Source organism: Thioalkalivibrio sp. AKL9 (assembly GCF_000377825.1).
GTDB classification, from domain to species: Bacteria; Pseudomonadota; Gammaproteobacteria; order Ectothiorhodospirales; family Ectothiorhodospiraceae; genus Thioalkalivibrio; species Thioalkalivibrio versutus.
In genome coordinates this window covers 1-115343 of record NZ_KB905111.1, presented here as the reverse complement: position 1 = coordinate 115343, position 115343 = coordinate 1, and the positions used below count along the sequence as shown (strand labels likewise).

The following is a 115343-nucleotide window of genomic DNA, read 5'->3' as shown; positions in this document are numbered from 1 at the left end:
GCAACGACGGCGACTGGGTCGAACACTGCACCGCATTGGTGGAGGACCGCGCCGGCAACCTCAGCCTGCTGCACTGGTCCGATCATGGCACTGTGCAACACGCGAAGACGGGCACCCCCGCGGTCAATACACTCGATCTTGATTCGCTCCTCGCCAAACGATAGGTGGGCGCCTGTCACCGGGCTGTCATGGCCCTGTAGTACCGTGGACACAATGAACGAATCGCGATCACGCCACTGGGCAGGGGCCGGCGCCGACCTGCTTCTGCTGCTGCAATCCATCGAGAACAGCGAACAGGCCCAGCGCCTGGCGCGCGTGGCCGGCTGGGTGCTGGTGTTTGCCGGGGTTGTGGTGGTGATGCTGGGTGTCCTGGTGCAGCACACGCCCACCATGCTCGAAGGCACGCTGGTCGCCCTGCTGGCACTGGTGGGCGGCTGGCTGCGCAGCCGGGTCGCCGCCACACTGCTGATGCTGCTGATGGCACTGGGGCTCGCCACCGGCCTCGCGGTGGGCGCGGCAACCGGTGGACTCCTGCTGCAAGTCGCACTATTCGGCGTGGCCCTGCGCATGGTCGAGGGCAGCTTTCGCTTTCGCAAGTCCGTCACAACCCAATAGGCCGTATTACGAGGCAGCGAAGCACGAGGGGTCGAAGCACGTTAAGAGGCATTGGTGGCGCCGGACAGCGATTGCTTCGTCGCTGCGTTCCTCGCAATGACGGGGACACAACAAAACGCGATATCGGCGGGCCGCCCGCGGGCGCGGAAACTTGAACCCAGCCGGCGGGGCGGACAGGATGAGCGCCTCCATACCCCGCCAAGGAAGCGCGAACGCGATGTCCGTCGTCGGCCGCCTGCAAACCCGCCTGCGAGCCTTCATCTGGCCGGCCTGGGCCACCCGCATCCTCGGGACGCTGTCGATCCCGGGGCTGATCCTGGCCACGCTGTTCTTTGCCGCCTCGCTGACCCCCAGCCTGATCCCGCGTACCGACGACGTCCAGGGCATCCTGTCCGGGGTGTCGCTGGCGGCCGGCTACGGCCTGGGCGTGTTCTTCCACTGGCTGTGGTCGTACCTGGAACTGCCGGAGCTCGGCGAGCGCACCCACAACACCCTGGTCGTGATCGCCGGCGGCGGGGCCGTGCTGATCGTGCTGATCTTCCTGTGGCAAGCCACCGAGTGGCAGAACAGCATCCGCGCGCTCATGGAACAGGAGCCGGTGGACGGTGGATTCCCCATCCGCCTGGGGCTGATCGCAGCGGCGGTGTTCATCGCCACGCTTGCGGTGGCGCGGCTGTTCCAGTTGCTGGTGCGCTTCCTCGCGCGGCACCTGCGCCGCTTCATCCCGCGCCGGCTGTCCAACGTAATTGGCGTGCTGGTGGCGGCCGGGGTGTTCTGGGCGGTGATCGATGGGGTCATCCTGGAATACAGCCTGCGCGCCGCCGATCGCAGCTTCCAGCAGTTCGACGTACGCGAACACCCCGGGGCGGAGCAACCGGGCGCGACCTTCCGCACCGGCAGCCCGGCCTCGCTGATCAGCTGGGACGAGGGCCTGGGCCGCCAGGGCCAGCGCTTCATCGACCAAGCCCCGGACGCCGCCGCGATTAGCGACTTCTCCGGCGAGACCGCGCTGGACCCGATCCGCGTGTATGTGGGGCTGAACGCCGCCGAGACCATCGAGGAACGCGCGCGACTGGCCCTGCAGGAGATGCTGCGGGTCAATGCCTTCGACCGTTCGGTGCTGGTGCTGGCCACGCCCACCGGACGCGGCTGGGTAGACAACCGTGCGATCCAGCCGGTCGAGTACCTGCACGGTGGCGATGTGGCCACCGTGGCCGTGCAGTACTCCTACCTGCCGAGCTGGTTGTCGCTAATGGCGGAATCGCAATACGGTCACGAGACCGCCCAGGCGGTGTTCGCGGAGATCTACGGCTACTGGAAACAGCTACCGCCGGACGCCCGCCCGGACCTGTACCTCTACGGCCTTAGTCTGGGCGCGCTGAACTCCGAGCGGGCCGCGGACCTGTACGACGTGATCGGCGACCCGTTCTCCGGCGCGCTGTGGGCGGGCCCGCCGTTTCGTAGCGAGACCTGGCGCGACATCAAACGCCAGCGCCAACCCGACTCGCCCGCCTGGCTGCCGCGCTTTCGCGACAGTTCGGTGGTGCGCTTCACGAACCAGGGAAACCACCTGGACATCCCCGGCGCCGAATGGGGCCCGATGCGCATCGTGTACCTGCAGTACGCAAGCGACCCGGTCACCTTCTTCGAGCCCCAGGCGCTGTACCGCCAGCCAGAATGGATGCAGGCACCGCGCGGCCCGGACGTCTCTCCGGACCTGACCTGGTACCCAGTCATCACCATGCTGCAACTGGCGGTGGACGTAGCGATCGGCGATGCCGCCCCGCGCGGCTACGGCCACGTCTACGCCACCGAGCACTACATCGATGCCTGGCAGGCAGTGACCAACGCAGACCGGTCCGCGGACGAGATCGAGTGGCTCAAACGCCACCTGGCCGACTGACCGACAGGGTGCCTACCCCGCGCTTTCCCCGGCGACCAGGCCTCGCTTGCGCAGGTTGCGGCCCGTGAAGTTAACCATTGCCACCACGGTCCCGGCATACAACAACGCGACGCCCCCCACGATCCCGAGCATCACGGCGTCCAGTGCAATCCCCTCGGCCCACATCACCAGCAGGGTGAGCGGAATCTGTGTACCGAGGAGCAGCGCGATCATGGCGGCGATCACGCGCCACTTCTCGGCGCGCGACAGATAGCGCCCGTTCCTGCGCCCGAAGGACTCGCAGGGCCACACCACCGCCAGCGCCAGAATGCCCATCCCGATCGCCGTACCGGCTTGATCCAGATCGACATAGGCGCCCGCTACCATGGCAGCGATCGACAGCGCGAAATAAAGCAGTACAAACCGAAACAGCAGACCCTTGATGGACATCGTCTCCCCTCCCTGGGATACCTGAAAGCCGCACCACCCTGTGCGGCCTGGATGCATGTCGGAGTGCCCCGACATGCGCAATCATGACATGCGGCTACTGCTCGGTGAACTTGGCACCTTCGAGGATCACCGGATAGCTGTAACCAGCCCCAAAGTCGCGATCCAGGATCAGCGTTCCGGTCACCAAGACGCGGTCGCCCACCTCGGGCAACTCGGTGGAGGTGACGGTGATGTAGTCACCCTCGCTGCCGGTACCGTCGACGAAGTGGATGAAATTGCGCCCCATGATGTCCTCGTTCACCCGGCCCACAATGCCTTCGAGCCGGACCTCTTCCCCATCCAGCTCGGCCGGGGCCTGATTCAGTTCCTCCACCGTATGCATCGGTTCGGCGCTCGCCACGCCCCACCCGAGCAACCCCACCAATAGTCCCGCCAGAATTCCCGCTTGTCCGCGCATCGCTCGACTCCTGTTCTTTCTACTTTCTTGTGTGCGTACGGGAGGCGCTGATCAGCGCCTCCCTGGGTGAACCGCCCCGGGATCGCAGGAACCCATGCCATAAATGGAGGCGTGGGGGACACATGCGCCCGGCGGCTCGATCCGTCCCATTCTGGCACACAAGGACCGGCGCCCTGTCTGACCGCCTGTGCCAGAATGCGCCCGGACGGGGCACCCGTTCACTTCCGCAACCACACCGCAAAGGAAACCACCATGTCCAGCCCGTATCGCCTCGCCACCGCCGTGACCGGCGCCTGCATCCTCCTGGGCTCGGCCGGGGCAGTTCAGGCAAGCCCGTTCCACGGTTCCTACGTCGGCGGCCAGCTCGGCTGGGTCGGTTATGACATCGACTACCGCGACCCCACCAGCGATGGTCGCATCTCCGGGCTCAGCGCCTCCGGCTTCACCGGGGGTGTCATGACCGGCTGGGGTACCGTCCTGGACAACGGCCTGTACCTGGGCTTGGAACTGGATGCGCAGAACGAGGACGCCGACCTGACGGTCACCATTGACGAGGAGGAACTGGGGGTGGATAGCAAGTACAGCTACGGCATCACCGGCCGGCTCGGCACCACGGTAAACGACAACGTCCTGTTCTACGGCCTGGCCGGCTACCAGCGCTCGCGCCTGGACTACCGCCTTACCGATACAGACGAGGACATATCCATTCGCTTCAAGGACAGTATCAACGGTGCCCGGCTCGGTGTAGGCGTCGAATACCAGATGGACAACCGCCTGTTCATGCGTGCCGAGTATTCTTACACGCTCTTCGAAAGCGAGCGCTATCACATCGAGGGCGAAACCCTGCACTTCGATCCCGACGCCTCGCGCTTCATGGTCGGTCTCGGCTACCGCTTCTAGGATCCAGACAAGGCCCGCGAGCCACTCGGTAGCGGGCCTTTGTTCAGGCTGTGCGGGCAGCGGCGTCCCGCATGCCTCCGGTCAGGCGCCGCTTCACCCTCTCCGCGGCCCGGTTCACCACCAGGTACAGGCAGGGCATCACCAGTAGCGTCAGAATCATCCCGGCGATCAGACCACCCACCACCGTCAGCGCCAACGGGCGCATGATCTCCGCCCCCTCGCCGAGGCCGATGGCCAGCGGCAACATGCCCAGCACCGTCGTCAGCGTGGTCATCAGGATCGGGCGCAGGCGCAATGCCCCGGCCTCCACGACCGCCCGCGCCGGGCTCAGGCCACGGAGTCGACGGCCCTGCTCGATGTACTCCACCAGCAGGATCGCGTTGTTCACCACCACCCCGATCAGCAGGATCGCCCCGATCATCACCGGGGCGGAGACTGGCGTGCCGGTCGCCCACAGGATCGCGACCACCCCGGTCAGCGACAACGGCGCGGCCGCCACGATCACCAGCGGATTGGCCAGGCGTTCGTACTGCACCGCCAGCACCACCAGCACCAGGAAGATCGCGAGCGCCACCACTGTGGCCATCTCGCGCTGGGTCTCCTGGATGGTCTCCCACTCGCCACCGATCAGCAGGCTGTAGTGCTCGGGCACATCCACCTCGGCCAGGCGCTGCTCGACCTCGGTCATCACCGAGCCGACATCGTTCACCTCGGTGTTGATGTCGCCGTTCACGCGCACCACCCGGCTCTGGTTCTCGCGCTCGATATGCGCGGGTCCCTCGCCGATCTCGAACTCGGCCACGTCCGCCAGGCGCACGGGATCCCCGTTGTCGCGGAACAGGATCATCCGCCCCAGGGTGGCCGTATCCTGCACATCCTCGCGCGGCAGGCGCACGCGCAGGTCGTACTCGCGGTCGTCGCGGACGTACTGCGTCGGCACTGATCCCTCCACCGCGTCGCGGATCGCCTGCCCCACCTGGCCCACCTGCAAACCCAGCGCAGCCGCCCGCTCGCGATCCACAAGGACGCGCAGAATCGGGCTCTGATCCTCGCGCCCGACCTCGACACCCTCCAGGCCCCGGATGCCTTCGAGGCGCCCGGCGATCTCGCGGGCAATGCGGCGCATCTCGGTCAGATCCGCCCCGACCACCGCAATCGAGAGGTCATCCCCGGTGATACTGAACTGCAGCCCCTGGATACTCGGCGGCCGCACGGTAATCCGTGCCCCGGGGAGTTCCAGCGCATCCATTGCCTCCTGCGCCTCGGCCACCCACTGTCCCGCGCTCATCTCGCGCTGTCCGGCCGGGGTCAGTTGCACGGTGATATTGGAGGTACCGGGTCGCTCGTTGACCACGCCGCCACCGAGGTGCCCGCCGACCATCGCGAACACGCTCTCCACATGCGGCAACGCCTCCAGCGCGGCCTCGATAAAGCGTGCGGCCGCATCCGTCTCGTGCGGGGGCGTCCCCGGCGGCAGGACCATGCGCACGCTGACCTGACCATCGTCGACCTGCGGCAGGAACTCGGTGCCCAGTTCACCGCCCACCTGCACCGCGCCGATCAGCAGCACACTGGCCGCCCCCAGCACCGCCCAGCGCAGGCGCAGCACCTTCGGCAACAGGCGTCGATAGCGCCGGCGCAACCCCTGGACACCACGATCGAACCCGCGCAACAGCCAGGTCTGGTCCAGCCCACTCTCCCAGCGGATGCGCGAAAGAAGGGCCGCGAGCATCGGCACCAGGGTGATGGCTGCGGCCAGGGTCGCGATGATCGCGAACGAAAGCGTCAGGATCAGTTCGCGGAAGATCAGCGCGCCGATGCCGGTGATCAGCAGGAACGGAAGCACGGCAGCCAGATTGGTCAGGGTGCCCGCGATGACCGCCGAGACCACCTCGCCGGCCCCGTCATGGGCCGCCTTCTCCGGCGACTTTCCGAGCTTATCGCGATGGCGGACGATGTTCTCCAGCATCACGATGGCGTTGTCGAGCAACAGCCCCACCCCCAGCGCGAGCCCGCCGAGGCTGATGATGTTCAGGGTGAGCCCGCCCAGGCCCATCATGGCGAAGGTCGCCATCAACGCGATCGGGATCGACAACCCGATAATGAAGCTCTTGCGCAGACTGCCGAGAAACAGGAACACCGCCAGCATCGCCAGCACGCCGCCCAGGATCGCGGCGGTACCCACCGAACTGACCGCACCACGGATGAACGGGGGCGGAGTCGCTGACGACCTCCCACTGGATGTCCTCGGGGATGAAGCCCGAGCGCTCGAGTCGTTCGAGCGTGGCGCGTACCGAGTCCACCGACTCGACGGTGTTGGCGTCCGGCAGCTTGAACACGGACACGCGCGCGGCCGGCGTGCCGTCCAGGCGGATGAACAGGCGCTGCTCGCGGTGGCCATCGCGCACCTCGGCCAGCTCGCCGAGGCGCACATGCGCGGACTGCGGCCCCGGCAGCGGGATCAGCACATTGCGCACGTCCGCCTCGGAGGTAAACAACCCCTCGGTCTTGGCCATCACGTCAAAGGTATCGGAGGTCACCCAGCCCCCGGCCACCTCGCGGTTCTCGTCCTCCAGCGTCGCGCTGATCGCCGCCAGCGAAAGGCCATAGCCACGCACCCGCTCCTGGTCGAGGATCACCTCCAGCTCGCGCTCCTGCCCACCGGAGGCCTCCACCGAGGAAATGCCGTGGATCGCGATCAACTGCGGCGCCAGCTGGTGTTCCACCCAGTCGCGCACCGCGGTCTCCGAGCGCACGGTAGAGGAAAACCCCGCCTCCCAGATCGGGTCCTGCGAGGGGTCGTACTTGTACAGGCGCAGGGATTCGAAATCGTCCGGCAGCTGGGTGCGCGCCAGCTCCAGGTGGCGTGCTGCGTCCTGCAACGCCAGATCCAGGTTGGTGCCGTACTCGAACAACAAATTGACGTTGGTACGTCCCTCGGAGGCCCGGCTGTAGATGCGGGTGAGGTTCTCGGTGGCCGCGAGGTTGCGTTCCAGCACGCGGGTCACCTGTTCCTCCATCACCTCCGGCGAGGTGCCGGGATGGTTCACGGTCACGCGGATATGCGGATACTCGACGTGCGGCAGCAGGTCCACCGGCAGACGATCAACAAAGAACATGCCGAGCACGATCACCACCGAGGCCAGCGCCATGATCGCCACCGGTCGGCGGATGGAGAAGCTGGTCACCCGCCCGCGCGGACGGTCCTCCGGCTCGGCGGCCATCTTCTAGCCCCGCCAGCCGACGATGCGCACGCGCTGGCCCTCGCGCATGTCGATCGGGTTGGTGGCCAGCACAATCTCGCCTTCCTCCAGGCCGTCCGTGATCTCGGTCCATGGGCCTCGGGTCACGCCGGTCTCGACGCTGCGGCGCTCCAGCTGTTCGTCCACCACCACATAGACATAGCGTTGGTCGCGGTCCTCGCCGATGGCGGCGGCCGGGACCGCCAGCACATCCGGGCGTTCGTCGACCGTCATGCGGATGCGCGCGAGATTGCCGGGACGCACGCCGTTGTCGGCCGCCTCGGCCGGCAGGGCAATCTCCACCGTCACCTGCTGGGAGTCCGGCGAGGCCGCCGGAAAGATGCGCCGGATCTTCGCGACGTAATCGGCATCCGGAAACGCGTCCAGCCGAATGGGTACATCCTGGCCCACCACCAGATCGCGCACGTCCAGCTCGGACACCCCGGGGCGCAGGACCAGCGTAGTGGTATCGACCAGTTCCAGAAGCGTATCGCGCGCGGCGACCGCCTCCCCGGGCTCGACCATGCGCTCGGTGATCACGCCGTCACGGCTGGCGGCGAGCGTGCCGTAGTCTACCCGTGCCCGCCACAACGCCTGTTCGCTCTCGGCCGAGCGCAACGCGGCACGTGCCCGTTCGTAGCTGGCTCGGCTGGCAATCCCCTCGTCACGCAACTCGGAACTGCGCACGTACTCGAGCCGGGCCTCCTCGACATGCGCCTCGGCCCGCGCCAGCTCCGCGCGCTCCTCGGCCACGTCCAGCTCGACCAGGGTCTCGCCCTGCTCCACGCGATCGCCTTCCTCGACATGCACCGCCTCGACCACACCATCGGTGCGCGCCGCCAGACGCACCCACGCCCGCGGCTCGACCCGCGCGGACACCATCAGCTCGCGCGACAGATCCCGCGGCTGAAGCTCCACCGCCGCGATCGGCGTCGCGGCCTCGGCGGCCGGCTCGTCACCCGCCTGCGAGGGCTCGCCCCCGCAGCCTCCCAGCCCCAGGGCAAGCACCACCAGCAACAGACCACCCACCCAGCGCGGCAATGGCACAGCTCGCGGGGAGCGCGGCAGAAAAGGCCGGGCCGACCGCCGCCGAAGGAACAGGGTATCGAGTCGCATGCGCCGGATCGCTCGTGGGGAGTGGACGAAAGCACAGGGTAGCCGCTATGTACCCCTCGACGCAGGAATGGCCCTGCGGGTTCCGTCAGGCGCTCAGGTCGATCTGCTGCACACTGCCGCTGCGGCCATCCTCGCCCACCCAGACGCCGGTCGACTGCACCTGCCCCAGAAGGCTGTTGTCGCCGCCGCGACGGAGATCAAAAGGCGTGCTGACATGCCCGAGGTAGATCGCCCCGACGCCCACCTCGCCCAGCGCCAGCAACTGATCGCGGCCCTGCGCGTCGCGGGTCCACACGCGCAGGCGGTCGTAAACCGGATCCGCCGCATCAATCCAGCCGTTGCCGTCATGATCGAACCGTCGCAGTTCGGCGAAGCCATCACCGGTCAGCGGGCCAAAGAGCTCGGAGCCGTCATCGACCTGGCCGCTGCCAGACCGGTCGATCGCGAGAAAACCACTGCCGGGTTGCAGAAAGGCCACCTGTTGCGGCGAACCGTCGGCGTCCAGGTCGAATTCGAAGCGGGTGTCCGTAAGAGCGGCCGCCGGGGCGTCGAAATTGATCACCAGCGGATCGTGCAGCTCTGCATCCATGCCACCCTGCAGACGGCTATGCTCGATGAACTCGCGGCTCATGGTCAGCGCAATATCCAGGTCGATGGTCTTGCCGTCGGCCGTGTGCACGCGCCCCTGAGCCTGGAACGATGTCCTCTCGACCTCGACCCGGGTCTGCTCCACGGACCAGGCGACACTGAGCCCTGCCGCCGGACGAGGGGGGCGCGCAACGGGTCGCTCGAGGGGTTCCGGCGGGGTGTCGGCCGGCTTGAGGTCGGCGGGATCGATCACCCGGATCTCGCGCCCGGTAAAGCGCTCCAGGATCAGTCGCAGGAGCTCGGTACGCAGCTGGTCCACCGAGGTCAACTCGCTGTCCGCCGGGGCTACCCCCACGAACGGGGCGCGTGCGGCCACGCCGGGGGCGGAATTCTGCAAGGCACGCGCTACCGGGGCCGGATTCGCGGGCGGCTCCGGCCCCTGTCGGGGACGCACCGCACTTCCCTCGACCACGGTCATGCGAGCCTCGCGCCGCGTCGCCTCCAACGCAAAACGCTGGCTCGATAACTGCATGGAATAATCGGCAATCTGCATGATGCCCCCGTCAATTTTCCCGCTTGCAGGGCATAACGGCCGCGGAGCGGCAATCATTAGCCGCCCCACGGCAATCGCCTGCCGCAGGCGGACGCATGCCAGCCAAACGTGCGACGATTAACGGATGGATTCGACGCCGAATTTTCCCTTGCGCGGCCTGTTCCGGCGCATCCTCGGGCCCTTTGCCGGCCTGGAACCCGAGGCCGTGCAACTGGACAACGACGAGTGGGAGGCCCTGCGTCGACGGGCCCCGTTCATCGCCCGCCTCACGCCGGAAGAGCGCTCCCGGCTGCGCGAACTGGTCGGCCAGATCCTTGCGCAAAAGGAATTCATCGGCATCGCCGCGGAACCGGAACCCTGGCAGTGCCAGGTGATCGCCGCCTACGCCGCGCTGCCGGTGCTGGAACTGGGCCTCGAACCGTACCGCGACTGGCGCACGCTGATCCTGTATCCCGACACCTTCGTGCCCGAACACGAGTGGGTGGACGAGGCTGGCATCGTCCACCAGGGGGCGATACCCCAGTCCGGCGAGGCCTGGGAACGCGGCCCGGTCATCCTGTCGTGGAACGATGTCGAGCGCGACGGCGCTGTGGTCGTGCACGAGATGACCCACGTACTGGACGCCGGCAACGGCGAGGTGAACGGGTTTCCGCCACTACGCCGCGGGCAGTCGGCCGGTGCCTGGACGGAGGATTTCTCGCGGGCCTTCGAGGCATTCGTGGAGGCCGTGGATTCCGGCGAAATCGACGAGGCCGAGCTGCCGCTGGACCCCTATGCGGCCACCGCCCCGGAGGAGTTCCTGGCCGTCGCGACAGAGTCCTTTTTCTTCGAGCCGGCGCGCCTGCGCGAGGCCATGCCCGAAATCTATGAACATCTGGTGGCATACTTTGATCAGGAGCCTCATCGACGCGGCGACCTGATCGCCTCCAGCACGCAACCCGCCCCGGAGCACACACCATGATCCGCAGCCCCTTTCGTTCCCTGCACCTTGCTCTTCTGGGGATTGTCCTGATGCTGACCGCGCCCCTCGCGCTCGCCGTGGACGACCTGGACAGCCATTACGTGACCCTGGAGCCGGTGGTGGTGAACATGGCGTCCTCCGACCGCGGACGCTACCTGCAGGCCTCCATCCAGCTGGAAGGCAACGACCTGGAAGACGCCCGCGCGATCCGCGAGCACATTCCCGCAGTGCGCGACCGACTGATCCGCATCCTTGGCGGGCGCAGTCCGGACAGCCTGACCGGCGGTGGCGCGCGCGAGGATCTGCGCAACGAGGCCACGGAGGAGCTGAACGAGTTGCTCGAGGAGATTACCGGAGCCCCCCGGATCGCAGCCCTCTACTTCTCGGATTTCATCCGCCAGTAACGCTCGCTCTCCAGCGAACCGCTCACCGGCAAGGAAAAGCCCCCGGCAGCACAGGCTACCGGGGGCCGATGCTCCCGCCAGTACATGACGGGATCGAGCCCCGCTGGGGGCTCACTCCATAAACGATCAGTGCGGCCGATGCAGCAGCGGCATCTCGCCACGCTCCATCATGTGCCGGATCAATGCAGCCCGACCGGGCTCTTCCTGCTCCAGCTCGTCGGCGCACTGCGAAGGCTCGTGCGCGGCCTCCGATAGCATGACCTCCAGCTCGCGCAGGTCGACCTTGGGTTCCTGCAGGTCTTCCGGCTTCGGGTTCTCCAGCATGTTGGTTTTCCAGAACATGCGCGGGTGCCAGCAATGCAGTTTCGCATCCGGGTTGTGAAAGAGCTCGACACAGCGACGATTCAGTTCCTGTGCATTCATGGGGATCACTCCTCGCTCCAATGCATTCACCCTTATGTATAGACCCCGCAATACCCGAGTTCAAGGGTTGGTCTTTGAAGAGGGCCTCACTCCGCAGTCTCACCCCGGGCGGATTCCAGCGCCTCCAGCGCCTCCATCCACTCGGCCTCCGCCGTCTCCAGCCGACTGCGCAAATCGCCCTGTTCGCGGGTCAATTGGGCCAGACGATCCGCCGCCTCATCGGCGTACAGCGCCGGATCGGCCAGCTCGGTCTCCAGCGCATCCAGTCGTTCCTGAACACGGACACATTCCTGCTCGGCTCGGTCCGCACTCTTTTTCAGTGGCTTGAGCGCGGCACGCGCCTGCGCCGCCTGCTGCCGCCGTTCCTTCTGTGACAGTGCCGGACCACTCGGGGACGTCGTGGCGGGCGTTCCAGGGTCTTTCGCGGCGACACTTTCCCGCTCGCGGGCCTTCAGCTCGCGGGCGTAGTCATCCAGGTCCCCCTCGAAGTCGCTCAGGTGGCCGCCTTCCACCTTCCAGAAACGGTCGCAGACGCGAGCCAGCAGTTCACGGTCATGCGCCACCACCACCAGGCCACCGGCATAGTTCTCCAGCGCCTCGGCCAGCGCCTCGCGCATGTCCAGATCCAGGTGGTTGGTGGGTTCATCCAGCAGCAGTAACGAGGGCGCCTGCCAGATCAGCAGCGCCAGTACCAGGCGCACCCGCTCCCCGCCGGAACACTGACCCACCGGAGCGTCCGCTTTCTCGCCGGGAAAACCCATGCCACCGAGAAAGTTGCGCAGGCGCTGCTCCTCGGCACGCGGGTCCTGACGTTGCAGGTGCACCAGGGGCGAGGCCTTCAGGTCCAGCTGCTCGCTCTGGTGCTGGGCAAAATAGCCGACCTTCAGGTTCGGCTCCACGCGGCGCTCGCCCGCGGTCGGGGCCAGCTCGCCGGCCAGCAGCGTCAAGAGTGTCGATTTTCCGGCACCGTTCGGGCCCAGTACGCCGATCCGGTCCTCGGGGCGCAGACGTAAAGTCGTCGGATGCAGGCGGACGCGATCCCCGGATCGGACCTCGGCATGATCCAGCGCCAGCAGGGGGTCGGGCAGACGCTCCGGGGTCGGAATCTCCAGGTGAATCGGCCGGGCCGCGCGGATCACCGCAACCTCGTCGAGCTTCTCCAGACGCTTCAGTCGGCTCTGGGCCTGGCGGGCCTTGCTCGCCTTGGCACGGAAGCGACGGACAAAGTCCTCCAGGTGGGCGCGCTCGGCCGCCACCTTTGCGGCCGACGCCTCGCTCTGGGCCATGGCCTCGGCGCGCTTGGCCTCGGCGTGGGTGTAGCTGCCGGCGTATAGCGCGATACCACCGCGCTCGATGTGCGCGATATGGGTGCAGACCGAATCAAGAAACCGACGGTCATGCGCAATCACGATCACCGTCCCCGGATAACGCGCCAGCCAGTCCTCCAGCCACAGGATGGTCTCGACATCCAGGTGGTTGGTGGGCTCGTCCAGCAACAAGAGATCCGAGCGCGTCATCAGCGTGCGCGCCAGGCCCAGGCGCATGCGCCAGCCGCCGGAGAAATCGCTCATGGGCCGATCCGCATCCGCCGCAGCGAATCCGAGGCCTGCCAGCAGTCGGCGCGCACGGGCATCGGCCGTCCAGCCGTCAATCGCCTCCAGCGCCCCAAACAGGCGGGCCTGCTCGGCGCCATCGGACACCTGCTCCAGGCGCTGCTGCAGGTCGCGCAGTTCGGTATCCCCATCCAGCACGTAGTCCACGGCCGAGCGCTCGCTCCCGGGAACCTCCTGTGGAAGGTGCGCCACCACCCATTCCGCGGGCTGGTCGATTTCGCCGGCATCCAGGCTCAATTCGCCCTGCAACGCCGCCAGCAGGCTGGACTTGCCGGACCCGTTGGCGCCGGTCAGGCCGACGCGCCAGCCCGCATGCACGGTGAGGCTGGCGTGCTGCAGCAGGATCTGGCGGCCGCGACGCAGCTCGATATCTTGTATTCGAATCATGCGGCGCAGTGTAGGGCAAGCGCGCGCCCGGCTCATGTAGACCGGCCGTTCCTCGGGAAACGCCGCCCCGGCGCAGGGTGTCAGAATCCTGCCACCCCTTGCCGCCTGCGGCGGTGAGGACCTGCCGGGGGCGGCGAAAAATCGCCGATTTTCCGTCAAGGGCTCCGTTATACGTGACACAAGTCTCTGTTTTCACTAAATATACGATAAGTGGCATGGATCTGGCTTTACTCTCGATCCAACGATCGATGCAAGCGAGACGGCCATGAACCGCGATGGGAACGCCCACAACCTGCGACTGGTATCCGCCAAGGGCAAGACGACTGGCGATGCCGGGACGCCCTTTGATGCCCTTGCCTTCGTGCAGGCCCTGTCCTCCAGCCTCGAGCTCGGGACCGTCCTCGCCCGCCTGCAGGAACACCTGCACGCCCAGGTCCATCACAGCGGCTGGTTCTTCATCCTGCAGGAGAGTGACGAGACCTGGTCCGGCGGCGACGAGGATCGCCATCGCATCGAATACGGCATGAGCTTCAACAACGAGACCATGGGCTCGCTGATCCTGATGCGCGGACGCCGCTTCAGTGACGACGAACAGCAGTTGATCGAGGCTTTGCTGGGGCTGGCCGCCCCGGCACTGGCCAACGCCCTGCGTTTCCAGCGCCTGAACGAAAGCCTGGAGACCGATGAACTGACCGGTCTCGGCAACCGCCGCGCCTTCGAGAAACAGGGCGCCCAGTGGCTGTCCGACTGTCGCCGCCAGGATCGCCCGATGTCGGTGCTGGCGATCGATCTCGATCACTTCAAGCAGATCAACGATGAATACGGCCACAGCGTGGGCGACGACATCCTGCGCCTGGTGGCGCAGACCCTGCGCAGCACCACCCGCGAATCCGACCTGTGTGTGCGCATGGGCGGCGAGGAGTTCCTGGCGGTGCTGCCCGGCGCGGATCTCAGCCGCGCCATGGAATGCGGCGAGCGCATCCGCCTGGCTATTGCCGCCCTGCGCGCCTGCGCCAAGGCCACCGACAAGTCCGCGCTGGAGAGCGACGGCGCGGTCAAGGTGACCGCGAGCGTTGGTGTGGCCGGCGTCGGGCGCGGCGCCACCCTGCAGTCCGCCTACCAGGCGGCGGACGAGGCCCTGTATGCGGCCAAGCAGGCCGGGCGCAACCGCGTCCTTGCCGGCAACTGAGCCGCGGCAGCCCATCCCGCGCGAATCCGCATTGCCTTGAAGCCGCCTACCCCGCGCCGGGCTGGATAAAATCGACGCAGGTCAGCGGGGTCGAGAGCACCGCGCGCCGCAGCGCCTCGATGGCCTCCGGACGCGGGAAGCTGGTGCGCCATGCCAGGGCCACACGGCGGCTGGGCGCCGGATCCTGAAACCGCCGCACGGCCAGCAGTCGCTGGGCATAACGATCCGCCCCCACCGCCGTGCACGGGAGGATCGTTACCCCCATCCCCGAGGCCACCATGTGGCGGATTGTCTCCAGCGACGACCCCTCCAGATTGCGCGGCGTACTGCCATCCGCAGTCACCGTACGCTGACAGTCCGGGCAGCGCTCCAGCACCTGGTCGCGAAAACAGTGTCCGGCGCCCAGCATCAGCAGGGTCGCATCGGCCATGTCCTCCAGGCGCAGGGGTTCCTTGTCCTTCAGCGGGTGCGCCGCCGGCAGCACGGCCATGAACGGTTCGTCGTACAAGGGAAGCGTGACCACGCCCGGCTCCTCGAACGGCAACGAAATGAGGATCGCGTCGAGCTCACCCTGCTTGAGCCGCTCGCGCAACCGCCCGGTGTAGTTCTCATCGATCACCAGCGGCATGTTCGGCGCGCGCTCGTGCAGCGCGGGAATCAGCTCCGGCAGCAGGTACGGACCGATGGTGTAGATCGCACCCAGGCGTAGCGGGCCGGAGAGTTGATCCTGACTCTGTACGGCAACCGAGCGCAGCTGTTCGACCTCGGCCAGCACGCGCCGCGCCTGCGCGATAATCTGCTCACCTGCCGGCGTCACGTTGACCTCGCCGCGGCCGCGCTCGAACAGTGTCACGCCCAGTTCTTCCTCGAACTTGCGCACCGCCACCGACAGCGATGGCTGACTGACATGGCTGGCCGCGGCCGCCCGCCCAAAGTGGCGGGCATCGGCGACGGCGACCACATACCGCAGCTCGCTCAGGGTCACCGGGGCGCCCCTCCGCTGTTGTCATCGCTGTCCAGCCCCTGAAACTCGCGGCCACCGTCCGGCCAGTCCAGGGTCACGCGCTTCAACTGTCGGCCTTCCAGCGAGATCTCGCCGGGATGTCGCCCCGCCCCATCGGCGGAAAACTCGAGGCGGTAGCGGCGTTGCAGGGCCAGGCCGCGGTCGCCCCAGACCAGGCGCTGGCCGGTACGCACGACGGTGGCATCGAGCAGCTGCACCCCTGCCCGCTCGCAGGCCTGCCGCCCCACCCGACGGGCACGTTCGTTGGCACGCCAGGTGTCATTAACGTAAAACCCTATCAAGGCGATGGATATGATTATGATCAAGCCGGTCATGGACCGGTATGATAAGCGCAATCGAACCCGAGTTTTTCCGGGCATGCCCGGCCGTCTCCGGTTCGTTTACCTTGCCACCAGCGTTTCCGGGTCTGCATGACTACCACTGCCATCCCCTTCTCCGATCTCGCGCAGGGCCTGCGCGAGATCGGGCAGCAAGAACTGCTGCCCCGCTTCGAGGCCGATATCGCCGTTGATTACAAGGCAGACGGCAGCGTAATCACCGAGGCCGACCACGCGGTGGATGCGCGTGTACGCACCCTGCTGGGCGAATACGGACAGGACACGCCGGTACTGAGCGAGGAACAGGCACGCGGCGAACAGGCACGCGTACTGGAGACCGCCCCCGCCTTCTGGCTGGTGGACCCGCTGGACGGCACCTCCAATTTCGCCGGTGGCATGCCCTTCTTCGCCATCTCCATCGCCCGCATCGAGGGTGACCGGGTCACCCATGGTGCGACCTACGATCCGGTACGCGAAGAACTCTTTACCGCCACCGAAGACAGCGCGCTGGAGCTCAACGGGGTCACCCCGCCGGCGACCACTCGCCCTCCCGTCACGGAGCTGGGCCGCGCCATCGCCCTGGTGGACTACAAGCGCCTGGATGCCCCCCTGGCGGGTGAACTGGCCTGCAACGCGCCGTTTCGCTCGCAACGCAACCTCGGCGCCTGCGCCCTGGAGTGGGCCTGGCTGGCCGCCGGGCGCGCCGATCTGTACCTGCACGGTGGCCAGGCCCCATGGGACAGCGCGGCCGGTGGGCTGATGCTCGCCCGCGCCGGCGGTGCCATGTGCAACCTCGCGGGCGAGCCCGTATTCGGCCGATCGCTGACCAAGCGCTCCGCGGTGGCGGCGCGCTCCGACACCCTGCTCGCCGACTGGCGGGCGTGGCTGGCCCCTTGGCTTGCCGCCCCGGAGACCCCCTCGTGATCCGCCGCCGCAAGTCCGGCGGTGGCGCACGCCTGGGCGTCGGCAGCGCCGACTTCACCCCACGCTACCTGCCGATCGCATGGAAGATCGTCGCGGCGATCGCCGGGCTGACACTGGCCGGGATCGTGACCCTGTCGGCTGTGGTGCTGAACCAGGTCAGCAACGTGCTGGACAACCAAATTCGCGCCCAGGCCGAGAGCACCGTGGCGCCGGTCGCGCGGACCTCGGCGGAACTGATGCTGGCCGAGGACTACCTGACCCTGGAGACCCTGCTGAACTCACTGGTGGAGGAGGGGCGCGTCGAGTCCATCGCCGCCTACGCGATCGACCGCGGTCAGGTTGCCCGCGCCGGGACACCGCCGGAGCAATCCCTCACCGACGGGGTGTGGCCACTGGCACCGACGATGGAACCCTACCGACGCAACGTGCGCTTTCAGGACGTACAGGTGGGCTACATCGAGGCCTACATCGACACCTCGCCAATGCAGGAGCTAATCCGCAACACCCTGAACGCCGGGATCGCCACGGCCGTCGGGGTGTTTCTGCTGAGCCTGATCCTGGCAATCGACATCAGCAAGCGCCTGGTGCGCCCACTGGAACGCCTGGCCGAGAGCATGCGTTCGCGCGCCCGCCCCATGGATGACCAGGGCAACACGCTGCCGATGGTGCGCCAGGACGAGATCGCCCAGCTGACCGACGCCTTCAACGATATGGCGCGCGACCTGCTGCGCAAGGACCAGGTCGAGGCCGCCCTGCGCCGCTACGTGTCGGACGCCATCGCCCAGGACATCCTGGAGAATCTGGACCGGGTGGAGCTGGGCGGACGCGCACTGGAGGGATCGGTACTGTTTGCCGACATCCAGGGCTACACCGCGCTTTCGGAGCGCTGCAGCCCGGAGGCCCTGGGCCGCATGCTCAACGAATTCTTCGGCCCGATGTCGGAATGCATTGCCCGTCACGGCGGCACGGTGGACAAGTACATGGGCGACTGTACCATGGCGGTCTTCGGCCTCGGGGCGGACGCCGGAAACCATCGCCTGACCGCTGTGCAGACCGGCCTGGCCCTGCTGGACACCGTCGCCTCGATCAACGCCGAGCGTGAACGCCGCGGCGATACCCGGGTGGAGTTCCGTATCGGCCTGAATGCCGGCGAGATGCTGGCCGGCAACATGGGGGCCGAAGACCGCATGCAGTTCACCGTGGTCGGCGACACCGTCAACCTCGCAGCCCGCCTGGTCACGGTCGCGCCCCCCGGCGGGCTGGTCACGACTGCCGCATTCATGGAGCACGAGCAGGTGAAGGGACATTTCCGCACCGAAGACTGGGGCACCCACGAACTGCACGGGGTCAGCGAAGCCGTGCCCACCACCCGGGTACTGAACGCTACGGATCGCACATGACTGCAGCCCGCGGCCTGTTCCCGCTCGCGAGCATCCTGCTGGCCCTTCTGCTGGTCCAGGGCTGCGCCGCTCTGGACCCCTTCGCCCCGCCCGAGCAGCGCATCGAACGCGCCCTGGAGACGGGTAACTACCAGCATGCCCTCGATCTGATCGACGAGCACGACCCGGAACCGCGAGCCCGATGGGCCGAGCGCCGGGCAGCCATCGAGGACGAGGCCGCGACCGCCGCGGCCGAGGCGATGCACGAGGCGCGCGCCGCCTCGGCCGAAGGCGCGGTCGCTCAGGCCCTGGAGATCCTCGAGACGGCCGAGGCACAACTGCCGCCGGACAGCGAACGTCGGGAATTCATCAGCCAACTGGAACGCCAGCGACAGGTTGGATTGCAGACCCTGCAGCAGCGCCACGACATCCTCGAGGCGCGCGCCCTGGTCCAGCGGCTGCGCCTGCTCGAGGTGATGCGTCCGTTGGTGCGCCACAGCGAACGGCTGCCGGACGATCCCGACCGCCTTGCCAATCGTCGCGAGCCTCTGGCGCGGGCGCTGGATGGCTACGCCGCCGACACCGATGGCGAGGAACGCCTGGAGCTACTGCACCTGGCCCAGGGCCTGGCCTCCGACTCCGAACGCGCAGAACGCATCGCGCGCCTGGAGCGGGAACTGCGCCAGGCCGAAGCCCCCGAGATCGAGGAAGAGGTCCCGCGTTCCACCATCAATGCACGCCTGCGTCAGGCCCTGGAGGCGGGCGAATTGTCCACGGCGGCGCGCTGGTGCCGCAACGAGATCACCCCAGACATCGACGCCTCCGGCCCGGACCAGGCCGCCCAGCGAGCCCATCGCGCGCTGTGCGAGGAATGGCGCGAGCGCCGAGACGCGCGCGCCGAGACGCTACTGGAGGAGGGCCGCAGCCATTACTCCGCCGGTGACATCGAAGAGGCCCTGAGACACTGGGAAGAGGGGCTCGAACTGGCGCCCGACCATGCCGGACTCCTCTCGGCCCACGAGCGTGCGCTGCGCGTGGTCGAACGCCTGGAGAGCCTTCGCGTGCCGGAACCGCTCCCCGAAGCGGAGGCAGACAGCCCGCCCGACGACGTCCCACAGGCCGAGCCCGATGCCCCGTAGCGCGCGATCCGGCGGCCGGCGCTGCGGGCCGCGCGTATTCGCCGTAGAATACGGCCCGCCCACCGGAGCAAGAGCCCGCCACGCATGAATCCCGCCGTCCAGGAACTGATCGCCGACGAACCCCACCGCGTCCTGCAACTGGGCGACACCGAAGTCGTGGTGCTGGGCACCGCGCACGTGTCGCGCGCCAGCGCCGACAAGGTCCGAGCCCTGATCGACACGGGGGCCTTTGACAGCGTGGCGGTCGAGCTATGCGAAAGCCGTCAGCGCGCGATGCTGGACCCCGACGCAGTCGGGCGCATGGACCTGTTCAGCGTGATGCGCAAGGGCCAGGCCCCGATGATCGCCGCCAGCCTGGCGCTCGGGGCCTACCAGCAACGCCTGGCCGACCAGTACGGCATCGAACCCGGCGCCGAGATGCGCGCGGCCATGGACGGCGCCCTGGACAATGGCCTCCCCCTGGCCCTGATCGACCGGGATATCGGCCTGACCCTGCGCCGCACCTACCGCGCAGTGCGCTGGTGGGAACGCATGGGGCTGATCGGCGGACTGTTCAGCTCCGTACTTTCGCGCGAGAAGATCGACGAATCCGAGATCGAGCGCCTGAAGGAAGGCGACATGCTGGAGTCCACCTTCAGCGAGTTCGCCGAGCAGTCCGAGGACCTCTACCGCACCCTGATCGAAGAGCGCGACCACTACATGGCCGCCCACCTGCGCCGCCTCGCAGCCAACCCGGAGACTCGCTGCATCCTGGCGGTGGTGGGGGCTGGCCACCTGCCCGGGATTGCCGAACAGGCCGAGGATCACCTGACCCCGCCGGACGCGATCCTCGACGCCCTGGACCAGGCCCCGCCCAAGGCGCGCTGGCCCAAGGTCGTCCCGTGGGTGGTGATCGGGATCATCCTCGCCGGCTTTGCCATCGGGTTCTCGCGCAACCCGGATATCGGCCTGCAGATGGTGACCGACTGGGTGCTGATCAATGGCGGCCTGGCGGCCCTCGGCGCGATCATCGCCCTGGCCCATCCGCTAACCGTACTCACCGCGGCCCTGGCAGCCCCGCTGACCTCGCTGAACCCCACCATCGGGGTCGGCTTTGTCGCGGCCGCGGCCGAGCTGTTCCTGCGCAAGCCGCGGGTCTCCGACTTTGCCAGTCTGCGTCAGGACACCACCACGCCACGCGGCTGGTGGCGCAACCGCGTCTCGCGCGTGTTGCTGGTTTTCCTGCTGACCACCCTGGGCTCGGCCGCCGGCACCTACATCGGCGGCGCACGCATCTTCAGCCACCTCGTCGGCAGCTAATCTCCTCCCCCGCGCGCTTCAGGAGTCCACCCCGAAGCGCGCGAAGGGCGATTTCACCACAGAGGGCACGGAGAGGGGTGCGTTTTGGCAGCACCACGTGGTCGAAGCCGTGGCCCTCGCAATGCTGGAAGTGCTGAGGCCGCAGTGCCCGTCGTCATCGCAAGCCGCGAAGCGGCGTGGCGATCTGCGCGGACTGGCGCGGCGTTTGGGTAGTACCTCGATCGCTAAACAACGCCCCGACGGATCCGCCACCTCGCCTTTCTTCGTGGCCTCCGTGGTGAATCGCCCTGGACCTTGCCCTTCTGCGTGTCTTCGTGCGCTTCGTAGTTGCAAGACCCGCTTATTCGGGGATGCGCAGCACGAGCTTGCCGCGGCGGCCGCCGGCTTCGATGCGCCGGTGGGCCTCGGCGGCCTCGGCCAGCGGGAGGGTATCCTCGACGTTGACCTGCAAGCGACCGCTGGCCAGCCGGGCCAGACCCTCGGCCACCAGGGTGGCCTGGTGCTTCAGACGGCGGCGGTCATTCTCCAGCATCGGGGTCAGCATCAGCTCCAGGCTGATGCTCGGGTTGCGCAGCCGCGCCGGGTTCCAGTCGGTATCCGCCGGGGGGGCCAGAAGGGTCACCAGATCCCCGCCATAGGCCACCTGCGTCAGTCCCTCGCGGAAGACCTCGCCACCAACGGTGTCCAGCACGATGTCGAAGCCACGCCCATCGGTGTACTGCATGATCGCGTCCGCGGCATCCGGCTTGCGCAGGTCGACGACATCGCCCCCAAGTGCGGTGACAATCGTGCCCGCCTCGTCGCGCCGCACCAGCCCCAGTACCCGGCCGCCGGCAGCGCGTGCGATCTGTACGGCCATCTGCCCGACCCCGCCGGCCGCCGCGTGAACCAGCACGCTCTGGCCGCGCTGCAGGTCGGCCCGCTCGAACAGGGCCTCCCAGGCGGTCAGCCAGGTAAGCGGCAGGGCGGCGGCCTGGGCATCGGATACCGCCGCCGGCACCGGGACCACCGCGGCCTCGGGCACCACGACCTGTTCGGCGTAGGTCCCCGGATCAGCCCCGACCCCACCAAAACAGAAGGCAACCCGCTGCCCCGGCCGCGCGTGATGCACGGCGCTGCCACATTCCTCGATGATGCCCACCCCATCGCAGCCCGGCGTGTTGCGCGGCGCACCGGGGACGATCATCCCCCCGGCGCGCACCTTCGTATCCACCGGATTGACACCGGCCGCCAGCATCCGGATGCGGACCTGGTCGGGGGCCGTGAGCGCCGGCTCCGCTACTTCGTCCAGACGCAGGGCCTCGGCGGCTCCGGGTTCGTCGAACACGACTGCTCGCATGAATACTCCTCGTTGCATGGGGATTCGTGGAAACGCGCGCCGGCCGCCCCGAGTGCGGCCTACAGGCCGATCCCGATGCCTATGCCAAAGCGCACACCACCGGAAGAACGCGCCGGCTCGGGCTCCGGCCACAGGTGCACCGAGTGGGCCTCCAGCACCGGGAAGACGTAGTCCAGCTCGCCGATCCGGCCGTCCTCGACCCCGGTCACCGTGCCGACACCGGTAACCCGGCGCCCGGCACGGTAGTCCACCGGGTCGGCGAAGCCCTCCACACGCAGGCGGAAACGCCCGGTGGTGGACTGCCGCGTCTGTGGCTCCTGACGACTGAGGGGGTACCCGACCACCTCGATGAAGGTCGCCTCGGCGCGATTGTCCACGCGCGCGATCACCCCGCCCCATACCTGCTCGTCGGGCGGCAGGCTATCGGCGGTGACTGCACGCGGCTCGACCTGCACGGCCGGGTCATCCGGGGCCTCCAGCGGGCCGGACGCGCAGGCGGCCAGGAACACGGGCAGCAGCAATGCCAGAAAAGGACGCAGGAATCGGGTCATGCTCACCAGTACCAGGGATGCGGGTGATAGCGCCCATAGAGGCCGTAACGCGGGCCCCAGGGGCTATAGAACGGGTCATAAAACGGGTCGTAGAACGGATCGCGATAGCCGCGCTCCGCCGGTGGCGGGCGCCGCGACCACAGGTAGACCGCATCCGCCTGCAGCGTAACGAAGGTATAGGCGTAGTCACCGATGCGGCCCTCCTCGATCCCGTGGATGACACCCCGCACGGTCACCTCGCGGCCTTCCTTGTAAATCTGCGGGTCGAGGAAACCGCTGCTAACCACGCGGAAGCGCCCGGGTGAGCGATCCGCCTCCTGCGGTCGCCCCTGGCGATCAAGTTCGCGGGCCACCACCTCCAGCCGGGTACCGCCCGAGGTGTTCTCGATGTCCGCAATCACCCCGCCCCAGACCACGGTCTCGCCCTTCACGGCCTCGGGATCCGCCAGCACCTGATCGCGATCGGGGGCGGCAGCAGGCAACGGGGAAAGGGCCGCCGGAACCCCGGCACACCCTGTCAGCAGGAGCAGCAGCCCCGTCAGGACCAGCGCGCGCAATCGTACCAGTGGCAATGCCCGACTCTGCATAGCCGATGGGACTCGAGCGCCAGCCTCAAGTTCACGGCGAGCAGTCATGGCCGCGGCTCCCCCTCGTGCGCCGGATCGCAAAGGTCCTGCACCGCCAGCACCTCGTGCTGGGCCTCCTCCACTGCGGAGAGCAAGACCTCGGGGGCCAGGTGCAGGGCGTCCCACACCGCCGGATCTACCGGGGGCGCATCCGCCCAGTCGCGTGAATCGATCTCGGCGAGATGGGCACCGGTGTTGGCCAGATGCACCAGCATCACGGCGGTGCGATTGCGCTCCGGCGCCTGCAGCGGCTGATGGTGACCGGCGAGGCAGTCGACCAGGAGTTCGGGCAGACCCCAGTGCGCGGCCAGGGCCCCACCCAGCTCCGCATGATCGAAGCCCAGTTGCGCGCGCTCCGCGCCCTGCGGGCTCAGGCCGTCGCCAACATCCAGACTGGAGAGGAAGGCCCGGTGGGCCGATTCCGGCGACTGCGAGAACAACAACAGCTTGCCAAGATCATGCAGCAGGCCGGCCAGGAAGATCCCGCTGGCCTGGCGCGGCGACACGCGCATCGCCAGTTGCCGCGCGATCACCGCGCAGTAGGCCGAATGGCGCCAGAACACCTCCAGCGGCAGGCGCTCCTGATCCGGGATGCTGGCCGTGGCGCGGGTGATCGCGCTCGCCACGACCAGACGCTGCAGGGCATCGCGACCCAGCATGGCAATCGCGCGGTCCACCGAGTCAACCGGACGCGCCGGGGCATAGGCAGGGCTGTTGGCGATGCGCAGGACCAGGGCCACCAGGCCGGGATCGCGTCCCAGGCTGCTGGCGATCCTGGCAGCCGTGGCATCGTCGTCCTCCAGCAGGCGCGCAACCTCGAACACCACCTGTGGCATGGCCAGAAGCTTGTCAGCCGACTGGACGCGGGCCTCAAGGGAATCGTTGGCGGATCGGTCGGACATGGATGGATCCTCTTGCCGAGGCGGAACGGGGATCGCTGCGCCTCACTCGTCCTGTTTCGAGGCCACCTCGCGCATGTGGCCCCGACCTCTCTACTGTAGCCGCTGTCCCCTTCGTTGTAACCCGGCCGGGCCCGAACCATACTCGCAGGCCCGGGTCGAAAATACGACGCTTCGTCCACCAAGGAGGCGCCCATATGTTTAGCAAGTCCGCATTTGCGCCGCTGGCCGTTTTGCTCGCCGGCCTGCTCCCCGGCATGGCCCTGGCCGGCATCCAGACCGAAGAGATCGCCTACGACCATGACGGCGACGAGATGACCGGCTATCTGGCCCATCCCGAAGGCGACGGGCCACACCCGGCGGTCCTGGTCATTCACGAATGGTGGGGCCACAACGACTACGCCCGCGACCGTGCCGAGCAGCTGGCCCGCGAGGGCTACACCGCCTTCGCCCTGGATATGTACGGCAGCGGCAAGCTGGCCGATCACCCGTCCACCGCCGGCGAGTTCGCCGGAGAAATCCGCGAGAATCGCGACCTGATGCTGGGCCGCTTCCAGGCCGCCTACGACTGGCTGCGCGCGCATGATGCCAGCGCGGATGCGGCGCCCTCCGCAGTCGGCTACTGCTTCGGCGGCACCGTGGCCCTCGAGGCCGCGCGCGCAGGGATGGACCTGAACGTGGCGGCGAGCTTCCACGGCGGCCTGGCAACCGAGCACCCGGCCGAGGTCGGCAAGGTGTCGGCCGAACTGCTGTCCTTCACCGGTACCGCAGACCCGATGATCCCGCCGGAGCAGGTCGCCGGTTTCCAGAAGGAGATGCAGGAGGCCGAAGTACGCTACAGCGTGGTGGAATTCTCCGGTGTGAAGCACAGCTTCACCAATCCGGGGGCCGATGCCATTGCCGAGGAGTTCGACATGCCGGTCGGCTATGACGCGCGCGCCGACCACGATTCCTGGAACCACCTGCTGGGTGTCCTCCGCGATCGGCATTAAACCCGATGTACGGCGGGCACTGCCAGGTGCCCGCCCCTTTCACGCGGAGCCTCAGGTCCCGCGCAGGTAGATCGCCACCCCCAGGACCACGATCACCGCCAGCACCCCGACAAACGCCAGCCGGAACCAGCGACGCCCCGCCAGACGTGCGGGTCGCGCATGTTTTGCATCGAACAGGGGCGCCCGCAGGCTGTCCTCCGGCTCCGCCTTGACCGTTTCGCCCCGACTCGGCTCGCTCGCCGGCTCCGCCGCAGCGGTGGTGCTGTGGCCGGTCAGGGCATGTTCCAGATCACGGATCCGGCCACGCAGGTCCTGGTTGCGTTGCTGGGCCTCCGCCAGCTCCCGCTCGCGGGCCACCAGGCGGTCACCCAGATCCGAAGCCGAATCCTGGCTATCCGAACAGCGCTGCTCGGCCTCGGCCTTGGCCTTCTCGGCCGCCGCGGCGCGCTCGCACTGCTGGTTGCGCTCGCGGCGCAGGCGTTCGGCCTCGCCCCGCGCCACCTTCAGCTCCGTCTGCTGCTCCTCGCGCTGACGCTCCAGGTCGACGAGCTCGTGGTCCAGACGGACATTCTCGCTCTCGAGCTCGCGCACCCGGCTACGCAGTTGTTCGGTCTCGCGGTCGGGCTCGGTCGACTCCGGGGGACTCTCAGCCTCGAGTTCTTCCACGCGCACACGCAAGGCCGCAAGCTCCTCCTCGCGGGCCGCGGCCTGTTCCGCTGCGGCCACGACCTCGTCGTCCCGCGCCCGCGCCTCGGCCAGCGCCGTCTCGGCCTCCTCCAGACGCCCCTGCAGAGTCTCGATCTCGCGATCCCGCTCTTCCGCGCGCTGGAATGCCGCCGTGGACTCGTCGCGGGCCTCGCCCAGGGCGTTGCGCAGACGCTCCAGCTCTTTCTGCGCCTCGCGCTCATTGGAGGATTGCTGCCGGAGCATCAACTCGCGGCGCAGGCGCTCGACCTCGTCGCGCAGCGCCTGGTTCTCGGCGGAGTCGGGGGCCCCTCCGGGGGCCGCCGGCTCGGGGACCGGCGGCGGTGGCAGGAGTTCGGCCACGACCTCGCGCACGCGGGTGGGTACAAACGGCTTCATCAGGACGGCATTGGCCCCCAGTGAACGCCATTCTTCGCTGGCCGCCTCGTCGCTCTCCTGACCGGTCACGATCACCACCGGGAGGTCCGTGGGGAGGTCATCGACGCCATCACGAATACGCAGCAGGAGATCCTGCCCGTCGATGCCCGGCATGGAGAGATCGGTCAGCACCAGCCCGATATCGGGATACTGCTGAAGCAGTTCCAGTGCCTGTTCGCCGTCAGCCGCCTCGTAGACGGTGTTCTGACCCTGCAGGATACGTTGCAACGCAACCCGGATGACCTTGGAGTCATCCACCACGAGGATCGCGGCGCGTTTTGGGTCCGGTATCTGATCGCTCATGCTTCCCCCTGACTGACATCCGGCCGCCTGACAGCGGCACGGCCGCCGACCACGCTGTACCCCCAGTGGCCGAGCATCCCTAGACTCGCAAGACTACGGGCCCCCGCGTCCGGATGCCAGTGGGGTCGCCGGGGCAACCGGACGCGGTTCACACTTTCTCGCTCCGGGCGATCGGCCCGCGGAGCGTCGTGCGCGACCACCGCTCCGTGTTTGCTACACGGGCTTCGACTTCCACTTGACCGAGTAGAGGTCGCGCCGACGATCACGCAGGTTGCGCACCGAGCCGTGATTGCGCAGCTCCTTCAGGTTGTCGAGGTCGAGATCCACGATCAGGGTCATCTCGGTGTTGGGGGTCGCCTCCGCAGCCACCGCGTCGTGCGGGAAGGCAAAGTCGGAAGGGGTGAACACCGCAGCCTGGGAGTACTGCATGTCCATGTTCTCGACCTTGGGCAGGTTGCCCACCGAGCCGGACATGACCACGTAGCACTCGTTCTCGATCGCGCGGGCCTGGGCGCAGCGCCGTACCCGGAGATAGGCATTCTTGGTGTCGGTCCAGTAGGGCACGAACAGGATCTGCAGGCCGTGATCGGCCATCACCCGCGGCAGTTCGGGGAACTCCACGTCGTAGCAGATCAGGATGCCGATCTTGCCGAAGTCGGTGTCGAAGACATGCACCTCGTCGCCGCCCTGCAGTCCCCAGTAGGACACCTCGTCCGGGGTCACATGGATCTTGTACTGGCGGTCCCAGGTGCCATCGCGACGGCACAGATAGGAGACATTGCGCAGGACATCATCCGTGTACTCGGGCATCGAGCCGGCCACGATGTTGATGTTGTAGGCGAGCGCCAGACGCACCATCTCCTCGCGGACCGCCTCGGTGTACTCGGCCAGCCGGCGCACGGCCTCGGCCGGGTAGTCCTGGTTGAAGGCCCCCATCAACGGGCCGTTGAAGAATTCCGGGAACAGCACGCAGTCCGAGCGATAGCCGGAAACCGCATCGACGAAGTATTCAACCTGCTGGAACAGGGAGTCCAGGTCCACCGTCGGGCGCATCTGCCACTGGACGACGCCGATGCGCACGTCCGAGCGGCTGCCGCCGATCAGCTTTTCCTTCTCCTCGTAGTAGATGTTCAGCCACTCGATCAGCGTCGCGTAGGCCCCGGACTTCTCGTCGTCCGGCAGGTAGTTGGTGATGATCTTGCGGACGTGAAAGTCGTTCGCCAGCTGGAATGTCAGGATCGGGTCGATGATCTCGTGGTTCTTCACCCGGCGTACGTACTGCTGAGGCGTCAGCTCGTCGCGGTACTGTTCGTAGCCGGGGATACGCCCACCGGCGACGATCGCCCGCAGGTTCAGCTTCTCGCACAACTCCTTGCGCGCGTCGTACAGGCGCCGGCCCAGACGCAGCCCGCGATAGTCCGGATGCACGAAGATGTCCACGCCGTAGAGCGTGTCGCCGTCCGGGTCGTGGGTAGTCAGGAAGCCATTCCCGGTGATCTGCCAGTAATTGTGCTGATCGCCGAAGCGCTTGTATTCGACGATCAGGCTGATCGCCGCGGCAACCACCTTGCCGTTGTCCTCGATACAGATCTGCCCCTCGGGGAAGCGCATCACCTGGGAGCGGAACTGCGCCTCGCTCCAGGCACCGTCGAGGTCGTGATAGACCCGCTCCATGATCTCGCGGATGTCCTCGTAGTCCTCGACCCGCGTCGGACGCAGGGTCAGATGGTGCTGGGGGTTCGACTCGTTGTCCGCGTCAGTGGTCACGCTTGGGGGCTCCGGGGTTGAGACAGAGTGGCAGGATGCACGGGGAGCGGGCGTGGATCAAAAGATCCAGGCCAGCATCAACCAGAAAAACACAAAGAACAGAAAAAAACCGGGGATCATGAACTGCAGTTCCCCGATCAGGCCCTCGCCGGCGGCCAGGGCGAATACGATCGACACCAGCACCGAGACGATGGCCGCGACCAGGGCCGCGTTCTTCAGGCCCATACCATCATCGAAGGTGAGCGCGACCCAGTCCGACAGCCCCGGCAGGGACACCGCTGCCGCCAGCACCAGCAAAGCCACCAGCAACGCGGCCAGCGCCGAGGTGCCGAGCAGGATGCGCAGCGCCAGACGGCTGTCCCGCCGGTCCGCACGGCTCACGCCACGCCCTCGCGACGGCCTCGCACATATTCGCGCACCCGGTTGGGGTCCGGGATGCCGTTAACCCGGAATTCCGGATTGTCCCCGGTGGTGTACACCGCGATGCGGCCCACGCGGAAGATGCGGTCGAAGAAACTCTGATCCACCTTCACCGTGCGGATCTGGCCGATGTCGAGGTCCACATGCGACTTCGACAGCAGGCCCCGTTCCAGATGCACCTGATCGGCGTCGATGCGCAGGCGTACCGAGCGCGTCTGGAGGTACCACCACAACAGGATCAGCAAGCCGAGGCCGAAGGCCGGGATCAGTAACACGCTAAGGATGAAGCCGAACGGATGATTGCGGAACATCGCCGGTCGAGCGTCGATCGCGGGTTCACGAGCGGACATGCGCGGACTCCAGTTGGGGACAAGCCCGTCCAGTTTGGCGCGGTACCCCAAACAAAGCGAGCCCCGCACGGGGCGGGGCTCGCAGTTTTCCGGGCAAGGGCCAGTCGGCCAGCCCACCCGGGGCAGGATCGCGAAGTTACGCGGTCCGGGCGTCGCGCTCGGCCTTGGCTTCCGCCTTGGCCTCGTCACTGTCGTCGTAGCCGAGGTTCGGCGCGAGCCACCGCTCGGCCTCCTCGAACGACATGCCCTTGCGCTTGGCGTAGTCCTCGACCTGGTCGCGGTTGACCTTGCCGAGACCGAAGTAGCGCGATTCCGGATGCGCGAAGTACCAGCCGGAGACGGCCGAGACCGGCAGCATGGCGAAGCTCTCGGTGAGCGTCATGTCAGCATGCTCTTCCGGCTGCAGCATCTCCCACAGGGTCGCCTTCTCGGTGTGCTCCGGGCAGGCCGGGTAGCCGGGCGCCGGACGAATACCCTGGTACTTCTCCTCGATCAGGTCCTCGTTCTCCAGCGACTCGTCGGGGACATAGCCCCAGTATTCGCGGCGCACATGGTAGTGCATGCACTCGGCAAAGGCCTCGGCCAGACGGTCCGCCAGGCTCTTCACGAGGATGGCGTGATAGTCGTCGTTGGCCTTTTCGTATTCCTTGGCCTTGGCGTCGACATCACCACCGGCGCTGACCGCGAAGGCCCCGATGTAGTCCGGACCACCGGCTTCCTTGGGCATCACGAAATCGGCCAATGAATGGCTCGGCTGCCCGCGACGCTTCTCGGTCTGCTGACGCAGGTGGTGCAGCTTCTTCAGGACCTTGGAGCGGCTATCGTCGGTGTACACCTCGATGTCGTCGTCATCAACGGTGTTCGCCGGGAAGAAGCCGACCACGCCACGGCAGGTGACCCACTTTTCGTCGATCATCCGCTTCAGCATGTCCTTGCCATCCTTGAACAGCTTGCGCGCCTCTTCGCCGACCTTCTCGTCATCCAGGATGCGCGGGTAGGCGGCGTGCAGCTGCCAGGAGTGGAAGAACGGCGTCCAGTCGATGTACTTGGCGACCTCGTTGAGATCGTAATCATCGAAGCGCAGCAGTACGGTGCCGTCGCCATGCGGGTGCAGCACCTTCGGCTGCCCCGGCAGTTCGTCGGTTTCCAGCGCCTTCGGTTTCGGCGGCGTGTAGTCAGACCAGTCGATTGTCGGCTTGTTGGCGCGCGCCTTGTCGAGCGTGACCCATTGGGTCTTCTTTTTGCGCCCGGCGTTCTGCACGCGCAGCTTCTCGTACTCCTCGCGGACGTCGGCGGCGTACTTCTCGCGCAGCTCGGGGCTGATCAGACTCTGGGCCACGCCCACGGCACGCGAGGCGTCCTTCACCCAGACCACCGGACCGGAGTAGTTCGGCTCGATCTTCACCGCGGTGTGGGCGCGCGAGGTCGTCGCGCCGCCGATCATCAGCGGGGTCTTCATGCCTTCACGTTCGAGGTCGGCGGCGAAGTTGGCCATCTCCTCCAGCGAGGGGGTAATCAGACCGGACAGGCCGATGACGTCGACGTCGTGTTCCTTGGCGGCCTTCAGGATCGCGGCCCCCGGCTGCATCACGCCGATGTCGATGACCTCGAAGTTGTTGCACTGCAGCACCACGCCCACGATGTTCTTGCCGATGTCGTGGACGTCGCCCTTCACCGTGGCCATCAGGATCCGGCCGTTGTTCTCGGTGCCGGTCTTCTCGGCCTCGATGTACGGGATCAAATGAGCCACGGCCTTCTTCATCACGCGGGCGGACTTGACCACCTGCGGCAGGAACATCTTGCCCTCGCCGAACAGGTCGCCGACCACGTTCATGCCGTCCATCAGGGGGCCTTCGATTACCTGGATCGGGCGGTCATACGCCTGGCGTGCCTCTTCGGTGTCGTCGACCACGTAGGTGTCGATACCCTTGACCAGGGAGTGCTCGAGACGCTTGGAGACTTCCCATTCGCGCCACTCGAGGTTCTCTTCCTTCTTGCCGCCGCCCTGGCCCTTGTACTCCTCGGACAGTTCGAGCAAACGGTCAGTGGCGTCGTCGCGGCGGTTCAGGACCACGTCCTCGACCGCTTCCTTCAGCTTCGCGTCGATATCGTCGTAGACCGCCAGCTGGCCGGCGTTGACGATACCCATGTCCATGCCCGCCTTGATGGCGTGATACAGGAAGACGGCGTGGATCGCCTCGCGCACCGGCTCGTTGCCGCGGAAGGAGAACGATACGTTGGACACGCCACCGGAGATCAGCGCGTGCGGCAGGTCGTTCTTGATGCGGCGGGTGGCCTCGATGAAGTCCACGCCGTAGTTGTTGTGCTCTTCGATGCCGGTAGCGACCGCGAAGATGTTCGGGTCGAAGATGATGTCCTCGGCCGGGAAACCAACCTTCTCGGTCAGCAGCTTGTAGGCCCGGGTGCAGATCTCGACGCGACGCTGCTCGTTATCCGCCTGGCCGTCCTCGTCGAAGGCCATGACCACGATCGCGGCGCCATAGCGGCGGCACAGCTGGGCCTGCTTGATGAAGTTTTCCTCGCCCTCCTTCATGGAGATCGAGTTGACCACCGGCTTGCCCTGCACGCACTTCAGGCCCGCTTCGATGATCTCGAACTTGGAGGAGTCGATCATCACCGGGACGCGGGCGATATCGGGCTCGCCGGCCAGCAGATTCAGGAAGCGGACCATTGCCTCCTGCGACTCCAGCATGCCCTCGTCCATGTTGATGTCGATGATCTGGGCGCCGCCCTCGACCTGGTTCAGCGCGACTTCCAGCGCGACGTCGAATTCCTCGTTCTGGATCAGGCGCAGGAACTTGCGCGACCCGGTCACGTTGGTGCGCTCGCCGACGTTCACGAACAGCGAATCATCGGTGATGTTGCACGGCTCGAGACCCGACAGGCGGCAGGCCGGGGCGATCTCCGGCAGCTTGCGCGGCGCGTGCTTCTCGACCGCCTCGCGCATGGCCCGGATGTGCTCCGGCAGCGTGCCACAGCAACCGCCGATGATGTTCAGCAGGCCCTGCTCGGCCCACGGGCCGACATCCGCGGCCATCTGCTCCGGGCTCTCGTCATAGTCGCCGAATTCGTTCGGCAGGCCGGCGTTCGGGTGCGCGGACACAAAGGTATCGGCGATGCGCGAAAGCTCTTCCACGTACTGGCGCATTTCCTTGGCACCCAGCGCGCAGTTCAGGCCGATCGAAACCGGATTGGCGTGACGCACGGAGTTCCAGAAGGCCTCGGTGGTCTGGCCGGACAGGGTACGGCCGGAGGCGTCGGTGATCGTGCCGGAGATCATGATCGGGAGGTCCTTCCCGAGCTCGTCTTCCAGCGTCTTCACCGCGAAGATCGCGGCCTTGGCGTTCAGGGTGTCGAACACCGTCTCGATCAGCAGCAGATCGACGCCACCCTCGACCAGGGCCTCGGCCGCTTCCTTGTAGGACTCGACCAGGGTGTCGAAATCGACGTTACGCGCGCCGGGGTCATTCACGTCCGGGGAGATCGACGCGGTGCGGTTGGTCGGGCCAAGGATGCCGGCGACGTAGCGCGGCTTGTCCGGGGTCTTTTCGGTCCAGGCGTCGGCCGCCTTGCGCGCGAGCTTCGCGGATTCGCGGTTCAGCTCGGGGACCAGGTCCTCCATGTGGTAGTCCGCCATCGCGATGCGGGTACCGTTGAAGGTGTTGGCCTCGATGATATCGGCACCGGCCTCGAGATAGTCGTTGTGGATCTGCTCGATGATATCCGGGCGGGTCAGCGACAGCAGGTCGTTGTTGCCCTTCAGGTCGGATTCCCAGTCCTTGAACCGCTCGCCGCGGTAATCGGCCTCGTCCAGCTTGTACAGCTGGATGGTGGTACCCATACCGCCGTCCAGGATCAGGATGCGCTCTTTCAGCGCGTTCTCGATGTCTTTGCGTGTTGCCGTCATGTGCCGTACACCATTGGTTTCGAATGGGATAAGTGTACACGCCGGGGTTCCATCCCGTGCGTGGAGCCCACCCTGGTGGCAGGCTCTTTCAAATTGCGTCGCAGCCCCGGATGCGGCCTGGTTGCGCCCGTGAACAGAGCTGTCACGATAGCGCCATGCAGGAACATCCGATCCGCTGGTTCATTACTGCCCCGCAGGCCTGCCCCTATCTGGACGACCGCGAGATGCAGAGTTTGCTGGTCGACCCCGCGGTCAGCCTGGGCGGCGCGCGCTTCGGCCAGCTACTGGCCGAGGGCTTTCGCCGCAGCGGTCAGTTTGTTTATCGGCATCACTGCCCCGAGTGCGCGGCCTGCGTGCCCGTACGCATCCCGGTTGCAGCCTTCCGCCCGAACCGGAGCCAGCGCCGCTGCCTGGATCGCAACCGCGATCTCGCGGTGACGATCCGCCGGCCGCCGGAACAGCCCGGGACATCGCCCGCCGCCGATCTCGACGAGCACATGCCGCTGTTCTCGCGCTACCAGACCGCCCGTCACACGGGCGGTGGCATGGAACAGATGGGACGCGAGGAATACGCGGGAATGCTCGCCCACCGCAACGGCCCAGTGGATCTGATCGAATTCCGCCAGGCCGACACGCTGCTCGCGGTAGCCGTCACCGATCGCACCCCCCAGGGGTTGTCGGCGATGTACAGCTTCTTCGATCCGGATCAGCCGCGCCGCGGCCTGGGCACCCTCGCAATCCTGACCCAAGTGGCGCATGCGCACCGCCTGGGTCTGCCCCATGTCTACCTCGGCTACTGGATCGACCAGGCGCCGAAGATGGAATACAAGACCCGGTTCCAGCCGCTCGAAGGCCGCATGGACGGGGTCTGGAGGCGGCTGCCCGCCTGACGGCGGCCAGCCACCCCTCGCGCGCGGCCTAGCGGGCCGGCTTGCGGAAGCGGAAGATGCCCCAGGTCAGGTAGCCCGAGTTGCCGCCATCGACCCAGTGCTGCAGGCCCTGCTTCATGCGGTCGATGTAGTCCTGCGAGATGTAGTTCTTCAACTCGTCCTCGCGGGACTCGAGCTCCTGCTTCACGCGACCGTAATGGGTCGAGATCTGGCTGGAGTGTTCCTCGAAGCTGACCTCTTCCAGGCCGGCCGCCTTGGCCGCCTCGCGGTACAGCGCCGGGCTCGCCAGCGAATCCAGGTGGATACGGGCCAGAATCGGGTCCAGCACGCCATCCGGGCAATCGTCGGTCTGCATCGGATCGGTGAAGATCAGCCAGCCACCCGGCTTCAGGACGCGCGCGGCCTCCTGGATCACCTTTTTCTTTGCCTCGTTCTGGCTGTGCAGGAAGGAGTCCTCGGACCAGACAACGTCATAGGACGCGTCCGGCTCGTCGACCTTCTCGAAGGAGCCATCGACCACGGTGATCTTGTCGTCGAGGTGGCGCGCCTTGTTGATCTCGCGATCGCGCTCGTTTTCCTTCTCGGACAGGTTCAGCGCGGTGACGTCGCAACCGTAGTTTTCCACCAGGTAGCGGGCGACACCGCCGTAGCCGGCGCCCATGTCGAGCACGCGCCATTCCGGCTGCGGCTCGCCCAGGAGGTCGGACATGTGCGCGACCGTGCGACGGCTGGCGTCGCCGATCGGCTCGTCCTTGTACTCGTACAGCCCGATATGGAGGTCTTCACCGCCCCACACCATCTTGTAGAAGGTGTCGGCGTCCTCGCTGTTGTAGTAGTCGCGAGCGGTTTCGACTACGTCGGAGTAGTTCTCGCTCATCGTTCCTCGCCCTCGATATAACGCTTGTCGGCCACGTGGATGAAGAAGTCCGGATCACTCTCGCGATAGGTCTCCTGGAAGTCCCCGTAGGTCTCGATCTTCTGGAAACCGACCTCGCGCATCAGGCGGCGGACATAGGCCTTGCGCAGCGGGAACATGTTCAGGAAGTACTCGGAACCATCCGGGAACTTGTACTGGAAGCGCGCCAGGCCTTCGTCAACGTGGGCCGGCTGCACCTGGACGTTGTCGCCGCAGTAGTAGTAGGTGTGCTTGGACGAGTAACCGTGGTCCATGATGGTGTCGTAGTTGCGCTGGTCGAGGATCAGCACGCCATCGTGGTTCAGGGCGGAGTAGAACTCGGCCAGGGCCTTGCGGCGGTCGTGTTCATTGAACAGGTGGGTAAACGAGTTGCCCAGGCAGACGACGGCGTCGTAGCGGCCGTAGATATCGCGATTCAGCATGCGCCAGTCGGCCTGCACCGTGCGCAGGATGTGACCCCGCTTGCGACCATTCTCGAAGGCCTTGACGAGCATCTCGGGGGCGCCGTCGGCGGTCACCACGTCAAAGCCCGCTTCACGCAACTGCACGGAATGGAAGCCGGTGCCGGCGGCGACGTCGAGCACGCGCTTGGCGCCGCGCTTCTTCAGTTCTTCGATGAAGAAGGTGCCTTCGCTCTTGGCGCGGTTGTCCCAGTCGATCAGGTCATCCCACTTGTCGACGAAGCCGGTGGTGTACTCGTTGAGATAATTCTCGGTATCGCGACGTTCGGTCGGCTTCTCGCCGAAGTCCTGATCATTCTTGATATTCGCTGCCATGCTGGTTCCTCTTGGCTTTGCTGCTGTTGTAAGCGTGACTGGACCGGCCTCTGGGCCGATCCGTCGGCACAACACCCCGCAAACGCAGTAAACCGCGACCTCCGCATCACACGGCGGTCTCGCCAGCAGCCCGATCGAGCCAGGCGGGTGCCGCCCGGTGTTCGGGTATCAATGCGCCGGGTGCGTTGTTCGCAGCACCCGACACCGGCCTGGCCGGTTCTTCCTGCACATCCGGAGGGCAATCGGTACCCGGATGCCGAGCCGTGGTCTGGCGGGCCCATCCCGCCTGGCTCGGGGATCGTTTACGGCGCCGCGCGATGCGTCTGAACGCGGGCGTTGTGTCCGAAATCGTTTTTATACCCTGAAGGTTTTGCGCAAAAATTACAAGCTGAGGGCCCGTCTGGCGACCTCGGCTTCGCGACTCCGAATGCCGATCCATCCGGGCCGCGCGTTCGATATAATGGTCGTTTTGCAGCGATCCCGAGGCCCCGCATGACCCCCAGCCGCCCTATCCAGCGCGCCCTTTTGTCGGTCTCCGAGAAGACCGGCGTCGTGGAGCTCGCCCGCGCCCTGCATGAACGCGGCGTCGAGCTTCTGTCCACCGGCGGGACCGCCCGCCTGCTGGCCGAAAACAACCTTCCGGTAATCGAGGTTTCCGCGCACACGGGCTTCCCCGAGATCATGGATGGCCGAGTCAAGACCTTGCACCCGCGCATCCACGGCGGGCTGCTCGGCCGGCGCGACATCGACTCCGCGGTGATGGCCGAGCAGGACATCCCGCCGATCGACCTGCTGGTGGTGAACCTCTACCCCTTCGAGGCGACGGTGGCCCGTCCCGGCTGCAGCCTGGAAGACGCCATCGAGAACATCGACATTGGCGGCCCGGCGATGCTGCGCGCCGCGGCCAAGAACTACCGCGACGTGGCCGTGGCCACCAGCCCCGACCAGTACAGCGAGATCGCCGCGGCCATCGGCGACCACGGCGAGGTGCCGCAGTCGCTGCGCTTCCGCCTGGCGGTCGCGGCTTTCGATCACGTAGCGCGCTACGATGCCGCGATCAGCAACTACCTCTCGGCCCTCGACGAGGATGGCGAAGCGGCTCCGTTCCCGGGACAGCTGAACGCCACCTTCGAACGCGTCGAGACCCTGCGCTACGGCGAGAATCCGCACCAGCGCGCCGCGTTCTATCGTGATCCACAGCCTGCACCCGGCACCCTGGCCAGCTACCGCCAGCACCAGGGCAAGGCACTCTCTTACAACAACCTGGCCGACGCCGATGCCGCCTGGGAATGCGTGCGCCAGTTCGAGGCCGGGGCCTGCGTGATCGTCAAGCACGCCAACCCCTGCGGCGTGGCCGTCGCCCCGACCCAGCTGATGGGCTACGAACGCGCCTTCCAGACCGACCCGACCTCGGCCTTCGGCGGCATCATCGCCTTCAACCGGCCGCTGGACGGCGATACCGCGCATGCGATCGTCAGCCGTCAGTTCGTCGAGGTGGTCATCGCCCCCGAGGTCACCCCGGGCGCGCTGCGCGCCCTGGCCACCAAGAAGAATGTCCGCGTGCTCGAAATCCCGCCGGCGGGTGTCGGCCCCGGCCTCGACTACAAGCGCATCGGCGGCGGGCTCCTGGTACAGGATGCCGATCGCGGCAGCCTGGCCGATGTGGAGCTGAAGACCGTGACCGCGCGCGCGCCCTCGGAACAGGAGATGAAGGACCTCTGCTTCGCCTGGCAGGTGGGCAAGTACGTGAAGTCCAACGCGATCGTCTACGCCCGCGACGAACAGACCATCGGGGTCGGTGCCGGGCAGATGAGCCGGGTGTATTCCGCGCGCATCGCCGGCATCAAGGCCGCCGACGAGGGCCTGCAGGTGGCCGGCTCGGTCATGGCCTCGGACGCCTTCTTCCCGTTCCGCGACGGTATCGACGCGGCGGCCGAGGCCGGCATCACCGCGGTGATCCAGCCCGGCGGCTCGATGCGCGACCAGGAGGTGATCGACGCGGCCAACGAGCACGACATCGCCATGCTGTTCACCGGCATGCGCCACTTCCGTCACTGATCCGGGGCCTCTCATGAACGTACTGGTAATCGGCAACGGCGGACGCGAACACGCCCTGGCGTGGAAGCTGGCGCAGTCCCCGCGCATCGAGCGCGTCCTGGTGGCCCCCGGGAACGCCGGGACCGCGCGCGAGGCAAAATGCGAGAACGTCGAGATCGGCGTCACCGACATCGACGCGCTACTGGCCCTGGCCGAGCGCGAGGCAGTGGCCTTTACGGTCGTCGGCCCGGAGGCCCCGCTAGTCGCCGGTGTAGTGGATGCGTTCCGCGCCGCCGGCCGGCGCTGCTTCGGCCCCACCGCGAAGGCGGCGCAGCTGGAGGGCTCGAAGAGCTTCGCCAAGGACTTCATGCAACGCCACGGCATCCCGACCGCCGCCTACGGCAGCTTCGAGGACGAGACCGCGGCGCTTGAGTTCATCGCTACCCACGGCGCACCCATCGTGGTCAAGGCCGACGGCCTGGCCGCTGGCAAGGGCGTCATCCTGGCGCAGACCGAAGACGAGGCGCGCGCCGCCGTTCACGACATGCTGGCCGGCAATGCCTTTGGCGAGGCCGGGAACCGGGTGGTCATCGAGGAATTCCTGCGCGGCGAGGAGGCCAGCTTTATCTGCATGGTGGATGGCGAGCATGTCCTGCCGCTGGCCTCCTCGCAGGACCACAAGGCGCGCGACAACGGCGACCGGGGCCCCAACACCGGCGGGATGGGGGCCTACTCGCCCGCCCCGGTGGTGACAAATGCCCTGCACGAGCGCATCCTGCGCGAGGTTATCGAGCCGACCGTGCAGGGCATGGCCGCCGATGGCGAACGCTACACCGGCTTTCTCTATGCCGGCGTGATGGTCGACGCCGCAGGCAACCCGAAGGTGCTGGAGTTCAACTGCCGCTTCGGCGACCCCGAGACCCAGCCGATCCTGAGCCGCCTGGATTCCGACCTCGGCGAACTGGTCGAGGCCGCGCTGGAAGGCCGCCTGGACCAGGTCCGGGCCGAGTGGGATGCGCGCGTGGCGCTGGGCGTGGTCCTAGCCGCCGGCGGTTACCCCGGAACCTACCGCAAGGGCGACGCCATCACCGGCCTGGAGGCCGTGGAACGCGATCCCAATGCCCACGTGTTCCACGCCGGGACCGCACAGGGCGAAGACGGAACGATCGTCACCGCCGGGGGCCGTGTGCTGTGCGTGGTCGGCCTCGGCGAGGACGTGAAGGCCGCGCAGAAAAAGGCCTACGCAGCCGTACAACAGATTCATTTCGACGATATATACTGCCGAACAGATATCGGCTATCGCGCCGTCGCCCGGGAGGGATAACCCCGGGCAACGGCGCGTCTACCCCCTCCTGGAGAACCACCCGATGGCCGCCCCCGAAGTCACGCACCTGCCCAACCTCCCCAACGACGCGGAGGGCCTGCGGCAATCGATCCGCGATGCCGTGGTCCGCGTGGTGGGGGAAGACCCGCGCGAAGCCACCGAACGCGACTGGATGGAAGCACTCGCCTTCGCCATCCGTGAACGCATGGTGGAGCGGCGCCTGTTGACCCGCCGGCAATTCGCCGACGAGGACGTCAAGCGCGTCTACTACCTGTCGCTGGAATACCTGATCGGGCGCATGCTCGAGGCCAACCTGCGCAACATGGGCATCCTCGAGCCGGCACGCCAGGCGATGGCGGACCTCGGCGTGGACCTGGATACCATCCTCGACCTGGAAGACGACGCCGCCCTCGGCAATGGCGGCCTCGGGCGCCTGGCCGCCTGCATCCTCGAGTCGCTCGCGACCCAGGGCTACCCCGGCTACGGCTACGGCATCCGCTATGAATTCGGGATGTTCCGGCAGGAGTTCGAGCCCTACCAACAGGTCGAGCACCCGGACAACTGGCTGCGCTACGGCAACCCCTGGGAATTCCCGCGCTCGGATCGCAAATTCCCGATCCACTTCTACGGCTACGTGGTCGAGCATCATGACCCCGACGGCTCCACCCGTTACACCTGGGAGGACGGCGAGGAAGTCCTGGCCATGGCCTACGACTACCCGACGGCGGGCTACGGCCGGCGCAACGTGAACAATCTGCGGCTGTGGGCGGCCAAGGCCACCCGCGACTTCGACCTGCGCTACTTCAACGAGGGCGATTACATCCGCGCCGTCTCGGACAAGGCCGAGTCGGAGACCATCTCGATGGTTCTGTACCCCAACGACACCACGGCGGTCGGCAAGGAACTGCGGCTGAAACAGGAGTATTTCTTCGTCTCCGCTTCGCTGCAGGACATCCTGGAGCGCCATCTGGCACTCGGCTACAGCCTCGATGAAGTGCCCGACAAGATTGCGATCCAGCTCAACGACACCCACCCGGCGATCGCCGTGGCGGAACTGATGCGCCTGCTGGTGGACCACCATGAACAGTCCTGGGACCATGCCTGGGACCTGAGCCGGCGCACCTTCGCCTACACCAACCACACCCTGATGCCCGAGGCCCTCGAGACCTGGCAGGTGGAGTTGATGGAGCGCGTTCTGCCACGGCACATGGGGATCATCTACCGTATCAACCAGGATTTCCTGGAAGAGGTCCGTCACCGCTATCCCGGGGACAACGACCGCCTGACCCGGCTGTCCATCATCGACGAGGACCATGGCCGCCGCGTGCGCATGGCCCACCTGGCCGTGGTCGGCTCGCACCACGTCAACGGCGTGGCCGCGCTGCATACCCAGCTGTTGCAGGAGACCCTGTTCGAGGACTTCTACGCCCTGTGGCCGGAACGCTTCGTCAATGTCACCAACGGCGTGACCCCGCGCCTGTGGATGATCCAGTCCAACCCCGCGCTCACCGAACTGCTGGGCCAGCGCATCGGCAACGACTGGCAGTACAACCTGGACCGTCTGCGCGCGCTGGAGCCCTACGCCCAGGATCCCGAACTGCAAAAGGCGTTCATGGACGTGAAGCGCGCCAACAAGCAGCGCCTGACCGACCTGGTCCGCGAACGCACCGGCGTGGAGTTGAACCCGGACGTGATGTTCGACGTGCAGATCAAGCGCATCCACGAATACAAGCGCCAGCTGCTGAAACTCCTGCACGTGGTGGATCTCTACCAGCGCATCCGCGCCGGCGAGGACGTCCCGCCGCGCGTGGTCCTGTTCGGCGGCAAGGCCGCACCCGGCTATGCCCGCGCCAAGGGCATCATCCAGGTGATCAACGAGGTGGCCGACATCGTGAACCACGATCCGGCCGTGGGCGACCGCCTGAAGTGCGTGTTCTTCCCCAACTACGAGGTCAGTTCCGCCAGCATCATCATCCCGGCGGCCGATGTCTCCGAACAGATTTCCACCGCCGGCTTCGAGGCCTCCGGCACCGGCAACATGAAACTGGCACTGAACGGCGCCCTGACCATCGGCACGCTGGACGGCGCCAACATCGAGATCCGCGACGCGGTGGGCGAGGAGTCTATCTTCATCTTCGGCATGACTGCCGACGAGGTGGTCGAGCATCGCCGCAACGGCCCGAGCCCCGAGGCCATCCTGGCGCAGCAGCCCAACCTGGCCGCCGCGGTGGAGATGATCGAATCGGGGTTCTTTACCTGCGACGACCCGGGGACCCATGGCGACCTTGGGCGCTACCTGCGCCACGAGGACCCGTTCTTCGTGATCGCCGACTATCCAGCCTACGCCGCGGCCTGCGACCGGGCGGATGCCCTGTACGCCGACCGTACCGCATGGGCCGAGGCAGCCATCCTGAATGTCGCGCGCATGGGGTACTTCTCCATCGACCGCACGGTGCGCGACTACGCCGACCAGATCTGGGATATCACGCCGGAGCCGGTGGCCCCGTCGCGGACCAACGGCGCCGCCTGACGCGGAGCGGGGGACTCAGGCGTCGGGAAGCCCCAGGCGGCGCAACCAGCCGTCGGGGTTGCCCGCGCACACCAGGAATTCGGGGTTCAGCAGGCTTTCGCGCGTGTTGTAACGCAGCTCCTGCCCGTGGAGATCCGTCACCCGTCCGCCTGCGGCCCGGACCACGGCGTGCGCCGCGCCGGTATCCCACTCGCTGGTGGGCCCCAGACGCGGATAGATGTCGGCAGCTCCCTCGGCCACCAGGCACAGCTTCATCGAGCTGCCCATGCTGACCAGGTCGTGGGGCCCCAGACGGTCCAGCGCGACCTTGAGTCGCTCCGCCCCGTGCGAACGGCTGCCCGCCACCAATGGGTGATCGGTGCCAATACGGTCGCGCGCCACTGCGATTTCCCACGGGGGCTGATCCTCGTCACGGCGAATGGCCACGCCATCGCGATGACCGGCGTACAGGCGCTTGAGCACCGGGCACCAGACGACGCCCAGCACCGGCTCGTGGTCGTGGATCAGGGCCACGTTCACGGTAAATTCGCCGCTGCGCTTGACGAACTCGCGGGTGCCGTCGAGGGGATCAATCAACCAGTAGGTCTGCCACTGGCGACGGCGCTCGAAGGGCACGTCCTGCCCCTCCTCCGACAACACGGGCCAGTCGGGGTCGATGTCGGCCAGCCCATGGGCAAGGATCCGGTGGGCAGCCAGATCGGCCTCGGTGAGCGGCGAATGATCGGCCTTTTCGGTGACCGCAAAGCGCGTCTCGTAGAGTTCGAGGATCGCGTGGCCGGCCTGGTCGGCCAGCGCAGCCACCTCGTGCATCAGGGCAGTAAGAGCCGAATCCTTCGGCGGAGCATGCATGGGGAACTCCCGTTTTCCCGAAACGTTCCGCCTAGCTTGGCAGGGTTGCGCTCAGGCGTCGAGGTAATCGCGCACCATGTACAGCGCGGCGATGGAGCGCGCCTCGGTCAGATCTTCCCGGGCGACCAGCTCGGTCAGCCGGTCCAGCGACCAGGGGACCACCTCGAGCGCCTCCGGCTCGTCGCCTTCCGCGGCCTGCGGATACAGGTCCTCGGCCAGCACCAGATGGGTCTGGTGGGCCATGTAGCCGGGTGCCACGGTCAGCGCGCCCAGGTGGGTCAGGCGATGCCCGGCGTGGCCAACCTCCTCCATGATCTCGCGGTTGGCGGCAGTCAGGATGTCCTCGCCCGCCTCCATCCGCCCCTTGGGCAGACCCAGCTCGTAGCGGTGGGTGCCGGCGGCATACTCGCGGATCAACAGGACGGTCCGGTCGGTCTGCACCGGGGCGATGATCACCGCCCCATGGCCGCGACTGACCAGACGCTCGAAGCAGGTGCGCGCACCATTGCTGAATTCGAGATCCAGCTCCTCCACCTCGAACAGGCGGCTGCTGGCGACCGTACGCCGCCCCTGGACATCCGGCTTGTCTCGGCTCATGCGCCCTCCGGGAGACATGTAGGAAAACGCTGCTTAATGTACACGCTCGCGTTGGCACCTTAGGGGGTCCGCCGCCTTTTCGCGCGCACGGCGCCGCGGCTCACCTCTGCCGCACAGGGACTGCACGGCAGCGCCGCACCTTGGTTGCACGCAAACACGTCAAGCGCGAGCGGGTAAATGCGTCAGCGTTTCCCTAATGGCTGTTGCGTAGCCGCACCAGGGTACGCAGTTCGCCCTCGAACAAGGTGTCGAACATGAAGCCATGATCGGAGGTGACCACCTCGAACCCCTCCTGGTCGGCCGGATCGGTCTCCGCCAGACGCAGGTCAAGATCGCCCCAGCTCACGGCCATGGTGACGCGCATCGGGAAGTAGCCATCCAGGAAGCGGCGCACGAACGGGCCGTTCTCCAGGCGATAGACGCCGTCCCCCTCGTCTTCGACGATCTTCATGCGCGCGGTCACGCAGACCTCGGCGTCCCGCTGCACCCCGCGCAGGTCCACGCGATCGCCCTCGGCACGCGCGGATTCGATATTGCGGGTGGACTCGACCTGGAGCTCGTCGATTCTGGCTTCATTGTACACAATGACCATGCGCCGAATGGCCGCCACATCATTGTGACACTGGCGCAGATCGGCCCAGCCATCCTCCAGCGAGGACTGCGTGATGCGGATCTGGTTCTGGTGGTGATGCGGAGTCCGGTCCGGCTCCTCCAGCAGGAAGGTCAGCTCCGGACTGGTGGTCTGGGTCTGGTCCGGGGAGACCGTCTCGCCCCACAGGCTGTCGTCCTCCAGCGGGTCGTAGTCCGAGTCGCCGGGGTCCATTCCCTGCACGGCCAGCGGCAGCGCCATCAGCGCAAGGAGCAGGGGCGCGGGAAGGAACCGCGATTGGGGTACCATGGGGGCCATCGTCGTCACCCTCTTTCGTGTAGCCGTTAGCTGTGGACCTGCAAAACCCCGAAAAAAATCCGCGCCCGCCCGCGGCCCGCGCCGCGATCGCCTGGGATCGCATCGACACTGTGCTGTTCGACATGGACGGGACGCTGCTGGATCTGCACTTCGACAATCGCTTCTGGCGTGAACTGATCCCGCAGGAATACATCCGCTGCCAACCGGATGACCCGGAATGCGCGCGCCGCCGCCTGGAGGACGAGATGCAGCGGGTGCGCGGCAAGCTGGAGTGGTACTGCGTGGATCACTGGACCCGCTTTACCGGTCTGGACATCCTCGGCCTGAAACGCGAGCTGGCCCACCACATCGCCCTGAAACCGCATGCCGATCAAGTCCTGGGTGCCCTGCAAAGGGCCGGGCGGCGGCGGGTGCTGGTCACCAACGCCCACCCGCAGGTCTACGCCTTCAAGCACCAGCTCACCCGCATTGGCGACCGCCTGGATACCATTGTCTCCGCCCACGACCTCGATTGCGCCAAGGAAGACGGCAGCTTCTGGGAACGCCTGCAGCGGGTCGCACCGTACGCTCCGGAACGTACGCTTCTAGTCGACGACAACCTGCTGGCGCTGGCCAGCGCCGCCGGAGCAGGGATCGCCGAACTGCGGGGGATGCGCTACCCGGACGAGCGCGGCGAGCCCATGCACTCGGGGGACTTCGAACTGCTGGAATCGCTCGCGGACCTGTTGCCCGGCCTGAGCGACCCGGGAGGCGTGGCGGCTGCTACTTGACCGGTGTCGGCAGGTTGCGGATCAAGTCCAGTCGGATCTGCACCGTACGGCCCTCGCATTCCCCGTCGAGCCAGTGGCACCCGTCCGCCTCGCGCACCTCGCGCGGGGTCACCTTGCCCCACCAGGCCTGGCTGGAATTGGGCTCGACCCAGTTCAGCTGCAGGGTCTCACCGGTAAGGATGGCGATCTCCAGACGCTCGGAGACATGACGGGGAATGGCGGGATCGGTCATCGGGGGGCTTCGCGGTAGTCGGTCGGGTCGGGGATGCCGGCCGCGGCGAACGCGGCACGCCGGGCCTGACACTGCGGGCAACGCCCGCACTGCCGCGATTGTGCCAGAAGGCAGCTCCAGGTGTGGCGCCAGTCGATCCCCAGCGGGTCGGTGGCGGCAATGATCTCGGCTTTGCTCCGGTCGATCAGCGGGGCCTCGACCTGCAGGCCGGACACCAGACCTGCGGCCAGCTCCGAGACCTGCTGCACGAACCCCGGTTGCGAACCCGGACCATGCCCCTGATCCTCGCGGTTCAGCGCCAGCAGGATGCGTGCCGCGCCGTGGTGCTCGGCCAGGTTGACCGCCAGGGCCAGCACCAACAGATTGCGCTGGGGCAGCGGCACGTGTCCGACCCAGTCGTTGCGACGGGTGAAGGCCGTGCGCAGGGACTGGAGATCCAGCGCGATGGGGGCACAACCGTAGACCGCCGACAGATGCTCCACCGCGGTCCATTCGCGCGCGGCATTACGCTGGCCGTAGTCGACCCACACGGCACGCAACGAGCGGCCGGCGGCATGCTCCTGCGCCAGCAAGGCGCTGCTCTCGATGCCGCCGGAGAGCAGGAGAAGATCGGGGGATTCGGGCCGGGCGGGTTCCATTCGGGCACCATACCGCACAGCGCAAGACCACGGAGACCCTGAATTGATCGAACAACTACGCAGCCACTGGCAGCGCCTGCTGGGCGCCGAACGCAGCGACCGCCCCGAGGGCGCCCCCGAGGAGCGCCTGCAACGCGCCGCGGCGGCGCTGATCATGGAGGTCTGCCGGGCCGACTTTGATCTGCACGCCGAGGAACTGGAGTCCGTGCGCGCCAGCCTGATCGAACTGTTCCGGCTGGACAGTGATACCGCCGATGCGATGCTGGAGATTGCCCAGGAGGACAGCGACGAACTGATCTCCATCCACCCCATGGTGCGCGAAGTGAACGCATCCTTTGATGCCGGGCAGAAGACCGACATCATGCGCGCCCTGTGGCGTGCCGCCTGGGCCAACCGCGACCTCAACAAGCGCCAGGAAGCGGTAATCCGGCACCTCGCAGACCTGCTCTACATCCCGCACGCGACCTTCATCCGCACCAAGCACGAGGTCCTAGGGAAACACTGATTCATGTACACGCTCGCGTTGGCACCCCAGGTTCTTCGAGACAAGGCGCGTCGTGCGGCGGGTAGTCGTTCTACCCGCAAGCGGCGCAACGCCGTATCGGGGAACCTGGGGTGCCAACCCCACAAACCATTCAATGCAGGGGCTCGGCCGCTTTTGCGCGCGCACAGCGTTGCGGTTCCCTTGTGCAGAATGACTGCACGGCGGTCACCGCGCCTTGTTCGCACGCAAAAGCGACTCGAGCGCGAGCGTATACATGAAGCAGTGTTTCCCTGGGCGATGCGGCCGACCCTCGCTGACCGAGGCGCTTTCTGATGAGTGATCCGGGTACCCTGCTGGCGGCCCTGGCCGTGGGCATCCTCGGTGGCGTGCACTGTCTGGGGATGTGCGGCGGCATCGTCGGCGCGATCTCCATGGGCCACGGCCGCCGCGGACCCGGGCTCGATCTCCTGCTGGCCTATAACCTCGGGCGCATGGCGAGTTACGTGGTCGCCGGCGCGCTGGCGGGATGGCTGGGGGCCAGCCTGCTCGGCGGCCTGCCCGCCGGGCAGGCGATCCTCCAGGGCATCGCCGCCGTCTTCCTGATCCTGCTCGGGCTCTATCTCGGGGGCTGGTGGCCGGTCCTGGCCCGTCTGGAAAAGGCCGGTGGCGTACTGTGGCGCCGCATCGAACCGCTGGGCCGGCGTTTCCTGCCAGTGCGCCATGCCGGTCAGGCGCTGATGGTTGGCGGGCTGTGGGGCTGGCTGCCCTGCGGCCTGGTGTACAGCGTGCTGGCCTGGTCGCTCAGTGCCGGCGGCGCGCTGGAAGGGGCCGCCCTGATGGGCGCCTTCGCCCTGGGGACGCTGCCGAATCTGCTGCTGATGGGGGTGTTCGCCGCGCGCCTGGCGGCCTTCGTGCGCCGCCCCTGGGTCCGCCGGATCGCCGGCGGCGGGGTCGCACTGTACGGCGCATGGATGCTGCTAGGCCTGGTGCTTTGATGCCCCGCCCGAACGAGCGGGGCATCGTTCGCAGGCCCCGCGGCGGGGCTCAGTCGGCGTAAAAGTCGCGGGTGAAACGGATCGGCAGCGTGCGGTCGCTGTCCGCCGGGGTAATGTCGATCTGGAACTCGAGCGTTTCCCCGCCACGCACCGTCACCTCGGAGAGGTGATAGATGGCATCACCGTCCTGAATCTCGCGGAAGCGCAGACTGCGCATCTGGTCATTCATGTTGGTGGCCGAACCACTGACTTCCGCGGAAACCGCCTGCAAGCCGTTGTCGCCCCGCTCCATCACGCTGATGTTGACCATGGCCCGGTTGGAACTGCGCCGCACGTCATAGGCCCGCGCGACCTCCGGGGACAGGAAGGTGGTGTTGATCACGTTGTAGTAGACGACGTAATTGTCGAATTCCGCCTCGTTGGCGGATGCGATCGAGCTTCCGAGAGCAACCGCCGCCAATGCGACGAGAAAGCCGGTGATGACCCGATGCACTCTTGCCATGACTGACTCCTGTTCCGTTTGAGAAACGGGGACCTGGCGGCGGCATTGCCACAGGGGCCCCTCGTCCCGAGTCTAGCCCGTTTTGCACCCGAACTGGCAAGGCCGCCCCGCGCATTTCGCCCGGGCGTCGATCTACCTCAAAAAGAGCGCACGATAATCAGCAAGATATAAAGCCCAACCAGGGCGATCATTGGCGAAAAATCGATCGCGCCGGTATTCGGCAGGGCCCGGCGCAGAGGGCCGAGGATGGGGCGGTTCACCGCTCCCGCCAGCCGCATGATGGGGTTGTTGGCGGAACCGCCCCCCGCCTGAAGCCAGCTCATCACCACCTCGGCAATAAGCGCGATGATGAAGACCCAGATCACCGTGGTCAGCAATTCCCGGATTGCCACGGCCAGGATAATCCCGACCCCGACATCCACACCCACAATCAGCACGCGCAACCAGATTTCGATGAACTTGAGCACGATCATCAGCACGATCGCGGCCAGATCCACCCGCCCGACCGAGGGGATCACGGGCCGCAACACCCGCAACGGCGGGTCGGTCAGCATCACGATGGTCTGCGAGATCGGGTTGTAGTAATCGGCCCGCACCAGGCCGAAGATCGTCCTCAAAATCAACAGGATGATATAAATCCCGAAGACAACGCCAACGAGGAAGATGGCGATCTCTTGTCCGGTTCCGGTGGCGGGCATGCAGACTCCTTGCGATGCAGCGAGTTAACCGCGCCCATTCTCCGGCAAGCCCGGCGGGATGCCAAGCGAGGGAGACGCGGATCCAGTCGCCCGTACGCGCTCGACTCGATTCTGTTCGGTGACAAGGCGCGGCAAGTGAGGTGTAGGCAAGCTACATAAACGAGCCGCAACGCGCTCCGTGGGCGCCAACGCGGACGAGCGAATGAAGCAGTGTCTCCCAGGGAGACACTGCTCAAACGCCGCGGCGGGCATCCATGCAGTCGCGCACCCGGGTCGCGATTTCCTCGATCGACAGCTCGGTCACATCCAGATGCGGGATCTGCCAGCTGTCGAGGAACTCCTGGATCGCCGCACACTCGGCCCGGCACTGGGCCAGACTGGCATAACGGCTGTCGGGCCGTCGGCCCTCGCGGATCTGCGCGAGCCGCTGCGGGGTGATCGTGAGCCCCACCAGGCGCCCACCCAGGCCGCGCAGCCCTTCCGGCATGTGCGGGATGTCGCCCTGGCGCAGGTCCTCCGGGACCAGCGGGTAGTTCGCCGCGAACAGCCCGTAGTTCATGGCCAGATAGAGGCTGGTCGGCGTCTTGCCGGAACGCGAGGCACCCAGCAACACCACGTCGGCCACCGACAGGTCCTGCACGGCCAACCCATCGTCGTGCGCCAGGGTGTAGTTGAGCGCTTCGATGCGCCGGTCATAGCGGCTGACGTCACCCATGCCGTGGGCGCGCCCGGAGACCGACTGCGCCGTCGCCCCCAGCAGATTCTCCAGCCGCTCGAGCTGCTCGCCGAAGACGTCGATCACCGGCACCGAGCTCTGGCGAAGATCGGCCCGCAGATCGGCATTGGCCAGGGTGGCCACCACCAGGGCGGGCTGCGGCCCGGCCTCGACCCGGGCGAACACGGCGGCCAGGCGCCCGGGCGTCTGCACGAAGGGCAGGCGGTGCCAGGCGGGGTCGACATCCGGAAACTGAGTGAACAGCGAGCGCGCCAGGGTCTCCGCGGTGATCCCGGTGCCATCCGAGACCAGGTAGACCTGCGGGCACTGGGCGACGGAATCAGCCATCATCCGGCCCCCCGACCTTGGCCAGCTGCTCCCAGGTGGACAACAGCGAATCGGGGTTCAGCGACAGCGAATCGATGCCCTCGTTCATTAGCCAGACCGCCAGCTCCGGATAGTCGGAAGGGGCCTGCCCGCAGATCCCGACGTACTTGTCGGCGCGACGGGCAGCACGGATCGCCATGCTCAAGAGCGCCTTCACCGCATCGTTGCGTTCGTCGAAGGAATCCGCCACCAACCCGGAGTCGCGGTCGACCCCCAGGGTCAGCTGGGTCAGGTCGTTGGACCCGATGGAGAAGCCGTCGAAATGCTCGAGGAAGCGCGCCGCCAGCAGGGCATTCGACGGGATCTCGCACATCATCACGATCTTCAGGCCCTGTTCGCCGCGGCGCAGGCCCTCCTCGCCCAGCACCCGGATCACGTCCTCGGCCTCGGCGAGGGTGCGCACGAACGGGACCATGATCTGCACGTTGTCCAGGCCCATCTCGTCGCGGACCCGGCGCAAAGCCTCGCACTCCATCGCGAACGCCGGACGAAAACTCTCCGAGCGATAGCGCGAGGCCCCGCGAAAGCCGAGCATGGGGTTCTCTTCGTGCGGCTCGTAGCCAGCACCGCCGATCAGATGGGCGTACTCGTTGGACTTGAAGTCCGACAGGCGCACGATCACCGGTTCCGGCGCGAAGGCCGCCGCCAGCGTCGCGATACCCTCGGACAGCTTGCGCACGAAGAACTCGCGCGGGCCATCATCAAAGCCACGCAGGTGCTCGGCGATACGCTCCTGTACCTCGGGCTCCAGGCGATTCGGGTCCTCGGCATAGTCCAGCAGCGCCAGCGGGTGCACGCCGATGGTGCCGTTGATGATGAACTCCAGCCGCGCCAGACCGATCCCCGCGTGTGGCAGCTGCGAGAAGGCGTAGGCCCGCCCGGGGTTGGCCACATTCAGCATCAGCTTGACTGGCAGCTCCGGCAGTTCGCCGATCTCGGTCTTCTTGACCGCGTAGTCGAGTCTGCCGGGGTACACATGCCCGTCGTCGCCCTCCGCACAGGAGACCGTCGCCTCCATCCCGTCGCTCAGCACCTCGGTTGCGTTACCGCAACCGACCACCGCCGGTATGCCCATCTCGCGGGCAATGATCGCCGCGTGGCAGGTACGTCCGCCGCGGTTGGTCACGATCGCAGCGGAGCGCTTCATTACCGGCTCCCAGTCGGGATCGGTCATGTCCGCGACCAGAATGTCGCCCTCTTCCATGGTGTGCATCGCATCCGGCGAATCCAGCACGCGCACGATACCGGCCCCCACCTTCGAGCCGATTGCACGGCCGGTCACCACCGGCTCGGCGTCGTGCGGCGCCAGTTCGTAGCGCTCGCCCGCACCCAGCTCGACCCGGCTTTCCACCGTCTCCGGCCGCGCCTGCACGATGAACAGCTCGCCGGTCTCGCCATCCTGCGCCCATTCGATGTCCATCGGCCGTCCGTAGTGCTGCTCGATGGCAACCGCATAGCGGCCCAGCTGCTCGGCATCGGCATCCGAGAGGCAGAAGCGGTGGCGCAGGTCCGTCGGGGTGTCCTCGGTGCGGGTACCGTCCTCCGTGAGCACCATGCGCACGGCCTTGGTGCCCAGGGCACGGCCAATGATGGCGCGTTTTCCGGCCGCCAGCGCCGGCTTGTAGACCTGATACTCGTCGGGGTTCACGGCACCCTGCACGACCGTCTCGCCCAAGCCCCAGGCCCCGGTGATGAACACCGCATCGCGGAAGCCGCTCTCGGTATCCAGGGTAAAGATCACGCCACTGGCGCCGACGTCGGAGCGCACCATGCGCTGGATGCCGGCCGACAGCGCGACCTCGTCATGGGCAAAGCCGTTGTGCACGCGGTAGGCGATGGCGCGGTCGTTGTAGAGACTGGCGAAGCACTCGCGCAGCCGCTGCAGCAGGGCATCAATGCCGCGCACGTTGAGGAAGGTCTCCTGCTGCCCGGCGAACGAGGCCTCGGGCAGGTCCTCGGCGGTGGCCGAGGAACGCACCGCCACCGGCACGTCATCGCCCAGTTGCGCGTAGTGCTCGCGCACCGCCTCCTCCAGCTCGGCCGGCAGGTCGGCCTGCTCGACCCAGCCCCGCACCTCGCGCCCGGCCGCGCGCAGCGCCTCGATGTCGCCGATATCGAGGTCCGCCAGGCGGGCCTTGATCTGCGCGTCCAGCCCGTCCTTCGCCAGCAAGGCGCGATAGGCATCCGCGGTCGTGGCAAATCCGCCCGGCACGCGCACCCCGGCGGCGCCCAGCTGACCCAGCAGCTCGCCCAGCGAGGCATTCTTGCCACCCACCCGGGCAACATCGTTCATGGTCAAATTGGCGAGATCGACTACCCAGCGCATGGCAACTCCTGGACTCCGGGGGAACAGTGATCGGCGTTTACCCGGCTTTGTGACCCCCTTAACGGAGGACGGGAACTGTGATCAGCTAGACTTCACTATTTTGTAACCTTCAGGAGACTGCGTGACTGCCCCAGCCACCCGTCGTTCCAGCTTAACCGAATCCATCCTGCTGACCATGCTGCTTGGCCTGGCGGTCCAGACGCAATCCGCCGCGGCCCACGAGTCGGGGGCCTCCTTGGCCATCCTCGGTGTCGTGGAGAACGTCCTGATCGTCGAGGAAGGTGTTGCGCTGGAGGCGCGCATGGATACCGGCGCCACCTCCTCCTCGCTGAACGCGCTGAACAAGGAGCGCTTCGAGAGGGACGGCGAGGACTGGATCCGCTTCGAGATCATCGATCCGGAAGACGAGGATGCACGCATCACCCTGGAGCGACCCATCGAGCGCATCGTGCGCATTCGCAGGCACAGCGGAGACTCGCAGGAGCGTCCGGTGGTGCGAATGGAGTTCTGCATCGGGGACCAGCTCCTGACCGCCGACACCAGCCTGATCGACCGCACGGCCCTGACCTACCAGGCCCTGATCGGGCGCAGCCACATGGCCGGACACATCCTGGTGGACTCCGGGGAGGAACATCTGCGCGCACCCAATTGCGCGGCGGATGACCAGTGAGGCGCTTCCACCTGCCGATCCTGATCGTACTGCTGAGTGCGATCGGACTCGGGGTCTTCGCCTACAAGGTCAGCGCGCTGGGGATGCCCCTGCAGCCGGACGCCACCGCCGAGACCTGGCAGGTGGAGGCCCGCGTGCGCTTTCAGGCCACCGGCGAGGCCACCACGGTGCAGCTTCGAATCCCACACCGCCTGCCGAATTTCTCCATCCTGGACGAAGGCTTCGTATCCCGCGGCTACGGCCTGAACACCGTCCTTCAGACGGAGGACCGCCTGGCCCAGTGGACAACCCGTCAGCCGCGCGGCGAACAGGTGCTGTACTACCGCGCCACGCTCTACCGTGACGGAGACGACCGCTCGGAATCCGACTACCCGGGGCCAGTGGCCGTGCCCGACTGGACCGAACCCTTCCGTTCGGCCGCCGAGGCGCTGATCGATGACGTCCGCGGACGCTCCTCGGACATCCAGAGTTTTGCCTCGGTACTGGTCAATGACCTCGCCAATGCCGCACCGGCTTCCAATGCGGCCGTGTTTATCGAGAGCGACGACAATCGCGCCCGCCGGGCCGAGACCCTGATCGAGCTGCTGGCCACCGCGCGCATCCCGGCCCGGCAGGTGACCGCCCTGCGCCTGGTCGACGGGCGCCGCGACATCGAGCCGCAGACCTGGCTCGAGGTTCACAACACGCGGCGCTGGGTGCCCATCGACCCGGAGAATGGCGAAATCGAGTACCCCGCCGACGTGGCCGTTTGGTCGCACGGCGACGCCCCGCTCCTGGAGATATCCAACGGCGAGAACGCGGAGGTGCGCTTTGCGGTGGCCCGCGGGGTGCAGGATGCCCTGGCGACCATCCAGCGCTTCGGCGACACCCTGGACAGTCGCTTCCTCGACTTCTCCACCCTGAACCTGCCGCTGGGCACACAGAACACCTACCGGGTGCTGCTGATGGTGCCGCTGGGCGCGATGATCATCGTATTCCTGCGCAACGTGATCGGCGTGCAGACCTTCGGCACCTTCATGCCAGTGCTGATCGCGCTGTCCTTCCGCGAGACCCAGCTGCTGGCCGGGATCATCCTGTTCACGCTGATCGTGTCGTTGGGTCTCGTGGTGCGCTTCTACCTCGAGCACCTCAGACTGCTACTGGTCCCGCGCCTGGCGGCAGTGGTCAGCGTGGTCATTATGCTCATGCTCGGCATCAGCATCTTGTCGCACCAGCTCGGCTTCGAACGCGCCCTGGCGCTGTCACTGTTCCCGATGGTCATCCTCGCCATGACCATCGAGCGCATGTCGGTGGTCTGGGAAGAACACGGCCCCGCCGATGCCATCACCCAGGGAATTGGCAGCCTGGCCGTCGCGGCCGCGGCCTACGGGCTGATGGCCAACCGCCAGCTGGAACACCTGTTGTTCGTGTTCCCGGAATTGCTGCTGGTCCTGCTGGCCATGACCCTGCTGCTGGGACGCTACACCGGCTACAGGCTCAGCGAGCTATTCCGCTTCGGACGCATCCAGGATGCGATGCGGAGGACCGACTAATGCCGACCTGGCTGCCGCGCTTCGTGCGCCCGAAACTGTTGAAGGAACAGGGCATCGTCGGCATGAACGCCCGCAATGCCCGCTATATAGCCGCCTGGAACGCACGGCGATTCTACCCGCGGGTGGATGACAAGCTGCAGACCAAACAACTCGCCCTGGATGCCGGGCTCTCGGTGCCGGATCTGTACGGCGTCGTACGCACCCTGCGCCAGATTCGCGACGTGCGGAAGCAGCTGCGGAGCTATGAAGACGGCTTCGTCATCAAGCCGGCCCACGGCGCGGCCGGCGACGGCATTCTGGTGATCGACGGCTGGCGCGGCGATCGGCCTCGTCGGGCCGGTGGCCGCGCCATGGAGCTGAGCGAACTGGACGATCACATCGCCAACGTCCTCTCGGGCATGTACAGCCTGGGTGGCCGACCGGATGCCGCCATGATCGAGCAGCGGGTGCGCTTCTCCTCGATCTTCGATGAGGTCTCGCACCGGGGCGTGCCGGATATCCGTACCGTGGTCTACCGCGGCTACCCCGTGATGGCGATGATGCGCCTGCCAACCCAGGACTCCGACGGCAAGGCCAATCTGCACCAGGGTGCCGTGGGCACGGGCATCGACCTCGGCTCCGGCCGCACCATCGGCGGCGTGCGCTACAACAAGCCCTGCCGCGAACACCCCGACAGCGAAAAAAGCATCGTTGGCCTGCAAATACCCGGCTGGGGCCAGCTGATGGAACTGGCCGCTGGCTGCTTTGAACTGAGCCAACTCGGCTACCTGGGGGTAGACGTGGTGATCGATGCCGACCGCGGGCCGCTGATCCTGGAACTCAACGCCCGGCCCGGGCTCGCCATCCAGATCGCCAACGGCGAAGGCCTGGACCACCGCATCCTCGCGGTGGATGCACACATGGTGGCCCGCGACATCGAGCCGGCCGCCGAACGCGCCCGGTGGTCCGCCGAGGTCTTCGCGCGCCCCGAGGCGACCCATCCAACCGAGCCCGACACCGAAACCACCCGCGCCGCCGAACCCGCCTGATCAGCGAGGCGGTTACGGGCACCGTGATCGTTTGGGCTATCCTAGGCGCATGACTGCCGCCGCCGAGACCAAGACGCCGGACATCGAACAGGCCCTGGCCGACGCCGAACGCGTCTGCGCCACCCGTGGTGCACGCCTGACCGAGCAGCGCCGGCGCATCCTGGAGCAGATCCTGCGCACTGAGGGCGTCATCAAGGCGTACGACCTGATCCACGCGCTGTCCTCCGATGATCACAGCATCAAGCCGCCAACCGTGTACCGCACCCTGGCCTTTCTGCTGGAACAGGGCCTGATCCACCGTATCGAGAGCCTCAACGGCTTCGTCGCCTGCTCGCACCCCGGCGAGCGCCACGAGTCGGCCCTGATGATCTGCGACGGCTGCGGCCAGATCACCGAGTTCCACACCCCGGAGCCGGCCAGCCAGGCGCTGGAGCACGAGGCCGAGGCCCAGGACTTCGCCATCGACTCGCGCATGGTGGAGCTGCATGGCCAGTGCGGGGACTGCCGCCGGGGTCAGCAGGACCGCGCCTGACGCCGCGCGTCTGCACAGCCCACCCTGAACCCCGCCCTCCAATGACCGCCGTCGCACCGACCCTCGAGGCGTTCCCGCCCATCCTGCGTGCGGACACCCGCCTGATCGTGCTGGGCAGCTTTCCCGGCGTCGCCTCGCTGGAGGCCCAGGCCTACTACGCCCACCCGCGCAACCAGTTCTGGCCGATTGTCGGGCAGATCCTGGGCGCCCCCTTCCCGGAAATGGATTACCCCGAGCGCATCGAGCGCCTGCTCGACCACGGCGTGGGCCTCTGGGACGTCTACGGGGCCTGCTCGCGCGAGGGGAGCCTGGACAGCGCCATCCGCGCCCCGGTCCCCAACGATCTCGCCCGCCTGACCCGCGAGGCCCCGGGCCTGCGCGTGATCGTCCACAACGGCGCCGAGAGCGCGCGGCGCATCCGCGAGACCCGCGCCCTGGGCGTCGAGGCCCTGCGCCTGCCCTCCACCAGCCCCGCCAACGCCCGCCTCAGCCTGACCGAGAAGCTGGAACCCTGGCGCAACGCCTTCGCCCTCGCTGGCCTTCCACGCGACTGACCGGCACCGCACCGGCTCGCAAGATTAGGGTTGAATCGCGAATTGTTATTGTATAACGTTTATTAACGTTTCGTTACGCTATAACAGTCCATTTTCGTTGATTGGCACTGCCCAGAACAGCAGACTGCCGCGCAACCAGGAGCCCAAAATGCCTCGCACTCCGTACTCCCGCCCGGTCCTCGCCGGCCTGACCGCCCTGACCCTCGCCGCCCCCGGAGCCGCTGCGGCGCAATGGACCGCCGGTGACGACAACTCGTCCTGGGGCCTGGATGTGTCCCTGATTCTCGAGGGCGTCTACTACAACGAGCTTTCGCACGGTAACGATTCGCCCGCCGGCTTCGGCGATGGCCACGACCACGGTCATGACCATGGCCATGACCACGATCATGGCTTCGACGACGGCTTCAACATGGGACATTCCGAGCTCGCACTGAACGCGCAACTGGGCGACCTGTTCGACGGCGTCCTGATTCTGGGCTTTGACGACAGCGATATCGAGGTCGAGGAGGCCTACCTGACCACCCGTGCCCTGCCCGGCGGTTTCCAGGTCAAGGCCGGTAAATTCCTGTCCGACATCGGCTACATCAACAGCCGCCACGGGCACGACTGGGACTTCGTCGACCGCCCGCTGGTCAATGAATACCTGTTCGGTGACCATGGCCTGCAGGAAACCGGCGTACAAGCTACCTGGCTCGCCCCCACCGCGACCTACACCCAACTGGGCATCGAGCTCCTTCAGGGCGACGACAGTTTCATCCCCTATCAGGGTTCCGGCGGCTCCCACACCACTAACGCGGGAGACGAGATCAATTCCTCGTTTTCCAATGTATCCGGGCCGCGCCTGATCACGGCCTTCGCCAAATTCGGACCGGATCTGGGTCCCGATCACGCCGCGCAATTCGGCATCTCCGGCGGCTACGCCCGCACCTGGCAGCAGGAAACCGAACACGGATCCGGCCTTGAAGAATGGGACGGCGATGCATGGTTCGCTGGACTGGATGCGGTCTACAAGTACAGCTCCGGCCGTGCCTACGGTCATGGTGACTGGCGCGTACAAGGCGAGTACTTCTACCGCGAGATCGACGTCGACTATCAGCGTCGACAGGATCAGACCACGATCGCAGATAATGCCGTAGGCAGCAGCAAGGCCAAGCAGGATGGTCTGTATCTGCAAGCGGTATACGGCTTCGCACCACGCTGGGAAGCTGGCCTGCGCGCCGAGGCCCTTGGCCTGACCAACGACGGACTGCCCGGTAACGAACGCGATCAGAATAGAGTCCGTCAGTTCGCCACCCCATCCTTCGGCACCTCCTATCGCCACTCCGCCCAGGTGACCTTCCGCCCGGTGGAGCCGGTGTTCCTCCGGGCTCAGTTGTCGCAGAACGACTTCATCGATGACGACGGCCATCGCGACCGTGGCCTGGAGTTCATGCTGCAGCTGAACGTGGCCCTCGGCGCCCACGGCGCCCACCGCTTCTGATCCGTATTGCCTTGTTCAGGGTCGGCAGGACCGTTGATGCCCTGCCGACCCCATCCGTATCCCGTTATCACCAGGAGTCCCGCATGTTTTTTAGCAAGACTCGCACCCGTATCACCCGTACGCTCGCCGCTGTTGCCTCGGTGGCGGCGCTTACCCTCATCCTGCTGCCGTCGCAGGCCGCCGCCGGACTGAACATCGTCGCCACCACCTCCACCCTGGGCGCCCTGGCCCGCGAGATTGGCGGCGACGAGGCCGAGGTCCGCGTGCTCGCACCGCCGGACCGCGATGCCCATTACCTCGACGCCCGCCCCAGCTTCATGGCCGCCCTGCGCCGGGCCGACATGCTGCTCGAGATCGGCGCCGGCCTGGAGGAAGGCTGGCTGCCGGCCGCCCAGCGTGGCGCCAGCAACCGCGCCATCAACTCCGGCCAACCGGGGCACTTCCGATCGGCGGACATGATCGAACTGCGCCGCTCCATCACCATGGACGGACCGAACATGGGCCACGTGCATGAAGAGGGTAACCCACACTTCAACGCCGATCCTTTGCGTATGGCCGAACTCGCTCTAGCCCTGGGCGCGCGCATGGGCGAGCTCCGCCCCGACCAAGCCGACACCTTCATGGAGCGCGCCGAACGTACCGCCGAACGCCTGCGCGAACATGCCGAGGCCCTGGCCGAACAGGTAGAACCGGATCAGCGCATCGTGGTGTATCACGAGGATCTCGACTACCTGGAAGAATGGCTGCCGGTGGAGATCGTCGGCTACCTCGAACCCGCCCCGGGCATCCCGCCGACCGCGCGCCACCTGCGCAGCCTGGTCAGTGATCTCGAAGGCACCGAGGGCACCGTCCTGTACGCCGAATTCCAGCCGCCGCGCGGCGCCGAGTTCCTGGAGCGCAATCTCGGCTGGCCCACCCATGCCGTGCCGCTGGATCCGCCCGCCGATTCGGCGCTGGAGGGTTATCTGGATCTGATGACCACCTGGGCGCAAAGCCTGCCCCAGCGGTAACCTGCCGGCACAAGCCTGCTGAAGGTTCGGACCCGGAAAGTCACTTTCCGGGTCCGTTATCATTTGCGCCTTCCCAACTCTGTCGAGCCCACATGCCGCCGAACGCCACCCCTGCCATCCTGAGCGTGCAGTCCGCCCGGCTCGGATTTGATCGTCCGGTGCTGGGGCCATTGTCAGTTGATATACCCAATGGTGCGCGCTGGGCCTTGACCGGCCCCAATGGCGTTGGCAAATCCCTGCTACTGAAGGCCGTTACGGGCCAGGCACGGGTGCATGGCGGCCGGCTGCACCTCGCACCCAATGTTGATGTCAGCTTGCTGGGACAGGACCATCCCCGGCGACAGCCTTGGCCCTTGTCCGGACACGACTGGTTCCGGGCGATGGGGGCAAATACTCCGGATCAACCCCGCATACAGGCACTGCTCGATCGCCGGCTCGACCGCCTGAGCGGCGGTCAGTGGCAACTCCTGCGTCTCGCCGCCGCGTTGCACAGCGGCAGCGCACAACCGTCACGTGAGCGCTTGGTCCTGCTGGACGAGCCGGCCAACCACCTTGACGCCGAGGTGCGGGGTGACGCCGTCGACCTGATCGCCGCACTTCCAGCCAACGCGACACTGGTCATGACCAGCCACGATGATGACTTCCTGCGAGCCATCGGCGTGGAGAACCACCCACTAGAGGGCTACTTCGATGCTGGGTGACCTCCTGCTCGTTCCGTTCGTCGCCGGGCTGCTGGTCACGGCTGTACTCGCGCTGGCCGGAGCCGGGCTGTTCCTGCGCGGCTCAGTCTGGCAGGCACTGGCACTTGGCCAATGGGCGGCGGCCGGCGGGGTCCTGGCCTCCGTGCTGCACTGGCCGGTACTGCCCGTGGCACTGGCCCTAGGCGCTGGCGTAATGGCGCTGCTGCAACGCACTCCGGACCGCGAGCGTCTACCGCTTGCCGTTTTCCTAGCCGGACTGGCCGCGGTCACGTTGCTCGCGGCCAATTTCTCGCAGGCCAGCCTCGCCGCCGCGGCCTGGGCCGAGGGTCAGCTGTACTTCGCGGGACCGCAGGAACTCTGGGCTGTTGCGGCACTGGCACTCGCCAGTCTCATGTTAGTACCCGGCTTGCTGAAGGTATGGCGCCATGCTCAGCTCGCCCCCGACGTGCCCGCCAAGCGCGCCCCGGCAGCATGGCTGCGCCTGACGGAGATTGCCTGGCTGGTGGCGGCGATCGTGCTCGGCAGCATGGTCCTGGGCCTGCCAGCCGCGCTAGCCAGCCTGCTGCTCCCAGCCTGGGGCGCCGCCCATCTGGCGCGCGACCTTCGCGGCCACTTCCTGTGGGCGCAGTCGCTCGCCCTGGCAGGATTCCTGATCGCCTGGAGTCTAAGCCTCCCGCTGGACCAGCCCTTCGCCCCGGTACTCGTACTGGTGAACGTCGTACTCGCTCTCGTCGCCCGCATGGTCGCGATCTGGCGCTGAACTGACGGCCCTCGGCCTATTCAATTCGAGGGCCGACCCAGGAGTTGAAAAATGCCTCTCAAAACTACGCACAAGAAAAGCTCCCACACGACTTCATCGACCGCCAAGGCAGCGGATTCGCCGATCTTCCAGGCGATCGAGAAGCTCCAGGGTGAGCGTCCCTGGGGCAGTTTTCTGGATGCCGGAACCGGGCGGAAGTCGGTCGAATGGATATGTGGCCTGGACACCGAGCGCTGGACGGCCGTAACTGCCTCCAATCAGATGGCGACGACCGTGAAGAAGGCAGCGGGCACGGCCCGTCGCCGCCAGGACCGCATCATGGTCGGCAACTGGATGTCGGAGCAGCTGCTGTTTGGTGAACGCTTCGATACCGTCCTGCTCGACTACTTCATCGGCGCGATCGAAGGCTTCGCCCCCTACTGGCAGGACCGCGCACTGCACCGGCTGCGACCCCACGTGGGCGAGCGGCTGTATCTCGTCGGCGTGGAACCCTATGTAATGACCGAACCCAAGACCGAGTCCGACCGCATCGTGCGCGAAATCGGTCGCCTGCGGGATGCCTGCCTGCTGCTCGCGGGGAACCGCCCCTATCGCGAATACCCTTCGTCCTGGGTCATGCGCCATCTCGGGATCGCCGGCTTCCGGGTTCTGGATGTCCGCTATTTCCCGATTCACTACCGCGAGCGCTTCGTCAACGGCCAGCTCGACCTGTGCCTGCGCCAGCTGTCGCACTTCAATGACGATAGCCTGGCAAAGGCCATGCACCAGAAGATCGAGGCGCTGCGGGAAACCGCCCTGCCGCTGGCCCGAAGCAAGGAGGGCCTCCGGCACGGGGCGGATTACCTGATCGCGGCCGAGCCGATGGCCGACCGGCATCGCAGCCTGCCCGACGCGGCAGGCACCCCGCAGTCAGTGCCGTCCGGGCCGTAGCACGGGCTACGCCATCGTCCCCCTGGGCCCGAACAGGCCTCAGTCCGTTTGACAATGCACCGCAAGTGCGTATGATTCTCATTTAGATGCGCAGCCCGGACAGCTGTGTGTCGCCAGGACGAACGGTGACTTCCTGCCTTTGGTCTCTCCAACCTCCGTAAGCATTGCCGCCGGATTGCGTATCCGGCGGCTTTTTTACGTGTCCACACACTTGCCGAAAAGCGACGTGGCAGATGCCTGACCAACCCCACCGCCTTGTGGCGGTCCACGGTCCGACTGGCTGCTTCAGCGTTCCGCTGACGGCAGACGCACGACCCGCGCCACGGCGTCGTGTGCATGCAGGCTCTCGCGGTGGCGAACCTGGATGCGATAGCCGCGGGCGGAGTACTCCGGGCGCAGGGTGCTGTCCAGGCGCCGTACGGCGTCTTCGCAGAACATCAGGTTGCGGCCGTTGGCGAGCGCGAAGGCCTTCTCGTCGATACGCTTTACCGCGGTCTGCAGGGCGGTGCCCAGCGCCTGTTCGACGCGATCGATCAGGTCGGGCAGGGGCAACCTCGATACCAGCGGATCCAGACCGACCGTGACGGTTGCCTCGCTGCGCTGGCTATGGGGCGTCGCGACAATGCCCTCGGCCCGGCCCAGCCATTCGCGCACGGTTGCCGCATCCACGGCCGAGCGTGTGAAGTCGCGGTCGAACTGTTCCTGGATCGCCTGCCGCGCCAGGGCGGCGGAGCAGGGACAGGTGGAGGAATAGCCCACCTGAACCTCCAGCTCCAGGGACACCGCCCCGGACTCGCTGCGTGCAGCGATCCGGAACGGGTAGCGCTTCCAGCCCGCGGCGGCACTGACCAGGGCCGGCCGTTCCAGCGGCAGCTCCCCGGCAAGACGGACCTCGGCCACGCTGGACAGACCATCGTGCGAAGCCAGAAACGCCTCGAGCACGCCACACAGGCGCGCAACGTCCAACTCGCGGGACTCCAGCTGCCGTAGGGCCCCGTAGAGCCGTGACATATGGATGCCGCGCGCGCCCGCGTCGTCGAGGCTCACTCCCGCGCTAGCCCGGGCGATCACTGGCTGGCCGGTCAGATACAGCGGAAGGGTGATGTCTTCCATACCCACCCAGTCGAGCGCGGAGGCGTGCGTAGCAGCCGACGCGGCAATATCCGGTAGCGGATCCGGCGCGGAGGTTTCCCTATCCGGCGAGACCGGAGACACACATTTAGAGGACATAAGACACCTTGTTGCAGGCGGGTCGACCCCATCACAGGACGGTGGCCGATCCGTGTTGTCGGGGCTCAATCGAAACGTTATGGTATAACATCCCACGCGCAACCGACGGAACCCCATGACCCGTGACGAACTGCTGGCCATGCCTGACGAGGCCTACATGAACGAGGCCCAGCTTGCGTACTTCCGCGAGCGCCTGCTCGACATGCGCGAGGAGATCCTGGCCGACATGGAGGGCGCCCGGGACGGACTGCGCGACAACGAACGCACCCCGGACGAGCTCGACCGGGCGGCAATGGAGGAGTCGCGTCTTCTGTCGATGCGGGTGCAGGAGCGCGAAGGCCGCCTACTCCGAAAGATCGATGCGGCCCTGTTCCGCGTCGAAACCGGCGATTACGGCTACTGCGAGGTAAGCGGCGAACCGATCGGTCTGCCCCGCCTGCTGGCACGCCCGACGGCGACCCTCTGCATCGAGGTCAAGGAACGCCAGGAAAAGACCGAACACGTCTACAGCCGATAGCCCCGAACACTGCCCGCAACCGAATATCAGGAGGCACCATGAAACGTCTGCCCGTTACCGTCCTTTCCGGCTTTCTCGGAGCCGGCAAGACCACCCTGCTAAACAATATCCTGCACAATCAGGCAGGCCTGCGCGTCGCCGTGATCGTCAACGACATGAGCGAGGTGAATATCGATAGCGCCATGATCCGTGGCGGTCAGGATGCGGTTACCCGCACCGACGCCCGCATGGTCGAGATGACCAACGGCTGTATCTGCTGCACGTTGCGCGACGACCTCCTGGTCGAGGTTCGCCGTCTCGCCGAATCCGGCCAGTACGATCACCTCGTGATCGAGTCCACCGGCATCTCCGAACCCATGCCGGTGGCCGCCACCTTTGCCTTCCGCGACGAGGATGGCCAGTGCCTGGACGACGTGGCGCGTCTGGACACCATGGTGACGGTCGTGGACGCCGGCGCGCTGTTGCAGGATTACGCCTCCAGCGACTTCCTGGGCGAGCGCGGCGAGTCCCTGGGTGAAGACGACGAACGTACGGTGGTCGACCTGCTGGTGGACCAGATCGAGTTCGCGGACGTAATCATCCTCAACAAGATGGACCGTGCCTCGGCGGATCAGGTGGATACCGTGCGCGGTGTGGTGCGCGCCCTAAACCGCGAAGCCAAGGTCATCGAGACCACCCACGGCAAGGTATCGCCGCAGCAACTGCTGGGCACCGGGCGTTTCGATTTCGACCGCGCCTCCCAGGCCGCCGGCTGGGCCCAGGAAATGATGGGTGGACATACCCCGGAGACCGAGGAATACGGCATCTCCAGCATCGTTTACCGCGTCAATCGGCCGTTCCACCCGGAGCGCTTCTTCGCCCTCCTGCACGAGGAGTGGCCCGGCATCATCCGCAGCAAGGGCTGGTTCTGGCTGGCCTCGCGCCCCGACTGGGTCGGCACCCTGTCTCAGGCTGGCGGCGCGCTGACTCACCACGCCGCGGGGTTCTGGTGGGCCTCCGTACCCCCCGAAAAGCGTCCGACCGACGAAGACTGGTGGGCAACCGCAATCGCTCCCGTCTGGGATGAACATTTCGGCGACCGGCGCCAGGAAATCGTGCTGATCGGCATCCACATGGACGCGGATGCGATGCGCAAGCGTCTCGACGCATGTCTCCTGACGGACGACGAGATGACAGCCGGTCCAGAACGCTGGCTGAGCTACGCGGACCCCTTCCCGGTCTGGCACCTGGGGCCCGAGGCCGCGGAGCGCGAGGCGGAAGCCCCGGCCGCCAGCGACACTCGGTCGGACGTTCCCGCATGACGGCTACTCAAACCTCGCCACCAGCCGCGGCGCGTTCGCGGCACCGCTTTGTTGACCGGGCTGCCGAGCTCAAGGGCATTCACCGCAACGATGTGAATGCCCTCATATGGCGGCGGTGCATGAATGCACCGTTGCAGGAGCAGGCCCGCGCACTAGCCGCAAGTGAAAGCGACATGGTCCTGAACACCTGCTGCCGGCCAGACCAAGTGCGTGAACGGCTTCTGGAGCACACCGCCCTGTCCCCGTTCAGGGTCCACCGTCTGGCATACGACCTCGAGCGGCTGGCACACAACTTCGCGGTGGCCGCCCACGCGCTCAGCGTTCGCATCCAGCTCGAGGTTCTGCACGGTCAACCGTGTCCGATGTTCCATGTCGACAACAACGTCCTGCGGATGGTCTGCAGCTACACCGGACCCGGGACCGAATATGCAGACGATCGCTACGTGAACCGGGACCGGCTGCGTTGTGGCGACAACGAGGGCGTTCTCGGGGGGCATCCGCCGGTGACGCTGGATACCGGGGCCGTCATCCTCATGAAAGGCGAGCGCTCACCCACTTGCGCAGGCCTGGGGGCGGTCCATCGCTCACCGCCACTGGCGGACAATGCCCGACGCCTGCTCGTGCGGCTCGACCACCCCTGATCGAACACCATCCCATAGCTCCAAAAGAAGCCCGGGAGACGCGGAGCGATCACAGGATCCGCATCTTGCCGCAAAAACTGCGATTCATTGCTTGACTCCCGCCTCCCCTTCGAGGAACATAAATGCGAATCGTTCTCGTTTGCAAGGAGTTAACATGTTCACCCTCGACGCATGGCTTGAAAACCCCGACCCCTCGCTGCGGATCATCGACGATCACTCCCGCCGGGTCGTGGCCGAGTGGCGCGGGCAGGAACTCCGGGATCTGCTGGACTCGGGCATCATTGCCCCGACCGATTGCTGCGGCCCGCATAGCCGCGACACCGTCCACGAAACCATCCGGAACCTGATCCTGGAGGCCTGCCTCGAAGGCATTACCGTCCAGCGCAGGGCGCCGCAGCCACGCCCGGACGCCCAGGCACCCCCAATGGCAAACCGATCCAGAGTTAACGCTGCAAACCCTGAAAAGCGCCATTGCCGCCCGCACTCCGGCCGACCAGCCGACCCACAGCGCAACCGCCAGCGGCGAGTCACCTGTGCACAAGGCCCAGCAGGAGCCCCCCGCCCCACGAAAAAGACTCGCAACGCGGCCAAGGGGCATGTCCTCCACCTGATGTTTCGGAAGCACCCACCACTTCACTGATTCCGATGAACCGCGCCGGGCGCATCGTTCACCCGAAGTCACCGAGGCAGGGACTCGCGTGCCGATGGCCCCGCCCCTCGCCCCGCTACGGGTCAGAAGTGTGCGCGGGCCTGCTCAGAACGGACCAAGGACACGCATATGCGCCACCACACTGCGTCCCAGGGCGCTCAGGGCGTAGCCACCCTCCAGCATGGAGACCACGCGCCCATCGGCGTGACGCTCGGCCAGGGCCACCAGCTCACGAGTGATCCAGGCGTAGTCATCCTCGGCCAGCAACAGGCGCGAGAGTTCGTCCTCGCGATGGGCATCGAATCCGGCGGAGATCAGCACGAGTTCCGGGGCAAAGGCGTCCAGCGCATCGAACCAGGCCCCAGCCACCGCGTCGCGCCACTGCTCCCCCGACGATCCGCCGGGTACCGGGACATTCAGGCAGTTGTCGGCCAGCGGCGGGATGCCCGACCCGGGATAAGCCGGATGCTCGAAGGCGGAAGCGAACAGGATGGCGTCATCACCCGCCACCAGGGACTCGGTGCCGTCGCCATGGTGCACGTCGAAGTCGACGATGGCGATGCGCCCCACACCATGGCGCTCCTGTGCATGGCGGGCGGCAATCACCACGTTGTTGAACAGGCAGAACCCGGCCGCCCGGTCGGCACGGGCGTGGTGCCCCGGCGGCCGCACCGCGCAGAAGGCCCGCCGGTTCGCCGCCCCCATAACCCAGTCCACCGCGCCAATGCCCGCGCCGGCCGCCAGCAACGCGGCCTCGCGACTCCCCGGCGACAGGGCCGTGTCGCCATCCAGCATCACCCGCCCCCCTTCCGGGACGTGCTGCTGGATGGTGTCGATAAAGTCGCGTGTGTGAACCCGGCGCAGGTCCGCCCGCGTCGCCGGGAACGCCTCGCGATGCAGGACCCACGGATCCAGCCCGCTGGCCACCAGCTGGTCACGGATTGCGCTCAGCCGCTCCGGACATTCCGGGTGGCCGGGACCATTGTCGTGCTCAAGGCCGGCGTCCGGCGAGAAGAACGCTAGATTCATGTTATGAAGACACTTGGCACGTCATAACCGAGAGCATGCATGGGAACCCATATCCTGGACAAGCTGTTCAATCCGCGCGGTGTCGCCGTGTTCGGCGCATCCGAACGCGAGGGCAGCGTCGGCCGCACGGTGCTGGCCAACCTCCTGGCGGCCGGCTTCAAGCGCACCCTGCTCCCGGTAAATCCCAAATACGCCGAGGTACAGGGCCTGCACTGCGTGCCCGAGCTGAAACCCGGCGAGCACATGGTGGACCTGGCGCTGATCGCCACCCCGGCTCGGGCCGTCCCCGGCATCCTGCGCAACTGTGGCGAGGCGGGCCTGCGCGGCGCCGTCATCCTCTCGGCCGGCTTCGCCGAAGCCGGCCGAGAGGGCGAACGCCTGCAGCAGGAATGCGTCGAGATCGCGCAGCGTTACCGCATGCGCCTGATCGGCCCCAACTGCCTGGGCATCATGCGCCCGGGCATCGGGCTCAACGCGACCTTCAGCCACAACCAGGCGCTGCCCGGCAAGCTCGGGCTGATCTCCAGCTCCGGGGCGCTGATCACCGCCGTCCTGGACTGGGCGGAGCCCACCGGCATCGGGTTTTCCAGCGTGGCCTCGACCGGCGACGCCGCAGACGTCGACTTCGGCGAGCTGCTGGACTACCTCGCGGTGGACCCCGAGACCCAGGGCATCCTGCTGTACGTCGAGGGCATCCGCCACACGCGGCGCTTTCTGTCGGGCTTGCGCGCCGCCGCGCGCATGAAGCCCGTGGTAGTCCTCAAGTCCGCTCGCCATGCGGCCACCGCCCAGGCGGCCGCCACCCATACCGGGGCGATGATGGGCTCCGATGCGGTGTTCGACGCGGCCCTGCAGCGCGCCGGCGTGGTCCGGGTGGAGCGCGTGTCGCAGTGGTTTTCCGCAGCCCAGACACTGGCCAGCGGCGTGCGCCTGCGCGGCGAGGATCTCGCCATCCTCACCAACGGCGGCGGACCCGGCGTGATGGCCGTGGACCGGGCCGCCGACCTCGGCCTGAACCTGGCCACGCTGACCGACGGCACACTGGAGGCGCTCAACGCCCTGCTGCCCGCCCACTGGTCGCATGGCAACCCGGTGGACATCCTCGGCGACGCCACCCCCGAACGCTATGGCGAAGCCCTGCGCATCGTGCTCGCGGACCCCGGGGTTCACATGGCGAGCGTCCTGCTCACCCCGCAGGCCATGACCGACCCCGACGCCTGTGCCGAGGCCGTGATCGAACAGGCCCGCAAAAGCCACAAGCCGGTGCTGGCCTGCTGGATGGGCGACCCGCTGGTGGCCCGCGCACGGAATCGCTTCGACGCGGAAGGGATCCCCCAGTTCCGCACGCCCGAAGGCGCGGTCGAGACCTTCGCCTGGCTGATCGAACACCGACGCAACCAGCGCATGCTGCTGCAGGTCCCCGGACCCCGCAGCGATGACCAGCCCGCGGATATCGAGGGCGCGCGCCTGATCCTGCAACACGCACGTAGCCAGGGCCGCAGGGTCCTGAGCATGCGCGAGTCCCGGGCCGTGCTGGCCGCCTTCCACATCCCCTGCAGTCCCAGCATCCTCGCCCACGACCCGGCCGACGCGATGCTGGCCGCCGAAACCCTGGGCTTCCCGGTCGCGCTCAAGATCAGTGCGCCCGACCTCACCCACAAGAGCGACTTCGGCGGTGTACGACTCAACCTGCGCAGCGTGCAGGCCGTGCGCCAGCAGGCCCAGGAGATGCTCGACCAGATCCACGAGCAATTCCCGGAGGTCGAGGTTGAAGGCGTGAGCGTGGAACGCATGGCCGAGGTCGGGCATGTTCGCGAACTGCTGGTGGGGATCTCGCGCGACCCGGTGTTCGGCCCGGTAATCGCCTTCGGACTGGGCGGGACCGCGGTGGAGGTCATCGGCGACCAGGCCGTCGCCCTGCCGCCGCTGAACCCCTCGCTGGCCCGGCGCCTGATGGCGCAGACTCGTGCTGCGCGCACCCTTGGCACCTTTCGCGGCGCGCCCCCGGTGCGCGAGGGCGCGGTGGAACAGGTCCTGCTCCGGGTCTCGGAGATGGCCTGCGAGCTGCCCGAACTCGCGGCGCTGGATATCAACCCCCTGCAGGCCGGCGAGAACGGCGTGATGGCCGTGGACGCCCGTATCGAACTGGCCGATCCCGCGCACGACGGCCGTGACTACGCGCACATGGCCATCCACCCCTATCCCGGCCACATGGCCCGGAAGGTCACCACCCGCGACGGCCATGAACTCGAGCTCCGGCCGATCCGGCCCGAGGACGCTGCCATCGAGCAGGAATTCGTGCGCAGCCTGTCGGAGAAGTCCCGCTATCTCCGGTTCATGCGCTCGATGGACGAACTCACGCCCGAGATGCTCGTACGCTTCACCCAGATCGACTACGACCGCGAGATGGCCTTCATCGCGGTCGACCACCACACGGGCCGGGAGGTGCAGGTCGGCGTCGCCCGCTACACCACCGAACCCGACGGCGAGAGCGCGGAATTCGCCGTGGTCATCAGTGACGCCTGGCAGGGCCGCGGCGTGGGCAGCCTCCTGATGGAGGCCGTCATCGACTCGGCCCGCAACGCCGGCCTGCGCGAACTGTTTGGCGAGGTGCTGCGCCACAACGGCGGCATGCTCGCGCTCGCCCAACGCCATGGCTTCCAGCACGAGATCCTCGCCTCCGACGAGGAGATCATCCGCGTCAGCCGGCGCCTCCACTGACCACCGGGACGGTCGCCCGCAACCGCCGCGCCCGACCCGGCGGGCATCCGGCGCCCCGGCGCGTCGCTTGCGGGGCCCCGGGCGAATGGGTAGCGTCCCCGGGCATGCATCGACCCCTGGCCCGCCCGTGAACCGCGCCGAGCGTATTTTTCACCTGCACCGATTGTTGCAGGGGCGGCGGCCGCCCTCGCTGGCAGACCTGATGGAGCGTCTCGAGGTCTCGCGCGCGACCGTCAAGCGCGACCTCGAATACATGCGCGACTTCATGCAGGCACCCATCGAATACGATGCCCAGGCCAATGGCTACCGCTACGCGCAGGATGCCCCGGCGTTCGAGCTGCCGGGGCTGTGGTTCAACGAATCCGAGCTGCTGGCGCTGCTGACCATGGAGCAACTCCTGGAGGACGTGCAGCCCGGGTTGCTGGCGCCCACGCTGGGGCCACTGAAGGGCCGCATCCGCGAGCTGCTCGCCAGCGGCGGGCACCAGCCGGACACCGTGCGCCGCCGCATCCACATCCAGCCGCTGGCCCAGCGCGGCAGCCGCGGCGAAAGCTTTCAGGCCGTGGCCACTGCGACCCTGGACGAGCACCCCGTCGAGATCGAGTATCACGGCCGTGCCCGGGACGCCGCGAGTTGTCGCGTCGTGCACCCGCAGCGCCTGCTCTACTACCGCGACAACTGGTACCTGATCGCCTGGTGCGAGCAGGCCCGGGACCTGCGCACCTTCGCCCTTGAGCGCATCCGCTCGGTGCAGCCGGTGGAGTCTGCCTACCGCTCCATCGACGAGGCGACCCTGGATGCTCATACCGGGGACGCCTTTGGCATCTTCACCGGTCCCGCACAGGAATGGGCCGTGCTGCGCTTCACCCCGGAACATGCCCGCTGGGTCGCCGACGAGATCTGGCACCCGGAGCAGATCGGCGAATACGAGGGCGACGCGTATCGCCTCCGTATTCCCTACGCCGACCCGACCGAGCTGGTCCAGGAGATCCTGCGCCACGGCCCGGGCGTCGAGGTGCTGGCGCCCGCCGACCTGCGCCAGCGCGTGGCCAGCGACCTCGCGCGCGCCGCTCACCAGTACACCTAGGGAAACACGGATAAGAACCGATTTCGGGGGTGGCTCATCCTGTGAGCCACCCCCGGTGCTACAACGGACACCCAGGCCACACCGAGGAGTCCGAACATGTCGCACAACCGCCAGGCACGCCCCGTCCCGCCGCTCGCCGGCTACTACGCCGAGCGCGGCACCTACAACCGCACCGCCACCACCGAAGAACTGCTGGACCGCATCCCCCTGGCCGGCTTCCGCCACCACGAGGCGCCCCGGCTGTGGGAGATCCTCAAGCGCGGCCAGGCCCTGACCGTGGAACGCGAACGCACCAACACCCACGACGGCCAGGCCGTCGCCGTGCGCTGGATGGACCATCACCTGGGCTATCTGCCTCGCGACCGCAACGGCCTGGCCGCCCAGCTACTGGACCAGGACCAGCCCCTGATCGCCCGCATCCTCGAGAAGCGCGATCACGCCGACCGCCACCACCGTCTCGAGCTCGGCCTCTACCGCGCGAAGTCGAGGCCCACCCCGGCCCACTAGACCCATGCACTCAAGGCGACGCGGATCAACCTTCAACGGGCATGAATCAACCCACCCAGATGGTCTTGGCGTTCTGGAACTCGCGGATGCCGAGCTCGGAGAGTTCGCGGCCGTAGCCGGAGTCCTTCACGCCGCCAAAGGGCAGGCGCGGGTCGCTCTTGACGATGCCGTTGACGAAGGCGCAGCCGCATTCCAGACGCCGAGCCAGGGCCTCGCCACGTACCGGATCGGCGGTCCAGACGCTGCCACCCAGGCCGAAGCGCGAGCGGTTGGCGAGCTCGATGGCATGATCCGCGCCGCGCGCCCGGGTGACCGCCGCGACCGGGCCGAAGGTCTCCTCGTCGAAGGCCGCCATGCCGGGTTCCACGGCATCCAGTAGCGTGGGCGGGTAGAAGTACCCCGCCCCGTCGCGGGGCTCGCCACCCGCCACCAGGCGGGCGCCGGCCGCCACGCTGCGGGTCACCTGGTCGTGCAACTCGCTACGCAGATCATCGCGCGCCAGCGGCCCGATGTTCGTTCCCTCGGCCATCGGATCCCCGATGACCAGGGCCTCGATGGCCGCCTGGAAGCGCTCGACGAAGGCATCCGCGATGGCCTCCTCGACGATGAAGCGCTTGGCGGCGATGCAGGTCTCGCCGTTGTTCTGGAAGCGCCCGCGTACCGCCTGCTCCACGGTGTGATCGAGATCGGCATCCGCCAGCACGACAAAGGCATCCGAGCCGCCCAGTTCCAGCACCGAGGACTTCAGGGCCTTGCCGGCCGCAGCCCCCACCGCGCGGCCGGCGCCTTCGGAGCCGGTCAGGCTGACGCCCTGCACGCGACGGTCAGAGATGATGCCCTCCACCGCATCGGAGCCAACCGGCAGGTTGCGGAACACGCCCTCGGGAAAACCGGCCGCCGTGAACACCTGCTCCAGGTGCTCGGCGCAACCGGGGACGTTGGAGGCGTGCTTCAGCAGAACGGTATTGCCGGCCAGCGTGGCCGGGATCGCCTGGCGAAAGGCCTGCCAGTAGGGAAAGTTCCAGGGCATCACCAGCAGCACGGTCCCCAGCGGCTGCCAGGCGATGAACGACCGGCTCGCATCCGAGGCGACCATGGTGTCCTGCAGGAAGTCCGGGCCGTGCTCGGCATAGTACTCACAGGCGTTGGCACACTTGTCGACCTCGGCGCGCGCCTCGACCAGCCGCTTGCCCATCTCGCGGGTGGCCGTAGTCGCCAGGGTCTCGCGCGCGTCGCGCAGCACCCCGGCCAGGTCGTGCAGGCGGGCGGCGCGCTCCGCCACCGGTCGTGCCGCCCAGTCCGGTGCGGCGCTGGCCGCGCGTGCCAGGGCGGCCTCCAGCCCGTCCCGATCCATGCGGGGATAACGCGCGAGCATGTCGCCGGTCGCAGGGTTGATCGCGGTCAGTTCGGTCATGTCGGCGCCTCGGTTTGGTGACCCGGAAACAGGCCATGGGAAACACAGGTCCACTATTTGCTAGTTTGAACAATGCGGGTCACCCGAGTATAAGACGATCCGCATTCGCTTTCGGAAGGACCTTGCCCCATGTCGATCGATTCGATTCGCAATGTCTGCCTGCTCGGCGGCACGGGCTTTGTCGGCCACCACATCATCCGCCGACTGATTGACCGCGGCCTGAAGGTCCGCGTGTTGTCGCGCCGCCCGCACCGCCATCGCGACCTCCTGGTCAACCCCGAGGTCGACCTGGTCGAGGGCAGCGCCCATGATCCCGCCACCCTGGAACGCCTGTTCGCGGGCCAGGACGCGGTGATCAACCTGGTCGGCATCCTCAACGAACGTGGCCACAGTGGCGCCGGCTTCCACGCCGCCCACACCGAGCTGACCGAGAAGGCCCTGGCCGCCGCCGAGTCGCAGGGCGTGCGCCGCTTCCTGCAGATGAGCGCGCTGAAGGCGGACATGGACGACGCCCCCAGCCACTACCTGCGCAGCAAGGGTGCGGCCGAGCAGGCCGTGTTCGCCAGCGAGTCCCTGGCGGTCACCGTCTTCCGTCCCTCCGTCATCTTCGGGCCGGAAGACTCCTTCCTGAACCGCTTCGTGACGCTGCTGAAATTCTCGCCCGTGATGCCGCTGGCGCGTGCCCGGGCGCGCTTCGCCCCGGTGTTCGTGGGCGATGTGGCCGAGCACTTCGTCGAGGCCCTGGAAGACCAGGATACCTTCGGCCAGGGCTTCGAGCTGTGCGGCCCGAAGACCTACACCCTGGGCGACCTGGTGCGGTATGTGGGCCGGGTCTCCGGCCACCGGCGCCCGGTAATCGGCCTGCCCGACTGGGCTGGCAAGCTGCAGGCCAGCGTGCTCGAGTTCGTGCCCGGCAAGCCGTTGTCGCGCGACAACTTCGCCTCGCTGACCATCGACTCGGTCTGCGACGGCGAACAGCAGCTGCCCTGCCCGACCCGCTTAGAATCCATTGCCCCCAGCTATCTGGGCGGTGGGGGCGCGGGGCGCGAGGCCCGCATGCAGCACCTGCGCACGCTCAATCGCGGGGCCAGCCGCGGCTGATCGAAGGGTGAACCGGTAACCGCCATGCAGACCTATCTCGTCGGCGGTGCGGTTCGCGACCGCCTGCTAGGGCGCCCGTTCACGGAGCGCGACTACGTCGTTGTCGGCAGCTCGCCGGAGGCGATGGAGTCCAATGGCTTTCGGCCGGTCGGGCGCGACTTCCCGGTCTTCCTGCATCCCGAAACCCACGAGGAATACGCGCTGGCGCGCACCGAGCGCAAGACCGCACGCGGCTATCACGGCTTCCAGTTCAATGCCTCGCCCGAGGTCACCTTGGAGGACGATCTCGAACGCCGCGATCTCACCATCAACGCGATGGCCGAGGACGCCGACGGCCGCTTGATCGACCCCTACAACGGCCAGGCCGACCTGGAGGCGCGCCGACTGCGGCATGTCTCCCCCGCCTTCGCCGAGGACCCGGTGCGCCTGCTGCGCGTGGCGCGGTTTGCCGCCCAGCTCGCGCCATGGGGCTTCGAGGTCGCGCCCGACACGCTGACGTTGATGCGCGAGCTCGTCACCTCCGGCGAGGTCGACGCCCTGGTACCCGAACGCGTGTGGGCGGAATGCGAGAAGGCCCTGAAGAGTCCGGCACCACGGCGTTTTCTGGAGGTGCTGCGCGAGGCCGGGGCGCTCGCCGTCCTGTTCCCCGAGATCGAGCGGCTGTTCGGCGTGCCCCAGCCGGAGCGCTACCACCCGGAGATCGACACCGGCGTGCATACCCTGATGGTGCTGGACCAGGCGACCCGGCTTTCCGACGCACCCGAGGTCCGTTTCGCCGCGCTGGTGCACGACCTCGGCAAGGGCACCACTGACCCGGAGATCCTGCCCAGCCATCACGGGCACGAGGAACGCGGGGTGGACCTGATCCGCGCCCTGACCGAACGCCTGCGCATACCCAACCGCTACCGCGACCTGGCGGTGCGCGTGGCGCGCTACCACGGGCTGGTGCATCGCGTATTCGAGCTGCGCCCGAAGACCGTGATGAAGCTGGTCGACGGCCTGGACGTCCTGCGCCGCCCGGAGAACGTGGAGCCCTTCCTGCTGGCGGTGGAGGCGGACTTCCGCGGCCGCACCGGCTGGGAAGACAAGCCCTATCCACAGGCCGACGCGGTGCGCCGCGCAGTGGCGGCCGCGCAAGGCGTGCAGCCGGCGGCCCTGATAGCCGAGGGACACAAGGGCAAGGCACTGGGCGAGGCCCTGCAGCGCGAGCGCGTTCGCGCCGTTGCCGACGCCCTCGACGAACACCCCGACGCGTAGGAACCTGCTCGCAGGCTCCTACTTGCCTGTTTCGGCCCGTGAACGTACTCTTTCGCGGCTGTCGAGCGCACTGAGGAAACCGCGATGGATTACGCCAAGGCCCGGATCAACATGGTCGAACAGCAGGTCCGCCCCTGGGACGTGCTGGACACCCGTGTACTGGACGTAATGGAAACGCTCCCGCGCGAGCGTTTCATGCCCGAGCCCTATCAGGCCCTGGCGTACGCCGATTCCGAGATCCCCCTGGGGCACGACGAGAACACCCTGCCGCCGGTCGTGATCGGCCGCCTGCTGCAGGCCGTGTCGCCGCAGCCTACCGAAACCGTGCTGGAGATCGGCACCGGTTCCGGCTACGTCACGGCCTGCCTGTCCCATCTGGCAGCCCAGGTCGACAGCGTCGAGCGCATCGACGAGCTGCGCCTGGCCGCCCGCAACCGCCTGACCGATCTCGGCATCGAGAACGCGCAACTGCGCACCGCCTCGGTGACCCCCGACTGGACCCCGCCGCGCCCGCGCTACGACGCGATCATCCTGACCGGCGGCATGACCGAATATGACGACTTCCTCGAGCCCTACCTGACCCTGGGCGGGCGACTGTTCGTGATTACCGGTGACGGTCCGATCATGGAGGCCCAGCTGATCATCCGCACCACCGAGGACGGCTGCCGCCACGAGGAGCTGTTCGAGACCCGCGTGAAGCCGCTGGTTGGATTCGAGCCGAAGCCCGCCTTCGAATTCTGAGCGGCACCCGAGGGGCCCATTTCAGGCGCGGGCAACCAGGGGTGAAGGTCCCATGCCCGAACCGGCTCTGATAGGATAGGCTTTTCCTAATATCCTTCCGGAGTCGCGTCCATGAACCGTCTGCCGTCGCTTCTCGCCACCGCCGGGCTGGTCCTTGTGATCTCGGCCCCCGCCGCCGCCTCGAGCCTCCTGGAGGTCTACGAGCGCGCCGCCACGGAAGACGCGGAGCTGCGCACCGCCGAGGCGGAATACCGCGGCGTGCTGGAAAATCGCCCGATCACTCGCTCTGCCCTGCTGCCACAGATCTCCGGGCAGGCCGAGGCCGGCGCGTTCTACCGCGACGACCGCGATTCGCAAACCGGCAGCCTCGACGGTCGCCAGACCAGCTTTGGCGTCAATCTCTCGCAGAGCATCTACGACCGCCGCAACTACATTGATCTTGTGCAGGTGGATCTCGAGATCGCCCGCGCCGAGGCGGAACTGGATTCCGCCCGTCAGGACCTGATCCTGCGCGTCTCCCAGGCCTACTTCGACGTGCTGATCGCACAGGAGACCCTGGCCTTTCGCGAGGCCGAGGTCGAGGCAATCGAGCGCCAGCTGGAACAGACCGAGCGCCGCTTTGAGGTCGGCCTGGTCGCACGCACCGACGTCACCGAGGCCCAGGCCCAGCGCGACCTTGCCGAGGCCGAGCGCATCAGCGCCGAGAACCAGCTGGACCTGACCCGCGAACAGCTCGCGGTGATCACCAACACCTACTGGGACCAGCTCGACATGCTGCGCGACGACGCCGAGCTGACCCCGCCGGATCCGGCCGACCCGCAGGCCTGGGTGGATATCGCCCTGGCGAACAACCTGGAACTGGCCGCCCAGCGTCTGAGCACAGAGAGCGCGCGCGAGCAGATCCAGCGCCAGCGCGCCGAGGGCCTGCCGCGCATCAACATGAACGCCTCGGTCAACGAGAACCGCTATCACGGCCTTGATACCGGCACGACCGGCGGGGCGATGTTCTTCGAAGGCACCGAAGCCCAGGTCGGGATCCAGCTGGAGATCCCGTTCTACACCGGCGGTCGTGTCAGCGCCCTCACCCGTCAGGCGCGCGAGAATTTCCAGGCCGCGCAGGAAGGCCAGTCGCTGGTTGAACGCCGCACGACCCAGGACACCCGCAGCGCTTATCTGTCGGTGATCTCCAACAACTCGCGCGTGCGCGCCCTGGAGCAGGCCCTGGCCTCCACCCAGTCCGCGTTCGAGGCGGCCGAGGCCGGCTTCGAGGTGGGCACCCGCACCCAGGTGGACGTCCTGCTCGCCCTGCGCGAGGTCTTCCGCGCCGAGCGCGACTACGCCGAGGCCCGCTACGGCTTCCTCAGCGAGTCGCTGCGCCTGCAGCGCGCCGCCGGCCGCCTGAGCGTGACCGATCTCGAGGCCATCAACCGCCTGCTGGAGTAATGGCCGCTGCCGCTTCCAATTCGCGAGCCCGCTGCGAGCGTGCGCGCTCGCGGCTGGTCCTGATCGACCTGCAGGAACGCCTGCTGGCCGCCATGCCGGACGCGCGGGACGAGGTCGAGCGCAATACCGCCCGCCTGATCGAGGCCGCACGCAAACTGGATATCCCGATCGAGGTCTCGCGTCAGTATCCGCAGGGCCTGGGCGAAGTCACCGCCACTCTGCAGCAAGCGCTCGACGGCTACGGCACGGTCACCGACAAGACGACCTTCTCCTGCTGCGCCGAGGATGACCTGCGCGCGCGCCTGACAGGCGGCGACCAGATCATCCTGACCGGTTCGGAGACGCATATCTGCGTGACCCAGACGGCGCTGGAGTTGCTGGACGCCGGCGTAACCGTGTTCGTGGTCGAGGACGGGGTCTGCTCGCGCGACGCCGGGCGCAAGCGCAACGGGCTGGAGCGCCTGCGCGCCGCCGGCGCCATCATTACCAATCACGAATCGGTGCTGTTCGAATGGCTGCGCGACGCGGCCGATCCGCAGTTCCGCGAACTGAGCCAACTGATCCGCTAACCGGAGGATTCCGCAGGGATGCGCATACTCGGCAACATTCTATTGGGCGTCTGGCTGATCCTGTTCGGCCTGCGCGGCCTGCTGGGACTGCAGTTCCAGTACGACCATTACGTCATCAGCGGCCTGGCGGTGATCGCCGGTATCCTGTTCATCCTGCGACGCTAATCGAGTCCCCATGCGCCTGACACCCGACGAATACCGCAACCAGGAGCACCGCCGCATCACCCTGCTGGGGATGTCCGGTGTCGGCAAGACGCGCCTGTCCAACATGCTCCGGCGCGAGGACTGGTTCCACTATTCGGGGGACTACCGCATCGGCACGCGCTACCTGAGCGAGCCGATCCTGGACAACATCAAGGCCCAGGCGATGGCGGTGCCGTTCCTGCGCGACCTGTTGCGCTCGGACTCGATCCAGATCATCAACAACATCACCGTGGACAACCTGCACCCGGTGGCGAGCTTCCTCGGCAAGCTCGGCAACCCGGAGCTGGGCGGCCTGCCGCTGACCGAATTCAAGCGCCGCCAGACCCTGCACCACCAGGCCGAGGTGCAGGCGATGCTCGACGTGCCGGACTTCATCCACAAGGCACAAACGCTGTTCGGCTACCCGCATTTCGTCAACGACGCCGGCGGCTCGGTCTGCGAACTGGACAGCCCCGGCGTACTCGAGACGCTGGCCGAGCACACCCTGATCCTGTACATCAAGGCGACGGACGAAGACGAGCGCCAGCTGATCGAACGCGCAGAGCGCGACCCCAAACCGCTGTACTACCGCGAGGCCTTCCTCGACCAGCAGCTGGCCGAATACATGCGCGACGAGGGGCTGGACTACGTCGCCCAGATCGACCCGGACGCCTTCGTGCGCTGGGTCTTCTCGCGCCTGTTCCGCGCACGCCTGCCGCGCTACGAGGCGATCGCCGAGACCCACGGCTACACGATCAGCACCACCGAACTGGCACGCGTACGCAACGCGGGCGAGTTCGATGACCTGGTCTGCATGGCCCTGGAACGGGAGGCACGCCTCTAATGCCACTTGTCGCCTATTCCGATCTGCCCACCTTTGCCCGCCTGCGGAGCGAGGGCGAGACCGTGCTGCCCAGCGACTTCGCGCAGCAGCAGGAGATCCGTGCGCTGCACATCGGGCTGCTGAACATGATGCCGGACGCCGCCCTGTCGGCGACCGAACGTCAGTTCTTTCGCCTGATCGGCGAGAGCAACCAGATCGCGCAGTTCTATATCCACCCGTTCACCCTGCCGCAGCTCAAGCGCGGGCCGAAGGGGCGCGATCACATCAAGCAGTACTACGAGGACTTCGAGGACCTGAAGAAAGAGGGTCTCGACGCGCTGATCATCACCGGGGCCAACGTGACCCAGCCGGACCTGGCACTGGAGCCGTTCTGGGAGCCGCTGGCCGAGGTGGTGGACTGGGCGTGGGAAAATGTGACCTCGACGCTTTGCTCCTGCCTCGCCACTCACGCCGTGCTGCAGGCGCGCTACGGCGAGCACCGCGTGCACATGGGCGAGAAGCTGTGGGGCGTGTTCCCGCACCGGGTGGTGGACCGTGGGCATCCGCTGGTCACCGGCGTGAATACCCGCTTCGACGTGCCACACTCGCGCTACAACGATGTCTCGCGCGAACAATTCGAGCGCCACGGCCTGCGCGTACTGGTGGACAGCGAGCAGTCCGGGATCCACCTGGGTGCCTCGCCGGACGGCTTCCGCATGGTCTTCTTCCAGGGCCACCCGGAGTACGACTCCATCAGCCTGCTCAAGGAATACAAGCGCGAGGTCGTGCGCTACATCCAGGGCGAACGCGACGCCTACCCGCCGCTACCGGAGAACTACCTGATGCCGCAGGCCGCCGCGATCCTCGGCGAGCATCGCGAGCAGGTCGAGGCCGCGCTGGAGCACTGCACCGAAATCCCGGCGCTGCCCGAGGCGCTACTGCTGGACCGCCTGGACAACACCTGGCATGACACCGCCCTGGCGGTGATCAACAACTGGCTGGGCAACGTTTATCAGCTGACCAACCTCGACCGGCGCAAGCCGTTCCGCGACAGCGTCGATCCGAGCGATCCCCTGGCCGGACGGCGGTAAGACCCCGTATTGGGGCGATGCCCCCGTCATTGCGAGGAGCCGAAGGCGACGTGGCAACCTCCCGAAGTTGGCAATGCGCCAGGTCCCGGTGGCTCCGGTGGGAGGTTGCCGTGTCACTGCGCGCCTCGCAATGACGGGGGGCAACGCAACGGAAGGACTCCATGGCCGAACATGACCCGGACAAGCTGCCGCGCCCGCTGATCTCCCTGTACGAAACCATCGCCGGGGACGAGGATGCGCGCGTCTGCAAGGACATTCCGGAAAACGCCTGCAGCGCCCAGCCGACCAACTTTTTCGTCCACCTGGTCTCCAACACCCTGAGCAAGATCGGCGACGAGCTGGCCTCGGCCCGCCTGGTCCTCGCCTGGCTCTTGGGCGCCCTGGGGGCCCCGGCCGCCTTCGCCGGCTTCCTGGTCCCGATCCGCGAGTCCGGCTCGCTGCTGCCGCAGTTGTTCGTGGCCGCCGCCATCCGGCGGCGGGCCATCCGCAAGGGCTTCTGGATCCTCGGCAGCCTGCTCTCCGGGCTCGCGGTGGCCGGCATGGCCGTGGTCGCGCTGACCCTGGAGGGTGCAGCCGCCGGCTGGGCCATCCTCGGGCTACTGGTGGTCTTTGCGCTTTCGCGCGGGATCAACTCGGTCGCGGCCAAGGACGTGCTGGGCAAGACCATCGCCAAGCATCGCCGCGGCACGGTGATGGGCTACGCCGCGTCGCTGGCCGGGTTCTTCACCCTGGGGCTGGGCATCTACCTCACGCTCGCGAACCTGGAAGAGGCCGGCATTGGCGTGTTCGTGGCCCTGCTGGCCGCCTCGGCCGGGGCCTGGTGGGTCGCCGCCGCGACCTTCACCCGGCTGCGCGAGGATCCGGGTGCCACCGAGGGTGGCGGCAACGCCGTCACCGAGGCCATCAAGTCGATGCGCCTGCTGTGGACCGACCGCGCCTTCGGTCACTTCGTCCTGACCCGCGCGCTGCTAATGAGCACGGCCCTGGCACTGCCCTTCTACGTCCTGCTCGCGGAGGACGCGACCGCCGGTGATCTGGGCACCCTGGGCCTGCTGATCCTCGCCAGCGGCCTGGCCTCGGCCGTCAGCGCCCCGGTCTGGGGCCGGCTGTCCGACCGCTCCGCCCGCTGGGTCCTGATCCTCTCGGGACTCCTTGCAGCCGGCCTCGGCATCGCGGTCGCCCTGAGCGTTTGGCTGGCTCCAGTGGGTACGGACCACGCGCTGGTTCCTGGCGGCTGGGTCTATGCGACCCTGTTCTTCCTGCTCGGGGTCAGCCATGCCGGCGTGCGTCTGGGCCGCAAGACGTACCTGGTCGACATGGCAACCCAGGAAACGCGCGCCGCGTTCACCGCCGTCAGCAACACCGTCATCGGCGGCCTGCTACTGATCGGCGGCCTGTTCGGCCTGCTGGCCCAGCTAGCCGGCACCGAAGTCGCCATCTTCGTGCTCGCGCTGATGAGCCTCGCCGGCGCCGTGAGCGCCTGGCTCATGGGCGAAGCCTGACGCCCGCCTTCTTCCGGCGACTCCGCCGGCTGGCCACGGTTCGTCGTCGGTGTTTACATGCCTTCGCCCAGCCGCCTGCCTGGTTGTGGCTGGTCCGGGTTCGTCCTCTGGTGTTTACGGTGGCTCCGGTCCGCCGCCTGCCACGCGCTCTCTCGCGAGCGCACCGCGAGGTACTTCTTTGCTCGTGCAAAGAAGTACCCAAGAAACACGCCCGACTGCCGCGACCCCGGCCCGCTGCGCGGGCCGGGGTTTCCCTCGCTCCGAGGCTTTTTGCGGGCGGCGCTGAACTCGCTACGCTCAGACATCCAGCGCCTTGAATCCCGCGAAAAGCCTCTCCACTCGGCGCGACGACAACGGGGAGGCAGGTCAAAACAACGGCTATCCCAGCGTTCTTGCCAGTGGATGATGGCTAGGTCTTCATACATCTTCGGCACGCGTGGCCTTTGGCCATGGCGTGGCGGGCGCCGGGGGCGTAGGATGCGAATGAGCGAAGCGAATCGCATCAGGGTTTCGCACGGCGTGGGAGATGGTGCGTTTCGCGGGGCTCAACCGCACCCTACGGGATACGGTCTGTTTTGACCTTCCCCTCCCGTATGGAGCCCCTCGCGGAGGGCGTGATGGGCCGGAAGAAGGCGCTGGCTGTCTGAGCGAAGCCGCAGGCGTAGCGAGTTCAGCGCCGCCGGCCCAGCGCGTCCGGAGCGAGGTTCCCGGGCGGAATCCGGGTGCCCTTCTTTGGGTACTTTCTTGGGCAAGCAAGAAAGGACCTCGCGGTGCGCTCGCGAGAGAGCGCGTGGCAGGCGGCGGACCGGAGCCACCGCAAACACCAGATGCCGAACCATGGTCTGCCACAACGCGGCAGGAGGCCCGACGAAGCCACCGTAAACACCGACGACGAACCAGGGCCAGCCTCTCCCGGAAGGCGGTAGAAAGAATGCAATTCCTGCTCCGGAATGGAGAGCCTGAAAGGGCTCACGGTGCGCGCTACGGCACGCCAAGGTGATAGTCTTGGCGCCCGCAACAACACTTGCTCGCGACCGGAATTCGAATGGCACTGCTCACCCTGCGCAACATCCACCTGGCCTACGGCATGGCCTCCCTGCTCGATGGCGTCAACATGAGCCTGGAGCCCGGCGAACGCGTCGCCATCGCCGGGCGCAACGGCGAGGGCAAGTCCACCCTGCTCAAGGTCATCACCGGCGAGGCCCAGGCCGATTCCGGCGAACTGACCCGCCAGGATGGCCTGACCACCGCCTACCTGACCCAGGAACTACCGCCCGGAATCGAAGGGACGGTCTTTGACGTGGTCGCCGAGGGCCTCGGCGAGGCCGGCCGGTTGCTGGAACGCTTCCACCACCTGAGCCAGGCCGCTGCATCGGGTGACATGGACGCCCTGGACAAGATGGGTCCGGTGCAATCGAAACTCGACGCCATCGACGGCTGGAGCCTGCAGAACCGGGTAGAGACCACGATTTCGCACCTGAGCCTGGATCCCGAGGCGCAGTTCGCCGCGCTGTCGGGGGGGCTGAAGCGACGGGTGTGGCTGGCGCGCGAGCTGGTGCAACGCCCGCAATTGCTGCTGCTCGACGAGCCCACCAACCACCTGGACGTGGCCGCGATCCGCTGGCTGGAACAGTTCCTGATCGAGAGCGGACTGACCGTGGTGTTCATCAGCCATGATCGCCAGTTCATGGAGAGCGTGGCCACGCGCATCCTGGAGCTGGACCGCGGGCATCTGTACGAGCACCCACCATCCATCGAGGCCTTCCGCGAGCGCCAGGCCGAAAGGCTGGAAACGGAAGCCACCCAGCGCGCGGAGTTCGACCGCAAGCTGGCCCAGGAGGAGGTCTGGGTGCGCCAGGGCATCAAGGCGCGACGCACCCGTAACGAAGGCCGCGTGCGGGCACTCCAGGCATTGCGTCGCAAGCGTGCCGAACGCCGCGAACGCGGCGGCCAGGTGAAGATGAAGCTGAGTCCGGAGCAACGCTCCGGACGCCTGGTGATCGAGGCGGAACACGCCGATTTCGGCTACGACACGCCCATCGTGCGCGACGTGAACCTGCTGCTGCAGCGCGGGGATGCCCTAGGCATCGTCGGACCCAACGGGGCCGGAAAGACCACCCTGCTGCGCGGACTCCTGGGCCAGATGGAGCCGCTCGCAGGCAGCGTCAAGCTGGGCACCCAGCTGGAGATCGCCTACTTCGACCAGGCCCGTGCCCGTCTGGACGAGGCGACCACGGTTCAGGATGCGGTCGGCGAGGGTCGCGACCGGGTCATGGTCAACGGCGAGAGCCGCCACATCCTGTCCTATCTGGAAGACTTCCTGTTCCCGCCCGCGCGTGCCCGCCAGCCGGTATCGGCGCTGTCGGGGGGCGAGCGCAACCGCCTGCTGCTGGCGAAGCTGTTCCTGCGCCCGGCGAACCTGCTGGTGCTCGACGAGCCGACCAACGACCTCGACGTGGAGACCCTGGAGCTGCTGGAGCAGCTGCTGATCGAGTACACCGGCACCGTTATCGTGGTCAGTCACGACCGCTCGTTCCTCGACAACGTCGCGACCTCCACTCTGGTCCTGCCGGGCGATGGCGCGGTCGAGGAGTTCGTCGGCGGCTGGTCCGACCTGCCCGAACGGGTCACCCAGCGCCTGCTGGAGGGCGAGTCCGGAGCGACCGCGAAGGCCGAGCCCGCGGCCAAACCCGCGGCGCCCGCACCCGAGCCGGCACCGGCGACCCCACGCAAACGGTCCTACAAGACCGCGCGCGAACTGGAGGCCCTGCCGGCACAGATCGAGGCCCTGGAACAGGAACAGCAAAGCCTGACCACGGCCATGACCGAGCCGGATGCCCTGCGCGACGGTGACCGCATGCGCGAACTGCAGACTCGGCTCGAAGCCGTCGAGTCAGAACTGGCCCTCTGCTACGAGCGCTGGGAACAGCTGGAATCCGACTAGGCCCCGGCACGTCTATCCTCCGGCGACTCCCTGAATAACCGGTTCAACTCTGAGCGCAGCCGGCCGTAACAGGGGTTGAATCACCACCTTTCGAGTCCGCGGTCGTAATGGCCGCGGCCGGTTCGTGAAGCGCCGGACACAAGGCGCCCAGAAGGAGTCATCGCATGCTGGACAAACTCTCCATTCGGGGGCTACTGATCGCCGGCTTTGGCCTGGTGGTCGCCATCCTGATCATCAACTCCCTGCTGGCCCTGCGCGCGATGAGTACGGGCAGCCAAGGGGTTGAACAGCTCACCCAGGCCGACTACCCGGCGGTAGCCCGGGTCAATGACGTCGAGCAATTGCTGCAGGAGAGCGCTGCGTTTCTCGGGTTCTACCTGATGAGCGAGGAGCAGTCCCACCGCGACGCGTGGCAAAACGCGATGCGTGACCTCGATGGCGCAACCCGCGCCCTGAACGAGAACCCGGTGATCGCCGCCGACGAGGAACTGTCCGCCAGCGCAACCGAGGTCCGCCGGCTGGTCAACCAGTTCGCCAGCTTCGAGGACCGACTGATCGAGGTGGCCGAAAACGCCGCCGAAAACATGCCGGCACTGGGCATCGCCAATGCCCGGGCCAACCCCGCCAGCCGCGAGATGACCCAGCAGACCAACATGATGATCAGCGCCGAGATGGGGCTCCCGCGCTTCCAGCGGTCCTGGGATCGTCTCGACACCCTGCATGACCTGCGTATGTCGGTGGTGCAGGTCACCTCGAACCTGCGCGGCTTTATCGCCTTCCGGGACGATGCCTTCCGCGAGAATGTCCGACTGTTCTCGACCCGCACCAACGACATCACCGCACAACTGATGGACCAGTTCGACGATCTGGACTTCGAACAGCAGATCGCGCTGGAGGACTTCCAGGGGGCGCTGGACACCCAGAACACGGCGCTGGATGACCTGATCGAGATCCACGGCAGTGAACAGGCACTGCAAGACGCCTACCTGATCCGTACCGAGATCGGGCCCGTGCTGATCGAGGCGCGTGACCACCTGCAGGGACTCAGCGAGCGGATTACCCATCGCGCCGAGCGCAGCGCCGCCGCGCTGACCGCCGACATGCTCGCGACCCAGACCACCCAGGGCGTACTGGCCCTGATTGGCGTGATCCTGGGCTTGGCCGGCGCGGTGTTCATCATCCTGGTGGTCCGGCGCGCCCTGGCCCACTCGACCGCGGCACTCGAGGAGATCGCGGACGGCGACGGCGACCTGAGCCGCCGCCTGGACGAGAACGGCCTGATCGAAACCGCACAGCTGGGCCGGGCCTTCAACCGCTTCACCGACAAGATCGCCCAGGCCATCGGCAATGCCCGCGGCGGTACCGAGACGCTGAATCGCGCCACCGAGAACCTGAACCAGGAGGCCTACCAGGCCCGCGAGGCCGTTTCGCGCCAGCGCGACGAGACCGACCGCGTCGCCACCGCGATCAACGAACTGCAAAGCAGCGCCGAGGAGATCGCCCGCAACACCGATGCGACCTCCCAAGCGGGCCAGGAAGCCGGGAATGCAGTGAACAACGGCTCCGAGGTGATGAGCAAGAACATCGAGTCCATGGCCTCGCTGCTCGGGACGGTCGAACAGGCGGCCGACACCGTGGCCAAGCTGGGCGAGGACTCGAAGCAGATCGGGACCATCCTCGAGGTGATCCGTGGCGTGGCTGAACAGACCAACCTGCTGGCCCTGAACGCGGCCATCGAGGCCGCCCGCGCCGGTGAACACGGCCGCGGCTTCGCGGTGGTGGCCGACGAGGTACGCAAACTGGCGACCCGTACGCAGGAATCCACCGACGAGATCGAGACCATGATCGCGCGCCTGCAGTCCGCCACCACCAGCGCGGTGAAGGCCATGCAGCACGGCCAGGAAGAGGCCGAGGCCACCATGGAGCACACCTCCGAGGTGAACGGTGCCCTGCAACAGATCCGCCAGTCGGTGACCACGATCGTGGAGATGACCGAGCAGATCGCGGTCGCCTCGCGCGAACAGAGCACGGTAGTCGAGGACATCAACCGCAACATCGTGCAGATCTCCGACGAGGCGGATCAGTCGGCCAATACCGCCGACCGCGTCAGCGCCGCCTCCGACGAGCTCAAGCAGGTAGAGAAGGAGATCCAGCAGGCACTGGCCCAGTTCCGGCTCTGACCGGGCGGGTTACAGACTCCGGGCCTCCAGCCAGTTCCGGGCGGCGCGACGCAACCTTCGGGTGACGCCGCGCCGCCCGGAAACCTCCAGCTCGCGTGCCAGTCGGTCCCAGTCGATGGGCTGCGCCAGGCTCGCCGCGAGCAGCTGACCTTCCGGCTCGTCCGGCGGCGCCACCGCCAACTGCCGCAACAACGCGGGAAGCGCCCACTCCAGGGGCCGCGCCCGCTGGGAAAAGGCTCGGACCTCCCTCAGATCCGCCACCGGGTCAACCGGCGACAAGGGACCATCTCCCTCCGCATCCTGATCCCCAGGGACTTCGCTCACCATGGCCGCGGTGGTGTCCGGCAGGAACCGGGGATGCCAGACCGGCCAGTCGCGCCGAAAGGCCGCCAATGCTTGTTGCAGCCGGGGCTGCAATCGGGGCGCGGTCGCACGCAGGACCACGCCGCTCACCTGGCCACTGGCCGCATCCGGCTGGACGCCGACTCGCACCAGGCCATAACCCGCGCGCTGCCAAAGGTGCAGCAACACAGGTTGCAGCCCGAAACTCGCGCCAATCAGCGCCACCCCCTTGGCACCAGCCCGGTCCTCGACCGCACGCAACAGACGGCTCCCCAGGCCGCGCCCCTGCCAGTGCGGATGCACCGCAATGCGCTGAATGCGCCACGCGCCCTCCCCTGCCAGGTCGAAGTCACCCCGGGCCGCAACGGTGCACGGCAGGAAATGCCCCTGCGGGCGCCGTTCGCCCGACCAAACCGCTTCGGCTATCGCGCGCTCCAGTCCGCCCTCTTCCTGGATCAGAACCACCCCGAACAGGGCGCCATCCGCCGCCCCTTCCAGCAGCAGCAGGTGAACACCCGCATCATCCAGCCAGCGCGCCAGATCGGAGGGCCGTGTGCGGTAATGGGCGTCCGCCAGCAGGCCCATTACCGCCTCCAGGGTTTGCGGCGTGTCCGCGAGCGCCGCGCCCGTGCTCCAGCGCAGCCGCACGGCCTGGGAGACCGGGGGGCGACTCGCCGCCTCCAACAGGAACAGCCGATTCAGCCAGTCCTCGAGCGGATCGCCCGGGGCCCAGCGAACCGGTGTATCCAGGGTCTGTAGCCGTACGCGAAAGCCCGCCCCCTCCAGGGCCGGCAGCGCACGCAGCCGAAAGCCCTGCCCGCTCCCCTCGAAGCCGCCGGTCGTGGTCGCCAGCACCAGGCGCCGTGCCAACCGGGCCAACTGAAGCAGGCGCTCGACCGGCATGCTCGCAGCCTCGTCGATGATCAAGGTATCCAGCGGTTCCGCCTGTTCCAGCAAGACGTCCGGGGCCCGGTAGTACCGTTCCGGCGCGGGTGTCCAATGTCGGGCGCGTGCCAGCAATGCGTCCACGGCCCGTGGTCCCGGCGCCGTCAGCGTGATCGTGGATTCGCCGCGCTGCGGTGCCGCGCCCAGAAACTCGCCCAGCAGGGTCGACTTGCCGCGGCCACGCGGGGCGGTCAACGCTACACATTCGCCCGGCGCGAGTCCCGCCAAATGCCCCAGCGCGATGGCCTGATCCGGCGTCCACGCAAACGGGCCCGCCGCCCTCGGCATGATTCCGGGCCGTCGATCCGCCGACGGCGGCTCCACGGTCCGCACCCACGGCTCAGCCAGCGCCGCCTGCCAGCGGCGGGCAAACGCCCCGTCTCCGCCGGTGCCGTCGAGGATCACCAGGGTGCCACCGCCGAGCAGCAGGCCTGCGACCGTGACCAGCGCGTCCACCGCGAGCGGTTGCCCGGCCTCGAATGCCAGGGCCTGTACCTCGTGCCCCAGCCAATGCCCAGCCTGCGCCGGTGCCACATGTGGCACCCCGTCGGGCGGCGAGCGGCCCACCCACAGCACCGGCCCCTCCACCGCCGCAGCCCGCAGCCAGTTCGCAGCCACCTGACAGGCTGCGGCATCGGTGGTCAGGCGATAGAGCGTACGGGCCTGCATATCGGCGGCTCCTTCCGATCAAATGACACGTGAGACAAGCGGGTTTCAGAGGGTAAAAAAGGCAAGACCGCCACACCGCCGGGCCGAAAGTCCAGTCCTTTATCGACGAATCGAGGTGAAGCGCGTCTCAAGTTTTTGCACTTCCAGCCGTACAAGAGTTTAGGAAAGGCTGGAATAGGCCTGTACAACACCTGTACAGTGTGTACCGTGTTCATAGAAGGGTACTGCAGATGACCACCATTGCGCTGCCGGAACGCCTGCGCATCGACACCGCAGCCGAGTGCTGGCAGGAACTGCGCGCGGCACTGGATGCCGGCGAAGACCTCCAGGTGGATGCCGCGGCCGTGAATGATGTGGATGCCGCCGGCGTGCAGGTCCTGCTGATGGCCCGCCACTCGGCCACCCGCAATGCGCAAGGCTGTTCGCTGAGCGGGACCAGCGCGGTGCTGGCCCAGGCCCTGCAGGCCCTGGGCGTACCCGACGAGGGGTTTGCATCGAGCGCCGCACCACACGACGACAAGGATTCAGGAGACATCAATGGCTAAGGTTCTAGTGGTGGACGATTCCGCCTCGATGCGCCAGATGGTCGCATTCACCCTCAAGCAGGCCGGGCACGAGGTCGTCGAGGGTCGCGACGGCAAGGATGGCCTGAGCAAGGCCCAGGGCGCCAAGGCGGATCTGGTGATCACGGACGTGAACATGCCCGCCATGGACGGCCTGCAACTGACCCGCGAGCTGCGAAAGCTGGGCGACTACAAGTTCACGCCCATTTTGGTACTGACCACCGAGGCCGGGCCGGAGAAGAAGCAGGAAGGCAAGGCTGCCGGCGCGACCGGATGGCTGGTCAAGCCGTTTGACCCCGACCAGCTGATGAACACCGTGAACCGGGTGCTGCGCTAGTCATGTCGATCGACATGGCCCAGTTCATCGATGCCTTTCTCGAGGAGAGCTTCGAGGGGCTGGAGCGCATGGAGACCGAACTCCTCGCGCTGGACGACGGCGACCCGGAAACGCTGAACACGATCTTCCGCTGCGCCCACTCGATCAAGGGCGGAGCCGGGACCTTCGGCTTCGGCGCGATCTCCGGGTTCACCCATGGCGTGGAGACCCTGCTGGACCGCATGCGCAACGGCGAGCAGGAGGCGGCCCCGGACACGGTGAACCTCCTCCTGCGTGCGGTGGACACTCTGCGCGCGCAATTGCACGCCGCCCGCGATGGCGGCGAGGCCGACCCCGCCGAGGTAGCCGAAGTGCGCGCCCTGATCGAGGCCCATCTGGGAGATGCCGCGCCCGCCAGCGAAGCCAGAAACCCGCCGGCAGCCGGTGGCAACGATGGTACCGATGCCTCCAGCGGCGGGGACCACGGTGGCCCGCGTGGCTGGCGAATTCATTTCCAGCCCTACGCGGACCTGATGCGCACCGGCAACGACCCCCTGCGCATGTTCGAGGTGCTGGAGGAACTCGGCACGCTCAACGTGCACTGCGAGACCGATCGCCTGCCGGATCACGCGGATGCCTTCGACCCGGAGGACTGCCACCTGGCCTGGACCCTGGAGCTGGAAGGCGATGCCACCCGCGACCAGATCCAGGAGGTCTTCGAGTGGGTCGAGGACGAGTGCGATCTCCTAATCGAACCCCTTGAAGCGGTCAGCGTGCCGACTGCTGGAGCACCCCCACTGACGCCCGAGCCGGCAGAGATGGGCGCGACCACCCCCCGTCGGCCGGAGGCCCCCGCTGCACGCGGCGGCAGCGGGAACCGTGGGGCGGAATCCAGCTCCATGCGAGTGAACGCAGGCAAGATCGACGCCCTGATCGACATGGTGGGCGAACTGGTCATCACCCAGTCGATGCTGACGGACATCAGCGAACAACTCGAGGAAGACCCGTCGCAGATGGAGGCGCAGATCGAGCGCCTGCGCACCGGACTGGGCGAACTGGAACGCAATACCCGCGAGCTGCAGGAAAGCGTGATGAGCATCCGCATGGTGCCGATCGCGCAGGTCTTCAACCGCTTTCCGCGGCTGGTACACGACATCTCCGGGCAGCTGGGCAAGCAGATCGAGCTGACCCTGAAGGGCGAATACACCGAGGTCGACAAGACCGTCATGGAGCACCTGGGCGACCCGCTGGTGCACCTGGTGCGCAACGCGGTGGACCACGGCATTGAAATGCCCGAAGAACGCGCGGCGGCCGGCAAACCGGAGACCGGCCAGGTCACCCTGGAGGCCTTCCACCGGGGTGGCAACGTGGTCATCGAGATCCGCGACGACGGCAAGGGCATGGACGCCGACCGCATCCTCGCCAAGGCCCGCGATGCCGGCCTCGTTGGACCCAACCAGCACCCGGACCGCCACGAGATCCTGCAGCTGATCTTCGAACCCGGCCTGTCCACGGCCGACCAGGTCAGCGACCTGTCGGGTCGCGGGGTCGGCATGGATGTGGTCAAGAAGAATATCCGCGGTCTCGGCGGCAACGTCGAGCTGGAGTCGGAACCCGGCAAGGGTTCGCGCCTGACCATCCGCCTGCCGCTGACACTGTCGATCATGGATGGCCAGTTGCTGAAGATCGGCGAGGAGACCTTCGTGATCCCGCTGATCGCGATCGTTGAGTCGCTGCAGACCCTGCCAGAGAGCGTGAAACAGGTCTTCGGCAAGCTGCCCCTGTACCGCCTCCGGGACGAATACATTCCGATCGTCGACCTCGCGGCCCTGTTCGGCCGTACCGAGCCCAGCCCACTGCCGGAACGCGCCCTGCTGGTGGTCGCCGAGGCCGACGACCAGCGCGTGGCGCTGCGGGTCGATGACCTGCTCGGTCAGCAACAGGTGGTCATCAAGACGCTGGAAACCAATTTCCGCAAGGTCCCCGGCACGGCCGGCGCGACCATCCTCGGGGACGGCCAGGTGGCCCTGATCCTGGATGTCGCCGGGATCGCGCGCATGGCCAGCGGGCGCGATACCCGCGCGGCCTGATCATCAAGGAGCCGAACGCAATGGCGAACGACGCAACCCAATCGATCCACGACCCGGCCACCGCCGGCGAGGACCAGTACCTCACCTTCATCCTCGCGGAGGAGGAATACGGCGTGGACATCCTGCGGGTGCAGGAGATCAAGGGCTGGGAACGCCCCACACCCCTGCCCAACACGCCGGACTACATCCGCGGCGTGATCAACGTGCGCGGCATGATTGTGCCGATCATCGACATGCGTCTGCGCTTCGGCATGGAGCCGCTGGAATACGGCCCCACCACGGTGGTCATCATGCTGCGCGTGGTCGGCGAGGAACGCGAACGCGTAATGGGAGTGGTCGTGGATGCGGTCTCCGAGGTCTACAACATCGGCTCGGACAACCTGCAGCCGGCACCCGACTTCGGGACCCGCATCGGGGTCAACTTCGTACGCGGGCTGGCGACCGTCGAGGAACAGATGATCCTGGTGCTGGACATCGACACCCTTCTGGGTCCGGGCCTGATTGCCAGCGCCGATGCCATCGAGGCCGAGGCGACGGCGTAAGCCCGACCTCGCACACGGACCATGCGAACCATCGCGGTGATCAACCAGAAAGGCGGGGTCGGAAAGACAACGGTGACCCTGAACCTCTCCCATGCCCTGGCCCTGCAGGGCTACCGGGTTCTGGCGATCGATGCCGACCCGCAAGGCCACCTGAGCATGGCCTTCGGGCTGGAAGACCCGGCCGGCCTGGACCGCGTGCTGCAGGGCGAGGCCCGGTTGCAGGATGCCTTCAGCGAGGCCGGCAACGGACTGCAAATCGTCGCCGCCGGGGATCAACTGCAGGAGGTCGAGAACCTGAACCAGGGCGGCGCCGAACGCGGCTGGCGCCTGAAGAAGGCCCTGGACGCACTGGATCAGCCATTCGATTTCGTGCTGATCGACTGTCCGCCTTCGGCGGGCTTGCTGGGAATGAACGCGATCATCGCGGCCGACGAGATGCTGATCCCCGTGGCCGGTGACTTCCTGGCCCTGAACGGCCTGTCGCGTCTGATGCGCATCCTCCAGGGCGTCGAGGCGCGCCTGGGCTCGGCCCGCAAGAAGTGGATTGTGCTCTCGCGCTTTGTCGAGCAACGCCGGCATGCCCGCGAGGTCCGCGAACGCATCCGCGAGCACTTCGCCGAGGCGCTGCTGCCGACCACCATCCGCGAGACGGTGGTGCTGGCCGAGAGCCCGAGCTTCGGGCAGACGATATTCGAGTACCAGCCGCGCCACCGCGCGGCCGGGGACTTTCAGCAACTGGCCGCCGACCTGGTCGCGGCCGGGGCACCAACCACCACCCGCCCGACGGCGGCACACGCCTGAGCCTCGAGCCAGGGAGAACGGGCCATGACGACACGCAAACGCAACAAGCTGGGCAACGACCCGCTGGGCTGGCTCGACGAATCCGGCCCGGCCGGCGAGGCGAGCGGCGACGAGCCCTCGACCGCGCCCCAGCCGACGGCTACGGCCATGCCCGAGCCCCTATCCGGCCCGCAAACCGACACTTCCAAGAAAACGAACAAACCCGCGCGTCGCCGCACCCCGGCGTCGCGCCAGACGAACAAGCAAAGCGAGGACACCCCCATGGCAGCCAATCCGCAAACCGACACCGGCAGTGACCAGAACAGCCTCTTCATGCGTGCCGCCGTGCAAGGTGCGCGGACCGCGCTGATGATGTGCGACAGCGAGATGAACATTGTCTACGCCAATCCGGCCGTGGTCGAACTTCTGCGCAACCGGCGCGACACCCTGCGCCGGGAGTTCCCGGGCTTTGATCCGGACAACCTGGTGGGTCAGTCGATCGACCAGTTCCACAAGGACCCGACGCACCAGCGCGCAATCCTTCAGAACCCCAAAAACCTGCCCTTCGAGGCCCGGATCCAGGTCGCCGACCTCAAATTTCGTCTAAACGCGACAGCGGTGCTGGATGACGCCGGCAACTACCTGGGCAACATGGTCGAGTGGCAGGACATCACCGAACAGGAACGCGTGGAGCAAGAACGCACGCGAATGCGCGCCGCGGTCGAGGGTTCGCAAACCGCGCTGATGATGTGCGATCCGGACATGAATATCGTCTATGCCAACCCTTCCGTGGTGAGCCTGCTTCGCAGCCGTAGCGATGTCTTGCGCCGGGAGTTCCCGAACTTCGATCCGGACAACCTGGTGGGGCAGTCGATCGACCAGTTCCACAAGGACCCGACGCACCAGCGTGCGATCCTCCAGAACCCCGCGCGTCTGCCCTTCGAGGCAAACATTCAGGTCGCGGACCTGTATTTCAACCTAAACGCGACCGCCATTATCGATGCCGACGGGAACTACGCCGGTAACATGGTCGAATGGCGTGACACCACCGAGATGCGTCGGGCCGAGGATGCCATTGACGCCCTGATCAAGGACGCGGCTGCCGGCAACCTCGGCGAACGCCTGCTGCCGGAGGACTACCAGGGCTTTGCGCGCAATATTGCCGAGGGTGTCAACGAACTGTTGGACGCGGTGGTCCCGCCGCTGCGCGAGGGCTCCCGGGTCATGCAAGCGATGTCCGAGGGCGATCTGGCCGTGCGTATGGAAGGCGACTTCCAGGGAGAGTTCGGGAAATTCCGCGACGCCATCCACACCTCGCTCGAGAACCTCGACAACCTGGTTGGGCAGATCCTCGAGGGCGCCGGCAACGTGCGCTCGGCCTCGGCCGAGATCGCCCAGGGCAACACCGACCTGTCCCAGCGCACGGAAGAGCAGGCCTCCTCGTTGGAGGAGACGGCCTCGTCGATGGAGGAGATGACCTCCACGGTCAAATCCAACGCCGACAATGCCCGCCAGGCCAACCAGCTCGCCAGTGCCGCGCGCGACAAGGCGCAGGAAGGCGGCCAGATCGTCGAGAAGACGGTCTCGGCGATGGGCGAGATCAACCAGTCGTCAAAGAAGATCGCCGACATCATCGGCGTGATCGACGAGATCGCGTTCCAGACCAACCTGCTGGCGCTCAACGCGGCAGTGGAAGCCGCCCGCGCTGGCGAGCAGGGGCGTGGCTTTGCCGTGGTCGCCACCGAGGTGCGCAACCTGGCACAGCGCAGTGCCCAGGCCGCGAAGGAGATCAAGACCCTGATCAACGACTCGGTAGAGCGCATTGGCGAGGGCAGCAAGCTGGTCGACAACTCCGGCAAGGCGCTGGAGGAGATCGTCGACTCGGTGAAGAAGGTCTCCGACATCATTGCCGAGATCGCCGCCGCCAGCGAGGAGCAATCCACCGGCCTCGACGAGATCAACAAGGCTGTGACCCAGCTCGACGAGGTTACCCAGCAGAACGCCGCGCTGGTCGAAGAAGCCGCAGCCGCCAGCGAGTCGCTGGACGACCAGTCACGCGAGCTGCTGGACCTGATGGGCTTCTTCAAGGGCGTTGAGGCACCGATGGCCCGCCAGGCCATGCCGCAGTCGACTGCACGACCAGCCACCGGCAGGGCGGCTAGTGGCACGCCCGGACTGAAGCGCCCGGCCTCCGCCGGCGGCAACCACGAAGGCGGATCGGCCAAACGGCCGACCCCGGCTCCCTCGCGCCAGGCGGCGACCGAAGAATGGGAAGAATTCTAAGGCCCCGCAATCAATCCATCTCAGGGAGACACTGATTGGCCGCCTCCGACCGCCTGAGCGAACGCGACTTCCGGCGCGTTGTCCGCCTAACGCAGGAACGCACCGGAATCATGCTCAACGAGAGCAAGAAGGAGCTGGTATTCAGCCGGCTCTCGCGTCGGCTGCGCGTGCTCGGGCTGGATGCCTTCGACACCTATCTGGACCGAGTCGAAGGGGATGACGAGGGCGAAATTGAGGAGTTCATCAATGCGCTGACCACCAACCTGACCGCGTTCTTCCGCGAACCGCATCACTTCGAGATGCTGGGTGGCCCAGTGCTGCAGGAGATCCGACGGCTCAACCCGAACGGCCCGCTGAAGGTCTGGTCGGCGGGGTGCTCCACCGGCGAGGAGCCCTACTCCATCGCCATGACCCTGGCCGAGGCCCTGCCCTCGCCGGATGAGGTACGCATCCTGGCCACCGATATCGACTCGCGCGTGGTCGAGCATGCCGACGCCGGGGTCTATGACGCGAAGCGCGTCACCGGCATCCCGGGCGCACGCCAGCAACGCTGGCTGTTGCGCGGCAAGGGGGCCAACGAGGACCGGGTGAAGATCCGCGACGAACTGCGCGCCATGGTGCACTTCCGCCAACTGAACCTGTTCGATCCGTGGCCGATGAAGGGCCCGCTGGACGTAATCTTCTGCCGCAACACGCTGATTTACTTCGACAAGCCAACCCAGAAGCAGTTGGTGGAGCGCTTTGCCCAACTGCTACGCCCGGAGGGCTATCTTTTTATCGGTCACTCAGAGTCCCTGTTCCGCGTGACTGATGACTTCCGGCTGCTGGAACAGACGCTGTACCGGCGGGCCCGCTGATGCCCACCCTGCCGCAGCTGCACGATGGCGCCTTCGCGCACATCAATCGTTACTGGGATCGGGTGCATGCCTGCCCGGCGGCGAAGCTGCTGCCAGGCGAATGCTATGTCACGGTATCGCGTTCGGAGCTGATCACGACGGTACTCGGCTCCTGCGTCTCCGCCTGCGTATGGTCACCCGAAGCCGGGGTCGGAGGCATGAACCATTTCATGCTGCCGGATGGCGACCGCAACAGCGGCTGGGGGCCGGCCGTCTCCAACGCCACCCGCTACGGCACCCATGCGATGGAATTCCTGGTCAACGAACTGCTAAAGCTGGGAGCCCGCCGCGAGGATCTGCGCATCAAGATGTTTGGCGGTGGCCGCGTGATGGCCGGAATGAGCGATGTCGGCGCGGGCAACATCGCCTTCATGCGCCGGTTCCTGCAGGACGAGAACCTGGAACTGGTGGCGGAAGACGTGGGCGGGCGCTGGCCGCGCAAGGTTGTGTTCTTTCCTGCCACCGGGCGGGCACGGGTCAAGAAGCTCGTGTCCCTGCACAACAACACCCTGCTCGAACGCGAGCAGGACTACCGCCGCCGACTGCAGGACGAACCCCTGCAGGGCGACGTGGAGCTCTTCTAGATGTCTGCCACCTCCAAGCCCATTCGCGTCCTGGTCGTCGACGACTCGGCCCTGATCCGCAAGCTGCTTACGGAAATCCTGTCCCAGGCGCCGGACATCGAGGTCGTGGCTGCCGCCGCCGACCCCTTCGACGCTCGCACCAAGATCAAGCAACACGAACCGGACGTGCTGACCCTGGATGTGGAGATGCCGAAGATGGACGGCATCACCTTCCTGCGCAATCTGATGCGGCTGCGCCCGATGCCGGTCGTGATGGTCTCGTCACTGACCGAGGAAGGGGCCGACGTGACCCTGGAGGCGCTGGAGGTCGGCGCGGTAGATTTTGTCACCAAGCCCAAGGTGGATGTCTCCCACGCCCTGCAGGACTATGCCGACGTGCTGATCGACAAGGTCCGCACGGCGGCGCGCGTCCGCCTGCAGGCGCGCAGTGCCACCCCCGCCCCGGCACCGCAGCGGCTGGCCAGCGTGGGCAGCGGACGTTTCCGAACCACCGACCGGGTCATCGTCCTGGGCGCCTCCACCGGTGGCACCGAGGCCCTGCGCGAGGTCCTGGTCGCCCTGCCACCGGACGCCCCGGGTATCCTCATCACCCAGCACATCCCGGCGGGGTTCAGCCGCGCCTTCGCCGAGCGCATGGACCGTAACACCGCGCTCAGCGTAAAAGAGGCCGAGGACGGCGATATCGTGATGCCGGGGCATGCCTATGTGGCCCCTGGCAGCGACTACCACCTGCGCCTGGCGCGCGACGGCGCCCGCTACATCTGCCGGCTCGACCAGGGCGGCCCGGTAAACCGCCACCGCCCCAGCGTCGACGTGCTGTTCAACTCCGCCGCCGAGCAGGCGGGGGCCAACGTCGTCGCCGCCCTGCTGACCGGCATGGGCGACGATGGCGCCCGCGGTCTGCGAGCGCTGCGCGACGCCGGCGCCCACACCATCGCCCAGAACGAGAACACCAGCCTGGTCTGGGGCATGCCTGGCGAAGCGGTCAAACTGGACGCCGCGGTGCAGGTCCTGCCGCTGGGAGGCATCGCCGCGTCCCTGATCCGTGACCACCGCAACGCCGCCGCATCCGGCCAATAGGAGCAATGTGAATGGACGACCGCATGCAATGGCTCACCCGTGATTCGGCCCAGAAAGGCCTGGCGCTGGCACTGACCGCCCTGCTCCTGCTCGCGGCCATCATCGCCGGCTTCTACGCCGCCTGGTGGCAGGCACTGGCCGCCACGACCCTGGCCGGGCTGGCGGCGGTTCTGGCCCTGGGCATCCAGCAGCGCGGGCCGACAACCGCTGACACCGTGTCCGATGAGCGCGCCTCCCCGGGCCAGCCCACCGGCGGGAGCGAACTCTCCGACGAACTGGATCAGGCGATGGATTTCGAACTGGGGCAGCTGTCGGCCGAGATCGGCCGCCAACGCGGGCTGATCGCCGAGGCGGTGAAGGAACTGGGTTCCAGCTTCAACGAGATGCACCAGATCGCCGGACGCCAGATGGAACTGATGACCAGCGAGGTCGCCCAGGACGGTGACGACGAGGGCATGACCCATGCCGAGGTCATCACTGAGCTGACCCGCAAGTCCGACGAGACCCTGCAGATGTTCATCGACACCCTGGTCCAGATCAGTCGCCAGAGCGTCGAGAGCGCCCACCACATGGAAGACATGAGCCAGCACATGGACGGGGTGTTCAAGCTGCTGGACAGTGCCGGCGCGATCGCCGGGCAGACCAACCTGCTGGCGCTGAACGCCAGCATCGAGGCCGCCCGCGCCGGCGAGGCCGGACGCGGCTTCTCGGTAGTTGCCGACGAGGTACGCTCGCTGTCGCAGCGTTCGGCAACCTTCCATGACGACATCCGCAAACAAATCGACCAGGCCCGCGAGTCGATCAGCAAGGTGCATGGCACGGTACACGACATGGCCTCGCGCGACATGAACGAAAGCATGGGCGAAAAAGAGCGCATTACTCACCTGTTCGAATATGCCAGGCGCGCCACCGACGAACTGGACGAGCGTATCCGCGAGGAGGCAGAGTTGAGTGAGCGCATGAATCAGGCGGTTTCCATCGCCGTGCGCTCACTGCAATTCGAGGACATTGCCCGACAGTCGCTGGTCACCGCCGAAGAGGCGGTTACCCACCTGCAGGAACTGCAGGGTATCCTGCACGAGGCCCGCTCGACCGAAGACGCCCGGGCCATGGCGCAGCGCGTGCGCGAGTGGCGCGACCGGCGCCAGGAGAACTACCACCGCGCGGTGGACCAGCAAAACATGGCCACCGGCGACGTGGAATTGTTCTGAAGTCTTGCCATCCAACACCCCGCCGACGTCGCCCTTCCGGCATCACGCCGGCCAGCAGCCGCCGGGGAAGCGCAGCTTCATTCGCGCCTCCCCGCGGCACGTCGGATGTGCCACCGGAATCGACCGGACCACACGGTTGATTCCGCCGCAAGCTGCGACTCGGGTTTGCAGCGTCGCTTGCGCCGAACAAGCCAGGGTGGCTTTGTTCAGCGCCTACTTCACCGGGCACGAAGCCCCCAAAGCGCCAGGAATCGCATATGAGTATCGAGCAACACACCTCCGACGACGGCAAGGAAGTCCGCATCCGGGTCAAGGGTCGCTTCGACTTCGAACAGCACCAGGACTTCCGCGCCGCCTACCGCGACACCGCCGGGACTGGTGTGCGTTACACCGTGGACCTCTCGCAGACCGAATACATGGACAGCTCCGCGCTGGGCATGCTGCTCCTGCTGCGCGAACACGCCGGAGGCGAGTTCTCCGATATCACCGTCACCGGTGCCTCCCAGGGCGTACGCAAAGTGCTGGATATCGCCAATTTCGGCCGCCTGTTCCGCATTCAGTAGCAGGGTCGTGGACGAACAGACCAACATCCCGACCAGCAACGAATCCTCGCCGGGCGATCTGATCTCCGGCGAGGGACTGGTGCTGGTGGTCGACGACGACCCGCACAACCGCCGCCTGCTGCGAATGATGCTGATGGGCGCCGGATACCGAATCCGCGAGGCCAACAACGGTCTTGCGGCCGTGGAGGCCTGCCGCGAGCAAGTGCCGGACCTGATCCTGATGGACGTGATGATGCCGGAGTTGGACGGCTACCAGGCCACCTCCCGCATCAAGGCCGCGATGGGCCATCACTTCGTCCCGGTGATCTTCCTGACCGCCCTGGACGATGAGAACGCCCTGCTGCGCGGCATCGAGTCGGGCGGGGATGATTTCCTCAGCAAGCCGCTGAATCTCGCGGTCCTCAAGGCCAAGATCCATGCGATGGAGCGCCTGCGCGACCTGCACGCGGGGCTGCAAAGCCGCAATGAGGCCCTGCTGCGCGCCCAGGCTCGCCAGGCCTGGGAAGAAGAGACCGCCGAAGGCCTGTTCTCGCGCGCCATCACCCGCCGCAACCAAGGTCTGGACCGGTTGCGGTTGCATCGCTGCGCTGCCTCCACCTTCAGCGGCGACGTAGTACTCTCCGACTACACCCCCGACGGGGCGCTGCGCGTCCTGGTAGGCGATTTCACTGGCCACGGGCTGACCGCCGCGATCGGGACATATCCGGTCAGCGAGACCTTTCACACCCTGACCCAGGAAGGCGTGGACGACCAAGAACTGCTACACGAGTTGAACCACGTCCTGCACGATTTCCTGCCAGCCGCGATGTTCATGGGTGCGCTGCTCGTCACGTTCTCCGCCGACGGCCGCCGGGTCCGCCTGTGGAACGGCGGCATGCCCGACGCCTGGCTGTGCAACTCGCAACGGGACCGGGTGCGGCGCATCCAGTCCCAGGCCATGCCACTGGGCATCCTCGACCGCCTCGACGCTGATACCGGAACCCGTTCCTTCGATCTAGACGAGGGCGACTGGCTCACGCTGGTCAGCGACGGGGTGCTGGAGGCCACCGATGTCGCTGGCACCGCGTTCGGCGAAGGCACGATCTCTCGCCACTGCCAGTCCAGCCAGTCCTCTGCGGATGCTTTCGAGCGCATCCGCGAAGCGCTGGACACCCACTGCGGGGAAAAGACGCCCGCCGACGACATGACCCTGGTGACCATCGACTGCACGCCCGCGGTAGTCACCGAAAGCGAACGCCCACAGGGTCGCCAGCTAGGGGGCACCCTACGTTGGTCAGTGGAGGCCAGCGACCAACGCCTGGCCGAGATTGACTTGGTCGGCGCGGCCCGATCCCAGCTGCTCGAATGGCTGCCGAACCTGGGAGGCGGCCACGCCGAGGCACTACAGACGGTCATCGCCGAGCTTTGCAATAACGCCTTCGAGCACGGTGTGCTGCGCCTGGACTCCGACATGAAGGCCACGGTAGAGGGCTTCGAGCAGTACTACCGCCAACGGGCCGAGGGCCTGCGCGACATTCACGGGCGGATTGGCATCTCCCTGCGCTACCGACCCATGACCGGCCAGCACTGCATCCGCATCCGGGTGCGCGACAGCGGCCCCGGCTTTGATCACCGCCAGATCCGGGAGGCGCTGGAAGGCCGTGGCGACAAGCGCCTATGGGGACGCGGCCTGAATCTGGTACGCCAGCTCTGCCATCAGGTGCGCTATCAAGGCAGCGGCAACGTGGTAGAAGCGGACTATCGTTGGGGTGCTGCCGTGGATAACGCGGCCGAGAGTGGAGCTTCAGGATGACTTACGCACTGGAGTCCAGGCCCAGTCCGGTGCCGATCGACTTGGTCAACGCCCTGAGCGAAGCAGTGCTGTTTGTCGCGCCGGATGGCCACGTGCGCTATGCCAACCCGGCGGCCGAGCGCCTGTTTGGCAGCACCGCCTGCAGCCTGGACGGGCGCGACATGGCCGCCCTGATCACGCCCCGGGACCCGGACTTCGATCTGCTCGAACGGCTGCGCGAATCGACGCGCGCGGATGGATGGATCCCCCGCCGCGATCCGGTAAACATCCTTTGCGACGACGGGGAGACGCGGTCGGCCCTCCTCGATATAGGAACCTGCCAGCACACGCATGAGAATGTGCAGTTCATAGTCCTGCGGGAGCAACGGCCGGATCGGCCCGACGACACGCCGGAACAGGCCGAGTACCTGCGCGAGGCCATCGATCTGCTAACCCGCCAGGTACAAGAACGCATGCGCGCCGAACAGGCCCTGCAGGACAGTCATCGGCGCCTGGTGGCCGCGCAGCGTGTAGCCCGGATCGGCCACTGGGAGCTCGTACTGGAGACCGCCGAGCTCCAGCTGTCATCCAGTGCCAGCGTCCTGTTCGGGCATGACAAGCAGCCCCGCTCCATGACCCGCGAGGCACTGGTCGAAGCCACCCATCCGGATGACCGCGCGGCCCTAGGCTTTGCCCTGCTGCGTCTGGCCAACGGGGAAACCGAACGTTTCTCGATTCGGCACCGCCTGCTACTGCCCAACGGCGAGGAACGCTATATGCTGGCCGAGGGCGAGCGCGCCGAGGATTTGCCCGCCCGTATCCTCGGCATCCATCAGGACCTGACCGAGCGCGCAAAAACCGAGCAGGCACTGTTCAAGCTCGTGAATTTCGACGCCCTGACGGGCCTGCCCAACCGCACCGGGCTGCGCAGCCGATTGCGGGCCACCCTGAGCGAGGCCGAGCGTCAGGGGGAGTCGCTGGCGGTACTGCTGCTGGACATCGACCGTTTCACATCCATCAACAGCACCCTGGGCCATGACGTCGGGGACGCCCTGTTGAACGCGCTGGCCCAGCGCATGCAGAACCTGCTGCGCCCGCGCGACACTCTGGCCCGCCTGGCCGCTGACGAGTTCGCCGTGATCCTGACCGAGATCGAGAACCTCGCCCATGCGCAGGAACGCGCCCAGACCATTCTGGATCACTGCTCGGAACCGTTTGCCCTCGGGAAGGGCCTGCATGTCGCCACCAGCAGCGTGGGCATCAGCCTGTTCCCGCAGGATGCACGCGGCAAGGACGACCTACTGCGGCACGCCACCAGCGCCCTGCACGAGGCCAAGGGTTCGGGCGGCAACACCTGCCGCTTCTATACCCAGGAGCTGAACACCCAGGCGCGCGAACAGCTGGAGCTGGAACAGGGACTGCGTGGCGCGCTTCGCCAGCAAGAATTCGAGCTCCATTATCAACCCCAGATCGGACTGAATCGCGGCGACCCCGTTGGTGTCGAGGCCCTGATCCGCTGGCATCACCCCGAGCGCGGCATGGTATCGCCGGGCGACTTCATCCCGCTGGCCGAGAAGACCGGGCTGATCGTGCCCATCGGCGACTGGGTCCTGCGCACCGCAACCCGGCAACTGGCGGAATGGGATCGCCTGGGCCTGCCACCGCTGCGCCTGGCCATCAACCTGTCCGCCCGGCAGTTCGCCGACCCCGAACTGCCCGAGCGCATCCTGGAGACCCTGCAGGCGGCCGGGCTCGCCCCCGAGCGCCTGGAAGTGGAGATCACCGAGAGCGTACTGGTCGAGGATATCGACGCGGCGGCCGCGATGCTCCAGCGTCTGGTGCACCTGGGCGTCTCGGTGGCGATCGACGACTTCGGCACCGGGCAGTCGTCCCTGCGCTACCTGCGGCGGCTGCCGCTGACCACGCTCAAGATCGACCGTGAATTCACCTGGGGCATCGGCAACGACCCGGACGACGAGGCGATTACCCGGGCGATCATCGGCCTGGGCAAGACCTTGAAGCTCCGGGTATTGGCCGAGGGCGTGGAGACTGAACAGCAGCACGCCTTCCTGCGCGACATGGGCTGCGACGAGGTCCAGGGCTTCCTGCTCGGCCGTCCGATGCCCGCCGCCCAGCTCGAACGCGAATGGAAGGAACACTCGCACACCGGGGTAACCGCATTGGGTGTACACCACAGAGGACGGGGCGAAAACCGAGGATGGCCTTGAAGCGAGCAGGATGCTGATGAGCGCAGCGAATCGCATCGATCCCACGGGGCAACCCGCCCCCGATGCGTGTCACATAGCTCAACGCATCCTACCGCTGCACGCCGCGAATCCGCCTGAAGGCCTTGTGGTGTCCTCTGTGCCCTCTATGGTGAAAACGCTTTTCACCTGACCCTTCTGCGTGTCTTCGTGGGCTTCGTGGTAGACAATCCCTCCATCGGCAAAACCAAGGAGAAAGAGCATGCAGGACGGCAGTTTCGGTTCGGCACTCGTCACCGGTAACTCCAGCGGTCTGGGCCTGGGCCTCACCCGGGCACTGCTGGAACGCGGCGCGAAGGTCTACGGCATGAGCCGGCGCGGCTGCCCCGAGGCCGGGGTGAGCGGCGACGAAAAAGTGGATCTGGGCGATTTCAACGCCACCGGGGCCGCAATGGAGCGGCTGCTGGGCGGCGTGGACCGCGTTGATCTGGTGGTGCTAAACGCCGGGCTACTGGGCCACATGCAGCGCATGCAGGACGCGCCGATGGACGAGTTGCGCCTGCTGATGGACGTGAACACCTTCGCCAACAAGGTCATCCTCGACGCGCTGCTGAAGCAGCGCGTGGCCGTCGGCCAGATCATCGCGATCTCCTCCGGCGCGTCGGTCTCCGGGCATGCCGGCTGGAGCGGCTATTCGCTGTCCAAGGCCGCGCTGAACATGATGATGCAGCTCTACGCGCACGAGTTCCCCGAAGAGACCGCCATCAACGCCTTCGCCCCGGGCCTGGTCGACACCGCGATGCAGGACTACCTGTGCGACGAGGCCGACCGCGAGAGCTTCCCGGTGCTCCAGCGCCTGAAGGCGGCGCGCGGCACCCCGGACATGCCCGACCCGGAAAACGCCGCGCGCGCCATCCTGGATGCCCTGCCGCGCCTGCGCCACACGACCCGCGGCAGCTTCGTCGACATCCGCCAACTCTGACGCCCGTTTCGGTTTCGCACGCAGAAAACTGCGGTGGAAACGCTCTTGACGCTGCCCTTCTTCGCGGCTTCGGGCGGTTGGGGCGCGGACCGCGACCCAACCCGGAAAATCGGCTTCGCAGCGCCAAAAAAGGTTCATGAAGGTGCGTTGGATTTTGCCTGGGATGGCGCGTATAGTCGGTAGCGTGATTCGTGGTTGAGCGACAACACTAGGAAGTTTCTAGTTTCTGAACCAGTGCTCCCGTTGATCTGTTGGCAGCATGCCGCGAACACATTTGTTAGTTACATGAAGAGGTTACAAGTTGTGAATACTGGTGTTGTGAAGTGGTTCAACGAGAGCAAGGGTTTTGGTTTCATTACCCCCGATGATGGCGGCAAGGACGTGTTCGTCCATTTTTCCGCGATCAGCGGTTCGGGTTTCAAGACCCTGGCCGAAGGCCAGAAGGTCTCCTTTGAAATCCAGGAAACCGCCAAGGGCCTGGCCGCCGGCGAAGTGACCGCCATCTAAGGCGCCACTCCCAAGGCTGACGGCTCCTTCGTTGGACCGTCCGAAAAGGCCGCCTCCGGGCGGCCTTTTTCGTATCCGGCGTTCTGCATTCACTACCAAACGACCCCCTATCCCCTCTGTGCCCTCTGTGTGCGATCGCTCTTGACTTGGAAGTAACGGGTAGGATGCGTTGAACGCAGTGAAACGCATCGGGGTCGGGCCGTCCCCGGATCGATGCGATTCGCTACGCTCATCAGCATCCTACCCACCACCCAACGCCCTCCCTAACCCCTGCGTCCTCTGCGACCTCTGTGGTGCAATCGCTCTTGAGCGTGCGCTTCGTGGTGAATGCAGAAGTTCATCGAGAATGATTCAAGTACACTGCGGGGCTTTCCCGAAGGCTGCTCCCGCACGCGATGAACCGCCTGTTTCGCTCCACCGCCGTCGTCAGTGGCATGACCATGATCTCCCGGATCATGGGCTATCTGCGCGACATGGTGCTGGCGGTCACCTTCGGCGCCGGGCCGGCCACCGACGCCTTTTTCGTCGCCTTCCGCATCCCGAATTTTCTGCGCCGACTGTTCGCCGAAGGCGCCTTCAACCAGGCCTTCGTTCCGGTGTTCGCGGAGTTCCGCGAGAAGCGCGGGCGCGAGGCCCTGCGTGATTTGCTGGATCACACCGCCGGCACCCTGATGACGGTGGTCACCGTCGTGACCCTGATCGGGATCCTGGCGGCGCCGGCACTGATCTGGGTGTTCGCCCCGGGGCTGGGCACCCAGGAGGCCGGGCGCCAGGACCTCGCCGCAGCCATGCTGCGGATCACCTTCCCTTATCTGCTGTTCATCTCGCTGACCGCAATGGCGGCCGGCATTCTCAACAGCATCGGGCGCTTTGCGGTGCCGGCCTTCACCCCGGTCTTCCTGAACCTGTCGATGATCGTCGCCGCGCTGTGGCTGGCGCCGATGTTCGACGAGCCGGTGGTGGCCCTGGCCTGGGGGGTGTTTATCGCCGGGGCCCTGCAACTGGCCTTCCAGATCCCCTTTCTGTGGCGCGCGGGGCTACTGCCGCGCCCGCGCTTTGGACGCGCCCACGAGGGGGTGCGCCGGATCGTGAAGCTGATGCTGCCGGCGATCCTCGGGACCTCGGTGGTACAGATCAACCTGCTGGTGGACACCCTGATCGCGTCGTTCCTGGTGGCCGGATCGATCTCCTGGCTGTACTTCGGCGACCGCTTCGTGGAGCTGCCGCTGGCCCTGTTCGGGATCGCGATCGGCACGGTGATCCTTCCGCGCCTGGCGCGGCAGTACAACCTGGCCGACCCGGCCGCCTTCGGTCGCACCCTGGACTGGGCCCTGCGCCTGGCGATGCTGGTCGCGCTGCCGTCGATGGTCGGCCTGGTCGTGCTCGCAGTGCCGATCCTGGCCACGCTGATCCAGTATCAGGCCTTCACCCAGTTCGATACCTACATGACCGCGATGGCCCTGGCGGCCTATGCCCTGGGCCTGCCCGGCTTCATCCTGATCAAGGTGCTGGCGCCTGGCTTCTTCGCTCGCCAGGACACCAAGACCCCGGTGAAGATTGCGATCATCGCCATGCTCTGGAACATGGTGCTGAACGGCACCTTTGTGCTGCCGTGGTATCTCTCCGGCACACCCGGAGCGCACGCCGGACTGGCGCTGGCCACCTCGGCCTCGGCCTATATCAACGCCGGGTTGCTCTACCGCGGGCTGATCCGCGAGGGCATCTACCAGCCAGGACCGGGTTTGCGCTCGTTACGCCTGGGGCTGCCCCTGGGGCTCGCCGCGATGATCGGGGTGCTGATCTGGCTCTCGCCGGAGTTCGGCCAGTGGACCGAGTGGCCCGTCGACACCCGCCTGCTGACGCTCACCGGCCTGATCCTGGCCGGCACCGCCACACTCGCCGCCACGTTGTGGCTGACCGGCGTGCGCCCGCACCACTTGCTGCTGCGCGAAGGCACCGATCAATGATGCCGGGGAAGGCCCCGGCGGGTTATACTTTCGGTTTTGCGCGGGATCGGGGCGATGCGGCTGATTCGCGGCCTGGGGCCGGCCGACAGCAAGGCGTTCGAGGCAGCCGGCATGCATGGCGCGGTGGTGACCATTGGCAACTTTGATGGTCTGCATCGTGGTCATCAGGCTGTTCTGGGACGGCTACTCGAGGCGGCGCAGGATCGCCAGGCGCCGGCGCTCCTGATGACCTTCGAGCCGTTGCCACGCGAGTACTTCGCCGCACGCTCCCAGGCCCCCGCGCCACCCGGCCGCCTGCAGCGGCTGCGCGATCGCCTGGTGACGCTGGGCGACAGCGCCCTCGGCGCAGCCTGGGTCCTGCGTTTCGACGCGCAGCTGGCGGGGCTTTCGGCCACGGCCTTCATGGAGGAGGTCCTGCATCGCCGCCTGGGCGCCCGCCATGTGCTGGTGGGCGACGACTTCCGCTTCGGACGCGGACGCGAGGGCGATCAGTCGGCCCTGCAGACGGCCGGCAAACGGCTTGGCTTCACCGTCGAATCCACCCCGACGGTGCGTGACGCCGAGGGGCGCATCAGCAGCACGCGGGTGCGCGCCGCCGCCGTCGCCGGCGACTTCGCCCGCGTGGCGGAACTCCTGGGGCGGCCCTACCGGCTGCACGGCCGGGTTGCACACGGCGACAAGCGCGGGCGCACCATCGGCTTTCCCACCGCGAACCTGCGCCTGGGGCCATGGCCGCTGGCACTGCGCGGGGTGTACTCCGGCTGGCTGCGCCGGGCCTCCGGCGAGGCCCTGCCCGCCGTCGCCAACATCGGCTGGCGTCCGACGGTGGGTGGCACCGAACAGCGTCTGGAGGCCCACGTACTCGAGGGCCAACCCGACCTGTACGGCGAGGCCGTCTGTTTTGAACCCGTCGCGCAGGTGCGCGGCGAGCAACGCTTCGAGGGCCTGGAGGCGCTGCGCGCGCAGATCGCGCGTGACGTCGAAACCGCCCGCACGCAACTCTCCGCACACGACTGAAACCGGCCCGCAGGGCCGATCCGGAACTCGCTAATGGCACGCAAACCGGCACCGCCGAACCCCTACAAGGACACCCTCAACCTGCCCGAGACGGCCTTCCCCATGCGCGCCGGCCTGGCGACGCGGGAGCCGGAGTGGCTGGAGGCCTGGAAAGCCGAGGACCGCTACCAGCGGCTGCGCGAATACTGCGCCGGGCGGCCGCGCTTCGTGCTGGCCGACGGCCCTCCGTATGCGAACGGCTCGATCCACGTCGGCCACGCGGTCAACAAGATCCTCAAGGACGTGATCGTGAAGAGCCGCACGCTGACCGGCTTCGACGCCCCCTACGTGCCGGGCTGGGACTGCCACGGCCTGCCGATCGAGCTGAAGGTGGAACAAAAGCTGGGCAAGGCCGGGCGCGACGTGGACGCCGCGACCTTCCGCAAGGCCTGTCGCGAATACGCCCAGGAGCAGGTGGACGGCCAGAGCGCGGACTTCCAGCGTCTGGGCGTACTGGGTGACTGGGACAACCCCTACCTGACCATGAACTACCAGGTGGAGGCGGACACCGTCCGCGCGCTGGGCACCATCTTCAAGCGCGGCCACGTGCAGATGGGCGAGAAGCCGGTGCACTGGTGCGTGGACTGCGGCTCGGCCCTGGCCGAGGCCGAGGTCGAGTACGAGGACAAGTTCTCGCAGGCGATCGACGTGCGCTTCCGCGTGGTCGACGACATCGACTTCCTGCGCCGCTTCGACGGCATCGACGGCTCGCGCGGCCCAATCAGCGTGGTGATCTGGACCACCACCCCATGGACCCTGCCGGCCAACCAGGCGGTCGCCCTGCACCCGGAACTGAACTACGCCCTGGTGGAGCTGGAACACGAACGCATCCTGCTGGCGGAGGACCTGGTCGAGGACTGCCTGGCGCGCTACTCCCTGGGCGAAGGCCACATCGTGGCACGCACCAAGGGGCAAGCACTGGAAGGCCTGATGCTGCGCCACCCGTTCCTGGAGCGCGACGTGCCGCTGATCCTCGGCGATCACGTGACCACCGAGACCGGTACCGGCGCGGTGCATACCGCCCCCGGCCACGGCCAGGAGGACTATGCGGTCGGGCTGCAGTACAGCCTGCCGGTGGAAAACCCGGTGGGCCCGGATGGCCGCTTCCTGCCCGACACCCCGCACTTCGCCGGCGAGAACGTGCACCAGGCCAACGGCCACGTGATCGACGTGCTGAAGGAGCACGCCGCGCTGATCGTGGCGGTAAAGTTCGAGCACAGCTATCCGCATTGCTGGCGCCACAAGACCCCGATCATCTTCCGCGCGACGCCGCAGTGGTTCATCAGCATGGACCGCGCCGAGCTGCGCGCCGATGCCCTGAAGGCCATCGCCGACACGGAGTGGATGCCGAGCTGGGGCCAGGCCCGGATCCACGGGATGGTGGTCAACCGCCCGGACTGGTGCATCTCGCGCCAGCGCAACTGGGGTGTGCCGATCCCGTTCTTCGTGCACAAGGAAACCAACCGCCTGCATCCGCATACCGCAGAGCTGATCGAGACCATCGCACAGCGCATCGAGCGCGACGGTATCGAGGCGTGGTTTCAGCTGGATCCGAAAGAGGTGTTGGGCGAGAAGGCCGACGACTACGTGAAGCTCAACGACACGCTGGACGTCTGGTTCGACTCGGGCGTGCTGCACTCCACGGTCGTGGAGAAACGCCCGGAACTGGGCGAGCTGCCGGTGGACCTGTTCCTGGAGGGCTCGGACCAGCACCGCGGCTGGTTCCAGTCCAGCCTGCTGACCAGCGTGGCCATGCGCGGCGAGGCGCCCTACAAGGCGGTGCTGACCCACGGCTTCACGGTGGACGAGAAGGGCGAGAAGATGTCCAAGTCGCGCGGCAACGTGGTCGCGCCCCAAGAGGTGGTCTCCACCCTGGGGGCGGACATCCTGCGCCTGTGGGTCGCGGCGACCGACTTCTCCGGCGAGATGGCGATCTCCAAGGACATCCTCGACCGCACCGCCGATGCCTATCGCCGCATCCGCAACACGACGCGCTTCCTGCTGGGCAACCTGAACGGCTTCGAGCCGGCCGAGCATGCCCTGCCACTGGAGGATCTACTGCCCCTGGACCGCTGGATCGTCGCCCGCGCACTGCAGGTACAGGGCCAGGTCACGCAGGCCTACGACGGCTACCAGTTCCACCAGATCTACCAGCGGGTACACAACTTCTGCTCGGTGGAGCTGGGCAGTTTCTACCTGGACGTGATCAAGGATCGTCAGTACACCACCCAGGCAGACTCGCACGCCCGCCGCTCGGCACAGACCGCGCTATATCACGTGGCCGAGGCCCTGACCCGCTGGGTGGCCCCGATCCTGACCTTCACCGCCGAGGAGATCTGGCAACTGCTGCCCGGCGAGCGTCCGGACAGCGTGCTGTTCGCCACCTGGTACGAGGGGCTGGCGCCCCTGCCCGAAGACGCCACGTTCTCCGATGGCGACTGGGACCGCATCCTGGAGGTGCGCACCCATGTCGCCCGCGCGCTGGAGCTGGCGCGCAACGAGCAGGGCATCGGCGCCTCGCTGAATGCCGAGCTCGACCTGCACCTGCCGGCCGACTCGAGTGCCCGCAGCCTGCTGGAACGCCTCGGAGACGAATTGCGCTTCGTGCTGATCACCTCCGAGGCCCGCCTCGCCGAAGGCGCCGCACCGGAAGCGGCGCATGCCGCGGAACTCGGCGACGGGACGCCGCTGGGCGTGGCGGTGCACAAGAGCGAACAGCCCAAGTGCGCCCGCTGCTGGCACCGCCGCCCGGACGTCGGTCAACACACCCAGCATCCGGAACTGTGCGGGCGCTGCGTCAGTAACGTGGACGGTCCGGGCGAGACCCGGCGTTTCGCTTGATGGGCTTGCGGGGGTCCGGCCTCGGCCCGGGGCTGCTGATCGCGGTGGCCATCGTGCTGGCCGACCAGGTCACCAAGGTCTGGGCGGAGCATGCACTGACGCTGTTCGCGCCGGTCGAGGTCACGAGCTTCTTCAACCTGTCGCTGGTGTACAACCCGGGTGCGGCCTTCAGCTTTCTGGCCGGGGCCGGGGACTGGGGCCGCTGGCTGCTGACCGGCATTGCCGTGGTGATCGGGCTTCTGATCCTCGTCTGGCTGGCCCGCCTGCCACGCCAGGCCTGGTGGTCGGTGACCGCCCTGGGCCTGGTGCTGGGCGGCGCCATCGGCAACCTGATCGACCGCGTGCGCTACGGCGCGGTGGTGGATTTTCTGGACTTTCACTGGGCGGGCTATCACTGGCCGGCCTTCAACGTGGCGGACATGGCCATTGTTGTAGGGGCGATCACGCTGATCGTCGCCACCTTCATCGAGGGCGATCGCAGCCACTCGGGCAACACAGACTAGTCGGGAGCACACATGACCACGGCCACCAAGGGCGCGCACATCGAGATGCACTACCGCCTGATCCTGGAAAACGGCTTTGTCGTGGACGGGACGGGCGAAGAACCCATCACCCTGGAGATCGGTTCCGGCGAGATCCTGCCCGGGCTGGAGGATCTTCTGGTCGGTCTGATCGCAGGCGACCACCGGGAATTTGCGATCGAGGCCGGCGTCATGTTCCCGTTTCGGGACCAGGCGGCGGTACAGCAGATGCCGCGCTCGCAGTTCCCGGCCGACCTGCCGCTAGAAGTGGACTACATCTACGAGTTCAACAGCCCGGCCGGCGATGCCGTACCCGGCCGCATCGAAGCGGTGGAGGACGCCACCGTGACGGTGGATTTCAACCACCCGCTGGCGGGGCAGAACTTCACCTTCGAGGTGGATGTGCTATCGGTAAGTGAACCGCAATAGGTCGCAGGAGAGTCTCCTATGAGCATGCAGGCCCAGCTCGCCAATCCGCGCGGTTTCTGCGCCGGGGTGGAACGCGCCATCGAGATCGTGGAACGCGCCCTGGAGATCTACGGCGCGCCGCTATACGTCCGCCATGAAGTGGTGCACAACCGGCACGTGGTCGGGCGTCTGACGGATGCCGGCGTGCGCTTCGTCGACGAGCTGGACGAGGTCCCCGACGGCCAGGTGGTGATCTTCTCCGCCCACGGCGTGCCCAAGCGTGTGCAGCAGGAGGCCGAACAACGCGGCCTGACGGTGTTCGACGCCACCTGCCCGCTGGTCACCAAGGTGCATCTGGAGGTAGCGCGCTATGCCCGCGAGGGCCGCGAGGTGGTGCTGATCGGCCACGCCGGGCACCCCGAGGTCGAAGGCACTCTGGGCCAGTTCGATGATTCCCGGGGCGGGAGCATGATGCTGGTCGAGACCATCGCGGACGTCGAGAACCTGGAAGTCGCGAATCCGGACCGTCTGGCCTTCGTGTCGCAGACCACGCTGTCGATGGACGACACGGCCGGGATCATCGACGCCCTCACCGCGCGCTTCCCGAAGATCGAGGGCCCGCGCAAGATGGACATCTGCTACGCCACCCAGAACCGCCAGGACGCGGTGAAGGACCTGGCGAAGCAATGCGACCTGCTACTGGTGGTCGGGTCGAAGAACAGCTCGAACTCAAACCGCCTGAGCGAGATCGGCGCACGCATGGGCGTGGAGTCTTATCTGGTGGACGGCGCAGCCGACATCGACCCGGCCTGGCTCGAGGGCAAGAGCCGCATTGGCGTCACCGCCGGCGCCTCGGCCCCGGAGGTCCTGGTCAACGAGGTGCTCGACTTCCTGCGCGGACACGGCGTCGACGCCGTGTCCGAACTCGCCGGCCGCGAAGAGACCATCACCTTCTCCATCCCCACCGGCCTGCGCCGCGAATCTGCCTGACCCGCCCCGTCCTTCCCTGCGCCGATTTGTTCACCACGAAGCGCACAAAGAGATGAAGAGGGCAAGGCGAATGAACCACAGAGGTCACGGAGATAACCGGGGATGGCTTTGTGGCAGGCAGGAAGCTGATGAGCGCCGCGAATCGCATCGATCCTTTTGAAAGGCCCAAACCCGATGCGTAGCAGAATCTTGTCATCCCGGCCGTAGCGCAGTGGAGAGCCGGGATCTTCCAAGGCTGCCACCGACGCATCTCCAACCCCGGGAGATCCCGGATAACCGCTGCGCGGTTTCCGGGATGACTTCGCTTGGGGCGATGCCCTCTGTGGTAAAAATGCCCATGACCTGCTCCGCGCCTTTGCGCGCTTCGTGGTGAAACCCGCCCTGGACCTTATTCGGGATACTTAAACGACATGGATGATCGACCCCGTTTTCGGCTGAGTATCCGCTGCCCCGATCAGCACGGAATCGTCGCGCGTATTGCCAACGCAATCGCAAATACCGATGGCTGGATCACCGAGGCAGCCCAGCACACCGATGCCGAGGCCGGCTGGTTCTTCATGCGCTGGGTGTTCTCATTGCCCGTGGACGCCGAGCCCGCCCTGCGTGAACGGCTGGATGAACTGGCCCGCGATCTTGGCATGGACTGGTGGCTGGCGGGGGCCGACACCCGCCCGCGCGTGGTGCTGATGGTCTCGCGCGAACCGCACTGTCTCAGCGACCTGCTGGCCCGCTGGAGCAACGACGAACTGCCGATGGAGATCCCGGCAATCCTTTCCAACCACCACGACCTGGCACCGCTGGCGGATTGCTACGGCATCCCGTTCGAGCACATCCCCGTGCCGCGCGAAGATCGCGAGGCCGCCTTTGCCACCCTGCAGGCGCGCCTCGCCGAGCTGGCGCCCGATGCCATCGTGCTGGCGCGCTACATGCAGATCCTGCCGCCCACGCTCTGCGACGAATACCCCGAGCGTATCCTCAACATCCACCACAGCTTCCTGCCGTCGTTCGTCGGTGCCCGCCCCTACCACCAGGCCTTCGCCCGCGGCGTGAAGCTGATCGGCGCCACCTGCCACTACGTCACCGAGGACCTCGACGCCGGCCCGATCATCGAGCAGGACGTCACCCGCATCCGCCACGACGACGGCGTGCAGGACCTGATCCGCAAGGGCCGCGACGTCGAACGCTGGGTCCTCGCCCGCGGCCTCCGCTACCACCTCGAGGGCCGCGTCCTCACTCACGGCAACAAGACCATCGTCTTCAACTGACGGGGTGTCGACGCGGCGTTAAAGCGCCCTCTGGCCATGAGCCCCTTCGCCTAACGCATCACCACCACGGCCGGAACCGCCTGACCTAGACTCGAACCATCGACTGGCGGGGATGGCCCATGGACAGCACGACGAGCAAGCGATCCGCCCTCTTCTTCCGGGGCTTTTCGGCAGACACCTGGCAGCGCGCGAGGAAGACGCTGAAGGTGCTGGCCACGGCGAGCCTTCTGGCCCTGCTGGTTACCCAGCGCCCGGCTGCCGCCGACGGGCTGCCGGACACGATCGAGCGCATCAAGCCCTCGGTAGTCAGTATCGCGACCCACCAGCCGTCGCGCAGCCCGCGAGCCAATTACCTCGCAACCGGATTTGCGGTCGGCGACGGGCGCCTCATCGTTACGAATCACCATGTGATCCCGGAATCACTGGATCATGCAAACCGCGAGCAACTCGTGGTAGTCAGCGGCGAAGGTCGCGACACCTCCATCCACAGCGCGGAGCTTGTGGCCCATTCGGCGAACGACGACCTGGCCCTGTTGCGGATCGCCGGCCCTCCACTGCCGCCCTTGCGACTGGGATCGTCGGACGCCGTACGCGCGGGCGAGCAGCTGGCTTTCACTGGCTACCCGATCGGCATGATCCTGGGCATCTACCCCGCGACCCATCGTGCCAACGTGGCCGCACGCACCCCCATGGCGATCACCGCCCGCCGCTCGAGAGAACTGAGCGAGGCTCACATCCGGCAACTGCGCGTCGGCGCGCCGATGGTGTTTCAGCTGGATGCCACCGCCAGCCCCTGCACGGCCCGGGTCCAGTCTTCGTGTCCCTTCTCGCGCAGCTCACCCGCGCGCTCACCGAGCCGATGGGCCAGCTCGGCGACCAGGCTCATCGCCAGATCGTCGCCCTCCATGCCCTGGCTCCAGCGGGCGTGGCCCTCCAGCCCCAGGGCCTCCAGCGCCTGCCGGACCCGGGGTGTATCCAGACGCTCATGCAGGCCGACCCATTGCGCCCCGGACAGGGATTTAGCGGCGCCATCTCGGCTCATGCGGAACGTCCCGCAATAAAGGCTTCCAGCAATGGGATGTCCGCGGGCGCGAGCTCAAGCCCGCGAGCCTCCAGTGGCGACACCCAGCACCAGCGATCGTGCACCGTCAGCACCGGGCTCTCGTCATCCGTCCACGCCCGCAGCGCCACCAACTCAAGACCCCCATTACCCGGAATCGGCGTGCGTCCGATCTCTTCCCCCACCCGGAGATCCATCACCAATTCTTCTCGAAACTCGCGGCACAATGCCGTCGCAAGGTCCTCGCCCGGCTCCGCCTTGCCACCGGGGAATTCCCAATACCCCGCCAGCGCCTGATCGGCCCTGCGACGCGCCAGAAAGATCCGCCCCTGTGCATCCTCCAGAATGCCGCAGACCACCACCGCCTGATTCGCATCTATGAGCGTTTCCAACACCGCTCTCCATTTCGCCTGCTCGGATCCTACCAGGGAACGCCGCCACGGCTCCTGCAGGAAGCTCGTTTCTCCGGCCACGCGTGGTCGCTCCTCCCGTCACGCCCATTCCGCGATAACGGTGATATACCGATTCTGTATAGCACCGTGCTCTGCCACGCTCGTGCCGTAGATCTCCTCGTCTCGACCCGAATCAGTCCACCCGCAAGGCTTCAACGTCGGCCCCTGCGTCTCACCCACGTTGCACCGGAGGACCGATGTAAGTCGTTGAACACGAGCCGAATAATGCTCGTTCAAGCGGATGAGGCGCCCTGCGACTCGACGCGACGCCTAATACCATGGTCAAAGCATGGTTAACCAGTAACGGTGTACTAGCTGTGGAGTCTCACGAGGTTGTCCTCGGGTAGGCCGAGGATGCTGATGGGTGGTTGTTGGTTCAGGCTACCGTGTGGACGGTGCCAGTTGTAGTCATGGATCCATCGGGGAAGATGGTTTTTGCGTTCCTTTGACGTGGCGTAGGTGAAGGCATAGGCCCACTCGCGCAAGGCGGTCTGGATGAAGCGCTCGGCCTTGCCGTTGGTTCGGGGCGTGTAGGGCCGGGTGCGACGGTGGCGGATCCCCAGTCGTCGGCAGGCCTGACTGAACGCCCGGGCGTG

The 115343-nt window shown here is 66.9% G+C and carries 103 protein-coding genes and 4 pseudogenes (1 of these 107 running past the window's edge); 71 read left to right on the top strand and 36 right to left on the bottom strand.

Annotated elements, in window-relative coordinates; genetic code table 11:
- The 3 genes from D573_RS0109945 to D573_RS0109935 all read left to right on the top strand — a co-directional run.
- Nucleotides 1-164, top strand: the final stretch of a protein-coding gene (locus tag D573_RS0109945) for a UDP-2,3-diacylglucosamine diphosphatase (protein WP_018938279.1). 655 nt of this gene lie to the left of the window's left edge; the window shows 164 of its 819 coding nt (coding positions 656-819); its start codon lies beyond the left edge, outside the window; its stop codon occupies nt 162-164.
- A 49-nt stretch (nt 165-213) separates the two neighbouring features.
- Entirely contained in the window at nt 214-615 is a 402-nt protein-coding gene (locus D573_RS0109940; RefSeq protein ID WP_018938280.1) for a hypothetical protein, read from the top strand.
- Between the two features lie 217 nt (nt 616-832).
- On the top strand, nt 833-2518 hold the full coding sequence (locus D573_RS0109935) for an alpha/beta-hydrolase family protein (RefSeq protein WP_018938281.1): 1686 nt from the start codon (nt 833-835) through the stop codon (nt 2516-2518).
- Nucleotides 2519-2530: 12 nt separating this feature from the next.
- Here D573_RS0109935 and D573_RS0109930 read toward each other — a convergent pair whose 3' ends face one another.
- A complete protein-coding gene (locus tag D573_RS0109930; protein ID WP_018938282.1) occupies nt 2531-2947 on the bottom strand; it encodes an ABZJ_00895 family protein in 417 nt (138 codons plus the stop codon).
- A 94-nt stretch (nt 2948-3041) separates the two neighbouring features.
- Nucleotides 3042-3404 (bottom strand): hypothetical protein, encoded by a 363-nt coding sequence (locus tag D573_RS0109925; RefSeq protein ID WP_018938283.1) that lies wholly within the window; start codon nt 3402-3404, stop codon nt 3042-3044.
- 252 nt (nt 3405-3656) lie between these two features.
- On the opposite strand from D573_RS0109925, the gene D573_RS0109920 reads away from it, so the two are divergent.
- Nucleotides 3657-4304 carry an outer membrane protein gene (locus D573_RS0109920; protein WP_018938284.1) on the top strand — a complete coding sequence of 216 codons (648 nt, stop codon included), beginning with the start codon at nt 3657-3659 and terminating at the stop codon, nt 4302-4304.
- A gap of 43 nt (nt 4305-4347) precedes the next feature.
- Here the strand turns inward: D573_RS0109920 and D573_RS13860 are convergent.
- From D573_RS13860 to D573_RS0109905, 3 genes and pseudogenes are all read right to left on the bottom strand, one after another.
- A pseudogene (locus D573_RS13860) lies at nt 4348-7528 on the bottom strand (efflux RND transporter permease subunit).
- A gap of 3 nt (nt 7529-7531) precedes the next feature.
- Nucleotides 7532-8587 (bottom strand): efflux RND transporter periplasmic adaptor subunit, encoded by a 1056-nt coding sequence (locus D573_RS0109910; protein WP_018938286.1) that lies wholly within the window; start codon nt 8585-8587, stop codon nt 7532-7534.
- A 160-nt stretch (nt 8588-8747) separates the two neighbouring features.
- Complete coding sequence (locus D573_RS0109905) at nt 8748-9803, bottom strand: hypothetical protein (RefSeq protein WP_018938287.1); 1056 nt, start codon at nt 9801-9803, stop codon at nt 8748-8750.
- A gap of 124 nt (nt 9804-9927) precedes the next feature.
- On the opposite strand from D573_RS0109905, the gene D573_RS0109900 reads away from it, so the two are divergent.
- Both D573_RS0109900 and fliL read left to right on the top strand, forming a co-directional pair.
- A complete protein-coding gene (locus tag D573_RS0109900; protein ID WP_018938288.1) occupies nt 9928-10764 on the top strand; it encodes a zinc-dependent peptidase in 837 nt (278 codons plus the stop codon).
- Nucleotides 10761-11168, top strand: coding sequence for a flagellar basal body-associated protein FliL (gene fliL, locus D573_RS0109895; RefSeq protein ID WP_018938289.1), 408 nt, complete (start codon nt 10761-10763; stop codon nt 11166-11168). Before D573_RS0109900 ends, fliL begins: the two co-directional genes overlap by 4 nt.
- A gap of 126 nt (nt 11169-11294) precedes the next feature.
- Here fliL and D573_RS0109890 read toward each other — a convergent pair whose 3' ends face one another.
- Both D573_RS0109890 and D573_RS0109885 read right to left on the bottom strand, forming a co-directional pair.
- Nucleotides 11295-11591: a hypothetical protein gene (locus D573_RS0109890; protein ID WP_018144712.1), complete on the bottom strand. Its 297-nt coding sequence runs from the start codon at nt 11589-11591 to the stop codon at nt 11295-11297.
- An 86-nt stretch (nt 11592-11677) separates the two neighbouring features.
- On the bottom strand, nt 11678-13591 hold the full coding sequence (locus D573_RS0109885; protein WP_018938290.1) for an ABC-F family ATP-binding cassette domain-containing protein: 1914 nt from the start codon (nt 13589-13591) through the stop codon (nt 11678-11680).
- A 265-nt stretch (nt 13592-13856) separates the two neighbouring features.
- Here D573_RS0109885 and D573_RS0109880 point away from each other — a divergent pair, with 265 nt between their 5' ends.
- Nucleotides 13857-14780, top strand: coding sequence for a GGDEF domain-containing protein (locus tag D573_RS0109880; protein ID WP_018938291.1), 924 nt, complete (start codon nt 13857-13859; stop codon nt 14778-14780).
- Nucleotides 14781-14826: 46 nt separating this feature from the next.
- Here the strand turns inward: D573_RS0109880 and D573_RS0109875 are convergent, their stop codons facing one another.
- Together D573_RS0109875 and D573_RS0109870 are read right to left on the bottom strand one after the other, a co-directional pair.
- Entirely contained in the window at nt 14827-15765 is a 939-nt protein-coding gene (locus D573_RS0109875; RefSeq protein WP_018169200.1) for a hydrogen peroxide-inducible genes activator, read from the bottom strand.
- Nucleotides 15762-16118 (bottom strand): DUF3301 domain-containing protein, encoded by a 357-nt coding sequence (locus D573_RS0109870; protein ID WP_026287953.1) that lies wholly within the window; start codon nt 16116-16118, stop codon nt 15762-15764. Before D573_RS0109870 ends, D573_RS0109875 begins: the two co-directional genes overlap by 4 nt.
- A 96-nt stretch (nt 16119-16214) precedes the next feature.
- On the opposite strand from D573_RS0109870, the gene D573_RS0109865 reads away from it, so the two are divergent.
- The 4 genes from D573_RS0109865 (at nt 16215) to D573_RS0109850 (ending at nt 20862) form a co-directional block, all read left to right on the top strand.
- Nucleotides 16215-17045 (top strand): inositol monophosphatase family protein, encoded by an 831-nt coding sequence (locus tag D573_RS0109865; protein WP_018938293.1) that lies wholly within the window; start codon nt 16215-16217, stop codon nt 17043-17045.
- Nucleotides 17042-18445, top strand: a complete 1404-nt coding sequence (locus D573_RS0109860) for an adenylate/guanylate cyclase domain-containing protein (protein ID WP_018938294.1) — start codon at nt 17042-17044, stop codon at nt 18443-18445. The genes D573_RS0109865 and D573_RS0109860 overlap by 4 nt, the downstream gene beginning before the upstream one ends.
- Entirely contained in the window at nt 18442-19563 is a 1122-nt protein-coding gene (locus D573_RS0109855; RefSeq protein WP_018938295.1) for a tetratricopeptide repeat protein, read from the top strand. The genes D573_RS0109860 and D573_RS0109855 overlap by 4 nt, the downstream gene beginning before the upstream one ends.
- 84 nt (nt 19564-19647) lie before the next feature.
- Nucleotides 19648-20862, top strand: a complete 1215-nt coding sequence (locus D573_RS0109850; RefSeq protein WP_018938296.1) for a TraB/GumN family protein — start codon at nt 19648-19650, stop codon at nt 20860-20862.
- A 340-nt stretch (nt 20863-21202) separates the two neighbouring features.
- Here D573_RS0109850 and D573_RS0109845 read toward each other — a convergent pair whose 3' ends face one another.
- From D573_RS0109845 to D573_RS0109830, 4 genes are read right to left on the bottom strand one after another with little or no spacing between them, the layout of a single operon-like run.
- Entirely contained in the window at nt 21203-22201 is a 999-nt protein-coding gene (locus tag D573_RS0109845; RefSeq protein WP_018938297.1) for a zinc-binding dehydrogenase, read from the bottom strand.
- 59 nt (nt 22202-22260) lie between these two features.
- A complete protein-coding gene (locus tag D573_RS0109840) occupies nt 22261-22752 on the bottom strand; it encodes a Slp family lipoprotein (protein WP_018144722.1) in 492 nt (163 codons plus the stop codon).
- 2 nt (nt 22753-22754) lie between these two features.
- Nucleotides 22755-23339, bottom strand: coding sequence for a Slp family lipoprotein (locus D573_RS0109835; protein ID WP_018938298.1), 585 nt, complete (start codon nt 23337-23339; stop codon nt 22755-22757).
- 44 nt (nt 23340-23383) lie between these two features.
- Entirely contained in the window at nt 23384-24280 is an 897-nt protein-coding gene (locus tag D573_RS0109830) for an HDOD domain-containing protein (RefSeq protein ID WP_018938299.1), read from the bottom strand.
- Nucleotides 24281-24474: 194 nt separating this feature from the next.
- On the opposite strand from D573_RS0109830, the gene D573_RS0109825 reads away from it, so the two are divergent.
- The gene (locus D573_RS0109825) at nt 24475-25269 is read left to right on the top strand and encodes a dienelactone hydrolase family protein (protein WP_018938300.1); all 795 of its coding nucleotides are present in this window, start codon (nt 24475-24477) and stop codon (nt 25267-25269) included.
- 51 nt (nt 25270-25320) lie between these two features.
- Here D573_RS0109825 and D573_RS0109820 read toward each other — a convergent pair whose 3' ends face one another.
- The 5 genes from D573_RS0109820 to metH all read right to left on the bottom strand — a co-directional run bounded on the left by D573_RS0109820 (nt 25321) and on the right by metH (nt 33159).
- Entirely contained in the window at nt 25321-26694 is a 1374-nt protein-coding gene (locus D573_RS0109820) for a response regulator (protein ID WP_018938301.1), read from the bottom strand.
- Between the two features lie 213 nt (nt 26695-26907).
- Nucleotides 26908-28461, bottom strand: coding sequence for a bifunctional GNAT family N-acetyltransferase/carbon-nitrogen hydrolase family protein (locus D573_RS0109815; RefSeq protein ID WP_018938302.1), 1554 nt, complete (start codon nt 28459-28461; stop codon nt 26908-26910).
- 57 nt (nt 28462-28518) lie between these two features.
- Nucleotides 28519-28842 (bottom strand): hypothetical protein, encoded by a 324-nt coding sequence (locus tag D573_RS0109810; protein WP_018938303.1) that lies wholly within the window; start codon nt 28840-28842, stop codon nt 28519-28521.
- On the bottom strand, nt 28839-29231 hold the full coding sequence (locus tag D573_RS0109805; protein ID WP_018938304.1) for a PH domain-containing protein: 393 nt from the start codon (nt 29229-29231) through the stop codon (nt 28839-28841). The genes D573_RS0109810 and D573_RS0109805 overlap by 4 nt, the downstream gene beginning before the upstream one ends.
- 136 nt (nt 29232-29367) lie before the next feature.
- A complete protein-coding gene (metH, locus tag D573_RS0109800) occupies nt 29368-33159 on the bottom strand; it encodes a methionine synthase (RefSeq protein WP_018938305.1) in 3792 nt (1263 codons plus the stop codon).
- Between the two features lie 155 nt (nt 33160-33314).
- Here metH and D573_RS0109795 point away from each other — a divergent pair, with 155 nt between their 5' ends.
- A complete protein-coding gene (locus tag D573_RS0109795) occupies nt 33315-34049 on the top strand; it encodes an arginyltransferase (protein WP_018938306.1) in 735 nt (244 codons plus the stop codon).
- A gap of 28 nt (nt 34050-34077) precedes the next feature.
- Here D573_RS0109795 and D573_RS0109790 read toward each other — a convergent pair whose 3' ends face one another.
- Entirely contained in the window at nt 34078-34926 is an 849-nt protein-coding gene (locus tag D573_RS0109790; protein ID WP_018938307.1) for a methyltransferase domain-containing protein, read from the bottom strand.
- Complete coding sequence (locus tag D573_RS0109785) at nt 34923-35741, bottom strand: class I SAM-dependent methyltransferase (RefSeq protein WP_018169217.1); 819 nt, start codon at nt 35739-35741, stop codon at nt 34923-34925. Before D573_RS0109785 ends, D573_RS0109790 begins: the two co-directional genes overlap by 4 nt.
- Nucleotides 35742-36233: 492 nt before the next feature.
- On the opposite strand from D573_RS0109785, the gene purH reads away from it, so the two are divergent.
- Genes purH through D573_RS0109770 form a run of 3 tightly spaced genes read left to right on the top strand, consistent with a single transcriptional unit; the run spans nt 36234 to nt 41632 of the window.
- Nucleotides 36234-37799 (top strand): bifunctional phosphoribosylaminoimidazolecarboxamide formyltransferase/IMP cyclohydrolase, encoded by a 1566-nt coding sequence (gene purH, locus D573_RS0109780; RefSeq protein WP_018938308.1) that lies wholly within the window; start codon nt 36234-36236, stop codon nt 37797-37799.
- Nucleotides 37800-37812: 13 nt separating this feature from the next.
- On the top strand, nt 37813-39102 hold the full coding sequence (gene purD / locus D573_RS0109775; protein WP_018938309.1) for a phosphoribosylamine--glycine ligase: 1290 nt from the start codon (nt 37813-37815) through the stop codon (nt 39100-39102).
- A 43-nt stretch (nt 39103-39145) separates the two neighbouring features.
- Nucleotides 39146-41632: a glycogen/starch/alpha-glucan phosphorylase gene (locus D573_RS0109770; RefSeq protein WP_018938310.1), complete on the top strand. Its 2487-nt coding sequence runs from the start codon at nt 39146-39148 to the stop codon at nt 41630-41632.
- A 15-nt stretch (nt 41633-41647) separates the two neighbouring features.
- Here the strand turns inward: D573_RS0109770 and cysQ are convergent, their stop codons facing one another.
- From cysQ to D573_RS0109755, 3 genes are all read right to left on the bottom strand, one after another.
- A complete protein-coding gene (gene cysQ, locus D573_RS0109765) occupies nt 41648-42481 on the bottom strand; it encodes a 3'(2'),5'-bisphosphate nucleotidase CysQ (protein WP_018938311.1) in 834 nt (277 codons plus the stop codon).
- A gap of 51 nt (nt 42482-42532) precedes the next feature.
- Nucleotides 42533-43078, bottom strand: coding sequence for an ADP compounds hydrolase NudE (gene nudE, locus D573_RS0109760; RefSeq protein WP_018144738.1), 546 nt, complete (start codon nt 43076-43078; stop codon nt 42533-42535).
- A gap of 193 nt (nt 43079-43271) precedes the next feature.
- Nucleotides 43272-43976, bottom strand: coding sequence for a hypothetical protein (locus D573_RS0109755; protein WP_018939197.1), 705 nt, complete (start codon nt 43974-43976; stop codon nt 43272-43274).
- Between the two features lie 41 nt (nt 43977-44017).
- Between D573_RS0109755 and D573_RS0109750 the strand changes: the two genes are divergently transcribed.
- Nucleotides 44018-44755, top strand: a complete 738-nt coding sequence (locus tag D573_RS0109750; RefSeq protein ID WP_018938313.1) for an HAD family hydrolase — start codon at nt 44018-44020, stop codon at nt 44753-44755.
- On the opposite strand, the gene D573_RS0109745 is transcribed toward D573_RS0109750, so the two are convergent.
- Both D573_RS0109745 and D573_RS0109740 read right to left on the bottom strand, forming a co-directional pair.
- On the bottom strand, nt 44748-44987 hold the full coding sequence (locus tag D573_RS0109745; RefSeq protein ID WP_018144741.1) for a hypothetical protein: 240 nt from the start codon (nt 44985-44987) through the stop codon (nt 44748-44750). The genes D573_RS0109750 and D573_RS0109745 overlap by 8 nt on opposite strands.
- Nucleotides 44984-45625 (bottom strand): 7-cyano-7-deazaguanine synthase, encoded by a 642-nt coding sequence (locus tag D573_RS0109740; RefSeq protein WP_018938314.1) that lies wholly within the window; start codon nt 45623-45625, stop codon nt 44984-44986. Before D573_RS0109740 ends, D573_RS0109745 begins: the two co-directional genes overlap by 4 nt.
- Nucleotides 45626-45668: 43 nt before the next feature.
- On the opposite strand from D573_RS0109740, the gene D573_RS0109735 reads away from it, so the two are divergent.
- Nucleotides 45669-46130, top strand: a complete 462-nt coding sequence (locus D573_RS0109735; protein WP_018938315.1) for a TerB family tellurite resistance protein — start codon at nt 45669-45671, stop codon at nt 46128-46130.
- Between the two features lie 311 nt (nt 46131-46441).
- Entirely contained in the window at nt 46442-47104 is a 663-nt protein-coding gene (locus D573_RS0109730; protein ID WP_018938316.1) for a sulfite exporter TauE/SafE family protein, read from the top strand.
- A gap of 49 nt (nt 47105-47153) precedes the next feature.
- Here D573_RS0109730 and D573_RS0109725 read toward each other — a convergent pair whose 3' ends face one another.
- From D573_RS0109725 to ppsA, 4 genes are all read right to left on the bottom strand, one after another.
- Nucleotides 47154-47606 (bottom strand): DUF4426 domain-containing protein, encoded by a 453-nt coding sequence (locus tag D573_RS0109725; protein ID WP_018144745.1) that lies wholly within the window; start codon nt 47604-47606, stop codon nt 47154-47156.
- Nucleotides 47607-47743: 137 nt separating this feature from the next.
- Entirely contained in the window at nt 47744-48304 is a 561-nt protein-coding gene (locus tag D573_RS0109720; RefSeq protein WP_018938317.1) for a YggT family protein, read from the bottom strand.
- Nucleotides 48305-48536: 232 nt separating this feature from the next.
- Nucleotides 48537-49367: a pyruvate, water dikinase regulatory protein gene (locus D573_RS0109715; protein ID WP_018938318.1), complete on the bottom strand. Its 831-nt coding sequence runs from the start codon at nt 49365-49367 to the stop codon at nt 48537-48539.
- Nucleotides 49360-51732 carry a phosphoenolpyruvate synthase gene (gene ppsA, locus D573_RS0109710; protein WP_018938319.1) on the bottom strand — a complete coding sequence of 791 codons (2373 nt, stop codon included), beginning with the start codon at nt 51730-51732 and terminating at the stop codon, nt 49360-49362. Before ppsA ends, D573_RS0109715 begins: the two co-directional genes overlap by 8 nt.
- A 175-nt stretch (nt 51733-51907) precedes the next feature.
- Here ppsA and D573_RS0109705 point away from each other — a divergent pair, with 175 nt between their 5' ends.
- From D573_RS0109705 to D573_RS0109660, 10 genes are all read left to right on the top strand, one after another.
- Nucleotides 51908-52402, top strand: a complete 495-nt coding sequence (locus tag D573_RS0109705) for an ATP-dependent zinc protease (RefSeq protein ID WP_051076217.1) — start codon at nt 51908-51910, stop codon at nt 52400-52402.
- The gene (locus tag D573_RS0109700) at nt 52399-53934 is read left to right on the top strand and encodes an inactive transglutaminase family protein (protein WP_018938321.1); all 1536 of its coding nucleotides are present in this window, start codon (nt 52399-52401) and stop codon (nt 53932-53934) included. Before D573_RS0109705 ends, D573_RS0109700 begins: the two co-directional genes overlap by 4 nt.
- A complete protein-coding gene (locus tag D573_RS0109695) occupies nt 53934-54962 on the top strand; it encodes an alpha-L-glutamate ligase-like protein (protein ID WP_018938322.1) in 1029 nt (342 codons plus the stop codon). The genes D573_RS0109700 and D573_RS0109695 overlap by 1 nt, the downstream gene beginning before the upstream one ends.
- A 49-nt stretch (nt 54963-55011) precedes the next feature.
- A complete protein-coding gene (locus tag D573_RS0109690; protein WP_018144752.1) occupies nt 55012-55494 on the top strand; it encodes a transcriptional repressor in 483 nt (160 codons plus the stop codon).
- Between the two features lie 41 nt (nt 55495-55535).
- On the top strand, nt 55536-56048 hold the full coding sequence (locus tag D573_RS0109685; protein ID WP_018938323.1) for a DNA-deoxyinosine glycosylase: 513 nt from the start codon (nt 55536-55538) through the stop codon (nt 56046-56048).
- 148 nt (nt 56049-56196) lie between these two features.
- Entirely contained in the window at nt 56197-57528 is a 1332-nt protein-coding gene (locus D573_RS0109680) for a TonB-dependent receptor (RefSeq protein WP_018938324.1), read from the top strand.
- 83 nt (nt 57529-57611) lie between these two features.
- On the top strand, nt 57612-58538 hold the full coding sequence (locus tag D573_RS0109675) for a metal ABC transporter substrate-binding protein (RefSeq protein WP_018938325.1): 927 nt from the start codon (nt 57612-57614) through the stop codon (nt 58536-58538).
- 92 nt (nt 58539-58630) lie between these two features.
- A complete protein-coding gene (locus D573_RS0109670; RefSeq protein WP_026287955.1) occupies nt 58631-59239 on the top strand; it encodes an ATP-binding cassette domain-containing protein in 609 nt (202 codons plus the stop codon).
- Entirely contained in the window at nt 59229-59999 is a 771-nt protein-coding gene (locus D573_RS0109665; RefSeq protein ID WP_018938328.1) for a metal ABC transporter permease, read from the top strand. Before D573_RS0109670 ends, D573_RS0109665 begins: the two co-directional genes overlap by 11 nt.
- Before the next feature lie 51 nt (nt 60000-60050).
- Complete coding sequence (locus tag D573_RS0109660; RefSeq protein ID WP_018938329.1) at nt 60051-60929, top strand: hypothetical protein; 879 nt, start codon at nt 60051-60053, stop codon at nt 60927-60929.
- Nucleotides 60930-61214: 285 nt separating this feature from the next.
- Here the strand turns inward: D573_RS0109660 and folE2 are convergent, their stop codons facing one another.
- Nucleotides 61215-62159, bottom strand: a complete 945-nt coding sequence (folE2, locus tag D573_RS0109655; protein WP_081618757.1) for a GTP cyclohydrolase FolE2 — start codon at nt 62157-62159, stop codon at nt 61215-61217.
- A 115-nt stretch (nt 62160-62274) separates the two neighbouring features.
- Here folE2 and dksA point away from each other — a divergent pair, with 115 nt between their 5' ends.
- From dksA to D573_RS14305, 4 genes are all read left to right on the top strand, one after another.
- A complete protein-coding gene (dksA, locus tag D573_RS0109650; RefSeq protein ID WP_018938331.1) occupies nt 62275-62676 on the top strand; it encodes an RNA polymerase-binding protein DksA in 402 nt (133 codons plus the stop codon).
- 38 nt (nt 62677-62714) lie between these two features.
- Nucleotides 62715-63977 carry a zinc metallochaperone GTPase ZigA gene (gene zigA / locus D573_RS0109645; RefSeq protein WP_018938332.1) on the top strand — a complete coding sequence of 421 codons (1263 nt, stop codon included), beginning with the start codon at nt 62715-62717 and terminating at the stop codon, nt 63975-63977.
- A complete protein-coding gene (locus tag D573_RS0109640) occupies nt 63974-64618 on the top strand; it encodes a DUF1826 domain-containing protein (RefSeq protein WP_026287956.1) in 645 nt (214 codons plus the stop codon). Before zigA ends, D573_RS0109640 begins: the two co-directional genes overlap by 4 nt.
- A gap of 154 nt (nt 64619-64772) precedes the next feature.
- Nucleotides 64773-65258, top strand: a complete 486-nt coding sequence (locus D573_RS14305; protein WP_081618756.1) for a hypothetical protein — start codon at nt 64773-64775, stop codon at nt 65256-65258.
- Between the two features lie 114 nt (nt 65259-65372).
- Here D573_RS14305 and D573_RS0109635 read toward each other — a convergent pair whose 3' ends face one another.
- Nucleotides 65373-66296, bottom strand: coding sequence for a histone deacetylase family protein (locus D573_RS0109635; protein WP_018938334.1), 924 nt, complete (start codon nt 66294-66296; stop codon nt 65373-65375).
- A 39-nt stretch (nt 66297-66335) separates the two neighbouring features.
- On the opposite strand from D573_RS0109635, the gene D573_RS0109630 reads away from it, so the two are divergent.
- From D573_RS0109630 to D573_RS0109620, 3 genes are all read left to right on the top strand, one after another.
- Nucleotides 66336-69017 carry a bifunctional acetate--CoA ligase family protein/GNAT family N-acetyltransferase gene (locus D573_RS0109630; protein WP_018938335.1) on the top strand — a complete coding sequence of 894 codons (2682 nt, stop codon included), beginning with the start codon at nt 66336-66338 and terminating at the stop codon, nt 69015-69017.
- Between the two features lie 127 nt (nt 69018-69144).
- Nucleotides 69145-70104, top strand: coding sequence for a YafY family protein (locus tag D573_RS0109625; protein ID WP_019572085.1), 960 nt, complete (start codon nt 69145-69147; stop codon nt 70102-70104).
- A 96-nt stretch (nt 70105-70200) separates the two neighbouring features.
- Nucleotides 70201-70611: an HIRAN domain-containing protein gene (locus tag D573_RS0109620; protein WP_018176325.1), complete on the top strand. Its 411-nt coding sequence runs from the start codon at nt 70201-70203 to the stop codon at nt 70609-70611.
- A gap of 46 nt (nt 70612-70657) precedes the next feature.
- Here the strand turns inward: D573_RS0109620 and D573_RS0109615 are convergent, their stop codons facing one another.
- Nucleotides 70658-72025, bottom strand: coding sequence for an NAD-dependent succinate-semialdehyde dehydrogenase (locus tag D573_RS0109615; RefSeq protein ID WP_018938337.1), 1368 nt, complete (start codon nt 72023-72025; stop codon nt 70658-70660).
- A gap of 129 nt (nt 72026-72154) precedes the next feature.
- On the opposite strand from D573_RS0109615, the gene D573_RS0109610 reads away from it, so the two are divergent.
- The 12 genes and pseudogenes from D573_RS0109610 to D573_RS0109560 all read left to right on the top strand — a co-directional run bounded on the left by D573_RS0109610 (nt 72155) and on the right by D573_RS0109560 (nt 85859).
- Nucleotides 72155-73126: a complex I NDUFA9 subunit family protein gene (locus tag D573_RS0109610; protein ID WP_018169242.1), complete on the top strand. Its 972-nt coding sequence runs from the start codon at nt 72155-72157 to the stop codon at nt 73124-73126.
- A 24-nt stretch (nt 73127-73150) separates the two neighbouring features.
- Nucleotides 73151-74383, top strand: a complete 1233-nt coding sequence (locus D573_RS0109605; protein ID WP_018938338.1) for a multifunctional CCA addition/repair protein — start codon at nt 73151-73153, stop codon at nt 74381-74383.
- Between the two features lie 84 nt (nt 74384-74467).
- Nucleotides 74468-75124 (top strand): protein-L-isoaspartate O-methyltransferase, encoded by a 657-nt coding sequence (locus D573_RS0109600; RefSeq protein WP_018144765.1) that lies wholly within the window; start codon nt 74468-74470, stop codon nt 75122-75124.
- Between the two features lie 111 nt (nt 75125-75235).
- On the top strand, nt 75236-76567 hold the full coding sequence (locus D573_RS0109595) for a TolC family outer membrane protein (protein ID WP_018938339.1): 1332 nt from the start codon (nt 75236-75238) through the stop codon (nt 76565-76567).
- Nucleotides 76567-77136 (top strand): isochorismatase family protein, encoded by a 570-nt coding sequence (locus tag D573_RS0109590; RefSeq protein ID WP_018938340.1) that lies wholly within the window; start codon nt 76567-76569, stop codon nt 77134-77136. Before D573_RS0109595 ends, D573_RS0109590 begins: the two co-directional genes overlap by 1 nt.
- Nucleotides 77137-77154: 18 nt before the next feature.
- The gene (locus D573_RS14695; RefSeq protein WP_018144768.1) at nt 77155-77301 is read left to right on the top strand and encodes a hypothetical protein; all 147 of its coding nucleotides are present in this window, start codon (nt 77155-77157) and stop codon (nt 77299-77301) included.
- Nucleotides 77302-77311: 10 nt separating this feature from the next.
- On the top strand, nt 77312-78163 hold the full coding sequence (locus D573_RS0109580; protein WP_018938341.1) for a hypothetical protein: 852 nt from the start codon (nt 77312-77314) through the stop codon (nt 78161-78163).
- The gene (locus D573_RS0109575) at nt 78163-79233 is read left to right on the top strand and encodes a homoserine O-succinyltransferase (protein ID WP_018938342.1); all 1071 of its coding nucleotides are present in this window, start codon (nt 78163-78165) and stop codon (nt 79231-79233) included. Before D573_RS0109580 ends, D573_RS0109575 begins: the two co-directional genes overlap by 1 nt.
- 161 nt (nt 79234-79394) lie before the next feature.
- Nucleotides 79395-80735 (top strand): MFS transporter, encoded by a 1341-nt coding sequence (locus D573_RS0109570; RefSeq protein ID WP_018938343.1) that lies wholly within the window; start codon nt 79395-79397, stop codon nt 80733-80735.
- A gap of 402 nt (nt 80736-81137) precedes the next feature.
- Nucleotides 81138-81382 (top strand): annotated as a pseudogene (locus D573_RS14830) (hypothetical protein).
- 398 nt (nt 81383-81780) lie between these two features.
- Nucleotides 81781-83679 (top strand): ATP-binding cassette domain-containing protein, encoded by a 1899-nt coding sequence (locus D573_RS0109565; protein ID WP_018938344.1) that lies wholly within the window; start codon nt 81781-81783, stop codon nt 83677-83679.
- Nucleotides 83680-83843: 164 nt separating this feature from the next.
- Nucleotides 83844-85859: a methyl-accepting chemotaxis protein gene (locus tag D573_RS0109560; RefSeq protein WP_018938345.1), complete on the top strand. Its 2016-nt coding sequence runs from the start codon at nt 83844-83846 to the stop codon at nt 85857-85859.
- A 9-nt stretch (nt 85860-85868) separates the two neighbouring features.
- On the opposite strand, the gene D573_RS0109555 is transcribed toward D573_RS0109560, so the two are convergent.
- Entirely contained in the window at nt 85869-87815 is a 1947-nt protein-coding gene (locus D573_RS0109555; RefSeq protein ID WP_018938346.1) for a GNAT family N-acetyltransferase, read from the bottom strand.
- A 230-nt stretch (nt 87816-88045) separates the two neighbouring features.
- On the opposite strand from D573_RS0109555, the gene D573_RS0109550 reads away from it, so the two are divergent.
- The 23 genes and pseudogenes from D573_RS0109550 to D573_RS14290 form a co-directional block, all read left to right on the top strand.
- On the top strand, nt 88046-88360 hold the full coding sequence (locus D573_RS0109550; RefSeq protein ID WP_018938347.1) for an STAS domain-containing protein: 315 nt from the start codon (nt 88046-88048) through the stop codon (nt 88358-88360).
- A complete protein-coding gene (locus D573_RS0109545; protein WP_018169253.1) occupies nt 88353-88715 on the top strand; it encodes a response regulator in 363 nt (120 codons plus the stop codon). The genes D573_RS0109550 and D573_RS0109545 overlap by 8 nt, the downstream gene beginning before the upstream one ends.
- Before the next feature lie 2 nt (nt 88716-88717).
- Nucleotides 88718-90784, top strand: a complete 2067-nt coding sequence (locus D573_RS0109540) for a chemotaxis protein CheA (protein ID WP_018938349.1) — start codon at nt 88718-88720, stop codon at nt 90782-90784.
- Between the two features lie 20 nt (nt 90785-90804).
- Entirely contained in the window at nt 90805-91326 is a 522-nt protein-coding gene (locus D573_RS0109535) for a chemotaxis protein CheW (protein ID WP_018938350.1), read from the top strand.
- A 21-nt stretch (nt 91327-91347) separates the two neighbouring features.
- A complete protein-coding gene (locus D573_RS0109530) occupies nt 91348-92127 on the top strand; it encodes a ParA family protein (RefSeq protein ID WP_018938351.1) in 780 nt (259 codons plus the stop codon).
- Between the two features lie 24 nt (nt 92128-92151).
- On the top strand, nt 92152-94389 hold the full coding sequence (locus D573_RS0109525; protein ID WP_018938352.1) for a methyl-accepting chemotaxis protein: 2238 nt from the start codon (nt 92152-92154) through the stop codon (nt 94387-94389).
- A gap of 35 nt (nt 94390-94424) precedes the next feature.
- Nucleotides 94425-95246, top strand: coding sequence for a protein-glutamate O-methyltransferase CheR (locus tag D573_RS0109520; protein ID WP_018650616.1), 822 nt, complete (start codon nt 94425-94427; stop codon nt 95244-95246).
- The gene (gene cheD, locus D573_RS0109515; RefSeq protein ID WP_018938353.1) at nt 95246-95869 is read left to right on the top strand and encodes a chemoreceptor glutamine deamidase CheD; all 624 of its coding nucleotides are present in this window, start codon (nt 95246-95248) and stop codon (nt 95867-95869) included. Before D573_RS0109520 ends, cheD begins: the two co-directional genes overlap by 1 nt.
- Nucleotides 95870-96949 (top strand): chemotaxis response regulator protein-glutamate methylesterase, encoded by a 1080-nt coding sequence (locus tag D573_RS0109510; RefSeq protein ID WP_018938354.1) that lies wholly within the window; start codon nt 95870-95872, stop codon nt 96947-96949.
- Nucleotides 96950-96960: 11 nt separating this feature from the next.
- Nucleotides 96961-98160 (top strand): methyl-accepting chemotaxis protein, encoded by a 1200-nt coding sequence (locus D573_RS0109505; RefSeq protein ID WP_018650617.1) that lies wholly within the window; start codon nt 96961-96963, stop codon nt 98158-98160.
- A 257-nt stretch (nt 98161-98417) separates the two neighbouring features.
- Nucleotides 98418-98723 carry an STAS domain-containing protein gene (locus tag D573_RS0109500; RefSeq protein WP_018938355.1) on the top strand — a complete coding sequence of 102 codons (306 nt, stop codon included), beginning with the start codon at nt 98418-98420 and terminating at the stop codon, nt 98721-98723.
- 7 nt (nt 98724-98730) lie between these two features.
- Nucleotides 98731-100515: a SpoIIE family protein phosphatase gene (locus D573_RS0109495; RefSeq protein WP_018938356.1), complete on the top strand. Its 1785-nt coding sequence runs from the start codon at nt 98731-98733 to the stop codon at nt 100513-100515.
- Nucleotides 100512-102722, top strand: coding sequence for a bifunctional diguanylate cyclase/phosphodiesterase (locus D573_RS0109490; protein WP_026287957.1), 2211 nt, complete (start codon nt 100512-100514; stop codon nt 102720-102722). Before D573_RS0109495 ends, D573_RS0109490 begins: the two co-directional genes overlap by 4 nt.
- Nucleotides 102723-102960: 238 nt before the next feature.
- The gene (locus D573_RS0109480; RefSeq protein ID WP_018650621.1) at nt 102961-103680 is read left to right on the top strand and encodes an SDR family NAD(P)-dependent oxidoreductase; all 720 of its coding nucleotides are present in this window, start codon (nt 102961-102963) and stop codon (nt 103678-103680) included.
- Nucleotides 103681-103983: 303 nt separating this feature from the next.
- Nucleotides 103984-104187, top strand: coding sequence for a cold-shock protein (locus D573_RS0109475; RefSeq protein WP_026182047.1), 204 nt, complete (start codon nt 103984-103986; stop codon nt 104185-104187).
- Nucleotides 104188-104582: 395 nt separating this feature from the next.
- Nucleotides 104583-106154 (top strand): murein biosynthesis integral membrane protein MurJ, encoded by a 1572-nt coding sequence (gene murJ, locus D573_RS0109470; RefSeq protein WP_018938359.1) that lies wholly within the window; start codon nt 104583-104585, stop codon nt 106152-106154.
- A 54-nt stretch (nt 106155-106208) separates the two neighbouring features.
- Nucleotides 106209-107171 (top strand): bifunctional riboflavin kinase/FAD synthetase, encoded by a 963-nt coding sequence (ribF, locus tag D573_RS0109465; RefSeq protein WP_018650622.1) that lies wholly within the window; start codon nt 106209-106211, stop codon nt 107169-107171.
- A 33-nt stretch (nt 107172-107204) separates the two neighbouring features.
- A complete protein-coding gene (gene ileS / locus D573_RS0109460; RefSeq protein ID WP_018938360.1) occupies nt 107205-110051 on the top strand; it encodes an isoleucine--tRNA ligase in 2847 nt (948 codons plus the stop codon).
- Nucleotides 110051-110554, top strand: coding sequence for a signal peptidase II (lspA, locus tag D573_RS0109455; RefSeq protein WP_018169269.1), 504 nt, complete (start codon nt 110051-110053; stop codon nt 110552-110554). Before ileS ends, lspA begins: the two co-directional genes overlap by 1 nt.
- A gap of 12 nt (nt 110555-110566) precedes the next feature.
- Complete coding sequence (locus D573_RS0109450) at nt 110567-111001, top strand: peptidylprolyl isomerase (protein WP_018938361.1); 435 nt, start codon at nt 110567-110569, stop codon at nt 110999-111001.
- 18 nt (nt 111002-111019) lie between these two features.
- A complete protein-coding gene (gene ispH, locus D573_RS0109445; protein ID WP_018175583.1) occupies nt 111020-111970 on the top strand; it encodes a 4-hydroxy-3-methylbut-2-enyl diphosphate reductase in 951 nt (316 codons plus the stop codon).
- A gap of 410 nt (nt 111971-112380) precedes the next feature.
- Nucleotides 112381-113235 (top strand): formyltetrahydrofolate deformylase, encoded by an 855-nt coding sequence (gene purU, locus D573_RS0109440; protein WP_018938362.1) that lies wholly within the window; start codon nt 112381-112383, stop codon nt 113233-113235.
- 119 nt (nt 113236-113354) lie between these two features.
- Nucleotides 113355-114029 (top strand): annotated as a pseudogene (locus D573_RS14290) (serine protease); the annotation flags it as partial.
- On the opposite strand, the pseudogene D573_RS13845 reads toward D573_RS14290, so the two are convergent.
- The 3 genes and pseudogenes from D573_RS13845 to D573_RS0109425 all read right to left on the bottom strand — a co-directional run.
- A pseudogene (locus tag D573_RS13845) lies at nt 114014-114277 on the bottom strand (hypothetical protein); the annotation flags it as partial. The pseudogenes D573_RS14290 and D573_RS13845 sit on opposite strands and share 16 nt — an antisense overlap.
- Complete coding sequence (locus D573_RS0109430; RefSeq protein WP_026287958.1) at nt 114274-114687, bottom strand: (deoxy)nucleoside triphosphate pyrophosphohydrolase; 414 nt, start codon at nt 114685-114687, stop codon at nt 114274-114276. The gene D573_RS0109430 and the pseudogene D573_RS13845, both read right to left, overlap by 4 nt.
- Before the next feature lie 371 nt (nt 114688-115058).
- The coding region (locus D573_RS0109425; protein ID WP_018939196.1) for an integrase core domain-containing protein at nt 115059-115343 on the bottom strand (285 nt) is incomplete at its 5' end.

Excerpts from the sequence above, each read along its gene's own strand:
- D573_RS0109920 (WP_018938284.1), top strand. The coding sequence starts at position 3,657 with ATGTCCAGCCCGTATCGCCTCGCCACCGCCGTGACCGGCGCCTGCATC.
- D573_RS0109670 (WP_026287955.1), top strand. The coding sequence starts at position 58,631 with ATGCCGCCGAACGCCACCCCTGCCATCCTGAGCGTGCAGTCCGCCCGG.
- D573_RS0109575 (WP_018938342.1), top strand. The coding sequence starts at position 78,163 with ATGCCACTTGTCGCCTATTCCGATCTGCCCACCTTTGCCCGCCTGCGG.
- D573_RS0109890 (WP_018144712.1), bottom strand. The coding sequence starts at position 11,591 with ATGAATGCACAGGAACTGAATCGTCGCTGTGTCGAGCTCTTTCACAAC.
- D573_RS0109725 (WP_018144745.1), bottom strand. The coding sequence starts at position 47,606 with ATGGCAAGAGTGCATCGGGTCATCACCGGCTTTCTCGTCGCATTGGCG.
- D573_RS0109935 (WP_018938281.1), top strand. The coding sequence starts at position 833 with ATGTCCGTCGTCGGCCGCCTGCAAACCCGCCTGCGAGCCTTCATCTGG.
- D573_RS0109755 (WP_018939197.1), bottom strand. The coding sequence starts at position 43,976 with ATGGTACCCCAATCGCGGTTCCTTCCCGCGCCCCTGCTCCTTGCGCTG.
- zigA (WP_018938332.1), top strand. The coding sequence starts at position 62,715 with ATGAAACGTCTGCCCGTTACCGTCCTTTCCGGCTTTCTCGGAGCCGGC.
- D573_RS0109855 (WP_018938295.1), top strand. The coding sequence starts at position 18,442 with ATGACTGCAGCCCGCGGCCTGTTCCCGCTCGCGAGCATCCTGCTGGCC.
- D573_RS0109785 (WP_018169217.1), bottom strand. The coding sequence starts at position 35,741 with ATGGCAGCGAATATCAAGAATGATCAGGACTTCGGCGAGAAGCCGACC.
- D573_RS0109820 (WP_018938301.1), bottom strand. The coding sequence starts at position 26,694 with ATGAGCGATCAGATACCGGACCCAAAACGCGCCGCGATCCTCGTGGTG.
- D573_RS0109545 (WP_018169253.1), top strand. The coding sequence starts at position 88,353 with ATGGCTAAGGTTCTAGTGGTGGACGATTCCGCCTCGATGCGCCAGATG.
- D573_RS0109790 (WP_018938307.1), bottom strand. The coding sequence starts at position 34,926 with ATGAGCGAGAACTACTCCGACGTAGTCGAAACCGCTCGCGACTACTAC.
- cheD (WP_018938353.1), top strand. The coding sequence starts at position 95,246 with ATGCCCACCCTGCCGCAGCTGCACGATGGCGCCTTCGCGCACATCAAT.
- D573_RS0109595 (WP_018938339.1), top strand. The coding sequence starts at position 75,236 with ATGAACCGTCTGCCGTCGCTTCTCGCCACCGCCGGGCTGGTCCTTGTG.
- D573_RS0109605 (WP_018938338.1), top strand. The coding sequence starts at position 73,151 with ATGCAGACCTATCTCGTCGGCGGTGCGGTTCGCGACCGCCTGCTAGGG.
- D573_RS0109680 (WP_018938324.1), top strand. The coding sequence starts at position 56,197 with ATGCCTCGCACTCCGTACTCCCGCCCGGTCCTCGCCGGCCTGACCGCC.
- ribF (WP_018650622.1), top strand. The coding sequence starts at position 106,209 with ATGCGGCTGATTCGCGGCCTGGGGCCGGCCGACAGCAAGGCGTTCGAG.
- D573_RS0109830 (WP_018938299.1), bottom strand. The coding sequence starts at position 24,280 with ATGTCCGACCGATCCGCCAACGATTCCCTTGAGGCCCGCGTCCAGTCG.
- D573_RS0109505 (WP_018650617.1), top strand. The coding sequence starts at position 96,961 with ATGGACGACCGCATGCAATGGCTCACCCGTGATTCGGCCCAGAAAGGC.
- D573_RS0109540 (WP_018938349.1), top strand. The coding sequence starts at position 88,718 with ATGTCGATCGACATGGCCCAGTTCATCGATGCCTTTCTCGAGGAGAGC.
- D573_RS0109715 (WP_018938318.1), bottom strand. The coding sequence starts at position 49,367 with ATGGCTGATTCCGTCGCCCAGTGCCCGCAGGTCTACCTGGTCTCGGAT.
- D573_RS0109845 (WP_018938297.1), bottom strand. The coding sequence starts at position 22,201 with ATGCGAGCAGTCGTGTTCGACGAACCCGGAGCCGCCGAGGCCCTGCGT.
- D573_RS0109555 (WP_018938346.1), bottom strand. The coding sequence starts at position 87,815 with ATGCAGGCCCGTACGCTCTATCGCCTGACCACCGATGCCGCAGCCTGT.
- D573_RS0109635 (WP_018938334.1), bottom strand. The coding sequence starts at position 66,296 with ATGAATCTAGCGTTCTTCTCGCCGGACGCCGGCCTTGAGCACGACAAT.
- D573_RS0109805 (WP_018938304.1), bottom strand. The coding sequence starts at position 29,231 with ATGTCCGCTCGTGAACCCGCGATCGACGCTCGACCGGCGATGTTCCGC.
- ppsA (WP_018938319.1), bottom strand. The coding sequence starts at position 51,732 with ATGCGCTGGGTAGTCGATCTCGCCAATTTGACCATGAACGATGTTGCC.
- D573_RS14695 (WP_018144768.1), top strand. The coding sequence starts at position 77,155 with ATGCGCATACTCGGCAACATTCTATTGGGCGTCTGGCTGATCCTGTTC.
- D573_RS0109500 (WP_018938355.1), top strand. The coding sequence starts at position 98,418 with ATGAGTATCGAGCAACACACCTCCGACGACGGCAAGGAAGTCCGCATC.
- D573_RS0109620 (WP_018176325.1), top strand. The coding sequence starts at position 70,201 with ATGTCGCACAACCGCCAGGCACGCCCCGTCCCGCCGCTCGCCGGCTAC.
- ispH (WP_018175583.1), top strand. The coding sequence starts at position 111,020 with ATGAGCATGCAGGCCCAGCTCGCCAATCCGCGCGGTTTCTGCGCCGGG.
- D573_RS0109930 (WP_018938282.1), bottom strand. The coding sequence starts at position 2,947 with ATGTCCATCAAGGGTCTGCTGTTTCGGTTTGTACTGCTTTATTTCGCG.
- D573_RS0109925 (WP_018938283.1), bottom strand. The coding sequence starts at position 3,404 with ATGCGCGGACAAGCGGGAATTCTGGCGGGACTATTGGTGGGGTTGCTC.
- D573_RS0109705 (WP_051076217.1), top strand. The coding sequence starts at position 51,908 with ATGCTGCTTGGCCTGGCGGTCCAGACGCAATCCGCCGCGGCCCACGAG.
- D573_RS0109880 (WP_018938291.1), top strand. The coding sequence starts at position 13,857 with ATGAACCGCGATGGGAACGCCCACAACCTGCGACTGGTATCCGCCAAG.
- purU (WP_018938362.1), top strand. The coding sequence starts at position 112,381 with ATGGATGATCGACCCCGTTTTCGGCTGAGTATCCGCTGCCCCGATCAG.
- D573_RS0109745 (WP_018144741.1), bottom strand. The coding sequence starts at position 44,987 with ATGACCGATCCCGCCATTCCCCGTCATGTCTCCGAGCGTCTGGAGATC.
- D573_RS0109565 (WP_018938344.1), top strand. The coding sequence starts at position 81,781 with ATGGCACTGCTCACCCTGCGCAACATCCACCTGGCCTACGGCATGGCC.
- cysQ (WP_018938311.1), bottom strand. The coding sequence starts at position 42,481 with ATGCATGCTCCGCCGAAGGATTCGGCTCTTACTGCCCTGATGCACGAG.
- D573_RS0109840 (WP_018144722.1), bottom strand. The coding sequence starts at position 22,752 with ATGACCCGATTCCTGCGTCCTTTTCTGGCATTGCTGCTGCCCGTGTTC.
- purD (WP_018938309.1), top strand. The coding sequence starts at position 37,813 with ATGAACGTACTGGTAATCGGCAACGGCGGACGCGAACACGCCCTGGCG.
- D573_RS0109730 (WP_018938316.1), top strand. The coding sequence starts at position 46,442 with ATGAGTGATCCGGGTACCCTGCTGGCGGCCCTGGCCGTGGGCATCCTC.
- D573_RS0109510 (WP_018938354.1), top strand. The coding sequence starts at position 95,870 with ATGTCTGCCACCTCCAAGCCCATTCGCGTCCTGGTCGTCGACGACTCG.
- D573_RS0109660 (WP_018938329.1), top strand. The coding sequence starts at position 60,051 with ATGCCTCTCAAAACTACGCACAAGAAAAGCTCCCACACGACTTCATCG.
- D573_RS0109665 (WP_018938328.1), top strand. The coding sequence starts at position 59,229 with ATGCTGGGTGACCTCCTGCTCGTTCCGTTCGTCGCCGGGCTGCTGGTC.
- D573_RS0109770 (WP_018938310.1), top strand. The coding sequence starts at position 39,146 with ATGGCCGCCCCCGAAGTCACGCACCTGCCCAACCTCCCCAACGACGCG.
- D573_RS0109580 (WP_018938341.1), top strand. The coding sequence starts at position 77,312 with ATGCGCCTGACACCCGACGAATACCGCAACCAGGAGCACCGCCGCATC.
- D573_RS0109835 (WP_018938298.1), bottom strand. The coding sequence starts at position 23,339 with ATGCAGAGTCGGGCATTGCCACTGGTACGATTGCGCGCGCTGGTCCTG.
- purH (WP_018938308.1), top strand. The coding sequence starts at position 36,234 with ATGACCCCCAGCCGCCCTATCCAGCGCGCCCTTTTGTCGGTCTCCGAG.
- D573_RS0109570 (WP_018938343.1), top strand. The coding sequence starts at position 79,395 with ATGGCCGAACATGACCCGGACAAGCTGCCGCGCCCGCTGATCTCCCTG.
- dksA (WP_018938331.1), top strand. The coding sequence starts at position 62,275 with ATGACCCGTGACGAACTGCTGGCCATGCCTGACGAGGCCTACATGAAC.
- D573_RS0109615 (WP_018938337.1), bottom strand. The coding sequence starts at position 72,025 with ATGACCGAACTGACCGCGATCAACCCTGCGACCGGCGACATGCTCGCG.
- D573_RS0109530 (WP_018938351.1), top strand. The coding sequence starts at position 91,348 with ATGCGAACCATCGCGGTGATCAACCAGAAAGGCGGGGTCGGAAAGACA.
- D573_RS0109640 (WP_026287956.1), top strand. The coding sequence starts at position 63,974 with ATGACGGCTACTCAAACCTCGCCACCAGCCGCGGCGCGTTCGCGGCAC.
- ileS (WP_018938360.1), top strand. The coding sequence starts at position 107,205 with ATGGCACGCAAACCGGCACCGCCGAACCCCTACAAGGACACCCTCAAC.
- D573_RS0109870 (WP_026287953.1), bottom strand. The coding sequence starts at position 16,118 with ATGACCGGCTTGATCATAATCATATCCATCGCCTTGATAGGGTTTTAC.
- D573_RS0109825 (WP_018938300.1), top strand. The coding sequence starts at position 24,475 with ATGTTTAGCAAGTCCGCATTTGCGCCGCTGGCCGTTTTGCTCGCCGGC.
- D573_RS0109685 (WP_018938323.1), top strand. The coding sequence starts at position 55,536 with ATGACCGCCGTCGCACCGACCCTCGAGGCGTTCCCGCCCATCCTGCGT.
- nudE (WP_018144738.1), bottom strand. The coding sequence starts at position 43,078 with ATGAGCCGAGACAAGCCGGATGTCCAGGGGCGGCGTACGGTCGCCAGC.
- D573_RS0109480 (WP_018650621.1), top strand. The coding sequence starts at position 102,961 with ATGCAGGACGGCAGTTTCGGTTCGGCACTCGTCACCGGTAACTCCAGC.
- D573_RS0109940 (WP_018938280.1), top strand. The coding sequence starts at position 214 with ATGAACGAATCGCGATCACGCCACTGGGCAGGGGCCGGCGCCGACCTG.
- lspA (WP_018169269.1), top strand. The coding sequence starts at position 110,051 with ATGGGCTTGCGGGGGTCCGGCCTCGGCCCGGGGCTGCTGATCGCGGTG.
- D573_RS0109560 (WP_018938345.1), top strand. The coding sequence starts at position 83,844 with ATGCTGGACAAACTCTCCATTCGGGGGCTACTGATCGCCGGCTTTGGC.
- D573_RS0109690 (WP_018144752.1), top strand. The coding sequence starts at position 55,012 with ATGACTGCCGCCGCCGAGACCAAGACGCCGGACATCGAACAGGCCCTG.
- fliL (WP_018938289.1), top strand. The coding sequence starts at position 10,761 with ATGATCCGCAGCCCCTTTCGTTCCCTGCACCTTGCTCTTCTGGGGATT.
- D573_RS0109490 (WP_026287957.1), top strand. The coding sequence starts at position 100,512 with ATGACTTACGCACTGGAGTCCAGGCCCAGTCCGGTGCCGATCGACTTG.
- D573_RS0109795 (WP_018938306.1), top strand. The coding sequence starts at position 33,315 with ATGCAGGAACATCCGATCCGCTGGTTCATTACTGCCCCGCAGGCCTGC.
- D573_RS0109525 (WP_018938352.1), top strand. The coding sequence starts at position 92,152 with ATGACGACACGCAAACGCAACAAGCTGGGCAACGACCCGCTGGGCTGG.
- D573_RS0109535 (WP_018938350.1), top strand. The coding sequence starts at position 90,805 with ATGGCGAACGACGCAACCCAATCGATCCACGACCCGGCCACCGCCGGC.
- metH (WP_018938305.1), bottom strand. The coding sequence starts at position 33,159 with ATGACGGCAACACGCAAAGACATCGAGAACGCGCTGAAAGAGCGCATC.
- D573_RS0109600 (WP_018144765.1), top strand. The coding sequence starts at position 74,468 with ATGGATTACGCCAAGGCCCGGATCAACATGGTCGAACAGCAGGTCCGC.
- D573_RS0109450 (WP_018938361.1), top strand. The coding sequence starts at position 110,567 with ATGACCACGGCCACCAAGGGCGCGCACATCGAGATGCACTACCGCCTG.
- D573_RS0109630 (WP_018938335.1), top strand. The coding sequence starts at position 66,336 with ATGGGAACCCATATCCTGGACAAGCTGTTCAATCCGCGCGGTGTCGCC.
- D573_RS0109550 (WP_018938347.1), top strand. The coding sequence starts at position 88,046 with ATGACCACCATTGCGCTGCCGGAACGCCTGCGCATCGACACCGCAGCC.
- D573_RS0109740 (WP_018938314.1), bottom strand. The coding sequence starts at position 45,625 with ATGGAACCCGCCCGGCCCGAATCCCCCGATCTTCTCCTGCTCTCCGGC.
- D573_RS0109720 (WP_018938317.1), bottom strand. The coding sequence starts at position 48,304 with ATGCCCGCCACCGGAACCGGACAAGAGATCGCCATCTTCCTCGTTGGC.
- folE2 (WP_081618757.1), bottom strand. The coding sequence starts at position 62,159 with ATGTCCTCTAAATGTGTGTCTCCGGTCTCGCCGGATAGGGAAACCTCC.
- D573_RS0109610 (WP_018169242.1), top strand. The coding sequence starts at position 72,155 with ATGTCGATCGATTCGATTCGCAATGTCTGCCTGCTCGGCGGCACGGGC.
- D573_RS0109850 (WP_018938296.1), top strand. The coding sequence starts at position 19,648 with ATGAATCCCGCCGTCCAGGAACTGATCGCCGACGAACCCCACCGCGTC.
- D573_RS0109905 (WP_018938287.1), bottom strand. The coding sequence starts at position 9,803 with ATGCAGATTGCCGATTATTCCATGCAGTTATCGAGCCAGCGTTTTGCG.
- D573_RS0109865 (WP_018938293.1), top strand. The coding sequence starts at position 16,215 with ATGACTACCACTGCCATCCCCTTCTCCGATCTCGCGCAGGGCCTGCGC.
- D573_RS0109590 (WP_018938340.1), top strand. The coding sequence starts at position 76,567 with ATGGCCGCTGCCGCTTCCAATTCGCGAGCCCGCTGCGAGCGTGCGCGC.
- D573_RS0109900 (WP_018938288.1), top strand. The coding sequence starts at position 9,928 with ATGGATTCGACGCCGAATTTTCCCTTGCGCGGCCTGTTCCGGCGCATC.
- D573_RS0109675 (WP_018938325.1), top strand. The coding sequence starts at position 57,612 with ATGTTTTTTAGCAAGACTCGCACCCGTATCACCCGTACGCTCGCCGCT.
- D573_RS0109885 (WP_018938290.1), bottom strand. The coding sequence starts at position 13,591 with ATGATTCGAATACAAGATATCGAGCTGCGTCGCGGCCGCCAGATCCTG.
- murJ (WP_018938359.1), top strand. The coding sequence starts at position 104,583 with ATGAACCGCCTGTTTCGCTCCACCGCCGTCGTCAGTGGCATGACCATG.
- D573_RS14305 (WP_081618756.1), top strand. The coding sequence starts at position 64,773 with ATGTTCACCCTCGACGCATGGCTTGAAAACCCCGACCCCTCGCTGCGG.
- D573_RS0109695 (WP_018938322.1), top strand. The coding sequence starts at position 53,934 with ATGCCGACCTGGCTGCCGCGCTTCGTGCGCCCGAAACTGTTGAAGGAA.